General features: G+C 63.6%; 60 protein-coding genes, 1 pseudogene and 1 riboswitch (1 of these 62 only partly in view). Of the genes and pseudogenes, 17 read left to right on the top strand and 44 right to left on the bottom strand.

Features of this window, described 5'->3' with window-relative positions:
- Positions 1-183, top strand: the 3' end of a protein-coding gene (locus CS006_RS02990; protein WP_100510265.1) for an Eco29kI family restriction endonuclease. 450 nt of this gene lie to the left of the window's left edge; 183 of the gene's 633 nt are visible here — the last part of the coding sequence; its start codon lies off the left edge, out of view; it ends in the stop codon at positions 181-183.
- A gap of 15 nt (positions 184-198) precedes the next feature.
- On the opposite strand, the gene CS006_RS02995 is transcribed toward CS006_RS02990, so the two are convergent.
- Positions 199-621 carry a (deoxy)nucleoside triphosphate pyrophosphohydrolase gene (locus CS006_RS02995; protein ID WP_243386702.1) on the bottom strand — a complete coding sequence of 141 codons (423 nt, stop codon included), beginning with the start codon at positions 619-621 and terminating at the stop codon, positions 199-201.
- Positions 622-869: 248 nt separating this feature from the next.
- Here CS006_RS02995 and CS006_RS03000 point away from each other — a divergent pair, with 248 nt between their 5' ends.
- From CS006_RS03000 to CS006_RS03010, 3 genes and pseudogenes are all read left to right on the top strand, one after another.
- Positions 870-2,609, top strand: a complete 1,740-nt coding sequence (locus CS006_RS03000) for a DUF262 domain-containing protein (RefSeq protein WP_100510267.1) — start codon at positions 870-872, stop codon at positions 2,607-2,609.
- Positions 2,610-2,899: 290 nt separating this feature from the next.
- A pseudogene (locus CS006_RS11090) lies at positions 2,900-2,962 on the top strand (hypothetical protein); the annotation flags it as partial.
- Between the two features lie 84 nt (positions 2,963-3,046).
- Positions 3,047-4,336 carry an FIVAR domain-containing protein gene (locus CS006_RS03010; protein WP_100510269.1) on the top strand — a complete coding sequence of 430 codons (1,290 nt, stop codon included), beginning with the start codon at positions 3,047-3,049 and terminating at the stop codon, positions 4,334-4,336.
- Between the two features lie 216 nt (positions 4,337-4,552).
- Here CS006_RS03010 and CS006_RS03015 read toward each other — a convergent pair whose 3' ends face one another.
- From CS006_RS03015 to CS006_RS03045, 7 genes are all read right to left on the bottom strand, one after another.
- A complete protein-coding gene (locus CS006_RS03015; RefSeq protein ID WP_100510270.1) occupies positions 4,553-5,062 on the bottom strand; it encodes an FMN-binding protein in 510 nt (169 codons plus the stop codon).
- A 223-nt stretch (positions 5,063-5,285) separates the two neighbouring features.
- Positions 5,286-6,092, bottom strand: a complete 807-nt coding sequence (locus CS006_RS03020) for an ABC transporter ATP-binding protein (RefSeq protein WP_100510271.1) — start codon at positions 6,090-6,092, stop codon at positions 5,286-5,288.
- A gap of 120 nt (positions 6,093-6,212) precedes the next feature.
- Positions 6,213-7,529, bottom strand: coding sequence for an ABC transporter permease (locus CS006_RS03025; RefSeq protein ID WP_100510477.1), 1,317 nt, complete (start codon positions 7,527-7,529; stop codon positions 6,213-6,215).
- A 46-nt stretch (positions 7,530-7,575) separates the two neighbouring features.
- Complete coding sequence (locus CS006_RS03030) at positions 7,576-8,904, bottom strand: ABC transporter permease (RefSeq protein WP_100510272.1); 1,329 nt, start codon at positions 8,902-8,904, stop codon at positions 7,576-7,578.
- 21 nt (positions 8,905-8,925) lie between these two features.
- Positions 8,926-10,197: a DUF2318 domain-containing protein gene (locus tag CS006_RS03035; RefSeq protein ID WP_100510273.1), complete on the bottom strand. Its 1,272-nt coding sequence runs from the start codon at positions 10,195-10,197 to the stop codon at positions 8,926-8,928.
- Positions 10,198-10,452: 255 nt separating this feature from the next.
- Positions 10,453-11,103 (bottom strand): iron transporter, encoded by a 651-nt coding sequence (locus CS006_RS03040; protein ID WP_100510274.1) that lies wholly within the window; start codon positions 11,101-11,103, stop codon positions 10,453-10,455.
- A 74-nt stretch (positions 11,104-11,177) separates the two neighbouring features.
- Positions 11,178-12,926 (bottom strand): FTR1 family iron permease, encoded by a 1,749-nt coding sequence (locus tag CS006_RS03045; RefSeq protein WP_165777199.1) that lies wholly within the window; start codon positions 12,924-12,926, stop codon positions 11,178-11,180.
- 500 nt (positions 12,927-13,426) lie between these two features.
- Here CS006_RS03045 and CS006_RS03050 point away from each other — a divergent pair, with 500 nt between their 5' ends.
- On the top strand, positions 13,427-14,713 hold the full coding sequence (locus tag CS006_RS03050; protein ID WP_100510275.1) for an FAD:protein FMN transferase: 1,287 nt from the start codon (positions 13,427-13,429) through the stop codon (positions 14,711-14,713).
- Positions 14,714-14,897: 184 nt separating this feature from the next.
- Here the strand turns inward: CS006_RS03050 and CS006_RS03055 are convergent, their stop codons facing one another.
- Entirely contained in the window at positions 14,898-15,233 is a 336-nt protein-coding gene (locus tag CS006_RS03055) for a hypothetical protein (RefSeq protein ID WP_100510276.1), read from the bottom strand.
- A 586-nt stretch (positions 15,234-15,819) separates the two neighbouring features.
- On the opposite strand from CS006_RS03055, the gene CS006_RS10920 reads away from it, so the two are divergent.
- Positions 15,820-18,417 carry a pectinesterase family protein gene (locus CS006_RS10920; protein ID WP_243386637.1) on the top strand — a complete coding sequence of 866 codons (2,598 nt, stop codon included), beginning with the start codon at positions 15,820-15,822 and terminating at the stop codon, positions 18,415-18,417.
- Positions 18,418-18,687: 270 nt separating this feature from the next.
- Here CS006_RS10920 and CS006_RS03065 read toward each other — a convergent pair whose 3' ends face one another.
- From CS006_RS03065 to CS006_RS03080, 4 genes are all read right to left on the bottom strand, one after another.
- Positions 18,688-19,680 (bottom strand): aldo/keto reductase, encoded by a 993-nt coding sequence (locus CS006_RS03065; RefSeq protein WP_100510277.1) that lies wholly within the window; start codon positions 19,678-19,680, stop codon positions 18,688-18,690.
- A gap of 15 nt (positions 19,681-19,695) precedes the next feature.
- Positions 19,696-21,537, bottom strand: coding sequence for an ABC transporter ATP-binding protein (locus CS006_RS03070; protein WP_100510278.1), 1,842 nt, complete (start codon positions 21,535-21,537; stop codon positions 19,696-19,698).
- A gap of 446 nt (positions 21,538-21,983) precedes the next feature.
- Positions 21,984-23,786 carry an ABC transporter ATP-binding protein gene (locus CS006_RS03075; protein ID WP_100510279.1) on the bottom strand — a complete coding sequence of 601 codons (1,803 nt, stop codon included), beginning with the start codon at positions 23,784-23,786 and terminating at the stop codon, positions 21,984-21,986.
- A 206-nt stretch (positions 23,787-23,992) separates the two neighbouring features.
- Positions 23,993-24,454 carry a MarR family winged helix-turn-helix transcriptional regulator gene (locus CS006_RS03080; protein ID WP_100510280.1) on the bottom strand — a complete coding sequence of 154 codons (462 nt, stop codon included), beginning with the start codon at positions 24,452-24,454 and terminating at the stop codon, positions 23,993-23,995.
- 469 nt (positions 24,455-24,923) lie between these two features.
- Here CS006_RS03080 and CS006_RS03085 point away from each other — a divergent pair, with 469 nt between their 5' ends.
- A complete protein-coding gene (locus tag CS006_RS03085) occupies positions 24,924-26,393 on the top strand; it encodes an amino acid permease (protein ID WP_100510281.1) in 1,470 nt (489 codons plus the stop codon).
- Positions 26,394-26,542: 149 nt separating this feature from the next.
- Here CS006_RS03085 and CS006_RS03090 read toward each other — a convergent pair whose 3' ends face one another.
- Positions 26,543-27,553 (bottom strand): alpha/beta fold hydrolase, encoded by a 1,011-nt coding sequence (locus tag CS006_RS03090; protein ID WP_165777200.1) that lies wholly within the window; start codon positions 27,551-27,553, stop codon positions 26,543-26,545.
- 58 nt (positions 27,554-27,611) lie between these two features.
- Between CS006_RS03090 and CS006_RS03095 the strand changes: the two genes are divergently transcribed.
- Complete coding sequence (locus CS006_RS03095) at positions 27,612-28,916, top strand: alcohol dehydrogenase catalytic domain-containing protein (protein WP_207759990.1); 1,305 nt, start codon at positions 27,612-27,614, stop codon at positions 28,914-28,916.
- A gap of 484 nt (positions 28,917-29,400) precedes the next feature.
- Here the strand turns inward: CS006_RS03095 and CS006_RS03100 are convergent, their stop codons facing one another.
- The 6 genes from CS006_RS03100 to CS006_RS03125 form a co-directional block, all read right to left on the bottom strand.
- The gene (locus CS006_RS03100; RefSeq protein ID WP_165777201.1) at positions 29,401-35,133 is read right to left on the bottom strand and encodes a beta-1,3-specific beta-L-arabinofuranosidase; all 5,733 of its coding nucleotides are present in this window, start codon (positions 35,131-35,133) and stop codon (positions 29,401-29,403) included.
- A gap of 641 nt (positions 35,134-35,774) precedes the next feature.
- Positions 35,775-40,769, bottom strand: coding sequence for a family 43 glycosylhydrolase (locus tag CS006_RS10925; RefSeq protein ID WP_100510284.1), 4,995 nt, complete (start codon positions 40,767-40,769; stop codon positions 35,775-35,777).
- A 124-nt stretch (positions 40,770-40,893) separates the two neighbouring features.
- Entirely contained in the window at positions 40,894-44,688 is a 3,795-nt protein-coding gene (locus CS006_RS03110; RefSeq protein WP_100510285.1) for a family 43 glycosylhydrolase, read from the bottom strand.
- Between the two features lie 299 nt (positions 44,689-44,987).
- Positions 44,988-50,942, bottom strand: coding sequence for a LamG-like jellyroll fold domain-containing protein (locus CS006_RS03115; RefSeq protein WP_243386639.1), 5,955 nt, complete (start codon positions 50,940-50,942; stop codon positions 44,988-44,990).
- A gap of 1,783 nt (positions 50,943-52,725) precedes the next feature.
- The gene (locus tag CS006_RS03120; RefSeq protein WP_100510286.1) at positions 52,726-55,905 is read right to left on the bottom strand and encodes an immunoglobulin-like domain-containing protein; all 3,180 of its coding nucleotides are present in this window, start codon (positions 55,903-55,905) and stop codon (positions 52,726-52,728) included.
- Between the two features lie 138 nt (positions 55,906-56,043).
- Positions 56,044-59,403, bottom strand: a complete 3,360-nt coding sequence (locus CS006_RS03125) for an Ig-like domain-containing protein (protein WP_341476063.1) — start codon at positions 59,401-59,403, stop codon at positions 56,044-56,046.
- Positions 59,404-60,178: 775 nt separating this feature from the next.
- Here CS006_RS03125 and CS006_RS10720 point away from each other — a divergent pair.
- On the top strand, positions 60,179-60,340 hold the full coding sequence (locus tag CS006_RS10720) for a hypothetical protein (RefSeq protein ID WP_165777202.1): 162 nt from the start codon (positions 60,179-60,181) through the stop codon (positions 60,338-60,340).
- 71 nt (positions 60,341-60,411) lie between these two features.
- Here CS006_RS10720 and CS006_RS03130 read toward each other — a convergent pair whose 3' ends face one another.
- From CS006_RS03130 to CS006_RS03150, 5 genes are all read right to left on the bottom strand, one after another.
- Positions 60,412-61,506: an AEC family transporter gene (locus tag CS006_RS03130; protein WP_100510287.1), complete on the bottom strand. Its 1,095-nt coding sequence runs from the start codon at positions 61,504-61,506 to the stop codon at positions 60,412-60,414.
- Positions 61,507-61,684: 178 nt separating this feature from the next.
- Entirely contained in the window at positions 61,685-63,205 is a 1,521-nt protein-coding gene (locus tag CS006_RS03135) for an amino acid permease (RefSeq protein ID WP_100510288.1), read from the bottom strand.
- Positions 63,206-63,508: 303 nt separating this feature from the next.
- Positions 63,509-66,232, bottom strand: a complete 2,724-nt coding sequence (locus CS006_RS03140; RefSeq protein WP_100510482.1) for a S9 family peptidase — start codon at positions 66,230-66,232, stop codon at positions 63,509-63,511.
- A 256-nt stretch (positions 66,233-66,488) separates the two neighbouring features.
- Complete coding sequence (locus tag CS006_RS03145; protein WP_100510289.1) at positions 66,489-67,700, bottom strand: glycerate kinase; 1,212 nt, start codon at positions 67,698-67,700, stop codon at positions 66,489-66,491.
- 110 nt (positions 67,701-67,810) lie between these two features.
- Complete coding sequence (locus CS006_RS03150) at positions 67,811-69,118, bottom strand: GntP family permease (protein WP_100510290.1); 1,308 nt, start codon at positions 69,116-69,118, stop codon at positions 67,811-67,813.
- A 187-nt stretch (positions 69,119-69,305) separates the two neighbouring features.
- Between CS006_RS03150 and CS006_RS03155 the strand changes: the two genes are divergently transcribed.
- Positions 69,306-70,475: a CdaR family transcriptional regulator gene (locus tag CS006_RS03155; protein WP_100510291.1), complete on the top strand. Its 1,170-nt coding sequence runs from the start codon at positions 69,306-69,308 to the stop codon at positions 70,473-70,475.
- 164 nt (positions 70,476-70,639) lie between these two features.
- Here the strand turns inward: CS006_RS03155 and CS006_RS03160 are convergent, their stop codons facing one another.
- From CS006_RS03160 to CS006_RS03185, 5 genes are all read right to left on the bottom strand, one after another.
- Positions 70,640-78,733, bottom strand: coding sequence for a leucine-rich repeat protein (locus tag CS006_RS03160; protein WP_165777203.1), 8,094 nt, complete (start codon positions 78,731-78,733; stop codon positions 70,640-70,642).
- 572 nt (positions 78,734-79,305) lie between these two features.
- Positions 79,306-80,358 carry a ketol-acid reductoisomerase gene (gene ilvC, locus CS006_RS03165; protein ID WP_100510293.1) on the bottom strand — a complete coding sequence of 351 codons (1,053 nt, stop codon included), beginning with the start codon at positions 80,356-80,358 and terminating at the stop codon, positions 79,306-79,308.
- A gap of 391 nt (positions 80,359-80,749) precedes the next feature.
- Positions 80,750-81,802 (bottom strand): ketol-acid reductoisomerase, encoded by a 1,053-nt coding sequence (gene ilvC, locus CS006_RS03170; protein ID WP_100510294.1) that lies wholly within the window; start codon positions 81,800-81,802, stop codon positions 80,750-80,752.
- 324 nt (positions 81,803-82,126) lie between these two features.
- Positions 82,127-83,479, bottom strand: a complete 1,353-nt coding sequence (locus tag CS006_RS03175) for an MFS transporter (protein ID WP_100510295.1) — start codon at positions 83,477-83,479, stop codon at positions 82,127-82,129.
- Between the two features lie 573 nt (positions 83,480-84,052).
- A complete protein-coding gene (locus CS006_RS03185; RefSeq protein ID WP_100510297.1) occupies positions 84,053-85,084 on the bottom strand; it encodes a LacI family DNA-binding transcriptional regulator in 1,032 nt (343 codons plus the stop codon).
- Between the two features lie 388 nt (positions 85,085-85,472).
- Here CS006_RS03185 and CS006_RS03190 point away from each other — a divergent pair, with 388 nt between their 5' ends.
- On the top strand, positions 85,473-85,655 hold the full coding sequence (locus tag CS006_RS03190) for a hypothetical protein (RefSeq protein WP_100510298.1): 183 nt from the start codon (positions 85,473-85,475) through the stop codon (positions 85,653-85,655).
- Between the two features lie 62 nt (positions 85,656-85,717).
- Here the strand turns inward: CS006_RS03190 and CS006_RS03195 are convergent, their stop codons facing one another.
- Complete coding sequence (locus CS006_RS03195) at positions 85,718-87,595, bottom strand: glycoside hydrolase family 13 protein (RefSeq protein ID WP_100510299.1); 1,878 nt, start codon at positions 87,593-87,595, stop codon at positions 85,718-85,720.
- Between the two features lie 291 nt (positions 87,596-87,886).
- Here CS006_RS03195 and CS006_RS03200 point away from each other — a divergent pair, with 291 nt between their 5' ends.
- On the top strand, positions 87,887-89,512 hold the full coding sequence (locus tag CS006_RS03200; RefSeq protein ID WP_100510300.1) for a hypothetical protein: 1,626 nt from the start codon (positions 87,887-87,889) through the stop codon (positions 89,510-89,512).
- 241 nt (positions 89,513-89,753) lie between these two features.
- Here the strand turns inward: CS006_RS03200 and CS006_RS03205 are convergent, their stop codons facing one another.
- Both CS006_RS03205 and CS006_RS03210 read right to left on the bottom strand, forming a co-directional pair.
- Entirely contained in the window at positions 89,754-90,524 is a 771-nt protein-coding gene (locus CS006_RS03205; protein WP_243386704.1) for a sulfite exporter TauE/SafE family protein, read from the bottom strand.
- Between the two features lie 534 nt (positions 90,525-91,058).
- A complete protein-coding gene (locus CS006_RS03210; RefSeq protein ID WP_100510301.1) occupies positions 91,059-92,510 on the bottom strand; it encodes a glycoside-pentoside-hexuronide (GPH):cation symporter in 1,452 nt (483 codons plus the stop codon).
- A 574-nt stretch (positions 92,511-93,084) separates the two neighbouring features.
- Here CS006_RS03210 and CS006_RS03215 point away from each other — a divergent pair.
- Both CS006_RS03215 and CS006_RS03220 read left to right on the top strand, forming a co-directional pair.
- Positions 93,085-94,455: an NAD-dependent succinate-semialdehyde dehydrogenase gene (locus CS006_RS03215; RefSeq protein WP_100510302.1), complete on the top strand. Its 1,371-nt coding sequence runs from the start codon at positions 93,085-93,087 to the stop codon at positions 94,453-94,455.
- Between the two features lie 347 nt (positions 94,456-94,802).
- Complete coding sequence (locus tag CS006_RS03220) at positions 94,803-96,191, top strand: NAD-dependent succinate-semialdehyde dehydrogenase (RefSeq protein ID WP_100510303.1); 1,389 nt, start codon at positions 94,803-94,805, stop codon at positions 96,189-96,191.
- A gap of 227 nt (positions 96,192-96,418) precedes the next feature.
- Here the strand turns inward: CS006_RS03220 and pdxT are convergent, their stop codons facing one another.
- Positions 96,419-97,039: a pyridoxal 5'-phosphate synthase glutaminase subunit PdxT gene (pdxT, locus tag CS006_RS03225; protein ID WP_100510304.1), complete on the bottom strand. Its 621-nt coding sequence runs from the start codon at positions 97,037-97,039 to the stop codon at positions 96,419-96,421.
- An 89-nt stretch (positions 97,040-97,128) separates the two neighbouring features.
- Positions 97,129-98,004 (bottom strand): pyridoxal 5'-phosphate synthase lyase subunit PdxS, encoded by an 876-nt coding sequence (gene pdxS / locus CS006_RS03230; protein WP_100510305.1) that lies wholly within the window; start codon positions 98,002-98,004, stop codon positions 97,129-97,131.
- Between the two features lie 394 nt (positions 98,005-98,398).
- On the opposite strand from pdxS, the gene CS006_RS03235 reads away from it, so the two are divergent.
- Positions 98,399-100,084, top strand: coding sequence for a ClC family H(+)/Cl(-) exchange transporter (locus CS006_RS03235; protein WP_165777204.1), 1,686 nt, complete (start codon positions 98,399-98,401; stop codon positions 100,082-100,084).
- Between the two features lies 1 nt (position 100,085).
- Here the strand turns inward: CS006_RS03235 and CS006_RS03240 are convergent, their stop codons facing one another.
- The 3 genes from CS006_RS03240 to CS006_RS03250 all read right to left on the bottom strand — a co-directional run bounded on the left by CS006_RS03240 (position 100,086) and on the right by CS006_RS03250 (position 103,182).
- The gene (locus CS006_RS03240; RefSeq protein ID WP_165777205.1) at positions 100,086-100,469 is read right to left on the bottom strand and encodes a fluoride efflux transporter FluC; all 384 of its coding nucleotides are present in this window, start codon (positions 100,467-100,469) and stop codon (positions 100,086-100,088) included.
- On the bottom strand, positions 100,466-101,287 hold the full coding sequence (locus tag CS006_RS03245; protein ID WP_165777206.1) for a fluoride efflux transporter FluC: 822 nt from the start codon (positions 101,285-101,287) through the stop codon (positions 100,466-100,468). Before CS006_RS03245 ends, CS006_RS03240 begins: the two co-directional genes overlap by 4 nt.
- Before the next feature lie 209 nt (positions 101,288-101,496).
- Positions 101,497-101,607: riboswitch (Fluoride riboswitch) on the bottom strand.
- Between the two features lie 273 nt (positions 101,608-101,880).
- The gene (locus tag CS006_RS03250; protein ID WP_100510307.1) at positions 101,881-103,182 is read right to left on the bottom strand and encodes an adenylosuccinate synthase; all 1,302 of its coding nucleotides are present in this window, start codon (positions 103,180-103,182) and stop codon (positions 101,881-101,883) included.
- Between the two features lie 303 nt (positions 103,183-103,485).
- Here CS006_RS03250 and CS006_RS03255 point away from each other — a divergent pair, with 303 nt between their 5' ends.
- Complete coding sequence (locus CS006_RS03255) at positions 103,486-104,823, top strand: polysaccharide deacetylase family protein (protein WP_100510308.1); 1,338 nt, start codon at positions 103,486-103,488, stop codon at positions 104,821-104,823.
- Between the two features lie 110 nt (positions 104,824-104,933).
- Here the strand turns inward: CS006_RS03255 and CS006_RS03260 are convergent, their stop codons facing one another.
- The 3 genes from CS006_RS03260 to CS006_RS03270 all read right to left on the bottom strand — a co-directional run bounded on the left by CS006_RS03260 (position 104,934) and on the right by CS006_RS03270 (position 109,534).
- Positions 104,934-105,737 carry an inositol monophosphatase family protein gene (locus tag CS006_RS03260; RefSeq protein WP_100510309.1) on the bottom strand — a complete coding sequence of 268 codons (804 nt, stop codon included), beginning with the start codon at positions 105,735-105,737 and terminating at the stop codon, positions 104,934-104,936.
- Positions 105,738-105,949: 212 nt separating this feature from the next.
- The gene (locus CS006_RS03265) at positions 105,950-108,376 is read right to left on the bottom strand and encodes a PASTA domain-containing protein (protein ID WP_117434897.1); all 2,427 of its coding nucleotides are present in this window, start codon (positions 108,374-108,376) and stop codon (positions 105,950-105,952) included.
- Between the two features lie 255 nt (positions 108,377-108,631).
- Positions 108,632-109,534 (bottom strand): cutinase family protein, encoded by a 903-nt coding sequence (locus tag CS006_RS03270; protein ID WP_165777207.1) that lies wholly within the window; start codon positions 109,532-109,534, stop codon positions 108,632-108,634.
- 527 nt (positions 109,535-110,061) lie between these two features.
- On the opposite strand from CS006_RS03270, the gene CS006_RS03275 reads away from it, so the two are divergent.
- Positions 110,062-111,501 carry an MFS transporter gene (locus CS006_RS03275; RefSeq protein WP_165777208.1) on the top strand — a complete coding sequence of 480 codons (1,440 nt, stop codon included), beginning with the start codon at positions 110,062-110,064 and terminating at the stop codon, positions 111,499-111,501.
- A 603-nt stretch (positions 111,502-112,104) separates the two neighbouring features.
- Here the strand turns inward: CS006_RS03275 and CS006_RS03280 are convergent.
- The 3 genes from CS006_RS03280 to CS006_RS03290 form a co-directional block, all read right to left on the bottom strand.
- Entirely contained in the window at positions 112,105-112,521 is a 417-nt protein-coding gene (locus CS006_RS03280; protein WP_243386641.1) for a hypothetical protein, read from the bottom strand.
- Between the two features lie 144 nt (positions 112,522-112,665).
- Positions 112,666-113,313 carry an HTH domain-containing protein gene (locus CS006_RS03285; RefSeq protein ID WP_100510313.1) on the bottom strand — a complete coding sequence of 216 codons (648 nt, stop codon included), beginning with the start codon at positions 113,311-113,313 and terminating at the stop codon, positions 112,666-112,668.
- 281 nt (positions 113,314-113,594) lie between these two features.
- Positions 113,595-115,289, bottom strand: coding sequence for a SpaH/EbpB family LPXTG-anchored major pilin (locus CS006_RS03290; protein ID WP_100510314.1), 1,695 nt, complete (start codon positions 115,287-115,289; stop codon positions 113,595-113,597).
- Between the last annotated feature and the right edge of the window lie 54 nt (positions 115,290-115,343).

Below are 115,343 nucleotides of genomic sequence, written 5' to 3' on the forward strand. Positions count from 1 at the left end.
TTCGGCAATCACGATCCCGGACGCGGCCGCATCAACGGTGTTCGCTCTCGTTGGGATACACTGCATCCGGGTCGTCCTTGGGTTAATAAATATCCTGAACGTTCAGAAACCGCCGATGAAATCGCGCAAGACGCCACGCAGCATCTGTCAATGGGATTCGTTGGGGTGCCACGACTCGCGTAGTAGTCGATTAGGCACTCACTTCCCCATGAAATCCATCGTCGAGATCATGCTGACGGCCTTGTGGTCGGCCGGCGCCCAGTCGAGCGACGGCATGTCGGCCGGCCTGAGCCAGCGGAACTGCTGATGTTCGGTGCGGCGCGGCTCACCGGAAAGCAGGTGGCAGATGAACACGGTGAGCGTGACGGTGCCGAAATCGTAGTCATACGAATCGGTGCACACCTCGTCGCCGATCTCGACCTCGCACAGCAGCTCCTCCTCGATCTCGCGGTGCAGAGCCTCGCGCGGGGTCTCATGCGGCTCGATCTTGCCGCCGGGGAACTCCCACTTGCCGCTCAGCTGCTTGCCTCCGCCACGTTGGGCGCACATCACCTCGCCGTCGCGCACGATAGCCGCGCCGACCACGCGAATCTGCTTATCATCAACAACCGTAACGGTTATATCCGGCGAGGTAACAGCCTCGTCAACCAACACATTGACGGCTGTTGATTTATTCACCAACCTCTTGTTCATAGCTTCTCTCCCCGTTTCTGAATCACTCCCTTGGCGATTGCCAAAAACCGACCAGCGACCACAGCACATAATAACGTGGACTCTTTCAATCTTTTCGACCTCTTCGGTGCGTTCTCTTGATCGTGAATCTAACGAGTGAGATCATAAAAACAGTTCAGCCAGATCGAAGGAGACTCATGCCTGATTATCGCATCGATAAACTGTCTGTTGATGAACTTGACCGCATCAAGCTGCCAAAATTCCAGCGTGGATTTGTATGGACCAAGAAAAAACAGGACGACTTCGTTCAAACCCTACATGATGGGTATCCCTTTGGCACGCTACTGGTCTATCCGGAAAACGACAATGACAAAAACGCCTCATTGCAATTACTAGACGGTCAACAGCGGCTTTCCACTATTCGCAATTATCAACGCGAGCCACTGCGTTTTTGGAAACCATTAAACCGTGATGAATACATGCAGGCTTTTACTACGGTAAATGGCATGCTGACGGATGAGGAAAAACTGACAGAGTCCGAGTTTGACCACATAGTCAATCAACCTGAAACTGACATAGCACTATGGGCTATAAACGTTTCAAAAATCGACGACAGCAAAAACTCAACGACATCAATCATTGAAACAATTCACAACTTCAAAGAACGAATCGACGAGTTCGTCGACATCAAGCATCTGCAAGTTCCTATGATTGTTTATCTTGGCGGGGCTGAACATATAGCCGACGTTTTTGCCAATCTTAACAAGGGCGGAATTCCCCTCACCAAGTACGAAGTATTTGGGGCCGCGTGGGTTAATGCAACCATTCGCCTACTTCCTGCTGAAGAATCCCCTCTACAAGACCAGATTCTGCAATACGTCAAAAACTATTATCTGGATATGCAGAAACAGGCTGAGTTCGATCTGAACAAGTTCTCCGAAGACGATCTGACACAGGATAGGACAATAACTCTGCCGGAATTAGGCACCGCACTCGGCCAATATGTCGTAAGCCACCTGAACGCTCTAATCCCTTATACCGATAGCGCCGCACAAGAAATAGGATTTGGCCTACTTGGCGTCGCCATGAAACTCGACAACCGAAAACTCAACATCCTCAATACATACAAGCAGAAGATAGCCGATTCCCTGGAAGACATCCTGCAGAAAACCGAACGCATCTGCAACAACCTGCAGGATATGTTTGCCATATTACTTCGTAGATTCAAATCAACCGGAAATGACTATGAAAACGGACTATCGTCAACATTCAAGACATTGTCATACTTCGCAGCGTTGTGGGATCTCGAGCCTTCCTCAGAAGAGTATCAACACACTTTGCGCAACATCAAAGCCGCTTACGTTTACGACGCCATCACCTCCGCATGGTCATCTCATGGCGATCAGCGCTTATTGAGTTACTGCGATGGCTCACGTAATTACAGCGCACCAATTTCTAAAAATCAATTTAAGAGTGCTTTTGACCAATGGATTAAGGATCAGACAGCCGGTATCAACTTCGGCAAAGACATCCGCTGTTTGGTTACCATCCATGCAAATCTAAGCTACATGTCCGCCTCCGTCCCTAATGGAGAAACATTTGAGTTGGAACACATCATCGCCAGGAAACGTATTAATGATGCGGACAACCCCAAAAAACGCAGCATTCTCGGCAACTCACTTGGCAACTGCATGTATCTTCCCAAGGGAATTAATAACCCGAAGAAAGACAGAACATTGTATGAGGTCAATGACCATAACCGATACTCTCAACTCATTAAGGATTCGGAGTACTTCTCCGAGGAAACAATGAACCAGATCATGCAAGCGTTAAGTAACCGTGACTACACAACAATTAACAATTTATTGCAGGAACGGTCGGCAAAAGTCGCATACACGCTTGTAGATGCGCTACTTAACGGATCAATACGTCTTTGATACCTGTTGGGTAGAGCGGCTACGCGCTCTACCCAACAGAATCCTTAATCGTAATCAATATTCCCACCATAGTTTCAACATAGGTTATCAACTCAAGACGGATGAAATACCGCAGCAAATAACTTTATTCTTGCTCGTCCAAGATGTTGGCATACAAACTCAATCGGCCGAGTCCGGCGATAAGGGGGTAGGCTGGAAAATCAGGGAATGCCGTACCAGCCGGCCAAGGACGGTCGGTACGCATGACGGCAACACGTTTCGCAGCGGCAAACGGAAGAAAGAGGAAGACGATGAGCGGCAACAAACGACCGGTGAGATTCTGCCCGAAATGCGGCGCTCCGCGGCAGGAGGATTCGGGGTTCTGCATGAACTGCGGCCACGCGTTCGCGCAGCCGGCGAATTCGGGCCCAACGGCCGATTCAACGAGACCGGTTCCCATGCCCACCGAAGTCCCGCTGCCTGGCAGCGGCGCTGCGCCGTCCCCCGACAAAGGCCCCGCCACATCGGAAGCCGCGACCACCGTCATGCCCAACGTTGACGGCGCTGCGCCGATTCCCGTGTCCGCCGCGACCACCGACGATAACGGGAACGCCATGAAATCGTCCGGCATCGATGCCGCCGCCCCGACGCCCGGCTCCTCCACCAAGCCCAAGCCGACGAAGAAGACCATTGCCATCATCGCGGCGGCCGTCGTGGCGGTGGCCGTCATCGCCACCGGTGTAGGCGTGTATATGCATCAGTCGAAGGAGAACGCCTACGACACGGCGCTTACGGCCTGCAACGACGCAACGGCCAAGCTCAAGGAATCCAAGACGACGATGGGCAAGTCGCAGAAGGCCGCGCAGGAAGCCGCCAAGGCCAACAGCGACGAGCTCAGCGACCCCTCCACGCTCGACGATCTGAAGAAACTGCCCGGAACCGGCGAAGGCTCCACGGTGAACGACCTCACCCGCACCGCGCCGACGACCAACAACGATTCCGATAATTCGTACTCGTGCAGTCCAGACCTTACCGCCAATATTCTTTCGGACCACGCCAACTACATGAACGACGAGGCCAACGGATACAACGGCGTCGCCAAGAAGTTCGACAAGGCCACGAAGGCCGTGAACAAGTCGAAGGAGGAAAAGACCTCGCAGACGGCGAAATCCACGCTGCAGAACGCCATCTCGGACGCGCAGTCGATGCTGAGCAAATCCAACGGCAGGGTGACGGACAACGCCACGCGCACCGCCCTGCAGCAGGCCATCGACGCCGCGAAGAAGACGCTCGACTCCTCCGATGCCGACGCCGCGGCCATGACCCGCGCCACGTCGAATCTCAAGGCCGCAATCAGCAAGGTCAGCGATTCGATGCAGGCCAAGGAGAAGGCCGACGCGCAGAAGAAGGCGCAGGAGCAGGCTGCAGCCGCCGACAAGACGCGATGCGCCTCGATCGCCGGCACATACGGCATGTGGCAGGGCAGTCCGCAACTGACCGTCAGCGCCGACTGCAGCGCCACGCAATCCGACCACTCGGGCGGCGACGGCTGGTCCGCCAACTACGTGGCGAATTCCTATCAATCGGGAACATGGAAGCTGTCGAACGGCAAGACGCTCACCTACTACCCCGCCGGCACGACGTCACCGTGGATCAAGCAGTATCTGGCGAGCACCGGCGGCGGCCCCGGCCCAAGCCAGGCGCAGATTGAAACGTCGGACGGCACGCCATACGTCAAACTCAACTGACGAATCGCCGAATATCGCCGTATCACGTGATTCGTGAACGAAATGCTCGCGCACGAATCGTGAGATACGGCGATATTTCCTCATTCACGAATGAAGACCCTGTTCACGAATCACAAGATGTGAGTCCATTGGCCGATTCATACGCCCAAAACCGTCGCACGAATCGAGAAATATACATGCATCAGTCGATTCGTGAACAAACCGAACGGGACTTTTTTATTCGGAGGCCTGCTGGCGGGCGAGGTCGAGGGCCTTGTTGAAGGCGTCGGACGTCCAGCTGGCGCCGGCCACCTTATCGACCTTCATGCCCTTGAGCGGCTTGCCCTCAACGACGCCGGGAATGGCCTTGATGAACGCGTTCTGATGGTTCTTCGAAATCGTGGTGAACGGATGGCCGACCACCTGCACGTCCGCGACCTTGCCGTCGGCGATCTTCAACGTGACGTCGATGCTGTCCTCGCCGACCGGGCCGTACTGGCCCTTGATGGAGTACGTGCCGTCCTTGTATTTGCCCGTGTCCTTACCGGTCGCCGAGGCGGACGCCGAAGCCGACGCACTGCTGCTTGCGGACGGCGACGACGTGGATTCGCCGGAGCTGCCGGCGTACTCGTCGTCCATCGGCACGGCCTTGGATTTGGGATCGCCGCAGCCGCCGAGCAACGCGCTTGCCACGACCAGACCGGCGAACGCCGCAGCCGCGGTCTTGACGGAAGTCTTATTGGTCAATGTGGTCTCCTTCAATCTGGGACACCTTATAGCTGGGACACAGTGTAGTAGCGTCGCATAACCTCGCGCTCGTATTGCGAGGTGAGGCTGGTGGAGGTGTGAATCTCTCCCTCAGTCATGCTGTCGCATGACAGCTCCCTCATCAGAGGGAGCCGAGGCATGGGCGTGTCCGCCTCGCGCTCGATATAATCGCGCTTGCATCGCCTACGAATAGTCCACCGGACTATTCGCTTAACGGCTCAGCACCGGTCTTGGCGGCTTTGGTGGGGTCGGCGAAACCGACCGGGGTGTCGCCGCTCTGGGCGCCTTCGGCCTTCGAACCGGTGGATGCGGGCTTGCCGCCGGCGGCCTCGTATGCGGCCCGCGCCTCCTCGTCGTTCCACTTCTCCCCCACGAGCACACCGTGGTTGAGCATGATCTCGCGTTCGGCGCAGCTGGCGACGAGCGCGTCGTGCGTGACGACGATGATGGTCGTGCCCTGCTTGTGCAGGTCACGGAACAGGTCGAGCACGATCTTCTCGTTCTTCTCGTCGAGGTTGCCGGTGGGCTCGTCGGCGAGGATGAGCTTCGGGCAGTTGATCAGCGCGCGGGCGATGCACACGCGCTGCTGCTCGCCGCCGGAAAGCTGGCCGGGCAGATGGTGCGCGCGTTCGGCCAGGCCGACCTTGTCGAGCGCCTCCATGGCCTGCTTTTCGTTGACGACGGAATGGTAGTACTGCGCGACCATCACGTTTTCGACGGCCGTCAGATGCGGCACGAGATAGAACTTCTGGAAGACCAGGCCGATGAGGTTCTTACGCACGTCGGCCAGCTGCGAGGCGTTGAGATCCTCGAGCTTGCGGCCTTCAAGCGAGACGGAGCCCTTAGACGGCGTATCCATGCAGCCGATCATGTTCATGAGCGTGGTCTTGCCGGAGCCGGACGAGCCGACGATGGCGAGCCACTCGCCTTCGGGCACGGTGAGCGACAGGTCGTCGACGGCGTGCAGCGAGCCATAGATCTTCGAAATGTGGTCGAGTTCAAGAAGCATGGGAGATTTCCTTTGGTGTGTGGAGTTGGGGGCGAAAGCTGTCTGAGAACTCCCCTCAGTCCGGCATCCGCCGGACAGCTCCCCTCTTCCGAAGAGGGGAGCTTGAAAAAAGAGAGGGATTTACTCCTCGCGCAGGACGATGGCGGGGTCGATGCGCGAGGCGCGGCGGACGGGGATGACGGAGGCGAGCACGGCGATGAGGATGCTCAACACGACGGAGCCGATGCCGAGCAGCCAGTTGAACGCGAGCCCGCGGTCGAACACGGTCTGGCAGAGAATCCTCGCGAACGCGTAGCCGACGGCCGTGCCGAGCACGCCGCCGATCAGACCGTAGAATGCGGATTCCACGTAGAATTCCGTGCCGACGCTGGCGGAGCTGGCGCCAAGCGCCTTGCGCAGGCCGATTTCGTTGCGTCGCTGCGAGACAATCGACGCCATCGTGGTCGAGACGCCGACCAGCGTGAGCACGAGCACGACCACCGACACTAGCCAGAACAACGTCTGCAGCATGGTGATGATGCGCGTGTTCGACGACGTGATCTTCGTGACCTGCTGCGCCTTGACGCCAAGCGAGGCGTCGGCGTTGATGGCCTTGACGATGCTGCCCAAACCGTTCGCGTCGGCGCTGGACGAGTATTCGACGACGTCGGCGCCGCGCTGGCCAGCCAGCTTGGCGACGTCGGATTCGTCGGCGTAGACGATCTCATCCTCGCTGCCGCCCGTATCGACGATGCCGGCGACCTCGAATTCGGTGCCGCCGCCCTCCATGATGTCGGAGGAGACACGGCCGTCGCGCGTCTGCTGGCTGTTGGACTGCGACTGGACCTGGTTCTGCGTGGCGTCGGCCGACTGGCTGTTGTCCGCGCTGCCATCCGTCGAACTCGACGAACCGGACACCGACCCAGACGAACCCGACGCCGAACCCGACGAGCTTCCCGCGTTATCCGACGCGCGATACGCGATTGTCATCGTCGAACCGATCTGCAATCCCATCGCGTCGGCCACGTCGCGGCCGATCAGCACCTTGCCGGCGGACGGCCATGCGCCGTCGACCACCCAATGCTGGTTGAGGTTGCGCACCTCGGAGGCGTTGATGCCGCCGAGCACATACGGCGCGGAGTTGATGCGCACCGTCTCGTAACGGTACGTGGCGGATTTCGCCGAGCCACGCGCCGTGACCAGCGAGGTCGCCTGCCTGATGACGTCGGCCGACATGCCGCCCTTCGAGGCGCCCGACTCCGACGGCGTGACGATGAGGTTCGCGCCATACGCGCGCATCTCGTCGTTCATCTGCTGCGGCACGACGAGACAAACGGCCGCCAGGCAGAACAGCGTGGCCGCGCCGACCAGCGACGATACGACGGCCATCACGGCGCGCGAACGACGACGGAACACCGCGCCGAAGATCATCGTCGCGAACATGCGACGGTTGGTCATGGGCCGTGACGACGTCTTGCGCGTCACGCCCTTGGAAACCTTGGATTTACCGACCATGGAGCACCTCCGCCGGACGCAGCCTCAGAATCGAACGGATCGACGAGACGGAGGCCACAAGAATAGTCAACGCCAACAATACGAACACGAGGACGAACACCATCGGACGCATGGTGATGCCCGAGCCGAACACTATCTGGCCGACGATCTGCGCGACGCCCGAGCCAAGTCCGGCGCCGACGATCGCGCCGACCATCGAAATCGCGGCGGTTTCGGCGAGCATGAGCCTCGACACGGCGCCGTCGGTCGCGCCGATGGCCTTGAGCAACGCCAGTTCGCTGGAACGTTCGGAAATCGACGCGGCCATGAGGTTGGCCACGGCAATCGCGGCGGCGATCAACGACAATGCGGTCATGAGAATCATCACGGCCTGCGTCTTGTTCATCACGTCGCCCTGCAATGCGGCCACCTGCCGCACCTGCTTGGCCACGGAACCGGGAATGACCTCCTCGATCTGGTAGGCGATGGAGCTGGGATACGCGGTGCAGTACCAGGTCTCCCACTCCTCCTGCGTCAGGGCGGCGGGGTTCTTCGCGGCCTTGCGTGCCAGGTCGTTCTCCGGCGTGGTCAGCGCCTTGACCTCGACCTTGTCGACGGAATCGGGCAGATTCGCCAGCACCTGTGCGGTGGACGACGGCAGATACAGCGAGCCGGCGTCATCGTCGCCGGAATCGTATATGCCGACGATCTTGAGCGGCTGCGAGTTCCTGCCCTTATGCAGGGTGATGGTGTCGCCGACCTTCACGCCGAGCGAGTCGGCGAGGTCCTTGCCCATCATGCCTTCGGCGGAATCGTCCTTCGGCCAGGTGCCGTCGACCGTCCACCACGAGCGCATACCCTGCACGCCGGCGACCGTGCTTTCGCCGGTCGCCAGATGCAGCGTCTTGTTGAACCATGTGCCGACGAGCGGAATGGTCTGCGATTTGCCGCCGGACGTATCGATCTGCGCGTGGATGTTCAGCTGCGGGGCGAAATTCGTGATGTTGAACGCCCAGAAGATGGTTTTGATCTTCGGAACGTCGGATTCCTTGAGGAACGCCGTCGGGTCGGCGGTCTCGCCGGCCGTGCCGGAGCCGGCCGCCGCGCCCGACCCGGATTCCGTGGAATACAGGTCGGAGATCACGGCGTCGGACTTCGGCTGCACGGTGATGTTGGAACCGTATGACGAAAGTTCGGCGTTGAGTTTGTCGCCGACGTCGAAGACCACGCCGAGCATGGCCACCGACACCGTCGCCGACAGGCAGACGGTGACGGCGATCAGCATACGGCGTTTGAACTGCCGGCTGAACGACCGGAAAATCATTTTCAGAAAGAACATGGGTTGCCTTCCTTACCGCCGTCAGAGCTTGAAGTGCGCCGAAAGGGCGTCGAGGTCGGACGTCTGGATGGTGATGGCGCCGTTGCCGGCCTTGTAGGGGAACGGCACGGGGTTGCATCCGCCCTTGAAGCCGATGGTGGCCAGGTTGATGGCCACGTCGCACTTCTTGCAGATGATCTTGCCGTCCTTCTCGTAGTAGCCGGCGTCGCCGCAGTTGTCGCAGGCGTCGAGTCCGACGCCGTATGCGCCGCCGTTCTTCTTGATGATGATAAAGCGCATCGTGGTGCCGTCCTTCGCCTTGTATTCGAAGCGATGGAGATGGCCGTCGGCCACCTGGGAGAACTTGATGGTGGCCACGCCCTTGGAGAGCGAATACGATTCGGGCGGCGACAGCGTCGGGGTCTTGTTGATTTCGGCCACGCCGACGGTGAGGGTGACGGTCACGCCGATCATGGCGATGAGGCTCCATACGGAGGCGGCGACGGCACGACGGCGGAACGCCTTGTGCGTGCGGACGATGGCCTCGTTGGCGCCGGTCATCGGCATACGGAAGCCGGCGATGACGGATGCGATGGCGGGCACGATGAACACCCACGCCTGCGCCATGATGAGCTGCGTGTTGTGGTTGATGAACCAGACGAGCAACGTGAACAGCGAGAGCGGCATGTACATGAGCAGGTCCTGCTGCATCTGGATGAGCGCCGTGAAATGCTGCACGAACAGGATGACGGCGACAGCCAGTGCGGCGAACGTGAACGCCGGGCGCACGGCCGTGGAGCGCATGGTGCGGAAGATGGCGGCGATGACGACGCTGGCTCCCACGCCGAGCAGGAAGCCGAGGGCGCGCAGCAGCATGGCGGAGGTGAAGACCGGGTCGCCCGGCTCCACGAAGATGGTGAGCTGCAGGATGACGTCCGGCAGCGCGTAGAAAATCGCGAGGGCGATGCACACGGCCGCGACGCCGTTGCTCACATGGAGCAGGACCGGCCGCTTATGCCAGTTCTTCGTGGTGTGATGCGCCGTGACGATGACGATGATGGTGAGCACGTCGACGATGATCGCGCAGACCAGCACCGGGAAGTTCACGAAGGTGCGCTGGTTGATGACTGCGGTGGCGCGCAATGACGCGAAGATTATCGCGGCGACGAATCCGATGGAGAATCCCCACAGACGCCAGCGCGCGCTGATCGGTTTGTCCTTGCCTTCGCCGACGGTGAGCATGACGCTCAGACACATCACCAGCAGCGCGACCGCCAATGTGCCGGGCATGACCGTCACAAACTGTTTAAGCATTCGTTTCGCTTCTTTCCTAGGGGTCCCTTAGGATTCTTGAATTTTGTGGTTCCGCGCCTAAACGCGAAAAATCCTTCCGCCGTCGATTTTCATGGTTCCAGGCGGAAGGTTTTACATATCGCTTGCCTTCCCCTTGAGGGGAAGGTGGCCGACGAAGTCGGACGGATGGGGTGATGCCGGCATGGCCGGCGTGCGTGACGGGAATATCACATCGTCCCATCCGCCCTGCTTCGTGGATAAACGGCTATCGCTACATCACCACTGACGCGGGGTGTACTTCCAGTTGTCGAAGGTCACCTTGAGCGGGGAGGTCCAGAAGCGACCGGTCACACCGGTCTCCTTGTCGACGTGGAGCATCCAGCCCTTCTCCTCCGGAGACTTGATGCTCAGCTCGAGCTTGTAGTTGCCGGCCTTGTCGAGCTTCACGTTGGCGCCGTAGTGCGGGCCGTCGGAGGCGTTCATCTGCATGAAGGTACCGGAGCCGACCGACTTGTTGGTGGACTTGTCGATGATGTTGTAGGCGACGGTCAGGTCGGGGATGAAGTCACCCTTGCCGTAGCCGAGCTTGGTGCCCTCCTGGTTGGCGTGGATGTCGGCCTCCAGGTGGAAGCTCGCGTCGGCGGCCTTCAGGCCCATGCCGGCGGGCTCCATGTCGATGGGCTGGAAGTAGACGGCGCCGACCATGAGCGGGCCGACTTCCTGATCCTGGTCGGGGCCGACCGGGACTTCCTCGAAGCCGGCGGAATCGCTGCCGGAATCCTTGGAGGAGTCGGCGGAGGCGGAGGACGAGGTGTCGGACTTGGCGGAGCTGGAGCTGTTGGAGCTCGAGGAGTTGCCGCAGCCGGACAGGGCGAGGGCGCCGGAGAGAACGATGGCGGCGAGGGCCATCAGCTTGCTTTTCTTCATTTCTCTATCCTTTAGTTACTTGTTTTACTTGTGTTGGTAAATTGCTTTGCCAAAATCTTGGGGGGGGGGGGCGATTACTTCGTCTCGAGAGCGGCCTGCGCCTTGCGCTTGCGCTGCTTGGCGAAGCCGACCGCGAACAGGGCGAGCACGGCGATGGCCGCGAGGACCTGCGCCACGATGGTCTCAACGTACGGGTAGAAGCCGAGCCAATCGTTGGTGGGCACGCCCTGCAGGTACATGCCGGAAAGCGCGTCGCCTTCGATGAGCGCGTGCACGCCGCCACCGGCGAAGATGACCACGAGCACCGACATCAGAATCGACGTGACAAGGAAGAACGGGCCGATCGGGATCTTCACCGAAGTGAAGCGGATGAGCAGGAAGACGATGACGAGCACGACCGCGGCGGCGATGCCGCCGATCCACATGCCCTTGGAATCCTGGCTCATGGAGTATATGGACTCGTAGAAGATCACCGTTTCGGCGCCTTCGCGAAAGACCGCGAGGAAGCTCAGCATGGCGAGCGAGACCACAGTGCCCATCGTCGTGGTGTTGGCGACGTGCGCGTCATGCGCGGCGGCGACGGCGGACTCGGTCTTGTTCCTGATGTAGCGGTTCCACGCCTCGACGGACGACTTGTTGAGCATCCAGTTGCTGGTCCACAGCAGCATGGCCATGGCCACGAGCGCGCAGACGCCTTCCATGATCTCCTGCACGGGACCGGAGCCGCCGAACAGCAGGCCGAAGATGACGGCGATGATGCCGGAGCCGACGAGGCCGGCGAGCACGCCGAGGTAGATCCACTTGACGAACTTGCGGTTGTCGGACTTCACAAGGTAGGCAATGATGGCGGCCACCACAAGCAGAGCCTCAAGGCCCTCGCGGATAAGCACGAGGAACGCCTGGCCGACGGAGCTGGTGATGAACTTGGTGACGCCGTTGACCTGGGCGCCGCCATCGAGCTTCTGGGCGTCCTCCTTGAGCATGGCCTTGAGGTCGTCGATGTACTTCTTGGCGTCCTTGAGCGGCTCGCCGTTGTTCATGGCCTGACGGCATTCCTTGAACTGGTATTCCACCTGGGAGACGCGGTTGCCGCCGATGGCGTTCATCACGTTCTTCTCGAAGCCGAGCTTCTCGTAGTACTGGTAGTAGGCGTTGTTGACGAGTTCGGCGCCCTTGGCACCGTCGCCGTCGGCATAGGCCTTGTAGGCGTCGTCGAGGATCGGGGTCATCTCGTCGGCCACCTGCACCCACGTACGGTCGCCCTTGCCGTCGTTCTTCTTCTTTTTGGCGTCGAGGGCCTTGCGTTCCTTGGCGGTCTGTTCAGCACGCTGCTTGGCGTATTCGGCCGGCTTGGCGAGCTTGGCGTTGGCGTCGAGCGTGGAGGCCGTGGAGTCGAGGTCGGCGGTCAGCTTGCTCACCTTGGCGGCGAGATCGGCCTCCTTGCCGGCGGTGTAGGCGCTGGTCTGCAGGTCCTGGAACTGCTGGGTCTGGCTCTGGTATTTGTCGGCGCCGATGGTGTCGTTGACGACCTTGCCGAAGTTGGCGGACTCATACGTGGACCACTGCGCGGACTGGAAGTCTGCGGCCGCGCCGGCGTTGTCGCCGGACTTGTAGGCGGTCTGGCCGCTGGCGAGCTTGGCGTCGATGGCCTTGGCGACGGCGCTCCACGTGGCGAAGTTGGCCGACGACGATGCATCGGAGTCCGCGGCCTGGGCCGTGGACACGAGCGACGTCGTGAAGAACGACGTCGCCAATATCAGCATCATGGCGAGCGCCGCGCCAATACGCGCGACGACATCGAACACCGAACTACGTGACCGCATGATTTCCTCTCAAAAAAACCTTGGTTTTTCGTGGTTCGAGAACATGTCAAGGCGTGTCGCGCATGAAATCCAAAGAATTTTTCTGTTTCGGAAAACGCGCCTCCGAAGCGGGAAAACCCTTTAAATTCTTGCGGTTCTCGGCAATCCCTCGAATCACAGGACCAACGTATGAGGGTTTTTACGAAAAATAAAGTCTTGATTTTTTCGGCCGGGCATGGTAGTCAGTGTGTGCTTTGCACCTTCAAACCGTGAAACCACACCACCCCCGGCCACCCGCGAACTCATTCCGCCCGGCAACCACTATGTGGAATCGGAGAGGTGGCAGTCGGTTCGGCTTCCCCATCCCCTCAGTCGGCTGACGCCGACAGCTCCCCTTCCCCGCGGGAAGGGGAGCCAAAGCACTCCGCCTTTCTCAACCCTGGCTCCCCTCGCTTTGTGAGGGGAGCTGTCAGGCGCAGCCTGACTGAGGGGAGTCCCAAGCCCGCCACTACCATATAACTATGCACACCTCCGACCCGCACCACCTCCCGTATATCGCCGCGTTTCCGCAGGCCTTGGGCACGGGCATCATCGTCACGTGTTCGCAGCGGATTTCCGGTGAACTACGCCAACGCATGGCGTCGCTCATCGAGGATTTCGAGGCCGCGTTCTCGCGGTTCCGCACGGATTCGTTGGTCGGGCGCATCGCCGCAGTCGAGCAGGGTGGCACGTTTGTGTTTCCCGACGGCCTTGGCGCGGAGGCATTGTTTGCACTGTACGATCTGCTGTTCGCTGCCTCGAACGGCACCGTGGACCCGCTGGTCGGCGAGGAGCTGACGAAACTCGGCTATGGCGCCGACATGGCGTATCGGATGCGCACCGGCGGAAAACCCGCCAACGGCACCGTCACTCCCGCCAACGACATCATCAACAACAGCGGCAGCAACGAAGTCGACTTCAATAAGCCACCAACGGAAGGCCACGATGGCCGGAAAACTTCCGCAAGCGACCTGCGAAACCGTCCGACGTGGGGAGACGTGGTCTCGCATGACGGCCCCGCACTTACCGTCACGCAGCCGATCCGTCTGGATTTCGGCGCGGCCGGCAAGGGGATGATGGTGGATTTGTTGGCGAATCTGCTTGCCGAGGAGCTGCCCGACGCAACGTACATCGTCGATGCCGGCGGCGATCTGCGTGTTCACGAATCGGCCGATGCGCGTGATTCACAGGCAGGCTCCGCAACCGAGCCGCTGAACATCGCCATGGAGGACCCGGCCGACACCACCCAAGCCATCGGGACCATCGCCGCCACGGACGGGTCCCTCTGCGCCTCGGCGCCGAGTCGCCGCCATTGGCAGGTCCGCTCGGGCGACGCCCTGCGCGAGGTCCACCATCTGCTGAACGCCCTTGACGGGCAGCCGGCCGACGACGTCAAGGCAACGTGGGTCTTCGTGCCGGCTCCAACATCCGCTGCAACGGCGTCACGCGGCGATGCCGCACGAATCGCCGTCTCCGGCGGAACCGGCAGTGCCGGCGATACCGGCAATAGCGACATGAATGACAGCACCCCCGCGAGCGACGACGCCCCAACGCAGAAGTACGAATGGACGGCATTCGATATCGCCCGCCGTTACCCCACCGCATTGGCGGACGGCCTGGCAACGGCATTGTTCGTCGCCAACGCCGGGACATTGGCGGAGGCGTTCGCCGCTCCGGACGGAACGCCACTCTTCCAATGCGCACTCATCGATGCCGACTGCAACGCCGCCGCCTCACCAGCGTTTCCCGGACGGTTCTTTACGGCATGACATCTTTTACGGCATGACGTCATCATCGCAACGCCGTCCGCAATCCCCCGACAGGAGAAAACCGCACCTCCGATCATCGAATCTGAATTACTTCAGCCCGGCAATCGGGGTGCGGTTCATTCTCCGACTTCTCCGACCATGTCCGGACATTGCGTCCGGTCACTGCTCAATCGATTACGATTAATCAGTCGTCGTTCCGATCATCGTTGTCGTCGTTATCGTTGTCGTCATTGTCGTCGTTCCGATCATCGGCATCATCGTTGCGATCGTCCGCATCGTCGTTCCGGTCATCGGCATCATCGTTCTGGTCATCATCGTTCTGATCGTCGGCGTCGTCATCATCAGACGAATTGCCGGTGTTGGACGTGCCGGTGTTATTGGACTGACTCGGTGAATTCGCGGGCGTTCCTCCCCCACCGACGATATTGCCGCAGGCGGACAGTCCGAATACCAGCAGCACCGCCGCAAGAACGGCGAGCAACGGCATGATTCGACGGTTGGCAATGGTCTGCGTACGCATGATGTTTTCCTCTATATATTGGTCGTTCGCATCTTCGATGCTGCGGACGATTGGTCATCTCCGGTGAAATCGCGCGCATAATCCACAACCCGGCGAACGCGACATCACCTCGGGCTTCAGCAAACGCCCAGCCCTCTTTCAGGGTATCGAAAGACCCATGGCCCGCAATCCCCCAGACCCCCTTCAAACGATTGCTGCCGTAGAATCTCCACGAATTGTTTAGATGCCGGCCACCGTTCCCGCCAATCGCGTAAACCACAGAACAAACAGGAACCAAAAGAAACACCACGATTCCCAATCGTTGCGAAAATCAATCATTACGAGGGGCACTAGGACAACGGGGCACTTTGCGGCAGGCGAACTGCCGTTGTTTCAATGAAGATAAGTACCGAATTCCGTATATATACCCCTTTATATAACCCCATATAACCCCCTATATGTCCGTCTGCCGATGGCGGCGAATTAAACGTTCTACGGTTTGATTCGATGGTCGGGTTTGTTTTGGGGTTAGGACAGCCATGCCATCTCTCCAATCGGACAACGATTCCCACCAACGATTGCGAAGCAGATAATGAGAAGAACATCATTGACCATATTCATGGGCGCATGCGTGGCCGCCATCATGACGGCGACGTTCGCCATGCCCGCCAGCGCGGCGACACCGACCGCATCGGACGCCACGGCGCCGGCACCGTCCAGCAGCAGCGCCACCGCAGAGCAGAGCACCGCGACAGGCAACACCGCGGATAACGACAGCACGGGCAACGACAAGACCACCGGTACCGGCAGCTCGCATAACGATGCCACGAACAACGGCAACGCGAGCAACACCGACGGCACGAACGATGCCGGCACCGCCGACTTCCCCGGAACGCCGGGAACCGTGGCACCGAAGGACATCACGACGACGTTCGACACCACGAACGGTCTGAAGGACGTCGACGGCAAGCCCATTGCAGCCGACGCCACGACCGGCATCGCCAAGCTCGAAGCCGCCAGAGGCTCGTTCGGCGACCTGAAAATCGACGCGACCGCGGGCAAGTTCGCCATTCGCGGCACGAACAAGGACGTGCAGATCAACGCCGGCACCGTACTGTATGTCCCGGTGGCCTATGACGCCAAGGGTGTCTCGCTGAAGATCGCCACCGCCGGCGGAGACGCCGCCATCACCGTGGACGGCAAGGCCGCCATGACCAACCAGACCATCGCCATCAACGGCAAGCAGGCCGACTTCCCGAAGTACGTGACCGTGGACTTCACCGCCGCCGCATATGCGACCGCCGTGACCGTGGACTACGGTTCCGACAGCGGCTACGGCACGCCGGACGTGAAGGCCGTCGACCGCACCTACACGTTCAATACGTCGAAGGCCGCACTGCTCAAGAATGCGGCCGGCAAGCCCGTTGACGCCGCCAACCCGTCCATTCAGGGAGCCAAGGGCAGTTTCGACGGCATTCAGATCGACGCGCTCTCGGGCAAGTTCTTCCTTCGTGCCACCGACACGCAGGTGAATCCCGGCACCGTGCTGTATCTGCCGATCGCCGCCGACGCCAAGGGCGCGACGGTCACCGTGCAGTCCAGCGGCGCCAACGGCGTGAAGCTTACGCTTGATGGCGACGACATCGCCGTGGGGTCGGCCGTGGTAGTGAACGCCAAGGAGACCCGCTACGTGCCGCTCGCCGTCAGCAGCGTCGACCCGTCGCAGCCCGGAAGCTTCTATCTGACGTCGATCAGCGTGGACTACGGCTCGAACGAGCCGGCCACGTCGAACCGCACCGTCACCGTCGGCCACGGCAGCCAGTACAAGTATCAGAGCATCCAGAAAGCGCTTGACTCCAACGATTCCTCGCTGACCGACCGGCTCGTGCTGCAGATCGCCCCCGGCGACTACCGCGAGAAGGTCACGGTGACCAAGCCCGGCGTGGTGTTCGAGAACGGCGACAAGACGGCGTCGCAGCCGGTCGTCATCCATGAGGCGTACTACGCGGCGATGGGCACGGTGACCCCGCAGGCGAACCCGAAGTATGACGCCTCGCGCGCGGCCGGCACCAACACGTCGGGAACGGTGAGTGTGCAGTCGGGCGCGGACGGATTCACGGCATACGGCATCACGTTCCGCAATGATTTCAACATCTCCGTGCACCCCGAGGCGGGATCGCAGACCCCGGCCGTGGCGCTGTACACGGCCGCCGACAGGATCAGCCTCGTCAACTGCCGTCTCATCGGACGTCAGGACACCGTCTGGTTCAACGGCAACGGTCGCGTGAACGTGGAGAATTCGTACATCGAGGGCACGGTCGATTTCGTGTTCGGATCCGCCGACGCCTACATCCACGACACGCAGCTGCACATGGCGCATTTCGCTGGCAAGGACAACGGCTACTTCACCGCGCCGAACACGAACAAGGCCCACACCGGTCTTGTGTTCGACAAGTGCCGGTTCACCGCCGACGCCGCCAACACGAAGGTCACGCTCGGACGCCCCTGGCAGACCGAGGTGAAGCAGATCAAGAACGCCGCCGGCGTCATCACCGGCTACGACTTCTCCAAGCAGGAGGGCGCCGACGGACAGGGCGTTTACCCGCAGGGCGCATCCTCGGCCACGACGCTGCTGGAATCCACGGTGGCCTCGAACGTCGGCGCGAAGGTCTCGGGCACGAAGACCGTCACGCGCTGGAGCACCTGGGGCCGCAAGCTCGACGGCAAGAACCTGGATGTAACGTATCATCCGGCCGTGCGGTTCGCGGAATACAATTCGACGGACGAGAACGGCGCCGCCGCCCCTTCCTATGACTACGACGCCAAGCTCAACGGCGACAATACGAAACGCACCGATTTCCTCATCGGCCACGGCACGACGCTGAACGCCGAGCAGTTGACCGCCAAGCGCGCGGAACTGCTCGCGGCGATGCATATCGGCGACGGCCTTGGCGATTGGAATCCCTCGTTCTCGTATGTGGGCGAGGGCATGGCGGTCACGCCGTCAACGACGCCTTCCACGCCGGGCAACAGCGGCAGCACCGGAACGAATGTTTCGACGGGCGCTGCCAGCGGCGACGGTAACGGCCGAAACGGCGACTCGCTGGCCAGGACCGGCGTCGACGTCATCGCCATCGTGGGAACGATGCTGATGATCGCCGCAGCGGGGGCCGTCATGGCATATCGACGCATGCTCAAGCGCTGAGGTTCGGAACGGCAAGCGGGATCAGGCCCGGAAACCGGTAAAACCGACCAACGAACAACCGGCAGGAACCGAAAACAACGTTGCGGTTCCCGTCGGTTGTTTTTTATGCAACGGAAAGGAACCGGGAGGGAGGCAAGGTTCCTATCGGTTGTTACCCGCGCAACGGATGGGAACCGAAGAGATGTTACGGTTCCCGTTGGCTGCCATGCAGGCAACGAACAGGAACCGAAAACGCGGCACGGTTCCTGTTCGTTGCATAGCGGCAACGTTTTATCGAGCGACCGCCGCGTTGAGATAGTCGAGTTCGTCGGCGGTCAATTCCAGACGGGTCGCGGCGAACGAATCCTGGATTTCGTGCGGGTTGCGGGCGCTGGGGATGGTGAACAGACGGTCGTACTGAGCGAGCTCCCACGCGAGCGTGACGCGCTGGTACGAGCATCCGTGCGCGGCGGCGACCGCACGGAACGGATCGTATTTGTGCTGGTCTACGGCGTCGAGGAATCCACCAAGGGGCGACCAGCAGACGAACGCCAGTCCAAGTTCCGCGCAGTATTCCAACGTGTGGTCAGGGTCGGGATATGACGGCGAGAACTGGTTCTGCACGGCGATGAAGCTGTCGCCGAGGATGCCGCGGGCGATGTCGATGTCGTGGGCGTCGACGCGCGAGATGCCGACGTGACGGACGACGCCCTCGTCGACGAGCTGTTTGAACGCGCCCATCTGGTCCTCGTACGGCAGCTGGGGGTCGTTGCAATGCGAGTACAGCAGGCTCAGCGAGTCGACGTGCAGACGACGGGCCGACTCCTTGGCCTGTCGGATGATGGTTTCGGGGCGGGCGTCGGCCTGCCAGCCGTATTCGCCGAAGTTGTTCCCGGAGACGGCGCCGGTTTGGTCGGCGATGGCGGATTTATCGGAGCCGGAGACGGCGGACGATGTAGGAGCGGCGCTGAGGGTGCGCAGCCAGCCGGTTTTCGTGGCGACGAGCACGTCGTCCTTCGGGCCGTTCCACGTGGAGAGCGCCTCGTACACGAGTTTCTCGCCATAGCCGAGATCCTCGGGCTCGCCGGTGCCGGGCCTGCTGGGCAGGTAGTACGACCATGCGGTGTCGAGGTAGCGCACGCCGGCGTCGAGCGCGGCGTGGATCGTGTCGATGGCGACGCGGCGGTCTGCCGGCCGGCCCTCGATGGCGAGCGCCATCGTTCCCATGCCGAGTCTCGGCGTCTCGTATCCTGCCAGTCGTGCCATCGTGGCCCCTTTCGTCATATCGTCCCCACCATCCTACGCGGCGAGGGTGGCGAACTGGCTGTTGTACAGGTCGGCGTAGAAGCCGCCGTCGGCGAGCAGTTCGTCGTGGGTGCCGCGTTCGATGATGTCGCCGTCCTTCATCACGAGAATCATGTCGGCGTTCTTGATGGTCGAGAGGCGATGCGCGATGACGAAGCTCGTGCGTCCCACGGTCAGCTGGTCCATGGCCTTCTGGATCAGTTCCTCGGTTCGTGTATCGACGGACGACGTGGCCTCGTCGAGAATAAGGATCGGCGCGTCCTGGATCATGGCTCGTGCAATGGTGAGTAGCTGCTTCTGGCCGGCGGAGAGGCTCGTGTTGTCGTTGAGCACCGTGTCGTAGCCGTCGGGCAGGGAGCGGATGAATCGGTCGAGTCCCACGGCACGGCAGGCGGCCTGCACCTGCTCGTCGGTCACGCCCTGCTTGGAGTACACGATGTTCTCGCGGATGGTGCCTTCGAACGTCCACGTGTCCTGCAGCACCATGGCGAACTGGTTGTGGACCTCGCTGCGCGGCACGGATGCCGTCGAGATGCCGTCGATGCGGATGTCGCCGCCGTCGAGATCGTAGAAGCGCATGAGCAGGTTGACCATGGTGGTCTTGCCGGCGCCGGTCGGACCGACGATGGCGACCTTCTGCCCGGCCTTGACCCTGGCGCTGAAGTCGTGGATGACGGGCTTGCCGGGTTCGTAGCCGAAGCGCACGTGGTCGAATTCCACGTCGCCGCGCAGGCCGTTGCCGTCGCCGGCCTCGTCGGCGATGCGACGGCCTTCGAGCGCTGTTTCGTCGCTCATTTCCGGCTCCTCAAGGAAGCCGAACACGCGTTCGGACGCGGCGGCGCAACGCTGGAGGTTCTGGAACGCCTGCGCGAACTGGCTGAGCGGCTGCGTGTACAGGCGGATGTACATCATGAACGCCACGATGACGCCGAATTCGATGGTGCCGTTCATCGCGAGCGCGGCGCCGACCACGCAGACGGCCACATATCCGAGATTGCCGATGAACTGCATGATGGGCATCATGAGTCCGGACAGGAACTGCGACTTCCAGCCGGAGACGTAGAGGCGGTCATTGTACTTCTCGAACTGCGCGATGGAATCGTCCTCGCCGGAGTACGCCTTGACAATCGTGTGGCCGGCGTACATCTCCTCCACGTGGCCGTTGACCTCGCCTAGGGCAAGCTGCTGCAGCGTGAAGTACTTCTGCGAGGCCTTCATGATGATCATCATGATGATGAGGCCGATGATGCTGACACCGATTGCGGTAAAGGTCATTACCACGTTGTTGTAAAACATCATGACGAGCGAGCCGACGAACAACGTGACCGACGTGATGAGCGAGCCAAGCGACTGGCCGAGCGTCTGGCCGATGGCGTCGACGTCGTTGGTGATGCGGCTGAGCACGTCGCCGTAGCTGGTCTTGTCGAAGTATTTGAGCGGCAGACGGTTGATCTTCTTCGAGATCTCGTCGCGCAGGCGCTGGGCGGTGCGCTGGGTGACGGTGGCCATGATCCAGCTCTGCACGTAGGTGAGCAGCGCGTAGCCGACGTACAGCGCCACGAGCGTGATGCAGATGCTCACGACGGCGTCGAGGTCGATGGCGTTCATGACCGGCCGGCCGTTGACCATGGCGGGCAGGCCCTTGGTGATTTCGTTGGTGACGTCCTTGAGCTTGTCCGGTCCGATGATCTGGCAGACGGTGCCGGAGGCGCCGAGGATCAGCGCAACGACCATGGCGGGCAGGTACCGCTTGCAGAAGCGGACGAGCTTGCCCATGATCTTGCCGAAGTCCTGTGGTTTTTCGGTCGTCTGGTTACGACCCATTGGTCCTGGCATGGGGTTCAAAATCCTTTCATTGGTGGAGTGGGAGCGCTTTTTTGCTTGCGTGCTCTGCGTGGGGCGGTCGGTATTCGTTGCTCCGTCTCGCAAGGTCGGTCGGTATTCGTTGCTCGACACACTCAAGGCCGTTCGGCCGAGCCTACGGTCGAGAAACGAATACCGACCTCCCGTGGAGAACGTTGCGGCACGCCCGTTCAAGGTGTTGTGGGGGCGTTCTCGGCTTCTTGGCTCCCCTCAAGCTTGAGGGGAGCTGTCGGCGGAGCCGACTGAGGGGAGTTGTCTGCCGAGGCTTTCAGGGTGACGGCAGCTTGGGACTCCCCTCAGTCCGCCTTCGGCGTCCAGCTCCCCTCACAAGGCGAGGGGAGCCAAGGCACTGCGCCTCAAGCCCCGGCCCGCATCTCCAAGCCCGAGGAGAGCCGAGCGCTGCGCGCCTTGCGTCTTTTTTAGGCGGCGAGTTCGGCTTCGCTGAGCTGGGATTCAGCGATCTCGCGGTAGACCTCGCAGGTTTCGAGCAGTTCGCGGTGCGTGCCCTGACCGACCACGCGGCCGTCGTCGAGCACGACGATGCAGTCGGCGTGCATGATGGTGCCGATGCGCTGGGCCACAATCAGTTTCGTGGAGTCGGCGCATTCCCTGGCGAGCGCCTCACGTACTTCGCGGTCGGTACGGAAGTCGAGTGCGGAGAACGAGTCGTCGAACACGAGGATCTCCGGATGACGCCATACGGCGCGGGCGATGGACAGACGCTGCTTCTGGCCACCGGAGACGTTCGAGCCACCCTGCGCGATGTCGGAGTCGATGCCCTTGGGCATCTTGTCGACGAATTCACTGGCCTGGGCCACGTCGATGGCGGCCTCGACGCCGGCCGCGGTCGCGGTGCCGGAGGCGTCGATGTCGGCGTTGCCGATGCCGGTCTTGTCGCCGTAGGTCACGTTGCTGGCCACGGTTCCCTTGAACATGACGGAACGCTGCGGCACGTAGCCGATCTTGTCGCGCAGGGTCTTGAGTTCGTAGTCGCGCACGTCGACGCCGTCGACGAGCACCTGGCCTTCGGTGGCGTCGTAGAATCGCGGCACGAGGTTCACCAGCGTGGATTTGCCGGAGCCGGTGGAGCCGATAAACGCGACCGTCTGGCCGGGTTCGGCCTTGAAGCTCACGTGTTCGAGCATGGGTTCGCGTGAATCGGGGTAGGTGAAGCTCACGTCGCGGAATTCGACCTCGCCGCGCAGCTCCCGGCCGGCGGCGTCCTTCGCGCCGGCGGTTCGTGTGCCGGAGACCACCGTGGGTTCGGTGTCGAGCACTTCGAGGATGCGCTTGGCGGAGACGTCGGCTCGCGGCCAGAGCACGAACACCATGCTCATCATGAGGAAGCTCATGATCACCTGCACGGAGTAGCTGGAGAACACCACCATGTTGGAGAACAGCGTGAGCTTGTCCATCATGTCGGCCGCGTCGATGAGGTAGGCGCCGATCCAGTAGACGGCGAGCATGAGGCCGTTCATCACGGTGTTCATCAGCGGCATCATCACGCTCATCGCACGGTTGGTGAACAGCTGGGTATTGGTCAGGTCGTCGTTCGCCTTGTCGAACTTGGCCTCCTGATAGTCCTCGGCATTGTAGGCGCGCACGACGCGCAGACCGGTGAGGTTCTCGCGGGCCACGCGGTTGATGTTGTCGGTCAGCGTCTGCATGGCCTTGAACTTCGGCATGACCAAGGCCATGAGCACGGCGATGGCGACCAGCAGAATCGCGACGGCCACGCCGGTGGCGAGCGTCCAGTCGAAGCCCTTGCCGGCGATCTTGCACACGGCCCATACGGCCATGATCGGCGACTGCACAAGCAGCATGAGACCCATGGTCACGAACATCTGAATCTGCGTGATGTCGTTCGTGGAGCGCGTGATGAGACTGGCCGTGGAGAAGCGGTTCATTTCGGCCGGGCCGAACGATTCGACGCGGGAGAACTCCAGCGAACGCAGACGGCGGCTGAACGAGGCGCCCACACGGGCGGTGATCAGGCCGGTCAACGCCATGCATACGACGGCTCCAAGCGCGACGGCGAGCATCTTGCCGCCGGCGACCCATACGTCATGCATCTCGCTGCCGGGCGTCTCGACGAGACGGGTGATGTCGGCCATGTAGTCGGGCAGTTCCAGATTGAACCAGATCTGCGCCACGGTGAGCAGCAGACCGACGAACAGCTGCCCCCATTCGGCTTTGGAAAGGTATTTGCAAATGCGTATCACGATAGTTCCCCTGTTTTCCTTGTCGTTTCCCGAAATTTAGTTTCTAGTAATTATTGTTTACAGTGTTCAATATCGATTAAAAATAATACCCGGCGAACCGGGATTATGAAGCCGACTTCCGTAAGTCATCGGTCTTTCGCAAGCGACTTTCTCAAGCCGCCGATAGATGACGAAACCTACGAGATGCCGAAATCGTCAGATCATCGTCAGATTGTGCATGGCGGACCTTCCGGCGGCGAGGGGAATCCCTCGTCGCGCATGTATTCGGCGAATTCCGTGCAGCGGTCGAGGAATTGACGGGTATGCTCCTCCCCCATGCGTTCGAATACATGGACGAAGCGGTCGTGAATCTCGGTGAAGGCCCGTCGGTCGGCCTCGCGGCCTTTGTCGGTGATGCTCACCAGCACGTTGCGGCGATTGGACGGATCGGTCTCGCGAACGACCATCCCCTTTTTCTCCAGACGGTCCAGAATCGCGGACACGCGGCCGGGACTCACTCCGAGCATGTCGGACATACGGCCAGGAGTCAGCGGGACGCTCGACATGGCAAGCATGTGCAGCGCCGGCGTCTCGCCCTTCGCACCGCGGTTCACCGAGTCGATGTTCTTGCCGCGACTGCGCATGGCGAGGGTGAACATCTCCTTGACCGCATCCTCGGCGTATCCCATGGCGACTCCTTTCCGAGAATCCGACGCCGTACTCCGGCATCACACGACACCGGATCCGAACGGCGTCGACGACATCGCACGATGCCATTCGTCGTTCTCGACATATTTTCTACCACCAATATTTCATAGTGTCAAATATCTGCGCCCCGCGACCGCCGCCGTGTCTTTTCCGCCTTTCGCAACCCCCTCCCCTCACACTTCAAAACCCAAGGCCCTTCCAGGACAGTCGAAGGAATCGAATCCCGTTCAATGGACGAACGACAACCGCTGACATACGGTGCGGCTACCCTCGGTACACGGCAAACAAACGACCACGGATGTTTCACGCAGACGAACAATGTTTCACGCGCCATGTTTCACGTGAAACACGCACGACCGCGCTTGCGCGTTTCACGACGCGACGCCGCGCGGCCGAACGCAACGCGAGGACACAACCGCCGGCCGCATCACAGAGAAGGAAGGGAACGTCATGGCCGAGAATCCATCGACCAAACCCCGCGAGACCGACGACGTGCCGGTGCCCGCGAGCCTGCGCAAATCACTGAAGAACCGTCATATCCAGCTCATCGCACTGGGCGGCGCCATCGGAACCGGCCTGTTCTACGGCTCCGCGGAATCCATCGCACTGGCCGGCCCGGCCATCCTGCTGGCCTACCTCATCGGCGGCCTCGCCATCTTCATGATCGTGCGCGCGCTGAGCGAGATGTCGGTCGAGGACCCGAAGGCCGGCGCATTCAGCTACTACGCCACCCAGTACTGGTCCAAGCGCGCCGGCTTCGTCTCCGGATGGAACTACTGGTTCAACTATATCCTCGTCTCCATGGTCGAACTGTCCGTGGTCGGCACGTTCGTGAACTACTGGTTCCCTGCGATTCCGACGTGGGTCTCGGCGGCCGTGTTCCTCGCCGTCATCGCGGCGGCCAACCTGCTCGGCGTCAGCCAGTTCGGCGAGTTCGAGTTCTGGTTCGCCATCATCAAGATCGTGGCCGTCGTCGCCATGATCCTCGGCGGCCTCGCCGTCATCATCTTCGCCCTGCCCACCGATTCGGGCGTCAAGGCCAGCTTCGCCAACTGGTTCACCGTGGGCGGCGGCTTCTTCCCCAACGGCCTGATGACCCACACCGACGGCGGCTGGACCGGCCTGCTCATGGCCCTCGTCGTCGTGATGTTCAGCTTCGGCGGAACCGAGCTCATCGGCATCACCGCCGGCGAGACCGAGGACCCGCGCCGCACCATCCCGCGCGCCACCAACGACATCATCTGGCGAATCCTCGTGTTCTACATCGGTGCGCTCGGCGTCATCATGGCCGTGGTGCCGTGGAACATGATCGACGGCAAGTCCAGCCCGTTCGTGCAGATCTTCGACTCCGTGGGCGTGCACGCGGCCGCCGGCATCCTCAACTTCGTCTGCCTCACCGCCGTGATGAGCGTCTACAACTCCGGCCTGTACGCCAACTCCCGCATGCTGTACTCGCTCGCCAAGCAGGGCAATGCGCCCGCATACCTCGGCAGGCTCAACAAAAACGGCGTGCCCGTGGCCGGCGTGCTCACCTCCGCGGTGATCACCGCCATCGCCGTGGTAGTCGTGTTCCTGTGGCCCGAGTTCGCGTTCAACTACCTGATGTCCATCGCCACGATCGCCGGTATCATCAACTGGACGATGATCATGTTCACCGAGATGAAGTTCCGTCGCATCGCCTTCGAAGGCAGGTCGCCGACCGATTCCGCACTGGCAGGGCTCTCCGGACAGGAAGCGATCGACGCCATCCACTTCAAGCTGCCCGCAGCCAAGGTGACGCCGTGGATCGTGCTCGCGTTCCTCGCGCTCGTGGTGGTGCTCATGCTCTTCTCCTCCAGCTACCGTGTGGCCGTGGTCGCCGGCGTGATCTGGCTGGCCGTGCTGCTGGTGGCCTACCAGCTCACCCAGACGAGGAAGTAGCGGATACCTCGGAAGCGGGAAGCCGCACTCCGGTCGCCCATCGTTGTCACCGCAATACGCCGATATCGGCGTCCGGCTCCGCGATGACAACGATGGGCGATTTTGTATGCAATCGGCATTGACGAGGCATTGACGAGCGCGTTCCGCATTCACGCGCGACGCCAGAAATCCACCAGCGCGGCGGCGAACTCCTCCGGCCGGTCGTAGGTCGGGATATGCGCGGCGTCGTCGAATGCGATTGGCGCTATCCCCAGCGCTTCGGCCTCGCGGTCGTAGACCGCAGTCGGCCAGACGTCGTCGTCCACGCCGTACATGATGTTCATCGGCAGGCCGCGACGACGGTTCGTCGCGTCGCCGCCTGTAAAATCGTCATCATCATTCCCGCCGCCGTCATGCAGCCGTCGCAGATCGTCGGTGACGTCGTCGAATCGCGTCATGAAATCCGCCACGGATGCCAGATGATGACGCGACGTCGCATGCATGTTCTGACGAAACAATTCGGCCAGTTTGTCGCCCTGCGGCTCGTCGCGCAGTTTGGGACGATAGGCGTAGTACAGCAGCATCGGGCCGAATACGCGAATCAGCGTCGGCGCCGCCGCGAACAGCGGCGTACGCCGCACCGGCACCGCGCCCGAATCGAACACCGTCAACGAGCGCAGCAATTCCGGCCGCCGCAACGCCACACGCCGGGCCACGACGCCGCCGAAGCTGTGGCCGACCAGGTCTACGGGCCGGTCGCGCGCACCAAGACGTTCCAATATCTCGCATCCGTCGGCCACGAAATCATCCAGGCCATAGGCATGGCGATCGGTCGGCGCGACCGAGTCGGCCTGGCCGCGCTGACTGTAGGCCACGATTGCGGTGGAACGGCCGGCGATACCGGAGACCCGGTCGGCGCCACCCTGTCCGTCCGGGAAATCATCCATAACGCCTTCGTGAATCCCCAACGCTTTCCACAGCGCGGGAAAGAACGGGATGAAATCCTCCTTCGAGCCGGTGAAGCCGGGGATGAACACGGCCACGCGGTCGGCGGAGTCGAGATTGCGCGAGCCGATCGCCGTGAACCGGCCGATCGAACAGTCGATGCCGAACGTGCGAAGAAAATCCGGGGTGTCGAACGGCCCGAACTGCGGAATCCTGGGAAAACGATAACTCGCCATTCGTTCAGCATATCGAACTCCACACTTTCGCAACCAACAGCGCCTACCATGAGGTTGTATGAGTGTTCTACACGAAGACATTGGCAGTGACGCAGTGAACGGCAATGAAGCAAACGACAGCAACGACAACGATATGAACGGCGGCGCGCCCGGCGGTCCGACCGGTGATGGAGGCGCTGACTCCGGCAAGCCTATCGTCGCTTCCACCCCCATGGTTCCCGAGACCATGCATGCGTGGCAGGTGCGGGAGCAGCCGGGGCCCATCACCGGAGAGCCTCTGGAGTGGGTGGAGAAACCCGTGCCGCAGCCGGGACCGGGCGAGGCGCTGATCCGCGTGCTGGCATGCGGTGTATGCCGCACCGACCTGCATGTCTCTGAAGGCGACCTGCCGGTGCATCGCGACCATGTGACGCCGGGTCATGAAGTGGTCGGCGAGGTCGTGGCATTGGGACCGGACGCCGGCATCGACGTGTTCGGCAACCGATTCGAGGCGCATATCGGCGAGCGCGTGGGCGCGGCGTGGCTGCGGCATACGTGCAGCGAATGCGAATTCTGCCATAGCGGCAAGGAGAACCTGTGCCAGCATTCGCTGTACAACGGCTGGGATGCGAACGGCGGATACGCGGAGTATATGACGGCTCCCATCGACTACCTGTATTCGTTGGAATCGCTGCTCGAAGATGGCGGGAACGGGAGCGACGGCACGAGCGGCGCCCCGTATTCGGTGCAGACCGTGGCGCCGCTGATGTGCGCCGGCATCATCGGGTTCCGGGCGCTGAAGCGCACCGGGCTGCTGGACGGGATCTCATTCGACGGCCTTGACCTCGACAAGGCCCGCGAGCGGATCGCGGAACGGCTCGGGCATAAGCCAGTGCTGGGATTGTATGGCTTCGGCGGTTCCGCGCATATCACTGCGCAGGTCGCGCTGGCGCTCGGTATGCGCGTGCATGTGCTGACGCGCGGCAAGGATGCGCAGCGGCTGGCGTTGAAGCTCGGTTGCGCGTTCGCCGACGACGCCTATGAGATGCCGCCGGAGCCGTTGGATGCGGCCATCATCTTCGCGCCGGTCGGGGCGATCGTACTGCCGGCGTTGGAGGCGCTGCGTCCGGGCGGCGTGCTGTCGTTGGCCGGCATCCATATGAGCGACGTGCCGGCGTTGAACTACGAGAAGCATCTGTTCCACGAGAAGGAAATCCGTTCCGTGGAGTCGAATACACGGCAGGACGGCCGTGAGTTCCTGGCGTTCGCCGCGGCGCATCACATCACCATCGACGCGCATCCGTATCCGTTGGATCAGGGCCAGCAGGCGCTGAAGGATTTGAAGGCCGGCGCGTTCACCGGCGCCGCCGTGCTGATGCCGTGAGGCATGGATATATGGCCAGCAGCGGCCGAAGTGGGACCGTCGACTGAGTGGACAACTCCCCTCAGTCGGCTACGCCGACAGCTCCCCTCATACATGAGGGGAGCCAAGATGCTGTGACCGTAGCCAGCCTGAGCGGAGGCTTGCCTACTGGCATCCTGGGCGAGGCGAAACAACGCCACTGTCATCCTGAGCGAGCGCAGCGAGTCGAAGGATCTTCGGAGACCTTCCAAAAGATCCTTCGAATCCGACCTACGGCCTCCGCTCAGGATGACAGTAGGTGGTGTCTCCGCTCATGCTGACAACGGTCACAGCCACGCCCCCCTCAAGACTGAGAGGCTGAGCCGTCAAGACGACAGTCCGGTGGACTGTCGTCAGGCGATGCGAGCGCGAGGACACTTCCGGTCCGTTTCCCGGCTCCCCTCAAGATTGAGGGGAGCTGTCGGCGAAGCCGACTGAGGGGAGTTGACCAGCGGGAGCCCACGCCCTACGCGCGACGGCGACGCAGCGTGAGCACCACGCCCACACCGGCGAGCGCGACGACGACCAATGCCACCGCGCCCACGGCCGCGCCGGTCCTGCCCAGCTTGCCGGTGGCGGAGCCGGACTTGCCGTCCTGCTCGTTGCCGCCGTACTGGGCACCGCTGTTGGCACCGTTGTTGGCACCGTTCGCGGAGCCGGAACCGTTGCCGCCGGGCTGCTGACCATTGCTGCCCGTGTTGCTGCCGTCGCCCGAACCCGAGCCGTTGCCGTCGGCGGGCACGGTCACGGTGATCTGCGCGCTGGCGCCGGTGGTCGGGTCGGTCACGGTCACGGTGGTCTCGCCGGCCTTGAGGCCCTTGATGCGGCGGTCGGAGGTCGGGTTGGCGCCCATGTCGACGAAGCCGACGACCTTCTCGTCCGCGATCTTCCAATCCAGCTTGCTCACGTCGACGCCATCGCCCTTGACCGTCACGTTCAGACCGGTTTCGGCGCCGATCTTCAGCGTGAGCCTGCCGCCGTCCACACCGTCGCCGGTGATGTTCAGCGTCGGCTTGACCGGCGTGGTCTCGTCGGCCTTGTCGAGCTTCACGGTGTACGTGGTCTTGGAGCCGTTCTCAGCGGTTACGACGACCGTCACGACGCCCTTGGCGACGGTGACGTCGGCCGTGGCGGCCGCGTCATTCAGCGAGTATTCGACCTGCTGCGCGGTGACGCCGTCCGGGTCGGCGACCTTCACGGTCGTGCCGTCGGCCGTGGCCGCGGTCTTGAGCTGGTCTGCGGTCAGCGCGACGCCGGCCACGGCGAGCGTCTTGAGCGAGGAGTCGTCCGACTTCTTCGCTTCGACGGTCACGTCGAACGTGGCGGTCTTGGTCTCGTCGGCCTTGAGCTTCACGGTCAGGGTCTGCTTTCCGGTCTTCGAGCCGTCGAATCCGGTGACCGTGTAGTCGGCGGCGTCAAGCACCTTCTCGGTCTTGTCGCTCATGACGGCGGTCACCTCAAGGCCGGCCGCGTCGAACTTGTCGCCCACGGTGTACGTGGCCTTGGTCGGTTGCTTGGTCACCTTGATGGATTCCACGGTCGCTTCGGCCGGCTCGTCGCCGCTTTCGCCCGGGAACAGTTCGGCGAGGCCGACGGCGCGGTTCCAGACCTTGAAGTTGTCGATCTGGCCGCCGAAGTCCTTGTCGGAACCGTAGAACGACAGGCCGAGGTAGCCGGAGGCGCTGGTGGTGCCGGCGAAGTCGGCGGCGGTGAGCGTGGTGGCCTTGGTGGCCACGAGCTTGCCGTCGAGGTAGTAGCTGATGGACTTGCCGCCCTTGACTACCACGTCCACGTGCACCCACGTGTTCTTGGCGGGCGTGGAGCCGGTCAGCTGGGTCTGCAAGCCGTTCTTCGAGGCCTCGACGCGCGTGTTGGAGCCGCAGTTGACGATGTTCACCAGATAGTTCTTGTCGTTCTGGCCGAGGGCCCACGGGTAGACGCAGGTGTTGGCGCCGTCCCACTGGTAGTCGGCGGAGATGGTGATGTCCTTCTGGCCGGATGCGACCACGCCGGACGGGATCGTCACGTACGCCGAGCTGCCGTGGCTGCCGCCCGGCACCTTCAGCGACTTGCCGTTGTCGTCATGGTCGGCGAGGGTGGCGCCGGAGTTCACGATTTTGCCGTCGAGCCTGTCGCCGGCGGAGCCGGTGTTGTCGACGACGGCGTTTGCGTCGGCCGAGGCGGAGTCGCCGTCGAACGTGTACTCGAGGACCGGGTCGCCGGACGGCACCTTGGCGCCGTCCTTGACGATGGTGACCGTGTAGTACTTCACGGTCTTGTGGTCCTGCGCGTAGGAGGCGATGTCGACGGTGGTCACGTCGTTGTCGAGCGTGATCGTGCGGGCCTTCGTGTCGTCGATGACGACGCCGTCGACGGTGACGTACGATCCGGCGTCCTTGACGCCGATCGTCGCGTCGACGGACTTCGCGTCCTTCGGCACGGTGAGCGTGTACGCCGTCTTGGAGCCGCTGAACGCCGGGGCGAGGTCGCCGTCGGAGAACTTCAGCGACTTGAGCGCGGCGTCGTCGTTCAGGCCGGCGGCGTTCTGTATGCGCACGCCGTAGACGCCGCCTACGAGGCCGCCGGTGGACTTGTACAGCACGCGGACCTTGCCGTCCTTGGCCTGGGCGACCAGGTCGGCGGGCAGTTCCTGCGTATCCCAGTAGAAGGCGTTGGCACCGTTCTTGTCGTTGATGGTGACGGTGTACGTCTTCGCGTTGGCGGAGACCTCGCCCTTCGAGTTGTCGGCGACCGGCGTCGGGTCGACGATCATGCTGAACGTGCGGCCCTTGTCTCCCGAGTAGTACTGGGTGCTCAGGTAGTTCTTGGCGCCGGCGGTCACCTTCAGGTCGTAGCTGAACCAGCCGTTGGCCTTGGCGTCGCGGTACTGCTTGCCGGAGTAGGTGCCGGCGTTCGAGTCGTCGGACTTGGCGGCGTTATGGGCGAGCTCCTGCTGGAACTCGTTGTCGAAGGCGTCGACCGCGTCGGTGATGAGCGACTGGGTGGCGGCGTCGGTCTTCTTCTTGAGGATGTTCTGCTGGTAGGCGTCGGAGTCGACTTCGGCCATGTCCCAGTAGATGGCGTACGTGGTCTTGTACGTCGAGTAGTAGGGGTGCAGTTCGAGTCCGGCGGCGTCGCCGTCGACGTTCCTGAACTTGAACGTCAGGGTCTCGCGGTTGCCCTCGTTCGCGTTGTCGGTGCGGACGAGGTTGCCGGTCTTGCCGTCGGCGCTGATGCCCTTGAGCCATTCGCTTACGCTCTGTCCGTCGGTCGGGATGACTGCGGCCTTCGCGTTGGCGTCGGAGTCGTAGTTGGCCACGCGCACCTTCACGCCGCCGTACGAGTAGTTCGTCTTGTAGTTGGTGTCGGTGAGCGCGCCGGCGAGCACGACGGGGCCGTACTGGAAGGCGACCCAGTTCTTGTTGTCGGCGGCGTCGATGGCCTGGAGCCTGGCGGGCAGCGTGTACTCGATGCTCGTGCCGTCCTTGATGGCGACCGTCAGCCAGCCGTTGGCGTCCTTGGCGGCGACGTCCTGCGTCTTGCCGTCGACGACGAGCTTGATGCCGGAGGCGATGGCCCATTCGGGCACGCGCAGCTTGAGGTTGGCGGAGCCGGAGCCGGAGACCTTGAACGTCACGACGTCCTGCTTCGGCACGTTCGCCGTCTGGACGATCTTCAGGTCATGGCGCTTGTCGGTGTAGGTGGACGACCAGAACATGTTCACGTAGACGTTGTCCTTGTCGGTGAAGTAGAACGAGTCGTTGAGCTTGGCGAAGTTCTCGATGCCGGTGCCCTGGCAGCACCAGTACTCGCCGATCGCGCTGCCGAACCAGTCGGCGTCGTAGTCGGTGCCGGAGACGCCGAACACCTTCGGGTAGCCGGCCTTCATCGGCTGGAAGTACATGGTCATGCCGGTCTCGGGGTTCTGCGAGGCCACGATGGCGTTGATGAACGTGTGCTCGTAGTACTCGGAGTACTTCGAGTCCTTGGTCACCTGGAACAGCAGGCGGGCGAGCTTGAGCATGTTGTACTCGTTGCAGGTCTCCACGGTGGAGAAGTTGCGGTAGCCGCCGTTCTGGTCGCCGTTCTGGGTGGCGTCCTTCCACAGCTGGTCGGCCACGTGGAAGTGCTCGGACTGCGAGTTGCCGCCGTTCACATACGTGTGGTCGTTGACGACGATGTCGAAGAAGTTCTTCGCGGCCTTGAGGTACAGGCTGGTGAGCTTGCCCTGCTCGTCGGCGGAGAGACTGTTGTAGAGGTCCTGGTCCTCGGTGTAGGCCACGTAGCGCTGCATGGCGCCGGTGAGCTTCGGGATCGTGGTGTTGGCGTGCAGGCCGTTGAGCACGTCCTGGCCGTTGGCGAGCTTCTGGAACAGCGCGGTCTCGTCGAAGAGGTGCGCGGCCTGGAGCACGGTCTGCTTGTCTTCGGCGTTGGCAATCTCCGCCACCTGGTAGAGCGCGTCGTTCATGCCGCCGTATTCGGTCTGGAGCATGTTGGTGCCGGCATGTGCGGCCTTCCAGTTGACGACGTACTTGGCGAAGTCGACGGCCGCGTCCTTGGCGGTCTCACGGGTCTCGGCGTCGGTGGAGTACTTGTACGCCTCCACCATGCCGGCCTCGATCTTATGCAGGTTGTAGAACGGCACGAGCAGGCCGCCACCGCCGTTCGGCACGTAGCTGGCCGAGAACGCGGGGAAGAATCCGGCGTTGGCGGCGTCCTTCTTGGCGTAGGCCTCCTGCGCCTCGCGGATGCCCTTGACCACGGCGGTCAGGTTCGCGGAAAGCTCCTTCTTCTGTGCGTCCGTGGCGAACGTGGAGCGCTGCGCCTGCGAGGCCGCGGAGATCCAGTGGCCTACGAAGTGGCCGGTGAAGCGGGTCGGGTTGTTGGACTTGTCGGGGTTGCGGGAGCCGGACGGGCCGTTCTCCCAGCCGCCGTAGTTCTGCGCGCCCTTGGTGTCGAGGCCGGCGTTCGCGCGGAACTCGACGAGCAGTCGGTCGGGCTTGAAGGAGAGCAGGTATTCGACCTCCTTCTGGCCGGCGTTCTGCAGGTAGGAGTCGGAGACGGTCACGTTGTCCATGCCCTGTTCGGAAAGGTAGTTCTTGAGGTATTCCACGTCGCCGCTGCCGCCGTTGTCGGTCTGGGCGGGCACGGTCACGGTGAAGGTCCTGCTCACCGCCGCCGAGCCGTACGACGAGGTGACGGTGATCTTGGCGGTCGCGTCCTTCTCGCCCACGGCCGGACGCGTGACAACACCGTCGTTGGAGACGACGTCCTGATTGTCGGACGAGTAGGCGAGCGTCGAGCCGTTGGCGGCGTCGGCGTTGAACGTCAGGTTGGAGGTGGCCTTCGACGCGATGTTCACGTTGTCGAGCGCGGCCTGCGCGAGCTTTTCGGCGCTGAAGTCCTTGACGCCGATCTTGGCCTCGCGCTCCACGTCGGCCGTGGTGGCGACGGTGTTCCACAGCTTCACGTCGTCAAGCGAGCCGGTGAGCTGGCCGCCGCTGGCATGCGTGCCGTTCCAGCCGATGTACTTGGTGGTGTCGTCGGCGGCGATCGTGCCGGCCGACGTCGTGTTGCCGGCGGTCGCCGTCCTGCCTTCGCCGTTGATGTAGAACTTCGCGGTCTTGGTCTTGGCATCGAACGTGACCATCACGTGCGTCCACGTATTCGCCGGGAAGATGTCGGCACGGCTGCCGGAAAGATTGAATTCGAGCGGCTGTCCGCTGCCGGCGCCGTTTGCGCCGATGCCCACCGAAAGCACGAGCGGCTTGGAGTCGGAGGCGGAGCTCAGATACCATCCGCCCTCGTTGTACTTGCCCTTGCCCCACATGAGGATCTGCTCGCCGGTCATCGTCTTGCTCGGGTTCCAGTAGAACGAAAGGGAGAGGCTCTCCGGCTGGAGTTTCTGGCTTGCGCCGAGGCTCAGTGCGCCGGCGTCGAGTTTGACGGCCTGGCCGTCCACGCCGTCCACATAGGTCGGCGTGCCCTTGTATGCGGCGACGGTGTTCTTGACCGTGCTTGAATCGGTCAGATTGCCGTTGAATCCAAGGTCGAGCACGTTGTTGGTTTCATTCGTCGACTCGGTGATCGTCGACTTGTCGGCGGCGAACGCCGTGCCGGCCGGCATCAACGCCAGCAGCATCGGCACGGTCGCGGCCATCGCCACTCCCCTGCGCCATCGTGATGGTTTCCTATCCATGCGAGAGTCGTCCTCCTCTTGACTGTGTCTCGTGATGTTTCTCCCCTGCCGTGGCGCGCTGGTGACGAGACTCGATATCGGTCGCCGATCGTCGGTCGTCGATTGGTCGGTTATGAAATCGATTGGCCGGGCCGTCGTCGTCTGCTTCTCCTTGCGCGGGATCCTCGCTGTTGAGAGCCTGCACCTGGTCGGCACGGTTTTCAGTTGTGCCGACCGCCACGTCGACAGGGCACACCGACCGTCGTGCGTCAATCCGTTATGGCGCCGATGGTCGTCGTGATGATGCTACTTGCCGTTGTGACATACATCACTGTACTGTGTGACCGCTAACACATTATTTTATCATGAGACCGCTCACAAACCGGCTGGATGACGCAACTCGGTCACATAGCAAAAGCGGCGTTCTCCTCCCAGCAGCGCACAGCCCTCGCCCCTCCCCGTACACGAATCGTCCGATGCCAACGCATCGGCACATTCACGCTGTTCACGAATCGCCCGATACCGGCATATCAGCGCATTCGTGTGCATGCAACGAAGAGGTCCCTTGTCCGTGGTCTTCCACGACGGACAAGGGACCTCGTAATGAGCCGATCCTCTCGGTCGGTTCCTCTCAAACCTGAGGGGAACCGACCGACAGAACCTTACGCGCGGCGCTTGCGCAGGGTGAGAACCACGCCGGCGGCGGCGAGCGCGACGGCGGCGAAGGCCACCGCACCGACTGCCGCGCCGGTACGGCTCAGCTTGCCGGCGTTGGAACCGTTCTGCTCATTGCCGCCGTACTGCGAGCCGGACGGCTTGGCGGCGCCGCCGTTCGAGCCGTTGCCCGACTGGCCGGGCTTCTCGCTCGGCTTGGTGCTCGGCTTGGTGGTCTCGGCCTTGACCAGCTTGGCGCCCTGCAGGTTCTTCAGTGCGGTGTCGACGTCGGACTGCTTGGCGGCGTTGTTCTTGAGTACCGCCTGAGCGGCCTTGAGCGCCGTCTGGTAGGCGTTCCACGAGTCGGCGGTGTAGTCGGACTGCTTGAGGCCGTCGGCCTTGGCGACTTCCTTCTCCAGCGCGGACTTATCGACCGTGCCATCGGCTGCAGCCACGGTGAGCGTGAGCTCGCCCTTGACCGACTTGTCGGAGACCGATGTGGCCGTGATGACGGTGGTGCCGGCCTTGAGCGCCGTCACCTTGCCGTCGGCGTTCACCGTGGCGACCGACTTGTCGGACGAAGACCACGTGACCGACTTATCAGTGGCGTTCTCTGGTTCGACGGAGGCCTTCAGCGTCGCGGTCTCGCCCACCTTGAGCGAAGTGACGCCAGTGACCTTCACGCCGGTGACCGGCACGGTCGTCGGCTTCTCGGCCTCGCCGACGGTCACCTTGACGGTCGTCAGCTCATCGGTCTTGGAGGCCAAGGCACCCGCGGTGCCGGGCTGCGCGTTCTGCAGCACGCCGGTGGTGTTCTCGCCGATGGCCTTGGCGTACACGACCTTGCCGGCATCGTCGTTGGTCAGCGTGTATTCGGCGGCGGTCGCACCGTCGATCTTGACCTCGCCGGTGCCATCGGCCTTGTCGGCGCGATACCACTGCACGGAGGCGAGCTTCCAACCGTCGTTGAACGAGGCCGTCAGCTTGGTGCCGACCTTCGTTGCGGCGTCACCGGAGGCGGCTCCCGCAACCGACACCGACGGCGTCGTCTCGGGCAGCACGCCCTCGTACGTCACCGGCACGCGCTCGATCAGCGGCACGGAGCCGTCGGTCGGGTTGGTGTAGGTCATACGTGCGATGCGGATCTCGCGCTTGTTGCCGTTGGCCAGCTGCTTGCCGGTTTCGGGGTCGACCAGTCGAGGACGCATCTCGTCGGTGAGGAACGAATGGTAGACGATGTACCAGTCGTCGGTGCCGGGCACCTGCACGAGCGAGTGGTGCGCGGTGCCGAGGATGCCCTTGGCGGTGTCCTTGTTGAGGATCTCGCCGCGGTACGTCCACGGGCCGTCCATCGATTCGGCGGTGGCGTAGGCCACGCGGTAGTTCTCGCTGTTGGTGTCGTCGACCGAGTAGGTGTAGTAGTACCACCACTTGCCCTTGGCGTCCTGACGGGCGGTGATGTACGAGCCTTCGCGCAGGCCGCACATCGGGATGTCGGTCTTGCCCACGAGCGCAGCGCACTTGTCGGCGTTCTCGCCGGCGTACTCCTTCTTGGTGCCGGCCTTGATCGACATCATGTCGTCGTTGAGCTCGGCGTAGCGGCCCTTGCCCTGACCCCAGGCGATGTACCATTTGCCGGTCTGCGGATCCTGGAACACGGCTGGGTCGATGCCGTCGGTCACCTTGGCGGTCTGCAGCTTGTAGCCGCCGTCGATGCGGTCGGAGACGGCCACGTTGGTCTGCGAGTTGCCGGAGATGTACAGGTAGTACTTGCCGTCCTTCTTGGCGAAGGCCGGGGCCCAGGCGGCGCGGGTGCGGTTCGGAAGGATCGAGCTGTCGGGGGTGCCGTCGAGGTTCTGGTCCTTGAGGTCGACCATCACGCCCTTATCCACCCAGTTCACCATGTCGGTGGATTCGAAGCAGCGCACCTGATAGCCGTTCCAGTTGGACTTGCCGTCGGTGGTCGGGAAGATGTAGTACTTGCCGCCATCGGCGAACACCTGCGGGTCGGCGAAGAACTTCATGCCTTCCACGCCGGTGCCGTCCTTCTCGCCGGCCACGCGAATCGGGGTGACGAGCACCTGCGCGGTGACGTCATAGACCTGCGAGGTCTTGCCGTCGGCCGCGGTGACCTTGACCTTGAAGTCCTTGGTCAGGTTCTGCGTGGCGGGCAGTGCGGAGCCGTCGGCCATGGTGATCTTCGAGCCGTCGGCGACCTTGAACTTCAGGGCCAGCTTGGACTTGTCGGTCTTCTCGCCGGTGGTGCCGCCGTTCGGTGCCCAGTAGTCGAGCGTGAGGTTGAGTTCCTTCACGCCGTCCTTGCCGTCGGTGACGGTCTGGGAGAGCACCTGGTTGTTCGGGGTGGTCTTCTCCACGCTCAGCTTGGTCTGGGCGACGGGGTTGGCTGCGGCGATTTCGGCGGCGGTCAGTTCGCGGCCGTAGATCTTCACGTTGTCGAGCAGGCCGGAGAAGTACTCGCCGTTCACCCAGTTGGCCTTGCCCAGCTGGAGGATGCCGCCGTCAGCGCCGAGGATGTCGGCGAGCGTATGGCCGGTGAAGTCCTTGGCCTCGTCGACGAGCGAACCGTCGACGTAGAGCTTCGTGGTGGAGTCGGTCAGCGTGATGGTCACGTTGTGCCATGCGGCGCTGCCCGCACCGGAGACGCTGGCGCTTTCGTCGCGGGAGCCGTTGTTGACGTAGCGCTGCACGGTCAGACCGTCGGTCTTGTCGAGCACGCCGAGGTACTTCTCGGACCTGTACACGGGCGCGGTGGCGTTCGCGGCCGCGTAGACCGTCCAGCCGGTGTTGCCGCTGGCGTCGGGCTTGACGTCGTAGGAGATGGTCGCGTTCTTCACGCCCTTGAGCAGCGGCGTGCCGTCGGCCTTGGTCACGTTCAGCCAGAAGTCCTTGCTCACCTTGGCGGCGGTGGTCTTATCGCCGTCGTTCGTACCGACGGCGGCCGAACCCTCGATCGTCGCCTTCGCGGCGGAATCGGCGTCCTTGATGTCGCCGGTCGTGCCGGCCTTCAGGTCGTCGAACGTGAAGTCGGCGAGCACGTCGCCCGTCGGCTGGTCGGGATCGGGGTCGGTGGTGCCGGAATCGGCGACCTCCGACGCGGCGAGCGCACGGTTCCACACCTTGATGTTGTCGAACGAGCCCTTGAAGTACGGGTCGTTGTAGAACGACTTGCCGAGGTAGCCGATCAAATCGACGCCGAGGTCGGAGACGGCGGCGTTGGTGGCCGTGTTCTCGGCGGCCTTCTTGCCGTCGACGTACGAAGTCATCGTCTTGCCGTCGAACACGACGGTCACCTTGTGCCAGTCGCCGTCGAGCGTGCTGTCGGCCTTGGATTCGGCGCCGTAGGAGCCGACAGTGATGCGGTTGGCGAGCGAACCCTTGTTGTACTTCATGAAGTAGTACTTCTGGTTGTTCTTGCCGAACGCGAACGTGAACTGGTTGGTGTTCGCGGCCGTCTCGGACTTGACGTCCATCTGCACGGTCAGCTTGTTGCGGCCGTCGAACAGGCCCTTCGGGAACTCGGCATACGTGCCGGAGGCACCGTCGAGTGTGAGGACCTTGCCCTTGGTCGCGTCGGTCGCGACCGCCGCATTGCCCTTGAACGTCAGGTCGTTCTTGTTGCTGGTGCCATCGGTGCCCTTGCCGTCCTCGAACGTGTATTCGGCGATCGGACCGGCGCCGTCGGCATCGGGCTCGACGGGGTCGGCGGCCCTGTTCTTGTCGAACGCCTTCATGACGGCGTCGTATTCGGCGGTCGTGATGGGCAGGATGGTGCCGTGGCGCTTCTTCAGCGAGCCGAAGTTCACGTCGGAGGCATAGCCCCAGTCGGCCTTGTCGGTGCTGCCGAGGTCGGCGGAACGGTAGGGTGTGTAGCCCTTGCCGGCCGAGTACTGGTCCCACATCAGGCCGTACTTCATCTGCTTGCCGGCGGCGTTGGTCTTGATGTCGTCGCTGTTGTAGAAGAACAGTTCGGGGCCTTCGAGCTGCGCGCCGGTCAGTCCGGTGCCGGTCAGGTCGCCGAACGTGCCGACGAGCGTCCACTGGTTCTCGTCGTCGCCGGTGTTGTAGTAGCCGTCGGCGACGGTGGCGCCGGTGGTCAGCGTGGTGGCGTACGGGTCCTTCGAACGTTCGATGCCGAGGTACGTGTCGCCGGAGACGCGGTAGTAGTAGCCGTCGTCGGCCTTCAGCATCGTCGTGTCGATGACGGACCTGCTGCGGTCGATCCACTTGACGGGGTCGGTGAAGGTCTTGAAGTCCTTCGTGGTGGCGTAGTACATGTTGGTGCGGTCACCGGACTCGTTGTCCTGGTCGGAGGCGGTCGCCCAGTAGACCATGAACTGCTGCTTGTCGGCATCCCAGTAGGCTTCCGGCGCCCAGGCCATGCCGGCGCCGGGGATCTTGGAGGCCACGTCGACGGCGCGGGGCTCGGACCAGTTGACGAGGTCGGTCGACTCCCAGATGATGAGGTTCGTACTGCCGGTGGTCGTCGCGGCTGCCGCGCCCCATCCGCCGCGGTTGTGGATGCTCAGCTCGGTGGCGATGAGGTAGACCTTGCCGTCCTTGGGCGAACGGACGAGATACGGGTCACGCACGCCGTTGTCCTTGCCGCGCGAGTTGCCGGTCTGGCTGTTCGTCCAGCTGAGGACGGGATCGCCCGCGTCACGGGTGTCATGCCAGCTCAGGCCGTCCTTGCTCGTGGCGAAGTACATCTGCTCGTCGGTGGCGCTGCCTTCGGTGCCGGTGAAGTGCGCGAACAGATAGTCGCTCGTATCCGACGACGTGTCGGCGACCGCGGCCGTGCCCGACGCGGTCTTGGCGTTGGATTTCAGCGCGGCCTGCAACGCCTGCTGCGCCTGGGCCGACTGGCTTTGGGTTGATTGGGCCGCCGTCGTCACCGACGCCTCGGCCGCGTTTGCTGCCGGGACCAACGTCGCCAGCATCGGGACGGCCGCCATGGCCGCCACCACTTTCTTCCAGTTCCCCATTGTTCTCCTCTGATCGATGGGATGGGATTGATTGCGATATTCAGTTATGGATGGAGTGTTTCAGACCTCTCAATTCCCCTCAGTCGACTAGGCCGACTGAGGGGAATTGGCCCGACGGCTCGCGCTATGCGCGGCGGCGACGCAGCGTGAGCACCACGCCCGCACCGGCGAGCACGACGGTGACAAGCGCCACAGCACTCACGGCCACACCGGTCTTGCTCAGCGTGCCGGATTTGCCGGACTGCTGGCCGTTGGCGGCATCACCGCCGGTCTCGCCTGCACCGTTCGTTCCGGCGTTGCCCGAGTTGCCGGTGTTCGAACCGTTGCCGTTCGGCTTGGTCGGTGTCGTCGGCTCGTTCGGCTCGCTCGGGTCGGGGTTCGGGGCGGGCTCGGACTTCTTGACCAGGTTGACGGTGTAGGTCTTGGCGGTCGTGCCGTCCTGCGCGGTCACGACGACGGTGACCTTGCCATTCTCGACGGTCACGACGGGCTTTCCGGCGTTCTCGTCGTTGGCCACGGCGACCACGTCGTCCGCCTTCACCTCACTCGGGTCGGCGACCTCGAGCGAGGCGCCTTCGGCGGTCGCGGCCTTCGTCAGGTCGATGTCGGAGCCGGCAACCTTCAGCGACTTCAGGGTCGCATCGGTGGAGACGGCATCGTCGACGACCTTGACGGTGAGCTTCACGTAGTTGGCGGCGGCGTATTCGCGCTGCAGCTCCTCGGTGGTGGTCATGTCGATGATCGGCGTGCCGTCGGCGCGGAAGTGCACGGGTACGACGCCGGCATGACGCGCGGTGTTGCGCGAGCCGTTGGTCATAGCGTGGTACACGTTGTACACGTCGCCGTAGGGGTCGGAGAAGTACGAGTTGTGGCCGAGGCCGTACTGGCCGGCGAAGGTGCCGTTGTGCAGCCACGGGTAGTTCGACTTGGTCCAGCTGGACGCCTTGGTCAGGTCGTCGCCCACGTTCGCGATCAACATGCCGGTGGCGTACTGCGGGGTGACGAGCTGCGCGGAGAAGACCATGTAGACCTTGCCGCCGGAGACGAGCACGTTCGGGCCTTCGTTCACGCCGTCGAGCTCCCATCCCCATTCGGGACGCATGATGCGCTGCGGGTCGGTGAGAGCCTGCCACGGCTTGTCCTTGCTGACCTCGGCGATGGAGACGTTGGCCTTGGCGCCCTTGCGCACCTGGTCGCCCTGGCTCCAGGCGATGTACGCCTTATCGCCGACCTCGAAGTAGGTCATGTCGATGGACAGGCCGTGCGGGGAGAGCACGCCGCCGTCCTTGGCCTGCACGCGGTGCTCGATCCAGTCGGCGGTCCTGGTGGGGTCGCCGCCGTCCTTGAGCTCCATCACGTAGGCGGAGGGGCCGGCCCAGTTGGGCGAGGCGGTGATGTTCTCGTCGCCGGCGCCACCGGTCGGATAGGTGGCGTAGAAGCAGTACAGCTTGCCGTCGATCACGTGCAGCTCGGGCGCCCAGTGGTAGCCCTTGTGGCCGAGGCCGTCGTTCTCGCCGAACAGGTAGGTGTCCTGGCCTTCGACCTTGTAGCCGCCTTCGGTCGCGGTGCCGGCCTTCTGGTCCTTCAGTCCGGCGAGCGTGTCGGAGGAGCGGATGAACAGCGTCTTCATACCGCCGGTGTCGGAGGTGCCCATGGCGTAGTACTTGCCCTTGTAGTACACGATGTTCGGGTCGGCGCGGTTGCTCATCATCGGGAACTGCTCGGAGTAGTTCTGCTGGATGGCGGTGCCTTCGATGGTCGTCTCGCCGGCCTCGTCGGTGCTCAGGCTCTTGAGCTGGTCCTCGTTCCAGTTCACACGGAAGTCGAACGTGGAGCCGTCGGAGTATTCGGCCTTGAGCGTCTTGCCCTTGGAGAGCGTGCCGTCCTTCTGCTCCACGCCGCCGGAGATCTGCTCCTTGAGCTTGGCCGGGTCGGTGCCCTTCTTCACGGTGATGGTGGCGGGCTGCTCGACGCCGGTGTTGTGCACGCGGCCGAGCTTCTCGGTCAGCGTGGCGGCGGTCGTCTTGGTCACGGCCATGGTGTTGGCGCTTACGGCGTTCGCCACGCCGGCGAGATCGGCCTTCGTGCGGGCGAATCCGACGCCGTTCCGCACGGCGGAGAACGTCTTGAAGTCCGTGGTCGTCACGTACTTGTCGACGCCGTTGACCTGCCACGAGATGCGGTAGTTGCCGGCGGCGGCATCGTATCCGGCGGCGATGGTGCCGGCGTCGAACACGGTGGTGTCGTCGGTCACCTTGACCATGTCGCCGCGTTCGTCCTCGTTCGGCTTGCCCGACCATGCCATCAGGTCGCCGGACGTGGAGAACGCGATCTGGCCGCCGTCCACGCGATTGCCGTTGACGTCGGTGAAGGCGGCGACGTACGCGTACCTGCCGTCCTTCATCCGGAACAGATACGGGTCGATGAGGCCGCGAATCGTGGTGGATTCGGTGGTTGCGGTGCCGTCGATCTTCGCCTCGGCGAACGCGACGCCGTAGTTGGTGTTGAGCGCCGTGTACTTCGTGCCGTCGCTCAGCGCGAGATGCAGGGCGTCGCCGACGCGCGCGCCGCCGTTGATGGAGTGGTCGCGCGTGTAGGAGGCGAGCGTCCGGGCGTTCTTCGGCATGATGCGCAGGCCCTTGAACGTCTTCGTGGCGTTCTTGCCGTCGAGCGTGATGGTGGCGGTGAGGTCGACGGCTACGACGTCATCGCCGTCGGCGCCGGTCACGGTGCCATCGGCGGCGACGAGCTTCGCGCCGTCGCCGGCGGCCGTCCACGAAATCGTGGCGCCATACAGACTGGTGGCGAGCTTGGTGCCGTTGGTCAGCTGGTAGTCGACGAGCAGTTTGTCGGCGACCTGCTGTGGGTCGTCGATCTTCGCCGGCACGGTCAGCTCGAACGTTCTGGTGGCGGAGGCGCCGTTCACGGTCACCGTGGCGGTGAGCTTCACCGACGTGTCGGCGGCGGCCGGCGTCACCTTGCCGGCAGGCGAGATCACGGCCTCGTTATCGGAGGCCCATGTCACGGTCGCACCGTACAGACCGGTCGTCGGCAGCGTGATATCGGACGTCACATTGCCCTTGATGCCAAGGTCGAGCGCGCTGGCCGCGGCTTCGGCGACGGCCTTCCTGGTGGCGTCGGTCTGCGCGTCGGCGAACACGGCGGACACCTGGTCGGCGCTGAGGGCGGAATCATAGAAGCGCAGGTCCTGCACGAAACCGCCCCACGTCTTGTCGCCCGTGTAGTTGGAGCGGCCGATGTAGGCGTTGATGTCGCCGGTCCAGTCGGCCATGCTCTGTGAGCGCGCGGCGGTCTGGATCTGCTTGCCGTTGAGGTAGCTGGTGATGGACGTGGCGGAGATCACCGTGGTGTAGTTGGCCCACTTGCCGGCCACATCGGCCGTGGACGTGCTTGAACTGCCGACCTCGGTGTTGTACGGGGCGTTGGCGTTCGTGGCGTTGGTGATGACGGATTTGTAGTTGCCGCTCGGATTGCTCGGGTTGAGCAGCCAGTAATGCGTCGGCATGTTGTTGCCGGCGGGCTGCTCGCCGAGGTAGAGCGCGGCGGTGTTGGTCTTGGTGGTGCCGTTCCTGATCCATGCGGAGATGGTGACGGCGTTCGCGGCCTTGGCCTTCGCGCCGATGTCGTTCGGCAGCGCGATGGCGTCGGTGCCGGCCGTCGTGGCCTTGCCGCCGGCCAGCGTCGCGCCGTCGGTGGCGCTGAACGTCACGCCGCTTTGCGCGGTGCCGTTGAGGTTGTTGCCGCTGACGTCGTTGGCGTTGGCCGTCAGCGGATAGCTTGCGACGGGCGCGGGCGCCGTGGCGTCGGCCGCCGCCGCGGTGCCGGCTCCGATTGCCAGTCCCGCGAATGCCATGGGTAGCGCCGCTATTGCCGCCACCACTTTCTTCCAGTTCCCCATGATTCTCCTCTGATCGATATGGGTGAGGTGATTTGTTCAGTTATGGATTGAAGTATTTGCTTTTCCGCCCCGCCGGCGGGGTCAGGCTCCTTCCCTGTCATCCTGAGCGAAGGGCGAAGCCCGGAGTCGAAGAATCTTTTGCGAGGTCTCGGAAAGATCCTTCGACTCGCTTCGCTCGCTCAGGATGACAGTGGGTAACGCTCATGCTGACTACGATCACAGCACCTCGGCTCCCCTCAAGACTGAGGGGAGCTGTCGGCGAAGCCGACTGAGGGGAGTTGACCCAAGAGCCGCGAGCCCTACGCCCGCCTACGCAGCGTCAGCACCACGCCTGCACCGGCGAGCGCGGCGACGGTCAGGGCGACCATGCCCACGGCCACGCCGGTCCTGCTCAGCGAACCGGTCTTGCCGGACTGCTGGCCGTTGGCGGTGACGTTACCGTTCGCCGAACCGTTCGCGGTGTTCGCACCGTTCGCACCGTTCGCGCCCGCGCTGCCGGTGCCGCCGTTCGGCTTGGTGGTGCCGTTGTTGCCGCTGCCGGGCTTGTCGGACGGCTTATCGGACGGCTTATCGCTGGGCTTGTCCGAAGGATCGGGGTCCGGGGTCGGCTCGGTCTCCGCAGCGGCCACGACCACCTTCACCGTCACGGTGCGGTTGGCGGGCGCGACCTCCTGGTCCTTGGTCAGCGACATGTCGAGCATGCCGTTGGCGCGCACGTTCACCGACTTGACCCATGTGTTGCGGTCCTGGTCGAACAGGCCACCGGCCGCGTTGCCGGAGTGGATCTCCGGGTACGGACGGGCATGGTAGGCCATGACGATGTTGTTGGCCTCGTCGTGCACGAGCGAGATGTGGCCGGGGCCGGCGTGCTTGCGTTCGTACGTCGTCTCGTCGGCGCCGTACGCACCCGTGTAGGTGTCGTTGGTGTCGAACGACGGGAACGCGGCGGTCGTCCAGCTGGCCGGGTCGGTCAGGTCGGCGTCGGCCTTGGCGCGCATCACGTTGGTGTTGTAGTACTTGTCCACCGTGGCGCCGGCGTACGCGATGTACACGTAGTCGCCGTGACCGAACATGAACGGCGCCTCGACGATCGCCTGGTCCGAGCCTTCGGTGTTGTCGCCGGGGGTCGGGGCGTACTTGCCGTACTCGAACTGCTGGCTGACCTGGTAGATCTGCTTGAGCGAGCCGTCGACGAGCGGGGTCTCGCCGTCGCCCATCTTCGCCTTGGCGAGGTACAGGCCGGCACTCTTCGGGAACAGCCAGTAGCCCTGGGTCTTGCCGTTCTCCTCGCGTTCGAAGTACGTCACGTCGAACGCGGCGCCTTCGAGCACGGTCGGCTCGCCCCAGTTCTCGGCCTTGAGGAAGCCGCCGTCCTTGATGGACTGTTCGTCGCCGGTGTACGGGATGAGGATGGTGTTGTTGCACCAGCCGCCGTTCGTGGTCGAGGCGCCCTTGTGGAAGCCGGCCACAATCCACCACCTGCCGTTGATCTTGTGGAACTCCTGCGCCCAGATGAACGCGCTCCATCCGTAGAACGAGTTCGGGTACTGGTCCATATGACCGGGCGTGCCGTTCTCCGGCTTGATGATGATGGTCTCCTTGGCGTCCTTCAACCCGTTGATGGTCTTGGCGCGCGTGAGGCCGATGGAACGGTAGCTGTCCTTCTGGTTGTTGGTCTTGTCGGTGGACTTGACCTCGTAGGTGGAACCGGTCAGGTAGTAGTATCCGTCGTCCTCGTTGTAGAAGATGTCGGGATCGGCGCGGGCGTCGTTGTACATGGCCTCGGCGGTCTGGTCGACCGTGCCCCTGACCTCGTACGTGCCGCCCTTCTTCGTGTCGATTCCGGCCAGGTCGTCGGCGTTCCACGTGACGTTGAACGTCTTTTCGGAACCGTCGTTGTACGTCATCGTGGCCTGCTTCTTGGCGACGGCCTTCGTGACGTCGTCGGCGGAGACGCCGTTCTTCAACGTGACGTCGGCGATGTCCTTCCTGCCGTTGTTCTGCAGGTCGACGTAGTTCCTGTAGAACGCATCGTATTCGGACTTCGACATCGCGAAGGCGCTGGTCTGGCCGCTGCCGGCCCAGGCCGGCAGACCGGCCGTGACCGCGCCGACGCCCATCGCGGCGGCGTCCGCCTTAAGCGTTTCGCCGGCCTTGGCGTCCTTCGTCAGGTCGCTCAACGTGGCCACGCGGCCTTCGCCGGAAAGGCCGTCGGTCCAGAAGACCTTGTAGCCCTTGGCGGCGGCATCGTAGACGATGCGCGGGTTCGTGACGATCGACGAATCGGAGACGGTGATGGCACGCTCGTTGGCGAACGTCGCGCCGTCGGCCTTGGCGTCCCACACGTAGATGGCGCCGGTGGCGTTGTTCTGCGACGAGACGACGCCGAGCCTGCCGGCGGAGTCACGGAAGAACGTCGGCGAACCCATCTGCGCGTTGGGCTTCGCGGACTGCGAGCCGTCCCACTTGACCGACAGGATCGACTGCGAACGGTTCAGGGTCTCCCACTTTTCTGAGCCGGCGGCCTTGGCGGCCACGTACAGCGAGTCGGCGCGGCGGTCGTCGTTGTAGGCGAGCGGATCGTACTTGGCACCGTTCTGGTCGCTGCGGTCGACGTCCTTGACGTAGGAGGCGATGGCGCCGCCGTTGTCGAGGATCGTCGCATCGGCCGTGATCGGCGTGGCAACGCCGTCGATGGTGGCGGTGAGCCTGACGCTCACGCCCTTCTCGCCGGACTTCGGCTGCGTGACCTTGCCGTCGGCGGCGACGAGCTTCGCGCCGTCGCCGGCCGCGGACCACGTGACCTTCTTGCCGAGCACGGTGGACGGCAGGTCGCCGGTGATCTTCGCCGGGATGGCGAGCGCGGCGGCATAGTCGGTCTTCGCGCTTTCGACGCCGAGATCGTCGTCGGAAAGCGCCTTGCCGTAGATCCTGAGGTTGTCGAGGAGGCCGGAGAAGTATTCTCCGTTGCCCCAGTTGGCCTTGCCGATCTGCAGGATGCCGCCGTCGGCGCCGAGGATGTCGGTGAGGGTCTTGCCGGTGGTGTTCACGGCGACGAGCTTCTTGTCGACGTACAGTTTGGCGGTCTTGCCGGAGATTACGATGTCGACGTGCTTCCAGCCGGCGTTCGTCTTGGCGTAGGAGACGTTGCCGGAGGAGTCGCGCGTGCCGCCGGCGTTGCCGTAGCGTTCGACGGTGACGCCGGTGGTCTTGTCGAGCACGCCGACGTAGTGCTCCTTGCCGTACTCCTGCGTGGCGGCATTGGAGGCGGCGAAGAACGTCCAGCCGGTGTTGCCGCCGGCATCGGGCTTGACGTCGTAGGAGATGGTGACGTCGTTGTGGTTCTTGAGCAGCGGGGAGCCGTCCTTGGCGGTGACGTTCAGCCAGAAGTCCTTGCCGAGCTTCGCGGCCTTGCCGTCGGCGGCGTCTTTCGAGTCGGCGAGCGTGGCGGTGCCTTTGGTTTCGCCGGTGGCGTTGCCGCCGTCGAATGTGGCGCCGCTGGGGGTCTTGTCGAACGTGAAGTCGGCGAGCAGGTCGGGGTCGGTCGGCGTGGTTTCGCCGGTGCCGACGGTGATCTTGGCGGTGACGGTGATGGCGGTGGAACTGTACAGTGGACGGTTCTTCCGGGCGGTGGCGTTGTCGGTGAAGCCGCCGGTCTGCTTGAAACTGTTGTTGGCGTTGACGCCCTCGTTGATGAGGTCGTCCGTGTCGGTCTTGGACTCGCCGGCGGCGTTGGTCCACTTCCAGTGGTTCTTTGCCGCGCCGATGGTGTCGACGGTGCCGGTGACGGTGGTCGTGCCGTTCTTGGCGGTGTCGACCTTGGAGACGTCCCAGGTGACGTTGCGCTCGGCGGTGCCGTAGCCGTTGGCGAGCGTGACCTTCTGGGTGGCGGGCAGGGAGGCCTTCACGTCGGCGGCGGTGGCGTTCTTTCTGACCTTCACTTCGCCGGCGTCGAGGCCCTTGTTGTCGGAGGCCTTGGCGTCGGCCGCGCGGATGGCGTCGTACTGCGCCTTGGTGAGCGAGACCACGCCGCCGTGCTTGGTTTTGGCGGTGAGGACGAATCCGTCGTTGCCGACGGGCGTCCACACGTTGCCGTCGGCGGCATCGAGGTCGTCGGATTCCAGCAGGTTGTAGCCGTAGCGGGCGCCGGAGGCGACGGAACCGTAGTTGTCGACGAACATGTACCACTTGTTCTGGCCGTTGACCTTGAAGCCGTTGGCGCCCTCCTGGCTGCCGCCGAGGCTGTGGCCCACGTTGTTCTGACGCAGCACCCAGCCGTTGGCCGGGTCGGTGGCGTACTGGCCCTTGTCGTTGGCTCGCCACCAGTCGGCTCGGTCGGTGTATTCCATGAAGATGGTGCCGGAGCCGCTCGCGCGGTAGGAGCGCAGGTGCTCCTTGCCGGTGGCGTCGGTCACGGTGCGCTGCAGCATGGTGGTGTCGATGGTGTTACCCGGGCGGTACTTACTGTTGGGCACGAACACGCCGCCGAACATGTAGGTCTTGTTGGTGAAGTCCTTCGTGGCGGCCCACAGCACGTGGGTCACCTTCTTGCCGGGCTGGTTGTTCTCGCCGTCGTATTTGGCGGACGTCGACCAGTACATCACGAACGCGCCGCCCTTCCGGTCGGCCGGGTTGTTCGCGTCGGAGTCGTTGATGACACCGTCGTCGTTGAGATCGTAGAAGTTCGGCACCCACGTGGCCTCGGGGGCCCAGGCCATGCCGATCTCGGAGATGGTCCTGCCGGTCACGGAATCGGTGAGCGTCTGGGTCTTGACGGGCTTGTCGGTGTACTTGTCGGCGGTGGCGGTCTCGAGCTCCGTCATGTCGTTGAAGTGGATGAGGTCCTTGGACTCCCACACGTGCAGCTTGGTGCTGTAGTTCGTGGACCAGGTCCCCCAGCCGGCGTTGTCGCCGCCGAACACGCGCAGGTCGGTGGCGAGGATGTAGTAGGTCTTCGACTCGGGGTTGTAGGCGATGAACGGGTCGCGCACGCCGGTGGTCGACTCGTTGTTGGCGAGGATCGGTTCGCCGCCGTTGAGCTGGTCCCACTGGGTGGGGTCGTTGCCGCGGGTGATGTCGAGGTAGATCTTCTCGGAGTAGCCCTTGTTGTTCTCCATGAAGTGGACCATCACGTAGCCGTAGGCGTCATCGTCCTTCACGGTTTCGACGGTCACCTTGAGCGTGGCCTTCACGGTCGGCGCGGCCTCGGAGGTGGCGGTGATGGTGGCGGTGCCGGCCTTCCTGGCGGTCACCTTGCCGGTGGCGGAAACCGTTGCCACGGCGGGGTTGTCGGACTCCCACGTCACTGCGGGTTCGGCGCTGCTCGGTTCGACGGTCGTGCTCAGTGCGGTGCTGGAGCCTTCCTTCAGGCTCAGCGCGCCGTCGTCGGTCACGCCGTTGCCGTCGATGTGCAGCCTGCTCGGCACCGCGACGCCGAGATCGGTGGCGGAAAGCGCGCTGCCGTAGATGTTGAGGTTGTCGATGAGGCCGGTGAAGTATTCGCCGTTGCCCCAGTTGCCCTTGCCGATCTGCAGCACGCCGCCGGAGCCGCCGAGGATCTCGGTGAGCTCCTTGCCGTTCACGTTGCTGGCGACGAACTTCTTGTCGACGTAGAGTTTCGCGGTCGTGCCGGAGATCACGAGGTCGACGTGCTTCCAGGCGTCGGCGGCGCCGGCGTTCTGGTCGATGGTGGCCTCGTCGGAGTTGCGGCCGTTGAGGTAGCGTTCCACGCGGGTCTTGTCGGTGCGGTCGAGCACGCCGAGGTAGGTCGGCGCGTTGCCGTTGACGGCGTTCGCGTTCGGCGCGGCGAAGATGGTCCACTGCCCGCCGGCCGCCGCAGCCTTGGAATCATAGGAGATGGTGACGTTCTTGAGGCCGGCGAGCAGCGCGGTGCCGTCGGACTTGGTCACGTTCATCCAGAAGTTCTGGCCGAGCTGGGCGGCCTTGCCGTTGGCGGCGTCGTCGGTTCGGGCGACAAGAGTCGCCGTGCCGTTGACGACGGCCTTGGCTTTGTCGGCGCCGGCGCTGGTGAACGCGCCGTCCGTCGGGTCGGTGTTGAAATCGAAACTGGCAATCGGGTCGGCGGCGGCCTTGGTGGTGTTCGCCGTCGTCACGCTCGTGACGCTCGCCACGTTGGCGACCGGTGCCGCCGCGGCGTTCTCCTCTGACGCGGCGGCGACGGATGGCAGCACCAATCCCACGCTCAGCGTCGACAGCGCGGTTATCCACGCCGCTATTTTGCTGGCTCTCCTCAACGAGAATCCTTCCTCCGTAAGTACGGCCTCGACGCCGACCAACCACCGGATTGTTATCGTTTCGTTATGATTTCGTTATCAAACGACGGATTGTCGTTATCGAAACGATGGGAAACCGGCTCCTCACGGTTAGTCAAATCAATTGCCAATACTTCGTTGTTGATACTTGCACCCAGACCGGCGAGGCCTACGATTGCCTGCGTTGCGAACCGCTTTGTTTTCCCTTCGCCTAGGCAATCGCCCGCACCGACGATGTGAGCACTAACAAGTTTAATGTGCGCGCTCACTATTCGCCACCGCGTCCCCGACGGACGGGGTACACAATCCCCCGACTCCCCCGACCTCGACCCAAGCCACCGCACCGCACGAACCCACCGGTCCTCTTGGCCGGCCGCGCCCAGCCTCGTCCAGCCTCGTCCAGCCGCGCCCAGCCCAGCCACGCCCAGTCCAGCGAACCGCTTCCCCCGTTCACGAACCGCCCGATATGGACGCATTTCGCAAATCGCGCAGTCCCTCTTCGTTCACGAATCACCAGATACGCCCACATCATACAATTCCCGAACCGATTCCCCGTTCACGAATCATCAGATACACGCGCATCCGACGTTTTATGAGCGCATCATCCATACGCGAATCGACCGATGCGTCCGCATCCCCCAATTCACGCACAAGCACCCCGCGCACGAATTCGCCGATACGCACGCATCCCACCGTTCATTCACGGATATCCCGCGCACGAATACACCGATATCCATTCATTTCTCGGTTCATGAGCGCATCTCTCAGTCACGAATCGGAGAATACGAGCCTTTCTCATGAATCGCGCGACGGCGACGCAAATGCAAATCGTCGAATATGAGCGCATCGGATGATTCGTGAACGGCAATCGAGACACGAATCATCACATAGGTCCATATGGGGCGATTCGCAAACGGAGCCGGCGCGACCCCGCTATCCCAAAAACCAAACTGCGCGATCGGAGAACCTGAAAAGAGGCTTAAAACAGTTCTCGGATCGCGCAGCAGGGGTTTCTAAAGGGGAAATGAAAGAGAGAGGTTGTCGCAGCTCCTTTGATGGTTGGCGGAGAAGGTCGCTCTTCTCCGATCTGTTGTCAGTCGGTTGATTTGTTCGGTTGTTTCACAGCACATCGCATCAAAACCCGACATCGGCATCACTGCCGTCATCGACGTTTGGTAGACGTGTTGCTTCGCACCTGTCGACATTCACGAAACGGCGTCAACGCCGTCTTGTGAGGGCTAACAAGCACATTTTTAGTATAGCAGATGTTAAGGCTCTCACAAGCCGTTTCGTAATATTTTTCGGATTATTTGATTTCGTTTCCATGCTGCCATCACATCCATGAATCATCGAACATGCCCGCATCCAACGATTCATGAACGGCGCTCCCGTACACGAATCGCAAAATATGCGGGCTACCGACGATTCATCGACGATATAATCGCGCACAAACCACGCAATACATCCATATCAATCAATTCGTGCATGCTTATCCATATCGCGAATCGCGATATGGAGGCATACCAGTTGATTCGTGAACAATGACTTGATTCACGAATCAACGAATACGCTGATAAATGCCCATTCGTGCGCACAAACAACCGACGACACCGGCAAGTCCACGGCCACGGCCACGACCACGACCCATAATGCCATTCGTGCGTGCAAAACGACGGTGCCGCCGGGTCCCCGAATGGAGAAAGTCCCGACGGCACCGAACCATGCGACTACGTAGTCGTATCTACGTAGGTGCACCTATGCGCTTCTATGCACGGCGACGGCGCAGCACGGCGGCAGCGCCGGCAGCGGCCAGCAGCGCGACGGCGAACGCGACGCCGCCGACGGCGACACCGGTCTTCGACAGCTGCTTGCCACCGGCCTGCGAACCGGCCGAACCGGCGGCATTCGCGGAGGAACCGTCGGTCTTGCCACCGGTCTGCGTCGCGTTGCCCGAACCGCTGCCCGAACCATTCGCACCCGCGTTACCGGCCTCGCTGCCCGAATTCGAACCGCCGCCGTTCTGCCCCGGCGTCGGCCCGACGGAAGCCGCCTCCTTGATCGTGAAGGTCACGGTCTTCGTGCCCTCGTAGAGGCCGATGCCGGCCACGGTCACGGTCGCCCCGGTGCCGGGCTTGACGTTGTTCGCGTAGGCGACCTTGTAGTCGGCGCCGGCCACGAGCGTCTTGTCGCCGAGCTTCACGGTGACGCCCGGCTTCTTCTCCGAACCGTCGGCGGTGTACTCGGTCTTCTCGAGCGTCACGTCGGCGTCGGCGATGCTCGTGCCGGCCACGGTCACGGTCGCCTCGACGGGCATGCGGGAGTCGTCCTGCGCCACGCCCTTGACGGTGAACGTGCCGGTCTTGGCGTAGTCGTCGGCGGAGATCTTCTCCCAGACGACGTCCACATCGGCTTCGGAACCGTCGACGTGGGTGAGGTGCGCCTTGGCCGGCAACGTGCCGGTCGGGTCCTCGCCCACCTTGGTCGAAACGGCCATGGCATCGACCGACTTCACGGCCACGTTCTTCGCATACGCCTCGAGCACCTTCTGGTACTGGGCGCGCGTCACCGGCACGACGGTGCCGTGACGCGGCTTGCCGCCGTCGGAGTTGGTCGGCAGGCTCTTGTATTTCACGGAGGTCACGTCGCCGGTGGCCAGATTATTGACCTTGAAGCCGATGTAATGGTTCGGCCCGCCGTGGTAGCCCGGCTGGTCGATGAACAGATACCACTTGTTGCCGTTCACGTCACCCTCGTTGGCGGGGAACACGGACGGGCCTTCGCCGCCGGAGAACGTGCCGCCGTACTGGTTGTTCTGGCCGTTGCCGATCTGGTCCCTGACGAGTGTCCACTGGGCGGATGCGGCGAGGCCGGTCTGCTTCGGCAGCGTGCCGGGCGTCGTGGCCGAGCCGATCGTGGCGAGCAGGTTCGTGGACTGCTCCTCGCGGATCTTCATCTGCGATTCGTCCTTGTAGAAGCGGTAGTAGACGCCGTTCTCCTCGGCGATGGTCGCGTCGATCATGCCTTTGCCCTGGCCCTGGTTGACGTTCACCCACACCTGTGGGTCGGAGAAGCTGACGAAGTCGTCGGTCGTCACGTAGATCATCTGGTTGTAGGTGACGTGGGTACGCACGGACAGGCTGTTGTCGGTCGTGTCGTACATGTTCGACGCCCAGTAGACGACGTACTTGCCGATCGCCGTGTCGTAGTACGCCTCGGGCGCCCACGTGTTGCCGGCGTAGTCGGAGCTCACCTTCACATGGCTCTGCTTCGACCAATTGACCAGGTCGTCGGACTTCCACACCTCGATGTACTTCGAGCCGTTGCGCTGGCCGGAGTCGAATCCGCCGGAACGGCCGTCGATCTTCAGATCGGTGGCGAGCATGTAGAACCTGTCGCCGTCCTTGGAACGGATGATGAACGGGTCGCGCAGGCCCTTCTCGCCGTATTCGGACGTGAACAGCGGCGTGCCGCCGTTGAGCGTGTTCCAGTCGAGCGCGTCGTTGCCCTTGGAGGCGGCGAGGCTGATCTTCTCGGCACCCGCGCCCTCTCCGGTGAAGAACGCCCATACGTAGGCCTCGTCCTTCTCCTCGGAGGCCGGCATCGGCTGAATCTCGACGGTGAAGTTCTTCGTCTCGGTGGCCGTGCCGTTGACGACGGAGGCCTTGAGCGTCACACTCACGGCCTTCGTGCCGGCGGCCGGGCGCTTGACGTTCACGGTCACGTAACGGCCGTCGGTCACGTCGCCGATCGCGGCGCTGTCGCCGCCGTCGGCGACCGTCCACGTGATCTTCGAACCGTTTTCGCCGGTCACGGGCAGGGAGATGTTGGAACGCACGTCGTCGGAGGATTCGATGGCGATGGCGGCCGCGTCCTTCTGCGCCTTGTCGGCGTCGGACAGCTGCTTCGGCACGTTGACGGTGTAGGCAGCCGTCCTGGTGTCGCCGCCGAGCGTGAATGTGGCGGTGAGCGTCACCTTCGCGTCGCCGGCGGCAGCGGCGGGCCGTGTGACGGCCGCCTTGCCGGTCGTGTTGTCGACGGCGATGGCGGCGTTGTCGGACCGCCATGCGATGGTCGCGCCGGCGGCGGCCGTCGGCAGCGTGAAGTCGGCGTCCGCGGACGTCGGCACAGAGGACGCGATCGACGACACGGCCTTCTCCAGCGCCTCCGTGTTGTAGAGGTCGGCCACGGCGTCGGCGCTCAGGGCCGTGCCGTAGACGGCGTAGTCGTCGACGTCGATCTTCGTGTTCGGGTCGGAATACGCCGACCTGCCGATGTAGGCGACGAGGTCGCCGTAGTTCGCCAGGCCACCTTCGGGGATGGCGTATGTGGCGTCGCCGACCGGCTTGCCGTTGAGATAGAAGCTCATCGTGCCGTCGGCGCCGTTGATGACGGTGGTGTAGAGCGCGAGGTCGGCGGTGGCCTTCGTGCCGGACGTGGCGGCGTTCGTGGCGCCAGGGCCGACCTCGGTGCCCCACGGGCTGCCGTTCGGAGTGGCGGCCGTGGCCGTGGTCATGACGGACTTCACGTATCCGCTCGGATTGGCGGGGTTGAGCAGGAAGTAGCCGTTGTTCGGATAGTTGCCGGTCTTGGCCGCACCGATGTAGGCGGCGGCCGTGTTGCCGTTGCCGTAGTTGTTCTTCAGCCAGATGGAGACGGTGACGTTCTTCTGGTCCTTGAGGGCCGTGGTCGGCACGCTGATGGTCTGCGAGCCGGTCAGGCTGATTCGGCCGTCGGCGACGGCGGCGTCGCCGCTGAGCGTGGCGTTGGCATCGCCGGCGCTGCCCTCGTTGGCGATGGTCTTGCCGGCGAGCGCCTTGTCGAACGAATAATGGATGAGCGGCTGCGCGGTGGCGTCCGCGGCCGATGCCGTCATCGGCACCAGCATGCCGGCCGCGAGCGTCGCCGCTCCGACCGTGAGGCCGATGGCCTTCTTCCAGATTCCCATAATGCTCCTCTGCGATTGGATGGGATGGTTTTTGGGAGGGGGTGATTTGCGATATTGAGTTATGGATTACGTGGTTGGTGACGCGGCTCGGCCGAACCGGCTCCTCTCAGCCGTGAGAGGAGCCGGTCCGGACGGACGTCAGGCGCGACGGCGACGCAGGGCGATGACTCCTGCTGCGGCCATGGCGACTGCGGCGAAGGCGAGCGCGGTGACGGCCGTGCCGGTCTTCGACAGCTGCTGCCTGCCGCCGTACTGGTTGCCGGAGGCCGCGGTCGTCTTGCCGTCGGACGGCTTGGCGGTGGCGTTGCCGTTGTCGCCGGCGTTGTTGCCACCGGCGTTGTTGCCGTTGCCCGTATTGCCGCCGGTATTGCCGGAGCCGTTGCCGTTGTTCGGTTCGTTCGGCGTCGGCTTGGTGGAGGGCTCGGACTTGAACGCGAAGGTGTAGACCTGCGTGACGGCGCCGTCGGGGCTGGTGACGGTGAACACCTGGCCGGCGTCGGTCGTGGCCGCGTCGGTCTTCCAGCCGGTCGGCACGCCCTGCAGCTTGACGGTGCGTCCCTTGTCGATGCTTACGGGGTCGGACTTCCGGAAGTCGAAGCCGGCCACGGTCGCGCCGTTGTCGGTGTACACGGCGGTCACCTTGGCGAGGTCCTTCACGCCGTACTTCGTGGCCTCGATGTCCTTGACCTCGGTGGAGGAGGCGTTGACGAGCTTGTCGGTGTAGCCGTCGTAGGCCACCGCGACCGCGCCGGAGACGTCGCCCGGCACCGTGACCGTGGCCTTGCCCTTGGCGTCGAGCTTCACGGTCTTGGACCACTTGCCGTCCGCGGTCGAGAACTTCACCGAACCGGCGACCGTGCCCTTGTCGTTCGCCTCAACGGTGGCCGTAATCTCACGCGAGCCGGCGTCGTACGTCGCGGTGGTCGTGGAATCCACGGCGGGAATCTTCGTCGGATTGGCGGAGGTCCACTTGTGCATGTTCTCGGCGATGGCGGCTGAAACGTTCACGAACGCGCCGTGACGGGTCGGCGTCGGCATGTTGGTCGGGGTGACCTTGCCGGTCACGCCCGGACCCCACTGCTTTTCGGTGTACCAGCCGTCGGTGGCCGACAGACGGTTGGTCCAGCCGGACGCGGCGAGCGCGGACTCGGAGGTCATGAACGGCTTGTAGCCGCCGGAGTCGGCCATGATGATCATGGCGTCGCCCTTGTCGTTCTGGTTCGGATCGCCAGCGTTGAGCTTGATGGATTCCGGCCCCTCGAACGGCAGGATGTTCTGGTCGACGAGCTGCCAGGTCTTGGTGATGTCGGCGTTCGGGTCGGCCGACGTGGTGGTGCAGGTCAGGCACTTCGAACGCTCGAGGAACGTGGACTTGCCGTTGGTGATGTAGTCGCCGGCCTTGCCACCCTCCTCGTTCTTGGTCAGACGGTAGTAGGTGTCGCCGATCTTGAACACGGTGGAGTCGATGCGGGAGTATCCGGTGTCCTGCCACTTCTCGGCCGGGGTGAAGGTGCGGAAGTCGCGCGTGGTGGCCATCACGAGGATGTTGTATGCGTTGCCGGTCTTCGAGCTCTTCACCGCGGTCTTGCGGGTGGCGTCGGTGTATTCGCGCGACGACCAGAACACGACGTAGGAGTTGAGTTCATCGCTCCAGAAGGCTTCGGGCGCCCAGGTCATGCCCATGTTGTCGGCGTTGACCTTGATGCCGGTGTCGCCGTCCTCGGCGTTGGTACGCGTCCAGTTGACCATGTCGGTCGACTCCCATGCCTCGAGCTTGAGGGAGCCGTACTGCTGGTTCTGTCCCCATCCCTGCGATGAGACCTTGAGGTCGGTGGCGATCATGTAGAACTTGTCGCCGTCCTTGGACTTGAGCACGTACGGGTCGCGCAGGCCCTTGGTGTCGGTGTTCGACACGATGACCGGGTTGGAGCCGTTGATCTCCTTGAACGAGAAGAAGTTGTTGCCGTCGGTGGCGGATTCGTACAGCGCCTCGCCGATCTTGCCGTTCGTGGTGGCGGCGTCGGAAAGGAACGTGACGGCTGCATACGCACCGTCGGGCACTTCGCGCGTCTTCTCCCTGACCGTCACCTGCACGCTCTTCGTCACCTTCTCGCCGCCGTTGTAGCTGGCGGTGGCGGTAAGCGTGACGGGCTTGGAATCGCCGTCGCCGTAGGCCGGGCGGGTCACGACGCCGGCGCCCTTGTACGGGTCGGCCATGCCGTTGGCGGGGGCCTTGTAGTCGGCATCCGTGCCGGTGATGAGCTTCGGGTCGGATGAGGCCCACGTGATTGCGGAACCGTTCTCGGAGCCCTTGGCCGCGAGCGGCAGGTTCTCGTCGACGGTGGTCTTCAACGCGGCGATGGCGGCGTCGAGATCGGCGCTGGCGGCGTCATGCGCGTTCATCGGGTTCACGGTCACGGTGATGGAATCGCGCTTGTCGCCCAGCTCGCTTGTGGCGGTGATCGCGGCCTCGCCGGCCTTCACGGCGGTCACGGTGCCGTCGGCGCTTACCTTCGCGACGGATTCGTCGGAGGATGCCCACGTGACGTTCTTGCTTACGGCATCGTCGGGCTTGACGGTGGCGGTGAGCCTGGCGGTGGCCTTCTCGATGAGCGTGAGCCTGCCGTCGGCCACGCCGGTGCCGGAGATCGCGACGGATTCGGGCAGCGTCAGCTCGGCGCCCTTGTAGACCTTGATGTCGTCCATGGCGCCGTTCCAGTACTCGTCGCCGCCGTAGAACGACTTGCCGATGTATGCGGTGGCGGCGCCGAGATCGCTCATCTTGATGCCGGTGTCGGCCTTGAAGATAATCAGGGCGTCGTCGCGGAACACGGCGAGCCTGGTGCCGTCCACGACGATCTTGAAGTTGTGCCACACGTTGTCGTTGTTGGAGACGTTGACCTTGGCGCCCTGCTCGTTGCCCCAGTTGTTGTCGGAGATGACGCCCTTGACGGTGGTCTTGCTGTTGTAGAACATCAGGTACTTGTTGGCGTTGTCTTTATCGGACGTGCTGGAGTCGTTCGAACCGTCCTTGCCGATGATGAGCGAGAAGAACTTGCCGCTGTCGTCGTGGCGGGTCTTCGCGGCGAACTCCATGGTGAAGGAGTCGCCGGCGTCCTTGAACAGCTGGTCGTCAATCTGTGCGTACTGGCTACCGCCGCGCAGCGACAACGATTCGTTGTTGTTGCGGTCGCCGTACTGCTCGATCTTGGCGCCGCCGTCGAGCGTCAGGTCGTATTTGCCGGTGGAATCGGCGATGGCGCCGCTGCTCGTGCCATTCTTGCCGGTGAAGTCCCAGCTGGCGAGCAGGGTCGGTTTCGCGTCGGCGGCTGCGGTGGCTGCGGTTGTGGTCGTTGCGACTGCGGTCGCTGCGTTGGCGGTGCTGTCGGCCATCGCCGGCACGCCCACGCACAGCGAGAGCAGCGACGCCGCAGTGGCGCTCACCGCCACCAGGCGCCGGCCCAGGCCGTTTCGTTTCTCTGCGGGAGCAGAACTCATTGACATCCTCCTCAATGTCTGCGGCGGCGGGGACTCCTCTTTCCCCTTCGTCGCGCTTTTCCCTGTGCCCGGCGCATTCGACGCGGTTCGTTCGGCGGCTGCTTCGCCCGAACGGCGTCGATTCGTCATGCAAGGTCTGTTGTCGATACCGTGAGCGCCTGCGGTCCTCCTTGGCCTTGAAAACTACACGCACACGGTGTTCGCACGGCGTTCCGAACGACGTCTCGCCCGGCATGTCCAGCAATGCTTCACACAGTGTTTCGCACAATATGTGCGCGCTCACAATATATCATCGACCATTGTAGCCCACAAACCATACCGCCCGAAACCACCCGTCCACCCCGTCCGCGCGACGACAAATCAGCATGATGATCCGGCAACATCATCGGTCATCACGCAAAACGGGAAATGGGGAATGAGAAGAGGGCCGAGATTTTCCATAATGGAAATCCGACCCTCAACATCCAAATAACCAGGGATCAAGAACCCTGACGGCTCGACTCCGGTTGGCAAAGTCTATGTTGGCCAACATAAGCGCCATCCGGTCGAGACAGCCTTGCCGCTCCTCCATTATGCACCATTTTTCACGGACGTGCCATACCGGGAATCCACGCACACTACGCGCTGCACAACATACAAACAGAATCACCCACATCCCTCTTGTCTTCAAGCGTTCTTTGCCCCCATACTCCGAGTCCACTACAGTGGGCAGCGGCCAAAGCGGTTCGAGACCCGCAAAGGCTGAAATCCAAATAACAAAATCAAGGAGGTATCTATGGATACGAGCCAACAGAACCATCTCAGTTCCTCGTTCACGGTAATCGCCACGGCGTCAATCGTGACGTTGGCCGGCCGGCTTACACCGGATATGGCCATGGTCGCCTACATGGTGGTCATCACCTATGCGGCGGTGTCCGATTGGCTCGATAGGAGATGAGATAACGGTTCAGGCCCGCTCTTGCGCCTCCGTGGAGGCGTAAGAGCCTCATTCACCACACCCCGAAGGGGCTAGAAAATGAAGGCGGAGACGGCGGTCAGGGAGACGAGGGAGAACAGCGTCGTCACGAGCACCAGGCCGACGGCGTATTCCGGCATGTTCTTCGCACGGCCGGAGAACATGGCGATCGTCGTCATCGTCGGCAGACCGGAAATCAGCGACATCATCTCGATCATCTCGTGGGTGAGCGGCAGGCCGGTCACGCCGGCGAACCACGTCATCAGCGCGTAGAAGCCGACGGGAAACAGCAGCATCTTCGCCACCATACCGACGTACAGCTCGTATTTCGCGAACACGCCCCACCATTTCGTCAGCGCGAACAGGCCGCCGAGATAGAACAGCGACAGCGGCGTCGACATCTGGCCGATCGTGTGCAGCGGCGTCAGAATCACCGTCGGCACGCGCACGCCGGCGACGATGATCGCCAGTGCGATGAGAATGCCGATGAACGCCGGATTCGCGAATCGCCTGAGAAAACCGAGAATGCGTCGGGAAAGAGGAATCGTCGCGGTATCGGCGACGGCCTCCGAACGGACGGTCGACGCAGCAGTCACACCCGATCGGGAAGCACCGGAACCGGAGCCGGCGCCGCCGGCAACGGAGCCAGCGCCGTTCTCGCCGGCCGCTCCCCCACGAACCGGCTCGCGAACCGGCTCGCACAGCCACACGCCGTACGACCACAGCAGCGCCTGGTCGACGAGCGACATCAGCACGATGAAGATCGCGCCGTCCTTGGGAAACAGCGCCATGACGAGCGGAATGCCGATGAAGCCCGCATTGCCGAAGATGAATCCTGCCTGGAAGAGATGACTGCGGCTGCCGCGCAACCGCAACGCCCACGCGACCAGCGCGAACACCGCCATCAGCAATCCGTACATGATGGCCGTGAGCAGAATGATGCCCCAGTTGCCTACGAGATCGGCGCGCGTGGTGTCGGCGACGGCGTTGCTGAACACGAGCACGGGGATGAGCACCTTCGTCAGCAACATGCACATGCCGTCGAGCGTCTTCATCCCGTAGAACCGCAGCCGCACGCAGCCGTACCCCACCATCATCATGATGAAGAACCCGACGATCTGCCCGACCACGATCTCGAACTGCGTCATGTCCGCCTCCCTTTGCCCATCGGGGCATGATACTCAGAGGCGTCAACGTGGGGACGAATCCTTATATACGAACGTGTTTTTTAATTCGTCCCGAAGGAAGATTGACGACGAAGGAGCCGGGACGCGAGTCGGAACGGCGGCCAGCCGATAAGCCATGACGGCCTGCCGGCCGGGCGCGTTACGAGCGTTTGACGGCCTTGCGCAGGTCGCGGTCCTCCAGCCTCTGCCTCCACTGGCAGAATCCGCCGAACACGACGAGCCATACGAGGCCCGCGATCGCCGGGCCTCGCGTATCGGTCGAGATGAACAGCGTGCAGTACACGAAGACGAAGAACGCGATGGCCAGCGTATTGGTGAACTTCCACGCCGGCATCACATAGCCGTCGGCGATGAAGTCGGCCGAGACGCGGTAGCGACGATGCGCAATCATCGTCAGCGTGTAGATGAAGATGATCACCGCCGACGACGCCGACGAGAACAGCACGAAAGCGCTGGAAACCTGCGGGAACGCGTTGATGATCGGCGAGAGCACGATCATGCAGGCCGACACGATGATGGCCTTCGCGGGCACGTGGTTCTTCGAGACGACGCCGAGGCGCTGCATGGCTGGCGACGGCGATTCCTTCGCCAGCTGGTACAGGTGGCGGCCGGCGGAATACAGCAGCGAGTTCAACGCCGACGACGCGGCGGTGATCACCACGAAGAACACGAGCGCGGCGGCCCAGTCAAGGCCGGCGTATTTGAACACCATGATGAACGGGGAGGCGAACGATCCGTCGGCGTTCGGCTGGAAGTTGCGCCACGGCACGATCACCATGATTGCCACGAGCGCGCCGACGTAGAAGATGAGCACGCGCAGGATGATCTCGTTGATGGCCTTGGGCAGCACCTTGCGCGGGTTTTCGGTCTCGGAGACGGTCACGCCGATGAACTCGATCATCTGGTAGGCGTAGAACACCATCTGGAAGCTCATGAGCAGGGCCAGCCAGCCGTTCGGCGCGAGCGAGAACCCGTCGGTGATGTTGGCGATGCTCACCTGGCCGGCGGGGCTGATGTGGTCGGAGCCGGTGATCTGCACGGCCGGGTAGTGGTAGCCGATGACGAGCATCACGACGGCGGTGGCTATCATGCCGCAGATCAGCGTGATCTTGATCATCGAGAACCAGAATTCGGCCTCGCCGAACACCTTCACCGCAATCAGGTTGATGCCCGACAGCGCCACAAGGAAGCACAGTTCGATCAGCCATTTCCAATGGCTGAGGTCGATGCCGAACGTGTCGAAGAACGTGACGAAGTATGTGGACACGGCCGTGATCTCGCTCATGCCGATGAGGATCAGCACGATCCAGTACGTCCATCCGGCGAAGTGCCCCCAGCCGCGGCCGAGATACCGCGTGATGAAGTTGATGAACGTGTGCTGGCTCGGATCGCGGTACATCATCTCGCCGATGCCGCGCATCAGCAGGAACATGATGATGCCGACGGCGATGTAGACGAAGACGATGCTCGGACCGGTGAGCGAGATCGACTTGCCGGAACCAAGGAACAGGCCCGTTCCGATGGTGCCTCCGATGGCGATGAACTGCACGTGGCGGTTCTTCAGCCCTCGGTTCATCTGGTTTTCCGCGTCAAGTTCCTCGACGTCCTGCATGTACTCCTCGTTTCCCGCCGCGGCTTCGGTGCTGTCGTTCCCGCACATGCGCATGTATTCGCATGTACTCGCGCGGCTATCGCAATAATGCACTAATCGCAATAGTGCAATAGATTACAAAACCTACGGGAGATTTATGTAACGAGGGAAGATTTTCAGACGGGGTTTACGTTGGTTGCTCACTGATTCCCGCCACGGATTCGATCACTCGTCAATCTCCGCCACGAAACGGCCGGATAGTCAGCGTGTCGTGGCGGAGAACAGTGAGCGACCGGGTTCGCGGCGGATCTGATGAGTGAACGCGGGCGGGGCGGGACGAGCACGGCACCCGTCTCGCCCCGCCCCGCAGCGCTACTTGGCCAGCGCCTTCTTCAGGAAGTCGCGCTGGAAGAGGAGCAGGTTCTCGGCGACGGTCTCGTCGTTGGTCATGTGGGTGATGCCGGTGAGCGGCAGCACCGTGTGCTCGCGGCCGGCGGCGAGCAGTGCGGAGCTCAAGCGCAGCGTGTTGGCCACGGTCACGTTGTCGTCGGCGAATCCGTGGATGAGCAGCAGCGGGCGGCGCAGGTTCGGCGCATCGGTAATGAGGCTGTTCTTCGCATACACACGCGAATTGAGACCGAGGTACCGCTCGGTGTAATGGGTGTCGTAGAGTGTCCAGTCGGTGGGCGGGGCGCCGGCGCAGGCCGCGGCGAACACGTCGGGCGCGCGCAGCACGGCGAGCGCGGAAAGGAAACCGCCGAACGACCATCCGATCATGGCCACATGGTCGAGGTCGGGCCTCGGCACGACGCCGTTCCGGCCATCGCCGTCCGCAAGCGCCGCCATCGCCTCGGGCAGGGCGCGCACGGCGTCGACCTGGTCTTCGAGCGAGACGTCGGCGAACTTCTCGAACATGGCGTGGTCCCACGCGAGTCCGCGGGCGCCGGTGCCGCGTCCGTCGGCCGCGACGACGATGAAGCCCTGGTCGGCCCACCACTGCGAATCCCAGTGCATCGACTGCGCGAACATGGCTTCGCGATGCATCGGCCCACCGTATGGCTTCATCAATACGGGCAGCGTTTCGGCGCCGGCGTACGGGCTGTCGGCCGACGGCAGCGTGATCGCCGCGTGCAGGCGACGGCGGCCGAGACGCACGAACGTCGTGTTCGGTGTGAATCCGGGGGTTTCGGCATGGTTGTCGATCGCCGCGCGGGAGTCGCCGACGATGTGCAGCATGACGGCCTTCGCATCATGCATCGTGCGGCCGGAGATCACCAGGCCGTCGCCGGAACGCGAGGCGGTCCAGACGCCCGGTTCGGGATTCAGCACGACCGGCGTGGATGATTCGGAGTGCGGACCGTTGGCGCCGGCAGCGGCGAACTGGTTGCCGAAACCGCTGGCCGTGCCGGCTTCGGAATCCGATGCCTCGCAGCTGCCGCAATCGCCGCAGCTGTCGCACGATTCATTGGCGTCGCCTTCATGCAGTTCCTGCCAGTACGAGCCGAGGAACTCCTGTCCGGCCGGCGGCAGAGGGAAGCTCACCACGTCCACGTCGCGGGCGTCGCGCGTGGCGCACGCCAGCACATCATGGTCGGTTACGTCGAGCACGGCGAGAATCTGCCATCCGGCGGGCGTGAACGCGTGCCCGTCGACCGCCAGACGCATGGTGTCGGTCTCCTCGTCGGGCATGGCGGTGATCAGGCGCCCGTCGGGCGTCCATGACGGGCAGCCGTGAATAAGGTCGAGCCAGTATCGGCTGCCGCTCACGGTGAGCGTCGTCGTCGGCAGCCAGCGCTTGCCCGATTCCTCGGCCGCAAGCGCGCCGCCGTCCTGCTCCAGCGCGAATCCGTCGAGAATGCTCTGCTGCGGCGCATATCCGACGTTGGGATTGCTGCCTTCGGCACCGATCGACAGCACCTGGTCGGCGGTCTGCCGACGGTTCTGCACGAGCAGCAGCGGATCGCCGCCGCGGCTCCAATGCACGTCGGCGAGGTATTCGTAGCCGCGACGATCCCACCAGACCTCCGGCAGGTCGACGATGCTGGAGTATGCCATGTTGCCGGCGCGATGCTCGGCCGAACCGATGTCGAAACGGAACAGCCGCACGTCGGCGTTCTTGGTGAGCGCCTGCGGATAATGCCGCGTGCGGGCCGGTGCGGTCGGGTTCGCCGGGTCGGTAATGTGCCAGACCGGCTCCTGCGATTCGTCGGCGCGCTCGATCAGCAGGCTTTTCGAATCGGGCGACCACCAGAAACCGTCGTAACGGTCCATTTCCTCGCCGGCTGCGAATTCCGCGAGGCCGACGGTCACGTTCGGATCGTCGTAGACGCCGCAGATGGAGCGTTCGTCGTCGGGTTCGCCGTTCTCGCCGATGACGACGAGGTTGATCATGCGGCCGGTCGTGTAGGCGACGAGCCTGCCGTTCGGCGAGATGCGCGGGTTGAGCACCGGACGGAACAGGCGGCCGGGATGGCCGTTCACGGCCATGGCGGAAACGTACCAGGTGTCGCCGAGTTCGCGCGTGACGGCATGGAGTTCGCCGTCCTCGACGTTCACGCGGGTAGGACCGGCGGACGCGTCTGCGGCGTCGCCGGCGTCGGCGTCGGGTTTCTCGAGATCGCCGATGAATTCGATGTCGCCGTCGAACACGATGGTCGTCAGCCACAGACGTCCGTCGACGGTGAACACCACGCGATTGCCGGAATCGTTGACGCTGTAGGACACGATGCCGCCGGCGGATTCGCGGGCGCGCTCGCGTCGGGCCTTCTCCTCGTCGGGCACGGACGCCTTGGCGGCGGCCAGTGCGGCACCGGCGTTCGCGCCGTTGCCGGCCGCCAGCAGGGCGCGGGGGTCGGCCAGCAACGTCTCATGATGCCTGCCGGCGCCGTCGAACCAGCTCATCCACAGGCAGGTGACGTCGTCTTCCGGGCCGCGCGAGCGCAGGAACAGCGCACGCGAACCGTCGTCGAGGACCTTGGCCGTGCGAGGCGCGCCGAGCGAGAATCGTCGGGTTCGCGCCTTCGCGCGCGGATACGCCGCGATCGCCGCGCTGACGCCGGCGATATCGGCGGCGGCCGCATCGGTCGCATCGGTCATTGTGGTCTGATTCGACTGTGCCATATCAGGCTGTTCCACGTCGTTCTGTGCCATGGTGAGTTCCGTCATGATCCGTCTGTCCCCGTTCATTACCATCTCTCAGCGGACAAATTCAAATCAACCACAATACCCGAACTTCGGCAAGTATGCGACGGGTGTTTTCGTGACACGCTTCTTGATGGCGGGGAAGGCAGGAAATCAACTAATCGTCATTTCGTGGCTTACGGGAGAACCATACGACTCGGCCGGCAGCCAATCAACGGCCGATGCGAATCAATCGACCCACGTTTTCGGCGGTGCGTTCGAGATTCGCCGGACCGTCGGCGAGCGCACGGTCCAAGGGCACGGCGGCGGGGACGATGCCGAACACCGCGTCGATGCCAAGACCATACAGCTGGTCGATGCCCTCGCCCACGTAGCCGGCCAGCGCAATCACACCGATTTCAGGATTGCCGCGATGCACGGCCTGCGCCACGCCCATCGGGGTCTTGCCGTACTGCGTCTGGAAGTCGATGCCGCCCTCGCCGGTGAGGCAGTAGTCGGCGCCGATTGCGCGGTCGGCCAGGCGCACAGTCTGCGAGACGATTTCGACGCCGGAACGCATGGTCGACTTCGTGAAGGCGAGGAGCCCCGCGCCGAGGCCACCGGCACCGCCGGCGCCCGGCGCATCGGCCACCTCGATGCCGAGGTCGCGACGGATGACATCGGCGTAATGTGTCAGGTTCGCGTCGAGTCGCGCGACCATATCCGGCGTGGCGCCCTTCTGCGGACCGAACACCGCGGACGCGCCCTTCGGACCGACCAGCGGGTTGGTCACGTCGGAGGCGATGAGCATACGGGTTTCGGCGATGCGCGGGTCGATGCCGGAGACGTCGATATGGTCAAGACGATCGAGGAAGCCGCCTCCGCGTGGAATCGGATTGCCGTCCACGTCGAGGAACCGCACACCCAGCGCCTCGGCCATGCCGGCGCCGCCGTCGTTCGTGGCCGATCCGCCCACACCGAGGATGATCGTGCGGGCGCCGTCGTCGAGCGCGGCACGAATCAGCTGACCGGTGCCATACGTGGTGGTGACGAGCGGGTTCCGGGTCTTGTCATTCACGAACTGGATGCCGCTGGCGGCGGCCATCTCGATGACGGCAGTGAGGCCGGCGGAATCGGAGGCCGCGCCGGCGGCGACGTCGGCATCAGCGCCGGCAGCGGCACCGTCGATGCCCGCCGCAGCTCCCAGCAGGCCGTACTCCGCAACGGCCCGCCGCTGCAACGGGTCGAGCACGGTCGCCTGCCGCAGCTCGCCGCCGGTGGCGTCGACCAGCGACTGCACGGTGCCCTCGCCGCCGTCGGCCATCGGCACCATCACATACTCGGCGTCGGGGAACACGCGGCGCAGGCCGGCGCGCATGGCCTCGGCCGCCTGCCTGGCGGTCATGCAGCCCTTGAACGAATCCGGCGCGATAACGAACTTCATGACAATCTCCTTTGATTTCAACAATATGGTTGCGATACGTTTTTCGATACTGCGGTACTGCGATGCGTCCTGCGATACGGGAAGCGGAACGCTCGGAACACCGAAGACACTCAGAACAGCGTGTAGACGAGCGTGGCCACGATGGTCATCGTCAGGCCGACGATCGACTCGAACGGCACGCTCTTCATGCGCTCGCCGACCGTCATCTTCATCGCCTGGCCGGAGACGTGGAAGTAGTTGCCGTGCGGCAGGTGGTCAATCACCGTGGCGCCGGCCTGCATGGTCACGGCGGCGGCGACCGGGGTCACGCCGAAGTCGAGGATGGACGAGCCGAACGAGCTGCTGCCGAGGATCACGCCCGTGGAGGTGGATGCCGTGGCCGCCGCCATGAGGATGCCGGCGAGCGGGGCGAGCAGGGAGCCGGACACGCCCCACGCCTTGATGAGGTTCACGATCTGCGTGGAGAGGTCGGAGTTGGTGATCAGGCCGCCGATGGCGCCGGCGCCGATGAGGATGAGGACCACGTCGGTCATGCGGGCGAGGCCGGCCTTGGTGCAGTCGAGCAGGTGACGGCCCTGGCCCATGACGAACAGCCCGATCACGGCGGCGAACGGCAGGATGTACATGGCGTCCACCTGGAATCGCGTCAGCAGGCCGATGCCCAGCACGCTGCCGATCGGATTGACGAGCAGCAGCACGATGGCGATGACCGGGGCGACCAGGGCGCGACCGATGGTCGGCAGTTCGCGGGCGGATTCGCCGTTGCCCGCGTCGCCGTTGCCGGCCTCGGCGAGGGTCGGCGCGGCACCGTGGTTGCGCAGCAGCGTGGCCAGCAGGACCGCCATGGCCAGACCGCAGACGGCCGGGATGAAGCTGCCGACCATGACCGCGGACGGCTGGATGCCGAAGCCGGAGGCGGCGGCGATGGTGTTCGGGTTCGGGGAGATGATGTTGCCGGCCTTGCCGCCGCCGGACAACGCCACCAGCAGCGCCAGCTTGGAGATGCCCAGACGGTTGCCCACCTCGAGGGCGATGGGGGCAACGATCAGCACGGCCACGGGGATGAACACACCTACCGCGCAGATGATCATCGTGGCGAACGCGAGCGAGAAGATCGCTAGGCTTTCGCCGAACTTCGCGACGATGGTCTTGGCGATGCGGTCCGCAGCGCCGGACTCCATCATCACACCGGCCAGCACGCCTGCGGCGAGCACGCGCACGATGGTGCCGACCACGCTCTGGCCCCCGGCGACCACCACGTTCACGGTCTGCGCGAGCGAGGCGCCTCCGATAAGACAGCCGACCACGGCTCCCAGCAGCAGCGCGTACGTGGCGTTGAGCTTCCTCAGAATCAGCACGATCGCGACGGCAAGGCCGACCAGCGCCGCCCACCAGGCGATCGACACACCTTCCACCATGACATATCTCCTTTGATTACGTGGTATATGGACCAATGCTTTCAATAATGATTGATCTTGATGCTTCCATTTTCCAAGGAAAGTCGCTTGTTTTCCATATCCCCCGGAACGGAAAGACCGATATGGCAGCCGCCTCAAAATAGTACTGGTAACAGTCGGTTATGGGAATGTCGTCTATACTGACGTTATGAACATCGATTCCCGCATCGCGCAGACCATCGTGGAGAATCTCAAGAACATCATTCGCCACGACATCAACTTCTTCTCCCCCGACGGCGTCATGATCGCCAGCACCGATCCGGCCCGCATCGGCTCACGGCATGATGCGGCGCGCCTCGCGGCGGCGGAGCGATGCACCATCGCCGTGGACACCGACAGCCAGTTCGAGGGCGCGAGGCATGGCATCAACGCCCCCGTGATGCTGGGCGACGACGTGGTCGCGGTCATCGGCATCACCGGCGAGCGCGCCGAAGTGGAGCCGTTCGGCGAGGTGATCCGCAAGATGACCGAGATTCTGATTCGGGAGAACATGGACCAAGTCACTCGGTTCGACCGGCGCATGATGGCCACGAATCTCATCGGCCTGCTGGGCGCGCAGGACCACGACCGCGGTCTGGTCGAGTATCTGGCGACCACGTTGGGCCTCGATATGAAGACGCCCCATCGCATGGCCATCGGCCGCTGCACGCAGCAGGATGCGGACCACTCCGGCCGCGACGACATCTACGATATTCTCTCCCGTCATCTGGCGAATCGCGCGGACACCGTCTTCGCGGTGTCCGCGCAGGGTTTCCAGCTGCTGCTCGGCGAACGGGCCGATGACGAAGACAGCAACAGCGGGAACGGCAGCAACGACGACAAACAGCCGCTGCTCGACACGCTTGAAGCCATCCGGAAGGACATCGAGCATGCGCTCGACCGGCCGATCAGCATCGGCGTCGGCGAGCGCGCGCTGACGGCGGACCGATGCTGGCGCAGCTACGGTCAGGCCCGCACGACCGTCGACTGGCTGCGGTTCACCGATCAGGCCCGCGTGGCGGATTACGATTCCATCGGCCTCGGCATCGTGGCGTCGGCAGTCGACCGCGATACGGCACAGCGGTTCGTGGCCCAGGTGTTCGCAGGGCTTTCCGAGCAGGACATCGACCATTTCCACACCACGTTCGAGGTGTACACCCGTCATAACGGCAGCATCAACCGCGCGGCCAACGAACTGTTCCTGCACAAGAACACCCTGCAGAACCATCTCAATGCCATGGCCCGTCGCACGGGCTACAATCCGCGTGATCTCGCCGACCACGATACATTGGCGATGGCTTTTCTGCTGCGCAGCCATCTCGCCTTCCGCGCGCAGTAGCGGAGCAACAGCGGAAAGCCGCAGCGGGCACACCGCCCGGATGGCGGCGACTGGGCACGCAGGATATGGAACGGCCCGGTCCGTGCGGCACCCGATGGGTGCCATACGGACCGGGCCTTACGTTACCGGCTCACGCTACTGATTTGCGCTGCCGAGCCGGCGATTCAGTAGCGGCGTCCGCCACGACCGCGGTGGCTGCCGTGCGCGCCGGACGCGGTGGAGGCCCCGCCGAACCGGCCGAGCGTATCGCCGACCAGCGCGCGCAGACGGTCGGAGCGCATGGCGACGGCGGCTGCGGCGAGCAGCATCACCACTGCGGCGAGCGCGGTGACCGCGACGCCGGTACGGGAGAGCGCGGACGCGTGCCTGCCCGATTGTTCGGTCTGCTTGCCCTTGCCGGCATCGCCGGACTGGACGCCGTCCGCGGACGAACCGGCGTTCGAGGCGGAACCGGAACCGTTCGTCGAACCCGAGCCGTTGCCGTTGCTGCCGGAACTGGACTCATCGGTCTTGTCGGCGGAGGCCGTGAACGCCTTGACGGCGTCCCTGAGCGCATCCTGCGCATGCGTCACCTCGTCGGCGGTGGCCGAACCATTGTCGAACACCTGCTGCGCCGAGGCGATGGCATTCTGCAGCGCCTTCCACGCCTCGTCGGTCTTCTTGCCCTGCTCGAGCGCCTTCGCGGCGGCGATGTCGTCGCGCAGACCGGACTTGTCGACCGTGGCCGGCTTGTCGGCGGAGTTCTTGAACGCGGCGATGGCAGCGTTCAGCGCGTCGACGGCGGCGGTCACGTCGGAGTCCTTGGCCGAGTCGGAGTCGGCGACCTTCTGCGCGGCGGCGATGGCGTCCTGCAGCGCCTTCCACGCCTCGTCGGTCTTCGACCCCTGCTCGAGCGCGCGGGCCGAAGCGATCGCCGCGGTCAGTGCGGACTTGTCGACGTCGGCGCCGGGCGTCACGTCCTTGGCGTTCGCCAGGTCGAAACGGACGGGGCCGGTGCCGAACGCGCCGGCGTAGCCGTTGATGGTCACGGTGAATCCGTTGAGGTCGGCGAGGTCGAACCGCCAGGTGATCACGTTGTCGTAATCGTCGAGCGAGCCCTCCACGGCCACGGCCGACTTGTCGGCCGCAACCCCGTCGCCGATGCCGTCGCCGTAGGTCGGCGCCTTGCCGAAGCCGGCGGACGAGCCCGTGGTGATCAGCGCCTCATACTTGCCGTCGCGGTACGTCACCCTGGCCGGCTTGAGGCCGGAGAAGGTGCCGTCGGTGTTGTAGAAGTACACCGAGTACTGCTTGGAGTCGTCGAGCTGGATCGGGATCTCGTAGGTGTGGCCTTCGACCGGCGTGGGGCCGGTCGACGAGCCGTCGGCCGACGCCTTGAACGCGGCGACCGCCTTGTTCAGGGCGTCCGTGGACTTGCGCACGTCGTCCTGCGTGGCCGAGGTATTGTCGTAGGCCTTCTGCGCGGCGGCGATGGCGTCCTGCAGCGTCTTCCACGCCTCGTCGGTCTTCGAACCCTGTTCGAGCGCCTTCGCCGAGGCGATGGCGTCGCCGAGCGCGGTCTTGTCGACGGCGATCGTGCCGGTCCTGGCGTCGGCCGAGACCGAGTACCAGGTGACGTCGCGTGCGAACGCGCGGACGATCAGGCCGTCGGCGCCGGCCGGCACCGTCCACGAGGCGGTGGAGGCGTCGCTCCAATCCTGCAGGACGGTGGTCTTGCCGGACTTGTCGATGGCGACGAAGCGGTACTGCCTGGCCACGGCCTTGCCGTCGACCTCGTCGACGCCGCCGGCCGCCTTGGCGGCGACGGTCAGCTTGGCGCCGGCGGTGATCTCGCCGTCGACGGTCGCCGTCAGCGTCAGCGGCGTGTACGCCTTGACGCGGTCGGCGCCTACGGCGGCCACCGCGGTCCTGTAGCCGTCGGTGTCGGCCGGCGCGTACACGACGCCGTTGCCGGCGAGCTTGAGCTTCGCAAGATCGGACGGCACCACGACGACGCTCGGCGTATCGGAGATGTTGACGTTCGTCATGCCCTTGCCGAAGTAGGCGGTCTGCATGCCTTCGGCCATGATGCCGCCGGAGTAGCTGCCGTTGACGCCGCCGCGCACCACGAGGTGCGTCGGGCGGTGGCCCCAGAACTCGTCGGCGATGGACTTCGTCTTGGTGCCGAACTCCACGTACTTCAGGCCTTCGGCGAACAGGAACGACGACTTCGAGCGTTCGAATCCGTCGGGGAAGACGACCTCCTCAAGCGCGTCGGCCGAGTTGAACGAACCGGTCGTCGTGCTCTTGAGGCTGGCCGGCAGCGTCAGCTTTCGCAGCGTGTGGTTGTTGCGGAAGGCCTGCGCGTCGATGGCCACCGTGCCGTCCTTCACCGTGTATTCGGTCGTCGGATTGCCCGGTGCCGACAGCACGAGGTGCAGGCCGTCGGTCTTGTTCTGGTAGAGCACGTTGCCCGTGGCCGAGAACACCGGGTTCTTGTCGGAGACGGTGATCTCCGCCAGTTCGTTGGCGCCGGTGAACACGCCCTCCACGCCGGTCGTGATGCCGGCGCCGAGGTGCACGGACTTCAGCGACGTGATGTTGCTGAACGCGTCGCCGCCGAGGTCGGTGACCGAATCGGGGAAGTCGAGCGACCTGATGGCCGCGGACTGGCCGAACGCGAGCGAGCCGAACGTCTTGAGACGCGCGTATTCGGGCCGCATGTTGATGTCGGTGAGCACCGGGTCGGAGTAGAACGCGCTGCCACTGACGGTGACGGTGCCGCCGAGGTCCACGGACTTCAGGCCGGCCATGCTCATGAACGCGGCGTGCGAGACGGTCTCGAGGCTCTTCGGCAGCACGACCTCGGTGAGGTTCGTCTGCAGGAACGCGGAATCGCCGATGGTCTTGAGTCCTTCCGTGAAGTTCACGCCCTTCAGCGTGCTGTTGAGGTAGAAGCCGTACGCCGCGATCTCGGTGACCGTCGCGTCGAATCCGGCCGTCGTCTTGGACGGGATCGTGTAGACGCCGTCCTTCGGGCCGGACGCGTTCGCGTTCGGGTAGTCGATGAGCGTGGAGCCGGCCTTGTCGAACAACACGCCGCCGAAGACGCGGTAGTGCTTCACGTCGTCGGACGCGGTGAACGTGGCGAGCTTCGGATCGTTGGTGAACACGCCGATCAGAGCACGGTCGGGGATGTTCCGGCCCAGCGTGACCGAGACCAGCTTCGGCATGTCGCAGAACGCGCCGCTGCCGACCGCGGTGACGGAGTCGGGGATGACGACGTTCCTGCCGTACGTGCCGGAGAACGCGTTCGCGCCGATGGTCACGAGGCCGTCGTTGAGCACGAAGTCGGCCTTGACGAGGGCGAATGCGGAGTCGCCGATGGTGCGCAGTGACTTCGGCAGTTCGACGGTGCCGGTGAAGTTCGTGCCGGCGAGCGCGCCGCCGCCGATGGTTTCGAGCTTCTGCGGCCACTGCTTGGTCACGTTGCCTTCGGCGTCGGTGAGCTTGAACTCGCCGAAGCTGAGGTCGGCGTTGAACGCGTTGTCGCCGATCGCCGTGGTGTCGGCGGAGATCGTGACGTCGTACAGCTGCGCGGAGGCGTTGAACGTGTCGGCGGGGATTTCGGTCAGGCTGGCGGGCAGCGTGACGTGGCGCAGCGTGGAGTTGCTGAACACGCTGGTGCCGAGGGTGAAGTCCCTGGCGCCGGCCGGCAGGTTGACGGTGTCGAGCGAGCCGGTCTGGTCGAAGGCCTTGTCGCCGATGTGCTTCAGCTGGCTCGGGTGCTTCTCGTCGTTCTCGAACGTGACCGTGGTGAGCGCGCCGGCGTAGGTGAACGCCTGCGCGCCGATCTTCTCGACGCTGGCCGGCACGGTGATGGTGACGGCCGAGGTCTGGGCGAACGCCTGATCGGCGATGGCCTTGGTGTTGTTCGGGATGACGATCTCGCGCGCGCTGCCGGTGTAGCCGAGCAGCGTGGTGCCGTCCTTGTCGAAGACGAACTTCGCGAAGTCGCTCGGCTGCACCTTCACGTCCATCGTGGCGGACTTGCCGTCGACGGTGGCGGTGATCTTCGCGGTGCCGACCTGGTCGCCGGCGGTCACGGTCGCCGTCGTGGACGACTGGCCGGCCTTGGTGGCGACGATGGCGACCTTCTCGTCGGAGCTCGTCCACGAGATCTTCCTGCCGGCGAGGCCCGGGGCGACGATCGCGGTGACGTCGATGCTCTTGCCGGGTTCGACGGTGGCCGAATCCTGCGACATGACGATGCCGGTCTCCTCGGAGACGTCGGCGACGGTGACCTGCGTCGTGGCTTTGACCGACGGGTTGAGCTTCGAGGCGGCGGTCACCGTGACGGGCTTGTCGCCGGTCGGGGCGACGGCGGTGAGGGTGCCGGCGGCGTCGACCGTGACCTTGGACTCGTCGGCGCTCGACCAGTCGAGCTCCTTCTCGGTGGAGTCCTCGGGCTGCACGGTGGCGGTGAGCCTGGCCTTCTGGCCGGGGGCGAGCGTGAGGGCGGTCTTCGAGAGGGTGATGCCCGTGGCGGCGACCGGCGTCATGACGGCGTCGGCCTTGGCGCTCGGGTTCACGCCGTAGTCCCATGCGTACAGCGGCACGGAGTTGGGCAGCGAGCCGCCGATCTTCGACGCCGTCCAGGCGGCGGCGATGTCGGAGACCTTCACTTCGAAGTGCCAGGTCCTCGAACCGTCGGTGTTGGTCGTGTAGTCGTCGCCGGCGAGGATGCGCTTGAAGTAGGCGCCCGTGGTCGGATCGTGGAAGTCGACGGCGGAAAGCCAGCTCGTGTCGGTGGCGTCGAAGGAGAACGTCTTGGCGTCGCCTTCGCCGGCGAGCTTCATGTTCGAGATCTTCGGGCCGGCGGTGTCGAGCGTGACGTTGTACTTGCCGCTCTTCTGCTTCGCGGAGCCGGGGCCGGCGGTCGTGCCGGTCTGCTGGAGCGTATACGTGCCGTCGGGCAGGTTCTTGCCGTTGTCGTCCTTGCCGTCGAAGGCTCCGGCGCCGTTGCCCAGTCGGGCCTCGGCGTAGAGCACGGAGCCGGAGGACACGTTGAGCGTGGACTTCGGCACATGGTCGTAGCTGTCGCTCTTCACGACGGCGCCCTTGGCGTCGGTGTACTCGTAGTCGAGCTTGTCGACGTTGCGCAGCAGACCGGTGAGGGGCCATGCGGCGGTGGGCGAGACGCTGTAGTTCGTGCGGGAGACGACCATCTTCGCCGGGTCGATGTCGTACAGCGGGCCGGCGGTGGCGGATTCGTCGAGCGGGTTCACGCCCAGCGGCGCGCCCGTGGTCGGGTTGGCCAGCGCGGTGCCGTAGATGTGGTAGGCGTTGGAGCCCTTCTCCCACAGGGCGGAGTCGAAGACCGGGGCCTTGCTCCAATCGCCGTAGAAGCCCACGAACGGTGCGGAGAGGTCGGCGCCGTCGGCGGCGGTGTCTCCGGTGGCGCGCAGCCTGGCAAAGCCTTCGACGAATGCGCCGTTCGGCAGGTTCCCGGCCACGTAGTCCTTGAACGCGGCTTCGGCGGTCACGCTTACGGTGAGCTGCGTGGTGCCACCGGCCGGCACGGTCACGACGCCGGTCTTGGCGTCGTATGTCTTGCCTGAGTAGGCCACGGCGATGCCTTTGCCCGTCCAGTTCCGGTCGGTGTTCTGCAGCAGTCCGTCGGCCACCTGTTCGCTCAGTGCCTGGGCGTCGGGCGTGTAGGTCCGGTCCTTGTCGCCGAGGTTGTGGAGGGTGAGCGTGAAGGAGTACCTGCCGTCGGCACTTTCGCCGAGGTCGGCCTTCGGGCGGGAATCGTCGGACGCGCCGTCGACGGTCAGGTAGACCGGCGTCTTGACGGCGGCGGCCGCGTCGGCGAGGCCGGCACCCTGCTGGCGCGGCGAGGCGTACGAATCGCCGGATGCGACGGGCCTGGCGGTGCTCATGAGCAGCCGCGTGACCATCTTCGCCTTGTCGGCTGCGGAAAGATCCCTGAACTTCGCGTCGTTCTCCACGTATTCATGGATCTGCGCGGAGATGCCGGCCATCTGCGGGGTGGCCATCGACGTTCCCGACATGTACTCGTACTTGTCGCCGGGCACCGACGACCAGATGTTGCCGCCGGGGGCGGTGATCTCGGGCTTGAGCTTCAGGTCGGGGGTGACGCCCCAGCTGGTGAAGTCGCTCATCGTGTAATCGCTCGGCGTGGCGGTTGTGCCCTTCTTCAGGGTGATTGTCTTGTTCGCGGCCTTGACGAGGGCTTCGCCGTCGCGGCCGGAGATGGCGACGACCGGGTAGTTCACCACGGTGCCGTCCTTGATGGCCACGCCGGTGAGCGCGGCGTCGGAGTTGTTGTAGAAGACGACGGCCGCGGCGCCGATCGCGGTGCCCACGTTGAGCAGCTTGTCGGTGAAGGTGAGCGAGTGGCCGTCGGTCGGCTCGGTGCCGCCGCGCTTGACCAGCACGATCTTGCCGGAAAGGTCGAAGTCGTAGGCGTTCGCCAGTCGGGTCTGGTCCTCGCTGGAGCCGATGCCGCCGTCGACGAACTCGTACTTGCCGTCGGCGAGCGTGTGGTCGCCGGTGTAGAAGTCGGGGGTCGTCTGGCCGGTGGACTGGCCGCTGTCGGAGGCGAAGCTCAGCAGGTTGTAGCCGATGGCCCTGCCATCGGGACCGAGGAAAGCGGACTGCGGCTGCGCGTTGTTCACGCTGGCCACGGAGAACGCGTCGCCGAACGACGACGGCGAGGAGATCACGGAGCTGTCGGGGTCGGAGGCGTACGGCAGGTTCTTGCCGGACTGGTTGCCGGAGGCGGCCGTGCCCGCGTTGCCGGCGGCCACGTTCACCGTGGCGCCGCCGTCGCGCAGCGTCTTCATGGCGTCGCCGTACGTGGAGGTGGCCTCGTCGGCGAAGCCGGCGTCGGAGCCGAGCGACATGTTCACTGTGTCCACGCCCAGCGCGGCGGCGTCGTCGATGGCGGCGAGCAGCGCGGAATCGTAGATGCCGCCGGAGAAGTCGTCGGCCACCTTCATCGGGATGATCTGCGCGTTCGGCGCGGTGCCGCGAATCTGGTCGCCGGAGTTGGCGGCGGCGATGCCGGCCACGTGCGTACCGTGCTCCATGCCGTCGAGATCGCTCGGGGTCACGTCATCGTCGTTGTCGGCGTAGTCGTGGGCGAACGGAATCTTCTCGGAAACGTACTTGCCGTGGCCAAGCTGCCTGATCTTCGCTTCGGCGTCGGCCTTGGTCTCCTTCACCTTGGCGTCGTCGAGGTCGCCCTTGAACGCCTCGTGCGCGGTATCGAGACCGGAGTCGATGATGGCGATGGTCTGGCCGTCGCCCTTCTGCGAGATCCTGTCGGCGGCGGTCATGTCGAGTGACGACTGGTTCTTCAGCGTCGAGGACTTCGCCGTCTGATCGTCCGGAATGCTGTAGCGGTGCTCCACGAACGCACGCTTGACGCCCGGCAGGCTCCTGATCTCATCGAGGATGCCGGCCGGCGCCTTCACGGCGAAGCCGTCGATGGCGTGGTAGTAGTCCTGTACGTCCTGCACCTTGGCGCTGGCGGTGTCCGTGGAGTCGCCGGCTGCGGCCGCGGCGGCGGACTTCGTGGCGCTCTTCGCGCTCTTGAACGAGAGCGACGAGGTCGCCGGCTGCTGCGCGGCGAGCTCGCGGATGCTGTTCTTGATGGACTCGTGGCGCTTTTCCTTGCTCACGCCGAACAGCGAACGGAACCACGGCACGCCGGCCGTCGTGTTGTCGAGCTGCACGACGATGGTGACGTTGCCGTCCTTGGATGCGGTGCCGGCGATATCGCCGCTGCCGGTGTCGTCGCCGACGAGCAGTCCCTTGCCGCTCTTGTCGGCGGAATTCTTCGCGGCCTTTGACGCCTTCGCGCCGTTCGCGGCGGCGCCGGATTTCGATCCGCTTTCGGCGGCCTTGCTCGCCGGCGTGAGCAGCGAATCCTTGGCCGATGCCGACGACGCGTCCTTCTTGGCGACGTTCGATTTCGCCGTGCTGTCCGACTTCGCCGCGTTGCTCACGTCGGACTTCGCCGTTGCGGCCGCCTTCGTCGCGGCGGCGTTCGGCTTCGTGTTGTCTACAACGGTGCTGTCCGCCGTGGCGTTGCCTGCAGCGGTGGCGGCCGTTTGCACGGCCTGCGTCTGCGATTGCTGCGTCTGTGCATCCTCCGGCACGGCGAACGCCATGTTGGCGGGCAACAGCATGATGCCCGCCACGGCGAAGGCCACACCCGATCGCAGCACACCAGTGCGCCGAGAAACCATCGGTTCTTCCCCTCGTTCCGTCGATGTCGCACGTCGTCCTCGCGAGCGCGATACCGTCGTCACCTTCCAACCGATGCCGCAGGCCATCAATGCGCCGCGATCACGACGCACATGGGCATACGACGCACTAACCCCGTCGCACGCCGTTGTCCATCGAAACCAAAATTGCACGGACACCATAACGGCACGAAAAATCAAAAAACAAGTCTTGATTTTGGAATTTTTATGCGGTATATTGCATAAATTTTTCCTGGAGGAACCTTCGGCGCATCCACCCTCCAACCACACCTGAAAAGCGCTCACACCCCCATGATTGCAACGCTGAATATCCCTATGTCAAACGATTCACCTTCGCCGAATCATCCGTCCATATGCACGCGACCATACGCACCATTGCATAATCGGCCGACGCAAAACCGCCGCCTCCGAACGAATCGGAAGGCGGCGGTCTTCAATCACGCTTGGTCAGTGATAAATCACTGCCAGTGCCGATTGGTCGGTGAGCAAGCTCACTGCCAATGTTGACTGGTCAGTGATAAATCACTGGCCGCGCCATTGGTCAGCGACTGGCGTCACTGAACCTGGGCGCGGGCGATCTTGCCGGTGAAGGAGTTGGCCTCGTCGGCGTCCTTCACGGCGTCCTTGTTCCAGGAGAACATGGCGCGCAGCTTCGGGCCGACGGTCTCGATGCGCTCGTTGGAGTACTTCTCCTGCAGCTCCTTGAAGTGCGGGGCGCCGGCGTCCTGATCGTCGATGAACTCCTTGGCGAAGGAACCGTCCTGGATGCGGCCCAGGTGGTACTCCATGCGCTTGCGGCAGTCCTCGTTGATGACGGTGTTGGTGTAGTCGCCGTACTGGGCGGTGTCGGAGCAGGACCAACGGGCCTTGTTCAGACCACCCTCGTTCATGAGGTCGACGAGCATCTTCAGCTCGTGGCAGACCTCGAAGTAGGCGATTTCCGGCTGGTAGCCGGCGTCGGTGAGGACCTCGAAGCCCATCTCGACGAGCTTGTTCACGCCGCCCATGAGCACGTTCTGCTCGCCGAAGAGATCGGTCTCGGTCTCCTCCTTGAACGTGGTCTTGATGGCGCCGGCGCGCAGGGCGCCGAGAGCCTTGGCGTAGGCCAGGGTCAGAGCCCAGCCGTCGCCACGCGGATCCTGCTCGACGGCCACGACCACCGGGACGCCACGGCCGGCGGCGTACTCACGACGCACGATGTGGCCCGGGCCCTTCGGAGCGACCATGAAGACCGGGTGGTCGGCGGTCGGCTTGATGTAGCCGTAGTGGATGTTGAAGCCGTGGGCGAAGGCGACGGCGGCGCCTTCCTTGATGTTGGGCTCGATGTCGTTGGCCCAGATCGTGCGCTGGTACTGATCGGGGGCCAGGATCATGATGACATCGGCTTCGGCGGAAGCCTCGGCCACGGACTTGACCTCGAGGCCCTGCTCCTTGGCGAACTGGACCGACTTGGAGGTCGGACGAAGGCCGACGACCACGTCGACGCCGGAATCGCGCAGGTTCAGCGCGTGGGCGTGACCCTGGGAACCGTAACCGATGATGGCAACCTTCTTGCCGGCGAGGACGGAGAGATCGCCGTCGTTTTCGTACCAGATCTGTGCAGCCATGTAAGCACTCCTTAACTACTGCGAATGTTGTTGTGGTTGCGCATAAGCGCCGCGCGTGATGCGCGTGGTGTCCGATGCCTGGACGACTGCCGGCTCATTCACCCGCGTGGCGTGCACACCCCGCGCAACGATCATGAACCGCTCGATCGTCCACTCAGACGAGCTCATCTGAGGATTTTGTCCTGCAAACTGCCCACCATCCTACCGATAATGTCGCTTTCGTCACATCGGCGTCCACAACGTGGGCGCTTCCTTGAGTCGGCACAGCTCAGGTTCGGTTTTGCATATAGAAAACCGCCGCCCCGAAATATTCGGGAGCGGCGGTTTTCTACGCTATCGAAACGTCAGTCAGCGATAAATCACTGGCAGCGCCATCGGTCAGCAAGCAAGCTCACTGAACCTGGGTACGAGCGATCTTGCCGTTGAAGGACTCAGCCTCATCGGCGTCCTTGGCCGGGCCGTTGTTCCAGGAGAACATGGCGCGCAGCTTCGGGCCAACGGTCTCCAGGTGCGGGTGAGAGAACTCTTCCTGCAGCTTCTTGAACTTCGGGGCGCCGGCGGCCTGGTCATCCATGAACTCCTTGGCGAAGGAGCCGTCCTGGATGCGCTTGAGCTGGTACTGCATGCGCTTCTTGGTCTCCTCGGTGATGACCGTGGAGGTGTAGTCGCCGTACTGGGCGGTGTCGGAGCAGGACCAACGGGCCTTGTTCAGACCACCCTCGTTGGCGAGGTCGACCAGCATCTTCAGCTCGTGGAACACCTCGAAGTAGGCGATCTCCGGCTGGTAGCCGGCCTCGGTCAGCACGTCGAAGCCGAGGTCGCACAGGTGGTTGATGCCGCCCATGAGGACGTCCTGCTCGCCGAACAGATCGGTCTCGGTCTCTTCGGTGAAGGTCGTCTTGATGGCGCCGGCGCGCAGGGCGCCGAGAGCCTTGGCGTAGGCCAGGGTGATGGCCCAGCCGTCACCGCGAGGATCCTGCTCGACGGCCACGACCACCGGGACGCCACGGCCGGCGGCGTACTCACGACGCACGATGTGGCCCGGGCCCTTCGGAGCGACCATGAACACGGGGTGATCCTCGGACGGCTTGATGTAGCCGTAGTGGATGTTGAAGCCGTGGGCGAAGGCCAGAGCGGCACCCGGCTTCAGGTTCGGCTCGACGTCCTTCTTGTACACGGCGGCCTGGTACTGGTCAGGCAGCAGGATCATGACGATGTCGGCCTCGGCGACGGCCTCCGGCACGGACTTGACCTCGAGGCCCTGCTCCTTGGCGAACTCGACGGACTTGGAGGTCGGACGAAGGCCGACGACCACGTCGACGCCGGAATCGCGCAGGTTCAGCGCGTGGGCGTGACCCTGGGAACCGTAGCCGAGGATGGCCACCTTCTTGCCTTCGAGCACGGACAGATCGGCGTCCTTCTCGTACCAGATAGTTGCTGCCATGATTGGCACTCCTTTATATTGTTTGGTGATTGCCGAGCGATCGGACGTCCGGCAATCGGGTGAGATTGCTGACGGCCTTCGGCGAGAAGGATTGTGTCCTAGACGTTGAAAGTCATCTTCACTAGGGGCTATTTCTAGTCCTCCAGCGTACGACGCGGAAGTCCGCGTCCAAATATTGGATATTCAATTTTCGTATCGCGGATGGCGGTCATTCGACCGCCGAATCCGCGCTGTGTTCATTCGACCATCGTCGAATGAACGGGAGCTGAATTCCATCAAAGAATCCGATGAAATCAGCCGCCGATAATCCTCAGAACAACACCATCACTTGGTGAAATCAACGTTCTTAGTCTCATGGCACGAAAGCACTGCAACGAGGCAGCACACGGCCATGACGCCGAGGTAGAGGCCCACCGAGTGCACGCCGAAGTGGCTGGACAGCCAGGTGGCGATGGTCGGCACGAAGGCGGCGCCGACGATGGCGGCAAGGTTGTATCCGATGCCGGAGCCGGAGTAGCGCACGTTGGCGTCGAACAGCTCGGGCAGGAAGGCGCCGATCGGGCCGAAGGCGGTGCCCATCAGGGCGAAGCCGACGCACAGGAACACCATGTTGGCGAAGAAGTTGCGCTGGCCGACGATCTGGCCGTTCAGCAGGAACGGGAACAGGGCGGCGAACACGACGAGCAGCACGGAGGAGGTGATGATCACGCGCTTACGGCCGAACTTGTCGGCGTTCACGCAGGAGATCACGATGAAGGCGGCGAACACGCAGATGGCGATCATCAGCATGAGCAGGTACTCCTGGTTGGTGAAGCCGAGGCCGCCGCCGCCCTCGCCCTGGGCCTTGGTACCCCAGGCGAGCGACCAGGTGGCGAGCGTGTAGAACAGCGTGTAGGTGACGGCAACGAGGAACGTGGCCTGCAGGACCTGGACCCAGCTCTTGCGGAACACTTCGACGATCGGGGCCTTGACGACCTGCTTCTTCTCCTGGGCCATGCGGAAGATCGGGGTCTCCTCCATGTGGACTCGCACGACGAGGCCGATGATCACGAGGATGGCGCTCAGCAGGAACGGCACACGCCAGCCCCAGGCCAGCATGGCGGCGGAGTCATTGAAGGATTCGAGCACGAAGTAGGTGCCGTTGGAGAGGAAGAAGCCGATCGGGGCGCCGAGCTCCGGGAAGGAGCCGTAGAGGGCGCGCTTGTTCTCGGGCGCGTTCTCGGTGGCGACCAGTGCGGCGCCGGACCATTCGCCGCCCAGGCCGATGCCCTGCACGAAGCGCAGCAGGCAGAGGATGGCGACCGCGGCGATGCCCCAGGTGTTGTAGGTCGGCAGGCAGCCGATGAGGAACGTGCCGACGCCCATCGTCATGAGGGAGACGACCAGCGTGGTCTTGCGGCCCATGCGATCGCCGAAGTGGCCGAACACCAGCGAGCCGAGCGGACGGGCGATGAAGGCGATGGCGAAGGTGAGCAGGCTCATCAGCAGGGCGACCGTCGGGTTCGCCTTGTCGGAGAAGAAGATGTGCGGGAAGTAGTTCGCAGCGGCGGTGCCGTATGCGTAGAAGTCGTAGAACTCGATGGCCGTGCCGACCATGGAGGCGGCGATGACGGTCTTGACGGAGTCACGTGCCATCGTCTTGAGTTTGCTATCAGTCGTAGCCTCGACTGCTGTCATTTCTCTAATCTCCTGTGTAGTCCGTGAATCTTCTGTCCGGGGGCCAACGGTTTCTCTCTGCAAGCGGCCGTCCGTCCGATTCCCGGGTTTCTCAGTTTCTTGAGTTGTTTTCCGCCGTTCGTTTTTTCATTCCGTGTATCGGATTGCGATCGTGCGACATGAAAAAAGCCCCGCTTTTGGCAGGGCTCAAAACTGGATTTTGTCTGTTCCAAACCCCGCCGCGTTGACGGGATCGAACAGTGAAAAATGCCGAATCAGTCCGCCAACGAAGACGGAATAATAATTCGGCCGGACACAGCGGCGCTCATTTCAGCGGTAAGTGCAGCGGTCATTCCGTTCATCTTGGCGAACCTCCTTTCGGTGTCATACATCTTTGCGGGCCGTTCGACCCGAACCACTGTGAAAGATAGGCGCGGGTGCGGGCCGGCACAATGCGAGGGTCACTATGTGGACAGTTCGGCGTTCATGTTACGAACACCGTACTTCGTGACGTCAACGCTGCCAACGGAACGGAACCGAAACGTGCGATCGGTTCCTGTTGGTTGCGTATAGGTCGGTTGCGTATAGACGCGGTCAGCGCGTGGTCTCGCCGGGGACGAGGGCGACGGGGACGAGACCGGCCGTGTCACCGTCGGGGCCGGAGCGCCTCTCCCCCATGGCCGCTGTCATGGCCGAGGCAAGACGGTCGGCGATGGCGTCGATATCCTGACGGACCGTGGTGATTCTACGGCCGGCGAGCGCGGTGACAGGAGTGCCGTCGTAGGCGATAATCTGCAGATCGTCGGGGATGCGACGACCGCGGGCGATGGCGAGGCGTACGCAATGGGCGGCGGCCAGGTCGGGCGCGATGATGGCGTCGGCGTCGGGGAACCGTCGGAACGCCTCCTCGGCGGTCTGTTCGAACAGATCGAGGTCGCTGACGTGTTCGACGGTGATGTAGTCGCATCGAATGCCGGCTTCGGCGAGGTCGCGTTCGAATGTGCGGTGATAGCGCACGGTGGGGAACGTGGTGTCGGCCGCGGTACCGGCCGTGGCGGCGAGGTCGTGGAACTGCGAGCGCGGGCCGCCAATCTCGACGACGTGGCGCACGCCGGTGTCGATGAACCGTTGCGCGGCGAGATGGCCGCCGGTCTCGTGGTCGGAGCAGACGGAGGGGATGCCGTCGCCGAGATAGCGGTCGAATGCCACGATGGGCCGGCCGATGGACTGCCAGTAGGCGGGCGGACGGCTGGTGTGCGAGCCGATGATGATGCCGTCCATCGTGTGGCGGCGGAGCATGTCGATGTATTCGGCCTCGCCTCGGTCCTGGTCGGCAGTGGAGCAAAGCATCACGCGCAGCCCGGCCTTGTGCAGCCGGCCTTGGATGGCGGCGGTGAGCTGCGCGAAGAACGGATGGGCGATGGTGGGGATGGTCACGCCGACGAGGTTCGTGCGGCCCTGCGAAAGGCTGCGGGCGAGGTCGTTGGGCACGTAGTCGAGTTCGGCCATGGCGGCCTCGATGCGCTCGCGCGTCTCGTCGGCCACGTAGCCGGTGCCGTTCACCGCCAGTGACACCGTGCTCAGCGACACTCCGGCCCGACGCGCCACGTCCCGCATCCCCACCATCGTCGCCTCCTTGCGTATGGGCCCGCATATGAAAAAGCAAGAGCCAGCAGCCTTATTCAAGCTACTGGCTCAACAACTCAACGGGCATCAGACAATGCCTTTACGCCTGCATAAAGAACACCGAAACGACGACCAGTCACCGAGGGGACGACCTTGAGCACGATTCTCACAAAGCTTTACTCTGTTCTGTTGCGTTCCGGTTGGCCTGTCTTTGTGTAGGCATTCCCAGTATAGCGCATGAACGTAGAAACACTCGAGACCGCGGCCCCGTGACAAATCATCGATAATGGCAATGTGCCATGCATCATCCCTTGGCCGGGACTGACGCATTTTAGGCACAGGCAATGAGCGCAAGCTCAAACAACTCAACACAGAAAGGACAGTCATCATGGCCAATGATGATCGTCCCCCGCAGGGGAAATCGCATAACAGCGGTTCGATGTTCCAGACCCTCGGCGGAATCGCCTTGGTGATTCTTGCCGCAAAGGCCGGACCCACGTGGTCGGCCATCATCGTCGCAGGCGTGCTAATCGCAGCCTTCGCGTTTGATGTTTGGAACAGACGTCAGTGAATGCCGGCCCCGTATCCAGTAATGGATGCGGGGCCTTTCAGCATCATAAATGTCACGGCATTCTACAGTTCGTAGGCGAAGGCCTCCCAGGGGGCGAGCTTGCCGAAGAGCACGTCGGCGGCGGTCTCCTCCGACGCGTAGTTGCTGATGAGGATGCGGTCGGCGCTCACGCCGCCGAGCGTGGTGCCGGCGAGTCCGAGACCGAGCATGTCGGCGGCCTCGGCGGGGATCTTCGCCGACTCGCCCGACATGTTCACCACGACCACGATCTTGCGTTCGCCCGAACCGTCGATGCCTCCGCCGACGCCGTCCTCATGCAGCGTGCGCACGAACGCGTACACCTGCGGGTCGCCGGCGTCGAGCATCCTCCAGTCGCCGGCGGCCACCACCGGGTTCTCGTGCCGCAGCGCGATGAGCTTCTTGTAGAAGTTGTATACGGAGTCGGGGTCGCGCTTCTCCTTCTTGGCGTTCACCACGTCGCGGTTCTCGTTGACGGGCAGCCATGGGGCCGTGGGCGCGTAGGGCGCGGTGAATCCGGCGTACTTGGTGGCGTCCCACTGCATGGGCGTGCGGGCGTTGTCGCGGCTGATGGCCTTGAGCGACGCCATCATCTCATCCGGGGTCATCACGCCGGCCTCGGTGAGCTGATGGTACATGTTGATGGATTCGAGGTCCTGGTACTGGTCGAGCGAGTCGAAGTAGGCGTTGGTCATGCCGAGCTCCTCGCCCTCGTACACGTACGGGGTGCCGCGATGCATGTGCAGCAGCAGGGCGATGGCCTTGGCGGAGCGCACGCGCGACTCGTCGGTGGAGTCGTCGCCCCAGCGGGAGACCACGCGCGGCTGGTCGTGGTTGTTGAAGAACAGGCTGGTCCAGCCGGTCTCCTTCACTGCGGCCTGATGCCCGGAGAGGCAGTGCTTGAGGTGCGCGAGCTTCCACGGCGCGGCCGTCCACTTGGACTGGCCGCCGCCCGGCTCCACATGGTCGAAGAGGAACAGCATGTCGAGCTCGCGGTTCGCGGGATCGGTGATGTGCTGGTTGCGTTCGGGCGTGATGCCGGGCGCCTCGCCCACGGTGATGGTGCCTTCGCGCCCGTCGAACACCTCGCGGTGCATTTCGGCGAGGAACTCGTCCTGCCGCGGACCGTCGGCGCAGAACGGATTGGGGCTGGAGTATCCGTCCTCCCCCACCGGTCCTGCGGATTCGGTGTTCGCGCCCACGCCCGGCAGTTCGCCGTTGGCGTCCACGTGCTTGGAAATCAGCGTGATCACGTCCATGCGGAATCCGTCGATGCCGCGGTCGAGCCACCAGTTCATCATCCTGTACACGGCGGCGCGCACCTCGGGGTTCTCCCAGTTGAGGTCGGGTTGCTTCTTCGAGAACTGGTGCAGGTAGTATTCGCCGCGCTTCGGGTCGTATTCCCATGCCGAACCGCCGAAGTACGAGCCCCACTGGTTCGGCTCCGCGCCCGGCGTCCCCGGCTCGTGGCCCTCCTTAGCCGGACGCCACCAGTACCAGTCGGCGTGAGGGTCGTTCTTGTCGCGCGAGGCCTGGAACCACGCGTGCTCGTCGGACGTGTGGTTCACCACCAGGTCCATCACGACCTTGATGCCGCGGCTGTGCGCCTCCTCCAGCAGCTCGTCCATGTCGTCGAGCGTGCCGAACATCGGGTCGATGTCCTGATAGTCGCTGATGTCGTAGCCGTTGTCGTCCTGCGGCGACTTGTACACCGGCGACAGCCAGATCACGTCCACGCCGAGGTCGGCCAGATAGTCGAGGCGCGACGTGATGCCCGGAATATCGCCGTATCCGTCACCGTTCGTGTCCTGGAAGCTGCGCGGATAGATCTGGTACACCACCGCGTTCGACCACCACGGGTTCGGCGTCGCGCCGTTGGTGTGAATCGTGTCGGGAAGCGCCGCGCGCTGTTCGGTCGTCATTTGCATCCTCCTTGATCGCCCAGAAACCCGGAAACCGTAATCCCCGCCAATTTTACCGTTCAAGCGGTCTTTTCCGATGCTTCCACGGACGTTTTCATCGGCAAACCGCGAGTTGCGCACGACCGTTCTACGACGCCCGCGCCACGAAACCGCAGGAACGTCGGCAGGAACGTTGCAATCACGCAATGTCCACGGCTTTTCCCGCAATGCGAACACCTACAACTCGCATATTCCACGTCCCGCCAAGACCTCCTATGATGTGCTTGAGGCAATACGACCGGGGAGTGAAAGATGACCGATACGAGCGGCGGCAAGGCCGATGACAAGGCCGGCGGCAAGCCGGCGAGGAACAACGAAAAGTCGTTGTTTGACGACGAATTCACGGCGGCGAATCTGGCGGCGTCGAATCTTCGCATCGACGACGAGGGCAACATCGTCGAGTCGAAGTGGGACATCCCCACGCTGTCGTTCCCTGCTTTCGATGAGGACGCCGATACGACGCCGAAAGCATCGGCATCGGGCGCGGCGACGCCGGCCGACGACGGCACGGCCGCGTCACCGACGACGGCCGGCACATCGACGCCGGCATCTGCGACGGCCGAGACGGCCATAGACCCCGCCCATTCACTTGAGGACACCGCGTCCATCCCGCCGGTCGAGGAGAGGGTGACGGCGCTGCGCGACGCATTGCAGACCATCCGGCCGGCAAGCACACCGTCCGACGCCGCGTCGACGGCAACGACAGCGACGGCGGCGACCATAGCCTCGGAGGCGACCACGGCGATGCCGGCCATCGCGCCGGATACGCCTGCGGACGCGGCGGCCGCCGAAGACGGCGCCACGGTGGTAATGCCGTCGGCAGGCATCTCCGCGGGCGCGGGCACCAACGCGGGTGTGCAGCCGGCCGCGGTCAAGCCGCTGACCACTGCGGACGCCACCACCGTCGTCGCTCCGGCAACGGCGGCGAACGCCGGCGCGAATACAAACGGACAGACCTCGAAGCCGGTGCAGAACCATGCGTCGCACGGCTCCTCGGCCAAGGCCCGGAAGAAGCTCATACGCACGACAGCCATCGCGGCGGTCGTCGTCATCGTGCTGGCGGTCGCCGGATTCGCGGTGTGGAAGCACGTCAGCGACAACAAGGCGCATGCCGACGCCATGGAGACGTGCTCGCAGTCCGTCACCGACTACAACAACGCACGCAAGAAGCTGGACTCGGCCATCACGAGCGCGCAGAAGAAGCTGCCGGCCGACACCACGGGTGCCGGCACCGCCACGACGACGCTGCAACAGCGGCTGAACACGGCGAAGTCCACGAACTCGGATGGCCGCGAATGCGCCTCCACCATGCCGACCGCACAGCTGGAGGCCAACGGCAACGTGAATCAGAAGCTGGCCTCGTCGTTCACGAAGACCACCGAGAACCTCACCAAGGCCGTGAAGGCGTTCGAGAAGGCGCAGTCCTCCGCCGAAAGCGACAGCACCGGCACCCAGGGTTCACAGTCCGGTTCGGGTTCGGGCACGTACGGCGACGGGTACTCCAACGGATACAAGAGCTACGGCAATTCGTACGGCAACAACTACTCCAACGGGTACGGCAACAGCTACTCGAACAACTCGTACGGCAACGGGTACTCGAACAACGGCTATCAGTACGGCACGAACGGCTACGGCAACGGGCAGTACTCCAACGGATACAACTACTCCGGCAACGGCACCAACAACAACGGGACCGACAGCAAGACCACGACCAACAACGGCAGCGGCAGCACCAAGACCGACACTGATAAGACCACAACCGACAACGGCGGCGATAAAACCGGAACAGATACCGGCGATAAGACCGGCAATGGCGGCTCCGGCAGCGCCAACACCGGCAGCACCGGCACGGGCACGGGAACAGGCGCCGGCAAGTAGCCAACGCGCCGCACGACCCACTGGGGTTCATGCCACGCGTGCCCATGCACGTCACAGACCAAGAGCCGTCACACGGGCATCGCATTCAGCCCGTGTGACGGCTCTTTCGCATCATCAAACAACCCGCCATGAGGCATCGCGTGCCACATGGACTGTTCGGTCGGCATCAACCGGTATCAAGCCCGACCCGCCACAAACTACGACGGTCGCGAACCCGTGCCTGCCGTTTCCTTATCAGCGCCTACCGCTTCATCAGGCGCTCGCGCAGTCCCGGCGTGATTTTCACGGCCGTCCACAGGCTGCGTACGAACAGCACGCCCAGATACGCGGCGAACAGGTTCGCACCCATGCGCGGCGACACCCATCCGGCCACGATCGTGCCGAACGGCGCGACCACAGCCGCCGTGATGCCGATGGCCAGTCCGTTGCGCAAGTGCACCAGCCTGCGCCGCGTATTCGCCACGGTTCCGGCGATGGAGCTGGGGAACATGGCCAGCAGCGACGTGCCGCGCGCGATCAGGTCGCTCGCGCCGAACAGCACCGAAAGCGACGGCACCATCACCGCGCCGCCGCCGATGCCAAGCAGTCCGGCCAACGTGCCGATGCCCACACCGAGCAACGCCAGCAACGCACCGGTCGCGATGGTCATATGAATCACATGGTCGCGCGACGGCGTGAACACGATCTGCGAAAGAATCACGAACATAAGGAACACCACGAACACCCAGCGCAACACGACCTCCGGCAGCCGCGACAGCAGCCAGCTGCCGATCTGCGCGCCGACGATCATGCCGCACGCCAGCAGCAGTGCGGCGACCCAATCCACATCACCGCCGGTGGCGTATGAGATCACGCCGGTGATGGACGTCGGGATGATGGCCGCCAGCGACGTCGCCGCCGCATGACGCTGCGAAAGCCCGAGGAACACCAGCGCAGGCACGATCACCGTGCCGCCGCCGATGCCGAACAGTCCCGAAAGAAAACCGGAAAGGATGCCCACGCCGATGAGCATGGCCCAGACGTGGCTCGCCGGACGCCCCTCCCCCAGGGTCGCCGAACCCTCGCCGCTGTACGCCGGCCCGTTCACGCCTCGCACGGCGCCGTGTCCACGGTCCGCAGCGTCATTCGCGCGTCCGTCGCTATGCTCGTTATGAGCCGCATGGCCGTTCACGCCTCGCACGGCGTGCACACCGTCGTCCGCGGCGCCACGTCCGCGGCCTGTGGCATTGTCCGTGCGTCCGTCTTCCGCATCCGCAAAGCCCTGTTTCGTCATATCGTCACTCACGTCGGTCACTTTACTCCCCGTCGCATTGCCTCAACATCGTCATCCCACGACAGAACGTAGGTTATAACGCATGGATGCGCAAAACCCTACGCATGGCACGTCCACGTGGCGGTTATAACGCACGGATGCGAGAAACCCTACGCTGAGTCGTCACCAGCGTCGGGTTTTACGCACGGATACGCAAAAACCTACGCGTAGCAGTCCTACGCGTAGGTTTTATCTCATGGATGCGTTATAACCGACGCTCGGTTCGCACGCGAATCACGCGGCGGCGTCGGCGATGGCGCGACGCTTGGCGAGTTCGGCGCGGATGAACGGCTCGTTCTTCTCGAAGTGACGGTAGCCGAGCATGATCACGATCACGACGGCGTACACGATCACCGGCAGCCAGATGAAGCAGAACTGGATGGCGTTCAGAGCCTCGGGGGTCTGCGTCTGGTTGGCGACGTATCCGGCGGCGGCCATGATCTTCGACGGGATCAGGTTGCCGAGGCCGGAACCGAACTGGATGCAGAAGGAGGCGCCGACGGCGGAAAGCAGGCCGGCCGCGCGGATGCCGTTCTTGTATTCGCCGTAGTCGACCGTGTCGGCGAGCATGGCGAACGGCATGGCGAGCGCCATGGCGGCGCCGAGGATGGAGATGGCCCAGAACACGACGAACAGGGCGAAGCTGTGCGACGCGGTGAGCAGCAGCAGCTGGCCGATGATGGCCATGACCATGCCGAGGATCATGGTGTCGGTCTTGCCGGCCTTGCCGAACTTCTTGGAGATGACGGGGATGAGGAACGTGGTAATCAGACCGAGGATCTGCATGCCGTTGAGGATGGTGGCGAGGTTCTCGTTGTTCAGGTTGTACTTGGCGTAGTACACGGCCACGGACATGCGGTCCTCCTGGGCGATCCAGAATATGACGAACGCGACGATGAGGATGATCCACGGCCAGTTGCCCTTGATGGCGTGCAGGCTCTCCTTGAACGGCAGCGGGTTCTGGGTCTTGGGATCGTAGTTGTGTTCCTTGATGTTGCGGAAGGCCCACAGCAGCAGGGCGATGGCGATCACGCCGTACAGCGCGAACGTGAACATGAAGCCGACCTTCTGGTTGGAGGCGCCGGTGAGCGCCTTGCCGGCCCAGTTGACCAGCGGAATCGTGCAGACGGCGGTGATGAACGTGCCGAACAGGCCGCCGGACAGACGGAACGTGTTGGCCTTCACGCGCTCGGCCGGGTCGGGCGTGAGGTTGGAGAGGATGGCGGTGATCGGCGTCTGGATGCCGGTGTACACGAGGCCGGCGGCCAGGATGTAGGTGACGGCGGCGTACACGGCCTTGCCCATCGGAGGCAGGTTCGGCGCGGTGAACGCGAGGAACACGGTGATGGCGAACGGCACGCACATCCACAGGAAGAACGGACGGCTCTGACCCCACTTGGTCTTGGTGTGGTCCACGATGGAGCCCCACACCGGGGCGGAGATGCAGTCGCCGATACGGGCGATGAGGAGAATCCAGCCGGCTGCGGCGGCGGTGATGCCGAACACGTCGGTGTAGAAGAACATGATGTAGGTGCCGAGCGAGGAGTACAGCAGGTTGCCTGCCATATCGGTGCTCAGATACGCGACCTTCTCGCGGACGGGCAGAACCCCGTCGAATTTCTTTCCGGTAACGGTGCCGTGGACCGCGCTCGTCGCGGCGCTGGCGTTCCTCGTTGTAGCCGACATTGGTTGTCGCCCCTTTGCTTTGTTTTTCCTCTGTTGCGGCGTCATGCGCATCGTGCGCACCCTGCCCGCCGGGATATCCGGGTTCGGTGCGCGCTTCCGTCACGTCGTGCACCGCGGTGCACCATGAGTACGTCGTGCACTGCGGGCGCGCACGTGCGCATGCCTCTTGACGCCGCGGAAAACGATATCGCCGCGAATCTCGGAAACCGGCGAATGTTATCGTTCCGCATCCGTTCCGTTATGGATTCTTCATTTGATAACGGCGATATGGGAGTGTCGTTATCTTGCGGGTGTGAGCGCTATCACATTTGTTGTCGTTTCGTTGCGTTCTGTTAGATGTAACCGATTTCATTAGTGCGAAACACGATTGCCGCATACTCGGAATCGAAATCCGAAAACACCGAACCGCCGGACCGAACGGGAAGTCGCGGCAAATGCTCGCCAAAACGCCCGCGCCGCGCGACAATGGAACCTGTAGGACCACATCGATGCCGCACCCGCACGGACGGCACGCCCCGAACGGCGGCCATCCGCATACGGCAACGGCGTCGGCACGCATGTGAGGAGGCCAACGATGGCATACGCAACAGTCAACCCCTACACCGGAAAAACCCTGAAGACGTTCCCCACCGCCACGCTCGAGGAGGTGGACGCGGCGCTCGAGACCGCGCACGCCGCGTTCGGAGTCTGGAAGAACGAGCCGATCGAGGAACGCACGTTCATCCTCGACAAGGCGGCGTCGCTCCTCGAGGCCGAACGCAACGAATACGCCGAGATGCTCACCACCGAGATGGGCAAGATCATGTCGGAGGCGCAGGCCGAGGTCAGCGTCTGCGTGGCGATCCTGCGGTATTACGTGGAGCACACGAAGGACCTGCTGCGGCCGCGCATGCTGCTCACGCAGGGATTCGGCGAGACCGACGTGCATCTCGTCAACGACCCGACGGGCATCATCTTCGCCGTCGAGCCGTGGAACTTCCCGTATTATCAGGTGATTCGCGTGGCCGCGCCGCAGCTGGCCGCCGGCAATGTGGTCATGCTCAAGCACGCGTCGAACGTGCCGCAGTGCGCCGCGCTCATGGAGCGGCTGTTCCTCGAGGCGGGCGCACCCAAGGGCGTGTTCACGAATCTGTACTTGCCGCATGATCTGACGGAACATGTGATCGCCAGCCCGTACGTGCGTGGCGTGGCGCTCACCGGGTCGGAGAAGGCCGGTGCAATCATCGCATCGCTGGCCGGAAAACATCTGAAGAAGAGCACGCTGGAGCTCGGCGGCATGGACGCGTTCATCGTGCTGGATGACGCCGACATCCAGCTGGCCGCCGAATGGGCCGTCCGCGGCCGCAACCGCAACGCCGGCCAGGTGTGCGTCTCGTCGAAGCGGTTCATCGTCGTCGACGCCGTATACGACGAGTTCGTCCGCCGCTACCGCGCGGAGGCCGCGAAACTCGTGCCCGGCGATCCGGCCGATCCGAAGACCACGCTGGCTCCGCTCTCCAGCGCGACGGCGAAGCAGCAGGTCGAGCGGCAGGTGGCCGACATCGTGGCGCAGGGCGCGAAGATCGAGTATCTCGTCGACGTTCCGAAGGAGGGGAACTTCTTCCCGTCGGCGTTGCTGACCGACATCCCCGAAGGTTCCGAGGCCACACGCACCGAGATCTTCGGACCGGTCGCACAGCTGTACCGCGCGAAGGACGAGGCCGACGCGATCCGCATCGCCAACGACTGCCCGTACGGACTCGGCGGATCGGTGTTCACGTCGGACATCCACCACGCGCAGGAGATCGCCCGACAGTTGGATACGGGAATGGTGACCATCAACCGCGCGAGCGCCTCCGGACCGGACATCCCCTTCGGCGGCGTGAAGAACTCCGGCTACGGCCACGAGCTCATCGACCTCGGACTGAAGGAATTCCTCAACCAGAAGGTCGTCATCAACGGGTGACAGCGCCGCCACCTCCATCCAATAAGCTCCCCTTGCCAGGGGAGCTGGCCGCCGCAAGGCGGACTGAGGGGTAGTCGACACCTTGAAATGCCGCCACCTCCAACCAACAGGCTCCCCTTGCTAGGGGAGCTGGCCGCCGCAAGGCGGTCTGAGGGGTAGTTTGACACCTTGCAATGCCGCCACCTCAGGTATCACTGCCCCCCAGTCACACATCCACGTAACAGCTCCCCCGACAGGGGGAGCCGACAAAGCCCCTGCAAACATAGGCAAATTCTTGTGCGTCTCATGGATCTCCCGATATCGTCATAAGTGTCGATTAGTCAACGCAGACGATCGAAAGGGGAAACATGACATATCAGACCATCAATCCATACACCGGGCAGACCATACAAACATTTCCGGACGCCACCGAAGCCGAGGTGGACGCCGCTCTGAAGACCGCGCACGACACGTTCCTCGAATGGAGGAGCAGGCCCATCGCCGACCGCGTGGCCGTGCTGGCCAAGGCCGCGGAGATCCTGCAGGAGAACCGCAGCGACTACGCCGCCACGCTCACCTTGGAAATGGGCAAGATTACGGCCGAGGCCGAAGCGGAGGTCGACCTGTGCGTGGGTATGCTGCGCTACTACGTGGAGCACGGCGAGGAGCTGCTCGCCCCGCGTCCGATCCCGGCCAAGGGGTACGGCGACACCGACGTGCAGCTGGTCAACGACCCGATGGGCGTGATCTTCGCCGTCGAACCGTGGAACTTCCCGTACTACCAGGTCGTGCGTATCACCGCGCCACAGGCGACCGCCGGCAACGTGGTCGTGCTCAAGCACGCGTCGAACGTGCCGCAGAGCGCGGCGCGCATGGAGCGGCTGTTCCTTGAGGCAGGCGCACCCGAAGGACTGCTCACCAACCTGTATCTGCCGCATGATCTCACCGAACACGTCATCGCCAGCCCGTACGTGCGCGGCGTCGCGCTCACCGGCTCGGAGAAGGCCGGCGGACACGTGGCCTCGCTCGCCGCGAAGCATCTCAAGAAAAGCACGCTGGAACTCGGCGGCGCCGACGCGTTCATCGTGCTCGACGACGCCGACGTGGACAAGGCCGCCGACTGGGCGGTGTTCGGCCGCAATTGGAACGCCGGCCAGGTGTGTGTCTCGTCGAAGCGGCTGATCGTGACCGACGCCGTATACGATCGTTTCCTCGCCCGGTACCGCGAAGGCACCGCCAAGCTGGTGGCCGGCGACCCCGCCGATCCGAAGACCACGCTTGCGCCGCTTTCCAGCGCCGGCGCCGTGGAAACGTTGAAAAAGCAGGTGGCCTCGGCCGTGGAGCAAGGAGCCAAGGTCGAATATCTGGCGGAGGTCCCCGATCAGGGCGCGTTCTTCCCGCCGGCGATCGTCACCGGCATCACCGAGGACAACGATGCCTTCCACACCGAATTCTTCGGACCGGTCGCGCAGATCTATCGTGCCAAGGATGAGGATGACGCCGTGCGCATCGCCAACGACTCCCCGTTCGGTCTGGGCGGATCGGTGTTCAGCAACGACATCCATCACGCGCAGGAGGTGGCCCGCCGCCTCGACACGGGCATGGTCGCCATCAACCATCCGACCGTCGTCGCGGCCGACATCCCGTTCGGCGGCGTGAAGAACTCCGGCTACGGCCACGAGCTGCTCGACCTCGGCCTCAAGGAGTTCGTGAACCAGAAGGTCATCGCCGTGGCCGACATCGACGGCGCGTTCTAAAACGCCGCTGCCCCAACCAACAAGCTCCCCTTGCTAGGAGCAAGGTAAGCCGCGAGATAAGGGCCGTCACCTCCAACCAACAGGCTCCCCTTGTTAGGGGAGCTGTCACGCGAACGCGTGACTGAGGGGTAGTTGATACCTGAAGTGGCAGCACCTCAAGGTGTCGACTACCCCTCAGACCGCCTTACGGCGGCCACCTCCCCTGACAAGGGGAGCCTGAAAATGAATCACAAGCTCAGGAAAAGCTCGTGGATCCTGGTGTCGTCGGTGAGTTCGGGGTGGAACGCGGTGGCGATGATCTTGCCCTGACGCAGGCCGACCACGTTGCCGTTCACCTCGGTCTCGACCGTGGCGTCGTCGCCGACGGAGACGACGAACGGTCCGCGGATGAACACCAGCGGGAAGTCCTTGATGTCGCCGAAGTCGGCGGTTGCGGCGAACGAGCCGAGCTGGCGGCCGTACGCGTTGCGGCGAACGACGGCGTCAAGCGCACCGAAGTACACGTTGTCGTCGTTGTCGAGCTTCCTGGCGAGCAGGATCATGCCGGCGCAGGTGCCGAAGACCGGCTTGCCGGCGGCGATGTGCGCGGCGATCTTCTCGAACAGCCCGGTGGAATGCAGCAGCTTGCCCTGCGTGGTCGATTCGCCACCGGGCAGGATCACGCGGTCGATGGAATCGTCGAAGTCCTCGGCCGCGCGCAGCAGCTTCCACGGGGCGCCGAGGCGGTCGAGCATGGCGGCGTGTTCGGCGAACGCGCCCTGCACGGCGAGGATGCCGGTCACGCCGTGGTCGGCGGATTCGGCGTCGGTCGACTCCTCCTTGGAGATGTATTCAACGGCTACTACCAATGTTGTGTCCTTTTACGTGAAACGATATATATACCAAATGGCTCCCCTCGAAAAGAGGGGAGCCGAAGAAGCAACGGCCGAAGCCGAAATCACTCGCCGCGGGCGGCCATGATGGTTTCGATTTCGTCCTCGTTGATGCCGACCATGGCCTCGCCGAGGTTCTCGGAGAGACGGGCCAGCAGGTCGGCGTCCTGCCAGTTGGCGGTGGCCTGAACGATGGCGGCGGCGCGCTTGGCCGGGTCGCCGGACTTGAAGATGCCGGAGCCGACGAACACGCCTTCGGCACCAAGCTCCATCATCAGGGCGGCATCGGCCGGGGTGGCGACGCCACCGGCGGCGAAGTTCACGACGGGCAGGCGGCCGTTGTCGTGCACGTACTTGGCCAGGTCGTAGGGCACGGCCAGCTGCTTGGCGGCCTCGAACAGCTCGTCGTCGCGCAGGCCGACGAGCTCGCGGATCTGCTTGTTCATGGTGCGCATGTGGCGTACGGCCTGGATCACGTCGCCGGTGCCGGGCTCGCCCTTGGTGCGGATCATCGCGGCGCCCTCGGCGATGCGGCGCAGGGCCTCGCCCAGGTTCTTGGCGCCGCAGACGAACGGCACGTCGAACTGGGTCTTGTCGATGTGGTAGACGTCGTCGGCCGGGGACAGCACCTCGGACTCGTCGATGTAGTCGATCTGGATGGCCTGCAGAATACGGGCCTCGGCGATGTGGCCGATACGCACCTTCGCCATCACCGGGATGGAGACGGCCTCCTGGATGCCCTTGATCATCGCCGGGTCGGACATGCGGGAGACGCCGCCGGCCGCGCGGATGTCGGCGGGGATGCGCTCCAGCGCCATGACGGCGCAAGCGCCGGCGTCCTCGGCGATACGCGCCTGCTCCGGCGTGGTGACGTCCATGATGACGCCGCCCTTGAGCATCTGGGCGAGGTTCTTGTTCAGCTCGGACCTGTTCTCAGCCATGTTTCCTCTTTTGTCGTTGTTGTCGTCGTACCGATGCGGCGTATCGGAATACGTCGATGCGGCCTGTCGATCGGTCGTTTATCGTCTGGCTCCCTTCGCCGGGCCTCGCGGCCGAGCGCTGCCGTGCCCGGTCGTGCGGTTCGCCGGAGGTGCAAACACACAAACACCAATGCTAAATACACTGCGTTACATTCATGTGCATTGCCCACATTCCGGCGCAAAACCCACGTTTATGAGATAACAAAATCCGATAACGCGTTACAGCGGCGCCGTGACCCCGTCGAATTCGTCGATTCCGACGTTTTCCCCGCGCAAATCATCGAAATCAACCCCCATTCGCGACGATTCGGACGGGGAAACCTCCGATTTCGGCCCCAGACTATGCTTAAGTACCGTGAAATCCCAGATCCACCGCTTCCTCACCGATTTCAACCGCGCGAAATGGCGCATCGCCGCGAAGGGCGTAATCGGCGGGTTCGCGGTCGGCCTGCTCGTGGTGCTGTACCGTCTCGGCATCGAATACGGCACGCGGTTCGCACAGGTCATGTACGGCACGTTCCGCGAGCATCCGATATATATCCTGCCGTGGGCTGCGGCCGCCGTCATCACCGGTCTGTTCGTCGCGTGGCTGGTGCGTTGGGAGCCGATGGCGTCGGGCAGCGGCATCCCCCAGACCGAGGGCGTCGTCACATGCGGCATGCGCATGCGATCGTGGTCGGTGCTGGTCGTGCGATTCGCCGGCGGACTGCTGTGCGGACTGTTCGGCCTTTCGATGGGCCGTGAGGGCCCGTCGGTGCAGATCGGCGCGGCCACGAGTCAGATGACCGCCGGTCGGCTCGGCCGCAGCAACGTCGAACGCAACGTCCTGACGACGGCGGGTGCCGCTGCCGGCCTGTCCGCCGCGTTCTGCGCCCCGCTTTCCGGCGTGATGTTCGCGTTGGAGGAGATTCACCGCAGCTTCTCCCCCACGATCCTGCTCACCGCCATGTCGGCGTCGCTCACTGCGGATTTCGTGGCCAAGCAGTGCTTCGGCATGACGCCGGTGCTTGATTTCACGCGGGTCGAGCAGCTTCCCATCGAGGAATACTGGTGGCTGATTCCGCTGGGACTGATGATGGGCGTCGTCGGCGTCGCAATGAACCGGCTGCTGCTTGGCATGCAGACGCTGATGAACCGCATCCCCGCCGCCGTGCGACCGATCATCTCGCTGGCCTTGGCCCTGCCGTGCGGCATGTTCCTGCCGCTGACGCTTGGCGGCGGCAGCAATCTCATCGCGTTCGTGGAGCAGGGCGGCGCCGCGTTGTCGCTGCTGCTCGTGCTGCTGGCCGTGAAGATGACGTTCACGGCCACGAGTTTCGGCAGCGGCTGCCCAGGCGGCATCTTCATGCCGATTCTGGCGGTCGGCGCGCTGGCCGGCGGCATCGTCGCGACCATCGGCGGGTATTTCGGCGGGTTCGCGCATCTCGACGCGCGCTACATCTCCGTGTTCGCGGTGATGGGCATGGCCGGCACGCTGTCGGCCGCCGTGAAATCGCCGGTCACGTCGGTGCTGCTCATCGTCGAGATGTCGGGGAACATCACGCATATGCTGCCGGTCGCTACATGCGCGTTCCTCGCGCTGCTGGTTTCGGACCTGTGCGGCACGAAACCGATCTACGAGGCGCTGCTCGACCGGTATCAGCGCTCGCACGGCATCGGCGGCGATATCGGTGACGGCGTTGCCGCGAATGCCGCAAATGCCGGAGCCGGCAATGCCGCCACGAATGACAGCGACGACATCGACGACGTGGACTTCGAGGATGGGGACTTCAATCCGGCCAATGCGCGGCCGAGCGCGATTCGCAGCGGCGTGATCGAGCATCCGGTCGAGATCGGCAGTCCGATCGCCGGAACGTTGGTGCGCAACGTGCCGTTGCCCGACGGCATGATGATCATCACGATTCGCCGCGGCAGCCGCGATTTCGTGCCCGGCCCCGATACGCCGCTGCACGCCGGCGATTACGTGGTCGTGCTGTTCAACGGCCACGACGAGCCCAAGGCCCGCATCACGCTGAACCGCCTCTGCCGCGGCACCGGCTGAATCATGCGATGAGCTGCCAGCCCAGGGCGGCGCAGATCACCGGCACGATGATGCAGGCGATGAGATAGTAGCCGGCCATCGACAGCCGCTGCTTGCGTCCAAGCGTCACGACCTCGTTGATGGCCGTCGAAAATGTCGATAATCCACCCAGGAATCCGGTGACTGCCATGAGATGCCACGGGTCGGGGAACGCCGACGACGCGGCCGCCGCGCCCGCCATGCCGGCCAGGAACGACGCGATGATATTGATGACCAGCGTCGAGAGCGGGAACGCGTTCTTCCACACGAGTTTGACGGCGGTATCGAGCACAAACCGCGAAACGGCGCCAAGACCGCCGCAGATGCAGACGCCCAGAAACACGAAAATGGCAATGAAGAAACTCATCGACGGGCCTCCTTGTCGGACGAAGCGTCGTCATCGGTCCACAACGTACGCGGATTATCGGCGTTCGCCGACACGGAACGCTCCTTATCGACCGGCATGGTGCCAGACGCCGACGATGCGGCGCCGCCGGATGCCGCTGCCTCGGCCATTTTCGCGGCGATCGTCGGCGGCAGTCCCGAAGTGTCGACGGCCGAAGACGCAACGGCCGGCGACGCATCGGAACCGGAATCGGAATCATCGTCGCCGGAATCAACGTCGGCGCGCTTCGCCTTATGTCCGGCGATGCCGAGCGCCAGACGCACGCCAAGATACGCGGCCATGAGTCCCACGCCGAAGCTCAGCACGACGTAGATCAGCACGCCGAAAACGTTGCCGCGGGCCAGATCGCCGAACTGCTCGAACGCGAGCGTCGACATGGTGGAAAGGCCGCCGCACATGCCCATGCCGAAGCCGCGCGAGATGACGTCGCGGCTGCGCTTGCGAATCCACGTCGCCTGCGAAAGGTATGCGGAAAGCGCGGCGTAGATGAAGCATGCCACGATATTCGCGGTGAATGTGCCGAGGTGGATGGCCGACCATACGCCACCCGCTCCGACCGCGTTCGCATCGGCGCCGGTGCCCACCGTCGCCGCGTTGGTCAGCGACAGGCCGTATCGCATGCCGGTGCCGAGGCATCCGCCGAGGAACACGACCAGATACAGCGTCGAGTCGGCGAGCGCCGGGCGCTGTTCCGGCGCGTTCGCGCCGCCGCGTGCCGCGACCGATGGCGCGGCCACGTTCGCCGCGACGCCGGGCTGCGAGGATTCTGCTTCTGCCATGCCTTGTCCTTCCTTCTCCCTTGTGGAAGGCGAATCGGGCAGAGCAGCTAAAGAGTATGCGCAATCCGCCGAAATCCGACCGTCCACGATGCCTGCACCCCACGCTCCACGCGTGTCACACACATCAGCATCCATGCGATTGCACACGTATGCGCCCGTCGCATGAAAGTTCTGCACACGACCTCGGGCGGAACCCGAGCATCGTCTGTCGAATCATAGGAACTATCAGCGGAAATGCGGTTCGGATGTTCGGCGTCAAGCCGTGCGACTGCGAGGAATCGCTGCCGAGCACCCTGGTGAGTTCCATCACCGCGCAATAATATACGCCGATTGCGCGCGCTCGGCAATGCCAGCAGCAGGCGTTTCGCTCCCTGGGAACGCGAAAAACCGAGTTGTGAGGCTTTGCTGGCGAAAACCGCTTTTTTGCCGTTGGAATTGCAACGATTACGAGGGCGTATTCCCGTGTTGTCCCGGAACGAAGCCTCACAACTCGGTTTTTGACGAAAATCGGCTCCCCCGCCTTGGCGGAAGGAGCCGGTTTTCGTTACGTGTGCAAGTGCGTCGACGCCTGCAGCGCCCGCATCATCGTTTCATCAGTCGATCAGCGAGTTGATGGAGATGATGTGGTCGCGCTGCGGACCGGTGCCGATGGCGGAGATACGGCAGTTGGAGATCTCCTCGAGACGCTTCACGTACGCCTGGCAGGTGGCCGGCAGATCCTCGAAGCTGTGCACCTTGGAGATGTCCTCGGTCCAGCCCGGAAGCTCCTCGTAGATCGGCTTGGCGGCGGCGAACGCGGCCTGGTCCACAGGCATGTCGTCGTAGCGCGTGTGGGTGCCGTCGGGGTTCTCCACGTCGTAGGCCACGCACACCGGAATCCTCTCAAGGCCGGTGAGCACGTCGAGCTTGGTGAGCACGAGGTCGGTCAGGCCGTTGACCTGCGAGGCGTAGCGGGTCACCACGGCGTCGAACCAGCCGCAGCGGCGCGGACGGCCCGTGGTCACACCGTATTCGTGACCCTGGGCGCGCAGCCAGTCGCCCTGCTCGTCGAACAGCTCGGTGGGGAACGGGCCCTCGCCCACGCGGGTGGTGTAGGCCTTGGCCACGGCGATCACACGGTCGATCTTGGTGGGGCCGACGCCGGTGCCGGTGCAGGCGCCGCCGGCGGTCGGGTTGGAGGACGTCACGAACGGGTAGGTGCCGTGGTCCACGTCGAGCATGGTGGCCTGGCCGCCTTCGAACAGCACGGTCTTGCCGTCGTCGAGCGCCTTGTTCAGCACGAGCGACGTGTTGGCGACGTACGGCTTGAGCTTCTCGCCGAGGGCCAGCAGTTCGTCGGTGGTCTGGTCCACGTCGATCGGGCGGCGGTTGTACAGCTTCACCAGCATCTGGTTCTTCTGGTGCAGGCTGGCCTCCACCTTGTCGTGCAGGTGCTCGGCGTTGAACAGGTCGTGCACGCGGATGCCCACGCGGTTGATCTTGTCGGCGTACGCCGGGCCGATGCCGCGGCCGGTCGTGCCGATCTTGTGCTTGCCGAGGAAGCGCTCGGTCACCTTGTCGATCGTGCGGTGATACGGCGCGATGATGTGCGCGGATTCGCTCACCAGCAGTCGGGAGCAGTCCACGCCGCGGGATTCGAGGCCTTCGATCTCCTGGAACAGCACCTCGGGGTCGACGACGACGCCGTTGCCGATCACCGGGGTCACGTTCGGGCTGATGATGCCGGAGGGCAGCAGGTGCAGCGCGTACGATTCGTCGCCGACGACCACCGTATGACCGGCGTTGTTGCCGCCGTTGAAGCGGGCCACGTAGTCGACCTTGGTTCCGATAAGGTCGGTGGCCTTACCCTTACCTTCGTCGCCCCACTGCGCACCAATCAAAATAATTCCAGGCATGATCTCCTCCGAAGCCGCGTGATTTCGCCGCAAACAGATTACCTTACGCCCTGAACCTCATACGGTAACGGTTCATCTTTCAGACACGCCGCCGCACGATCGCCGCACGGCGCGGCACGTCACGGCACACGTCGTGCCATGGACGACGACAATGGCGACGACGATGCAAGGCATCGAAAGCGGTGAGCGACAATGTGTGAAAACAGTGCGTGAACGTTCACTGGAAAAACGGAAACACACGGTGTTTGTACCCCCTACGCTCGTACAATCTGATGTGGAGAGAGCCGAGAAAGGAATCGCAACGTGAACAACGCAGCACGCGACGACGCGTCCATTGAGGAGCTTGATTTCGGAGGAAGCGCACGCGGCGCGAACTTCGACGACTTCCTTGAGGACGACGATGAATCCCCCCGTAATGGAGGCCGCGCAGGAAACGGCAAGCGCCGCAGCCCCGGCAAGATAGCGTTCATCATCGTGCTCGTCATCGCCTTGCTCGCCGGTTCCGGCGTCGGCGGCTACTGGCTGTGGGAGAACCGGCTCCGGCCGATCACCGTCAGCGTCAACGGCGCGGTCACGCGCACGCATATCAACGTTTCCATCGACGACCTTATGAACGACAACGATTCGTTCGGCACCAAGCCGGGCAATCTGCTGTCCGTCTCCAACAAGGTGCTGGACGCCAACGGCGGCGGCAAGCAGGCGGTCGTCGTCAACGGCGCCACCGTCAAGGCCTCCGACTGGCAGAACACGCGCCTGCAGCCCGACGCCGTCGTGACCGTCACGAACGGCAAGGACACCGTCGAAAAGCACACCGTCAAGCGCGAGACCATCGCCCACAAGGGTCCGAGCCTCGACAGCGTGAACCTCATGGGCGGCGGCGCCATCCAGTACGTCGAATCGCCCGGCCGCGACGGCTACAGCGAAAAGTGGACCGGCGAGATCTCGAAGGAGACCGTCGACAAGGGCGTCGTCAAGAAGCCCGAGGACTTCAAGGTCACCACGAAGACCCCGCAGCCCAAGGACGGCAAGAAGTACATCGCCCTCACCTTCGACGACGGCCCGAGCGAATACACCGCCCAATACCAGCAGATCCTCAAGGAGAAGGGCGTCAAGGCCACGTTCTTCAACCTCAGCGAGGAGGCCGCCAACTACGGCGAGCAGGAGAAGTCGCTGGCCGAGGACGGTCACGAGATCGCCAGCCATTCCGTGAGTCACAAGTACCTGCCGAAGCTTTCGCGCGACGAACTGCGCAACGAGATCGGCAAGTCGTTCGGCGTCATCGAGAAGAACAGCGGCCAGAGCTGCCGCATGTTCCGCTCCCCGTACGGCGCGTTCACGGCGCAGCAGTGGCTTGATTCCTACGACATCATCAGCTCGAACGTGCTGTGGACCATCGACACCGAGGATTGGAAGCGTCCCGGCGCCGACAAGATCAAGTCGACCGTGCTCTCGCAGGCCGGCAACGGATCCATCGTGCTCATGCACGACGGCGGTGGCGACCGTTCGCAGGACGTCGAGGCACTGCCCGGCATCATCGACGGACTGAAGGCCGAAGGATTCACCTTCGTCACCGTCTCCGAGATGATCAGGCTCGACGGAACGTTCCCGGAGTGGGTTGCGAACAACCAGCCCGCCAAGTGAGGTGATTCGGCGCAGGACGCGCGTGGCTTCTTCATGGCGGAAGGCAAAGGCGTACGAAGGTACGTCGAGTCTTCAGCCATAAAGAAGACGCGCCGCCTCCGCCGAATCGCCTACGCTGTGTGCAGTTCCTCCAGGAAATAGTTCTGCAGCTGTTCCACGATTTCGGGGGTGCCGGTGACGATGCTGCTTTCGAGGGCGTTGCCGATCTGCTGGCCCTCCCAGTTCATGGTGACGCCGCCCGCCTCGGCGATGAGCAGGCGCCCGGCGGCGCAGTCCCACAGTTTGACGCGTCCCTCGAAGTAGGCGTCGAGCCGGCCGGCGGCCACCCAGGCCATGTCGAGGGCGGCGGAGCCGGAACGGCGGATATCGGCGCAGCGTTCGAACACCTCGCGGATGATGGTGAAGCTCGATGCGGCGAGGTCGCGATGGTAGGGCGAGGTGCCCACGCCGATGAGCGCCATGCCCATGTCGCCCGTGGTGCTTACGTGAATGGGCTTGCCGTTGAGGAACGCGCCCTGCCCCTTGACCGCAGTGAACATCTCATCGAGGTAGGGGTTATAGATCACGCATTTGACGGAGTAGACGCCTTCCATGAGCGCAAGCGAGATGGCACTGTGATGGTAGTCGTGGATGAGGTTGCTGGTGCCGTCGACGGGGTCGAGCACCCAGTAGGTGCCGCTGAAGTCGACGTTCTGCTCGCCGTTCTCCTCGCCGAGGAACTGGATGTCGGGGTAGCGCTTGAGCAGTTCCGCGTGGATGAAGTTCTGGATGTCGGAATCGACTTCGGTGACGAAGTCGCCGAGCCCCTTGACCTGGATGCGGCGGGCGGCGACCTTGTCGTACATATATCGTTTCGCGGCCTCGCGCACAATATCGGTCAGTACGGTTATTTCCACGTGATCGGCACCCGTCATCGCGTCCTCCATCGTTCGGCTGCTATGCCTGCTGTTACATACTTGTCTCAGTTATAGTCAGGAACACTGGCGGAGATATGAATATGCAATAACAATGACATAACAACACCACAATTTTCGGCGAACGGGGACGCATGCCGGCCATGCGAGTCACACCGGCCGGCTTATGTCGTACGGGCCGCACGGCCCGTACGACATCACCTCCCCACCGTCTACTTCTCGATGCGCTCGTAGGTTCCGGGGATGGATTCGTCGGCGACGCCCATGTTGACGATGAGCCAGTCCTTCGGGCCGCTTTCCCATTCGCCGCGGTTGCGCAGCACCGTCTGCGCGCCGGAGCCGAAGGTGCTCGCCGAGGTTCCGGCCGGGTAGGCGGTGAATGTGGCGCAGGGGTCGAATCCGGCCTGGATGGCCTTCGCGCTGTCGTCGATCTTGAACGCGGAGGCGTCGCATTGCAGCGTGTAGGTGCCGTTGTCGCCGGCCTTCGCCGACGAGAACCGGCCGCTGAACCTGGTCTGCTTGCGCGGCGCCTCGGCCACGGAGGCGCCGCTGCTGAGGTCGGCCTCGTCCGTCGTTCCGCTGAACGTGCCGTCGGATTTCAGCGTCATCGTGGCGTAGGCGCTGCCGTCGCCGGTTTCGGCGAACGCATACTGCGAGCCGGCGAGCTCGGCGAAGATCTTCGCCGACGCCGCGTCGGCTCCCGACGTCGTGCTCTTGGAATCGGAGTCCGACGAAGTCGACGACTTCGACGAGGACGCTCCCTGATTGATGTCGGCGTCGTTCAGCGACTCCCAGTCGACGGATGCGCCACCGGCCTCCACGAGGTAGTAGGCGCTGGCGTTCGACGGCGCCGGCTTCATCTTCACCGATTCGGTCTTCTGGGCGGCCTTCGGGTTCGCCGGCAGGAACGGGTTCTCCGCCCACTGCGTGCGGCTGATCTCGGTCTGCGACTTGCTGTACAGCGACTTGTCTCGCATGACGATGAACGGGCGGCTGGTGTCGACGGCCTTCTCCTTCTTCGCCTTGGCGAGCGCGTCGGCGTCGAAGTAGCCGGAGGATTCCACGCTCTTGACGTCGGAGCCGACGGGGAAGTACGTGTAGAAGCTGTCCATGCGCTGCGTGAGTCCGGACTGGGCGCTCGAGCCGGAGTTCATCACCTTCTGCCCGTTCACGCAGGAGACGCCGGGGCTGTCGCCCATCGTCTCGTCGCCGCAGTACAGGCCGCCCATGGCCGAGGCGAGGGTGAACAGTTCGAACGCGCCGGTGTCGCCGTTGATGAGCAGGCCGTCGTCCTCGGTGCCGGGCGCGACGCCGAAGCTCTGGTAGCTGCGCGACGCCGTGAGCATGCGGTCGGTGTCGGAGTCGTCGGCGAGGTTGTAGAGGTATTCGAAGCCGCTGGAGCCCTGGGTTTCCAGACCGAGCGTGAAGCAGTCGGACGAGCCGGCCTTGCAGTAGCGGCCGGTGAGGAAGTCGCCGGGGTTGGCCATGACCTTCTGGCCGCTCATGGTCGTGGTGAACAATGTCTTGACCTGGCTGGAGTCGACGCCGTAGTAGAGCGTCACGCTGTCGCCGGATTCCAGCGGCGTGCCGAACGCCGGATCGGCGTACGAGATCTTGCCGAGATACTGCTTCGACGAGAAATGCGGCTTCAACGTGACCGAATATCCTTGGGATTCCAGTTCGGACTTCGCCTTGTCCTTGTCCATGCCAAGCAGGTCGTATCCGACGCCGTCGCCCTTGGTGGCGACGCCGACGTTGATGGTGCCGTCGTAGTCGTCGGTCAGGGCGTCGCCGTCGTCGGGCGACGTGGCGACGACCTCGCCGGCCTTGTATTTCGACGTGTCGTTGACGACGATCTGACGGTATTTCACGGTGGCGCCCATGTCCTTGAGGGTGTTGACCACGGCGGTGGCCTGCTTGCCGACCGTGCCCTTGGGCACGCCGGGGCCCATGGATTCGTTGACGGTCACCGTCTGGCCGGATTGCACGCGGTCGCCGGATTTCACGCCGTCGAGGCCGGCGAACTCGCCCTTGGATTTGCCGGAGTAGACCTTCTTCACCTCGGTTTTGATACCGCTGTCGTTGAGCTGCTTGGCCACGATGTTGGCGGTGAGCTTCTGGCCGGCCGGCGGCTGGAACTCCTCGACGTTCGGCACGACCTTCGCACCCCAGATGCCGGCGCGATAGGTGACAAACGCGCCGCCGCAGACCACGAGCGCGACGGCCACGACGGCGGCGATGATCATCATCGTCTTCTTGGGAAGGGCTTTCGTCGCGGCGGCTGCGGATGATGCGCCGGACGCAGGCGAGGCCGGGGCCGCGTCAGAACCGGCGTCGGAACCGGCGGCAGAGGCGGCGGCGTCCTCCTCGGAGCCGATTGCGGCGCCCGACGTCGCCGAGGCGTTCGCGGCGGCAGGCATCGACGGCAACGGCACCGCCGGCACGCCGGAGGCCGGAGCCGAGGACTGGGACTGGGACGAAGCGGGAACGGGGGACGCGGCATCGGGCGCGGCAGGCGCGGCATCGGGAACGGCGGGCGCAGCGCCGGAAGCGGTGTCGGGGACGCTCAGCGGATGGCCGCATTTCTTGCAGAACTTCGAGGTCTCGGCGTTTTTCGTGCCGCACTCCATACAGAACATAGGTCTCCCCTTCCGCGGAACTCTCTACGCCTCAGCCTACCCCACCCCCTCTGCTTTGCGTAGGCCCATGGAAGGCACGCATCTCGCGGCCGGCACGACACGGTCGTTGCGTCATGGACGCTTGTCGTGACCATTATTTCGTTGAAGTTATTTCGTTGAAGCCTTCTCGATAAGACGGCCATCACCTTAGCCGGAAACCCCACGATGTCACGCCCACTGCGTCATCCTCATACCGTCATCCTCACCGCGCTGGCCTCACTTCGCCGCCCGCACCTTGGCGATGGCGAACTGCGCGCCCTGCGTCTGCGAGCCGTCGGAGAAGTACCGTGCGTGCTCCTGCTGTTCGCCGCCCTGCTGGCAGACGATGTCCTTTGCCGCGCAGAAGTCGGCGATGCGGTCCTTGTAGGCGTCGAGCTCACCTGTGCCGCGCGGCGAGAACGAGCCGTTCACCGCCGCGTCGAACGTGCCGCGATTGTATGCGGCCCTGCCGTTGAACCGCGGGTCGCCGTACATCACCACGGCGGCGATGCTCTTTCCCGCAGCCGCGGTCAGTTCGTCCTTGTTGCCGCTCGGGTCGAAGCGGTTGCGCGGCGCGACCAGCGCATCGCCGACGACGATCGCGCCCTGCGAGAATCCCATGAGCACGGTCTTCTGCGCGGGACATTGCTGCGCCTGGCCGTTGAGCATGGCCACGAGCCGGCCGACGCCGGTGTCCACGCTGTCGACGTCGAAGGTGGCCGGATAATCCAGCGACGTGATCTGCACGTCGCCGCCGAACGCCGCCGAAATCTGTTTCGCCACGGGGTTGAGCAGACCGTTGTCGGCGCTTTCGTTGGTGCCGCGAGCCATGATCACGCGCACGCCCTGCTTCGAGCAGCCGGAGTCGCCCCAGTCGCGCTTCGCCGACGAGGAGCCACCCGACGCGCCGGATGACGATTCCGCTGAGTCACCCGGAGACGAGCCACCCGGCTCCCCCGCCGACGACCCCGCCGACGCAGACGCGGAAGCCGATGACGACGAGCCACTCGAACCTGCCGGCCCCGAACCTGCCGGAGACCCGCACGCCCCCAGCGCCGCCATCGCCACCATGACCGCGATGACCACGCACATCACCGCCGCATTATGCAGCGCCCGCACGATTCGCGGATTCATCCCCATCGCACATTCCTTTCCTCCCGCCCCTGACTGGGGGAAGTTGACCAGCATCATACAACCGACCCGTATCCTCACGGCCATCCACTGCGATACATCCCCGAATTCCCCGAATCGGCAACAATCCGATAACAACGATTGCGAATTCATAACGGTTTTCGCCGTTGTTATCAATGGCGTCACGTTGCGGACACCACAAAACACCACTCCATCCCGTTTACGTCCGAATCCCGCCAAATCCAACAATCACAAGGAAAATGTCGTCTTCACACGACACGATTCCCAACCGTAAACCATCGAGTTTTGTGGCTTTTCCCGCCCGAAACGCATTATCCGATTGTTATCTTCCGATATTGACACCGTTTTCCCAGCCTCCTAGCATGAGCAACTGCGTTAGCGTTCACATAGGGTTATTCACGGGGCATTTCGGTTATTCGTCGTTGATGCCTCAGTTCCGTCATCCCTATGTGAAAGCGATTTCATTTCGCAGGCATGGCGCCCGCGAAACACCGGGAAAAGGAAAGAGGAGCGTAATGAGCAGCGCCATTACCACCAGCTTCAAGGAGAAGCTGGGACTCAAGGACTATGTCGCCTACGGCTTCGGCGATATGGCCATCAACTTCACGTTCGGCTCTCTGGGCATGTTCGTGGTCTACTTCTACACCGACATCGTCGGCATCTCCGCAGCCGCGGTCGGTACGCTGATGCTGATCTCGCGTTCGTTCGACGGCATCATCGACGTCTGCGTCGGCACCCTCGTCGACAAGACCCACTCCCGTTGGGGCAAGGCCCGTCCGTGGCTGCTGTTCGGCGCCATCCCGTTCGGCATCCTCACCGTCACGCTGTTCGCCGTCCCGCAGCACGCGTCCGACACCGTGAAGATCATCTACATCTTCATCTCCTACAACCTCCTCATGATCGCGTTCTCGTCGATGGCCATCCCGTACGGCACGCTGAACTCGCTGGTCACGCAGGATCAGGGCCAGCGCGAGAAGCTCAACCTCTCCCGTATGTTCCTCGCCCAGTGCGGCATCCTCATCATCACCAACGCCACCATGCCGCTGGTCAACGCCTTCGGCGGCGGCCAGATGGGCTGGGTGCTCGCCTACGTCGTGCTCTCCGTCATCGCCTGCGCCCTGTTCTGGGTCGTGTTCGGCACGCAGAAGGAGCGCGTGAAGATCGCCAAGGGCACCAAGAAGAAGAGCCAGTACCCGTTCAAGGTCGAGGTCAAGGCATGGCTCAAGAACAAGTACTGGTTCATGGCCTTCGGCTTCCTCGCGTTCTTCCACGTCGCCTACTCCCTCACCCAGGGCTCGCTCGTCTACTACGCCAAGTACTACCTGCACCAGCCCGACGCGGTCGGCGTGCTCACCCTCGCCTACCTGCTTCCGGCCATGGTCGGCATCCTCGCCTGCACCAAGCTGTTCCCGAAGTTCGGTAAGACCCGCGTGGTCATCGTATGCCTCGTCGTTTCGATCATCGCCTACATCCTGCCGCTGTTCGCCAAGGAAAGCTACAGCTTCATCGTGTTCACCCAGATCATGAAGGGCATCGTGTACGGCCCAATCCTCGGCTCCATCTGGGCGTTCTTCCCCGACACCATCGAATACGGCTACTGGAAGACCAAGATCCGCGTTGAGGGTCTGCTCTACTCCGGTGGTTCGCTCGGCCAGAAGATCGGTCTGGGCATCGGAACCGCAATGGTGGGCTGGGTGCTCGCCGCGGGCGGCTACGACGGCGCCAAGGCCGTGCAGTCCGCCGGCGCCATGGGTGCCATCGACATGATCTACGTGTGGCTGCCGATCATCTTCTTCGCCGTCTGCATCGTGCTCATGGCCATGTACCGCATCGACAAGATCTTCCCGAAAGTCATGAGCGATCTGGCCGACTGGAAGGTGAACGGTGCCCCGGCCCCCGACGCCGAGTTCCAGAAGCTCCTCGACGAGGCCGACGCCAAGGCCAGCGACAAGTAGTCATACGGTCGTTCGTCGGTAATCGTCAATTGTCGTCGGCGCAGTCGTCGGCGTAATCGTCGGCGGCGGTGAATCATCGCCGATACGGCACGGTCACTACCGCGACGACTACCGACACTAGATCCCCGACACTCAAGGAAGGCTCCCGCCCGAATATTTCCGGACGGGAGCCTTCCTTCGTTTATTTACGTTTATTTATATTTATTCGTTCGTTCGGCGTTCTATTTATTCATGCACGACGTTCTAATCCACGAAGCATTCGAAACCTCCGTAATCGACGATTCGTGCGCAACAATTCGCTGCACGAATCGTCAGATATACCCATAATCCGCGATTTACCTACGTTATTTCGACGCATGAATCATCGAATACCCACATATATCGGAATTCGTGCGCAACAATCCAATTCGCAAATCATGAATTACTTCCATATCTCGCGATTCATGCACGCCAAGCTGGTTCATGAATCGCGAGATATGCGGATAATTGGCGGTTCGTGCTGGGTTCGTATGATTCGTGCTGGGTTCGTATGATTCGTGCCGGGTTCGGGCGGGCCCCGCACCAGGTTCGGGCGGGCTCCGCACCGGGTTCGAATGGATTGCGTCAGGCTTGGTGTGATACGCGGCGCGAGAGCAGGGCTCGCAGACGACGGACCTCGATTTCGAGGGCGGCAATGCGGGTCGCCTGCTCGCGAATCAATATGTCGCGGGGGTCCGTGCCGCCCGTCGCCGCCAACACCCGCGTACTTTCATCGTATCGTTCGAGCGCCGTCTGCAGATTGGGGTCGGAACGCCATCGGCTCATGCATCGTTCGATGCGCTTCGACCCCACCAGCTCGGAACCGAGACCTGCCTCGCGGAATATGCGGGCGGGAGATTCTCCCCTACGGTCGCGACGCAGACATTCGAGCTTGAACGCATCCTCATAGGTGATGCGGGCCTGCGTGGCGTGGCGCACTGCAGGCAGCGAATTGAGGTAATCGATCTCCTCCTCCAGGAAAATCCGCTTTCCATGCCCCATCGTGCTCACCTGCCCTTCCGTAATCGCCGTTCACGAATCATCATCTACCGGCCATCAATCGTTTCGTGTACCGGCCGCGTTCCGGATGACGACCGACTATGTTCCGACCGATAGCCGTGTTCCACATAACGGTTTCTTTCCGCCCTACGAGACGGTTTCACTCGGTGCGCCGGTTTCACTCTGTGCGCCGGCTTTGCTCTCATGCGTATGCCGCGCATGCCGCGTCTTGCCGGCGGCCAATTCGCATTCGAGTTCGGCGATTCGCTGCTCCAGCATGACGATGTAATGCGATTGCTGAGAGATCACCAGTTCGGGGACCATTCCCGATTCGGTCGGAACATACCACGACATCGCTCGGTCCTTCGCCTTTACCGCCGAGGCCGAAGTCGCAACAGAAGCCGAAGCGGCGGTGGATTTGGAACCGGGGTCGGCACCCATCTCGACTGTGATCGGATGCTTCTTCCATCGGGCGATGCAACGTTCGATACGCTTCGCGCCGATCAGGGTGGGAGAAAGCCCCGCCTCGCGGAACAGTTCGGTCGGCGACGCGCCGGCCCGATATCGTTCCACGCAGTGCCGCCTGAATTCCGACGAGTATTGGATGCGGGTCTCCGACACCTCGCGCACGGCCGGCAGACTTCTCAGATACGCCTGCTGCTCGAGGGTGAATCGCTTCTTCGGATTCTTCCCGCCCGAGCGCTCCTCCGCCAGCTCCTCCGCAATTTCATCCGCCAGCTTCTCCGCGGACTTATCCGTGGGCTCCACTGCTGTGGAATCGTTCCCGCTCATCATTATCGACCATCCTTGCGAACGTGGTGGGCCGCTGGAATCGTCATTGTCCTACGCAACCCATTCATCATGTCCGTCGAAAACATAAACGAAAGGGGCATGAAGGCAAATCGCTCGCCTCCATGCCCGTCATATCGACTCGCCTTCCCTCCCTCCGACTTTGCGGAGAAGAGGAAAGGCGAATCATCGAATCAGGTCGTCGGCGCGGCACCGGCATCAATCAGCCGTACCGCACCGACGACGGTCGGCGCAACCGCCGCGTCAGCGTCCAGTGCGAGGCACTGTCAGCGACGCAGTGCGCGGCTGGCGCTGCGGCTCTTGGTGTGCACCGCGAAGGCGGCACCCGCGAGCACGAGGCCCAGAGTGACGAACATCGCGGTTCCAGCGGCACCGGTGAGCGGCAGCTGGGTGATGTTCTTCGCGTTCTGCAGGGTGATGGTGGCCTTGGCGGAGTCCACCGTGGCGAAGGACTGCAGTCCGCCGCCGCTGGCCAGCGTGTACTTCAGGTCGGTGACCGTGGCGTCGGCACCGGTGCCGGTGATCTTGCCGCTGATGGTGAACTTGAAGGTCGCGTCGGAAGGCAGGACGTGGCCGGCCGGGGCCTTGGTCTCCTCCACCGTGTAGGTGTGGGAGAAGGAGAAGTTGCCGGCGTCCGCGTCGGGGAGGAAGATGCCGCCCAGGCCGTCGAGCGAAAGCTCGCCGTTCGAGCCGGTCTTGCCGCTCCACGTGGCGCCGTCAGGGCCGGTGACCGTGAACTCGGCATCGGCAAGCTTCTGGCCGGTGGTCTTATCGGTCTTGATGATCTTGACCGGGAAGTTGAAGATCTTCTTTTCCGGACCGGGGTTGTAGCCGGGCTTGTCCTTGTCGTTCTCCTCGCCGGGCTTGTTGGAGTATTCCACGCCCGGGGTGTTGATGACGCCGGTCGTGCCGAGCGCGGCGTTCACGTGAACCTTGTACTTCACGATCACGGGCTTGCCGGCCAGGGCTTCGGAGTAGAACACGGAGTCGTCCGCAACGGTGCCGGTGAACTGCTTCTGGATGTAGTCGGAGAAGTCGATGCGGAAGGCCACGGCCTTCTTGGCGTCCGTGGTGACGGCCGTCATGGCTTCGTCGGTGTAGTAGGTCACCGTGTAGTCGTTGGCGGTCAGCGTGTCGTCGCCGATCTTGACCGACGGGAATTCGCCGGTGTAGTTGACCTTGCTCGGAGCGTCCTTGGGGGCGAACTTATCAACGAGGCGGTAGGTGTAGTTTTTCACGCGGTAGCCCACGTAGTTCGGCACGTTGGAGTTCAGCGTGTAGGTGACGTCCTTGCCCTTGGACGGGGTCACGTTGTCGACGTCCTTGGTGACGGTGGGGAGCTGGTTCTTCATCTCCACCGTGCCGGCGGAAAGATCTTCGGTCAGGCCATCGGCCTTGGTCCACGGGGTGCCGACGAGGATCGGCAGCGCCTTGGTGGAGGACTGGCTCGGAGCCTGGTCGACGATCAGCCACAGGCCGACGGAACCGAGGTCGACGGTGCGGGAGGTGCCGGTGCCGGTCACCTTGGAGGCGTCGAGGTTGGTCAGCGTCAGGTGGGCGGCCAGGTAGTCGGCGAACTTGCGGGTCGTGCCGTTGCCCAGCCAGTTGCCGGTGCCGGACTGGTCGAGCTTGTTGTTTTCGACGGCCCACTCCAGCGGATCGCCGGTCGTCGGCACGCCGGTCACGCCGGCTGCCTTCAGCGCCTCACGGTACGTGGTCTCGTTGCCGGTCGGGGTCGTCACGCCGGCGGCGCCGCTCGTCACCGCGTAATTGGCGACCTTGGTCACCTTGTAGGTGTGGCCGGTGAACTGCGCCTCGTCGGTCGCGTTCAGCGTGACGGTCGTAGTCGTCGGCAGCGCCACGGCAGCATTGGCCGCGGTCACGCCGAGAGCGAGGCCGCTGATGCCGACCGCAAGGGAGGCAAGGGCGGCGAAGCCCTTTTTGAACAATGAACCCTTCATCAGAATCCATTCCTTTCTCCAACTCCTTCGACGCCGGTGATCAACCGGTAGGAT

The organism is Bifidobacterium primatium (assembly GCF_002802875.1).
GTDB classification, from domain to species: domain Bacteria; phylum Actinomycetota; class Actinomycetes; order Actinomycetales; family Bifidobacteriaceae; genus Galliscardovia; species Galliscardovia primatium.

Bases quoted from the DNA above. Each gene is read 5' to 3' on its own strand.
- pdxS (WP_100510305.1), bottom strand. From the start codon at position 98,004: ATGGCTGAGAACAGGTCCGAGCTGAACAAGAACCTCGCCCAGATGCTC.
- CS006_RS03065 (WP_100510277.1), bottom strand. From the start codon at position 19,680: ATGACGAAAGGGGCCACGATGGCACGACTGGCAGGATACGAGACGCCG.
- CS006_RS03240 (WP_165777205.1), bottom strand. From the start codon at position 100,469: ATGAGTTTCTTCATTGCCATTTTCGTGTTTCTGGGCGTCTGCATCTGC.
- CS006_RS03160 (WP_165777203.1), bottom strand. From the start codon at position 78,733: ATGGTTTCTCGGCGCACTGGTGTGCTGCGATCGGGTGTGGCCTTCGCC.
- CS006_RS03220 (WP_100510303.1), top strand. From the start codon at position 94,803: ATGACATATCAGACCATCAATCCATACACCGGGCAGACCATACAAACA.
- CS006_RS03090 (WP_165777200.1), bottom strand. From the start codon at position 27,553: ATGGCGAGTTATCGTTTTCCCAGGATTCCGCAGTTCGGGCCGTTCGAC.
- CS006_RS03175 (WP_100510295.1), bottom strand. From the start codon at position 83,479: ATGACAGCAGTCGAGGCTACGACTGATAGCAAACTCAAGACGATGGCA.
- CS006_RS03185 (WP_100510297.1), bottom strand. From the start codon at position 85,084: ATGGTGGGGATGCGGGACGTGGCGCGTCGGGCCGGAGTGTCGCTGAGC.
- CS006_RS03050 (WP_100510275.1), top strand. From the start codon at position 13,427: ATGCACACCTCCGACCCGCACCACCTCCCGTATATCGCCGCGTTTCCG.
- CS006_RS03215 (WP_100510302.1), top strand. From the start codon at position 93,085: ATGGCATACGCAACAGTCAACCCCTACACCGGAAAAACCCTGAAGACG.
- CS006_RS03155 (WP_100510291.1), top strand. From the start codon at position 69,306: ATGAACATCGATTCCCGCATCGCGCAGACCATCGTGGAGAATCTCAAG.
- CS006_RS03205 (WP_243386704.1), bottom strand. From the start codon at position 90,524: ATGCTCATCGGCGTGGGCATCCTTTCCGGTTTTCTTTCGGGACTGTTC.
- CS006_RS03100 (WP_165777201.1), bottom strand. From the start codon at position 35,133: ATGGATAGGAAACCATCACGATGGCGCAGGGGAGTGGCGATGGCCGCG.
- CS006_RS03110 (WP_100510285.1), bottom strand. From the start codon at position 44,688: ATGGGGAACTGGAAGAAAGTGGTGGCGGCAATAGCGGCGCTACCCATG.
- CS006_RS03130 (WP_100510287.1), bottom strand. From the start codon at position 61,506: ATGACGCAGTTCGAGATCGTGGTCGGGCAGATCGTCGGGTTCTTCATC.
- CS006_RS03290 (WP_100510314.1), bottom strand. From the start codon at position 115,289: ATGAAGGGTTCATTGTTCAAAAAGGGCTTCGCCGCCCTTGCCTCCCTT.
- CS006_RS03000 (WP_100510267.1), top strand. From the start codon at position 870: ATGCCTGATTATCGCATCGATAAACTGTCTGTTGATGAACTTGACCGC.
- CS006_RS03040 (WP_100510274.1), bottom strand. From the start codon at position 11,103: ATGAAGAAAAGCAAGCTGATGGCCCTCGCCGCCATCGTTCTCTCCGGC.
- CS006_RS03020 (WP_100510271.1), bottom strand. From the start codon at position 6,092: ATGCTTCTTGAACTCGACCACATTTCGAAGATCTATGGCTCGCTGCAC.
- CS006_RS03280 (WP_243386641.1), bottom strand. From the start codon at position 112,521: ATGGGGCATGGAAAGCGGATTTTCCTGGAGGAGGAGATCGATTACCTC.
- CS006_RS03045 (WP_165777199.1), bottom strand. From the start codon at position 12,926: ATGCGGTCACGTAGTTCGGTGTTCGATGTCGTCGCGCGTATTGGCGCG.
- CS006_RS10925 (WP_100510284.1), bottom strand. From the start codon at position 40,769: ATGGGGAACTGGAAGAAAGTGGTGGCGGCCATGGCGGCCGTCCCGATG.
- ilvC (WP_100510293.1), bottom strand. From the start codon at position 80,358: ATGGCTGCACAGATCTGGTACGAAAACGACGGCGATCTCTCCGTCCTC.
- CS006_RS03145 (WP_100510289.1), bottom strand. From the start codon at position 67,700: ATGAAGTTCGTTATCGCGCCGGATTCGTTCAAGGGCTGCATGACCGCC.
- CS006_RS03125 (WP_341476063.1), bottom strand. From the start codon at position 59,403: ATGAGTTCTGCTCCCGCAGAGAAACGAAACGGCCTGGGCCGGCGCCTG.
- CS006_RS03080 (WP_100510280.1), bottom strand. From the start codon at position 24,454: ATGGGATACGCCGAGGATGCGGTCAAGGAGATGTTCACCCTCGCCATG.
- CS006_RS03275 (WP_165777208.1), top strand. From the start codon at position 110,062: ATGAGCAGCGCCATTACCACCAGCTTCAAGGAGAAGCTGGGACTCAAG.
- CS006_RS03035 (WP_100510273.1), bottom strand. From the start codon at position 10,197: ATGCTTAAACAGTTTGTGACGGTCATGCCCGGCACATTGGCGGTCGCG.
- CS006_RS03030 (WP_100510272.1), bottom strand. From the start codon at position 8,904: ATGTTCTTTCTGAAAATGATTTTCCGGTCGTTCAGCCGGCAGTTCAAA.
- CS006_RS03150 (WP_100510290.1), bottom strand. From the start codon at position 69,118: ATGGTGGAAGGTGTGTCGATCGCCTGGTGGGCGGCGCTGGTCGGCCTT.
- CS006_RS03260 (WP_100510309.1), bottom strand. From the start codon at position 105,737: ATGACGGGTGCCGATCACGTGGAAATAACCGTACTGACCGATATTGTG.
- CS006_RS03210 (WP_100510301.1), bottom strand. From the start codon at position 92,510: ATGTCGGCTACAACGAGGAACGCCAGCGCCGCGACGAGCGCGGTCCAC.
- CS006_RS03200 (WP_100510300.1), top strand. From the start codon at position 87,887: ATGACCGATACGAGCGGCGGCAAGGCCGATGACAAGGCCGGCGGCAAG.
- CS006_RS03265 (WP_117434897.1), bottom strand. From the start codon at position 108,376: ATGTTCTGTATGGAGTGCGGCACGAAAAACGCCGAGACCTCGAAGTTC.
- CS006_RS03245 (WP_165777206.1), bottom strand. From the start codon at position 101,287: ATGGCAGAAGCAGAATCCTCGCAGCCCGGCGTCGCGGCGAACGTGGCC.
- CS006_RS03070 (WP_100510278.1), bottom strand. From the start codon at position 21,537: ATGCCAGGACCAATGGGTCGTAACCAGACGACCGAAAAACCACAGGAC.
- CS006_RS03140 (WP_100510482.1), bottom strand. From the start codon at position 66,232: ATGACCGATGCGACCGATGCGGCCGCCGCCGATATCGCCGGCGTCAGC.
- CS006_RS10720 (WP_165777202.1), top strand. From the start codon at position 60,179: ATGGATACGAGCCAACAGAACCATCTCAGTTCCTCGTTCACGGTAATC.
- CS006_RS03135 (WP_100510288.1), bottom strand. From the start codon at position 63,205: ATGTGCGGGAACGACAGCACCGAAGCCGCGGCGGGAAACGAGGAGTAC.
- CS006_RS03250 (WP_100510307.1), bottom strand. From the start codon at position 103,182: ATGCCTGGAATTATTTTGATTGGTGCGCAGTGGGGCGACGAAGGTAAG.
- CS006_RS03085 (WP_100510281.1), top strand. From the start codon at position 24,924: ATGGCCGAGAATCCATCGACCAAACCCCGCGAGACCGACGACGTGCCG.
- CS006_RS03190 (WP_100510298.1), top strand. From the start codon at position 85,473: ATGGCCAATGATGATCGTCCCCCGCAGGGGAAATCGCATAACAGCGGT.
- CS006_RS03055 (WP_100510276.1), bottom strand. From the start codon at position 15,233: ATGCGTACGCAGACCATTGCCAACCGTCGAATCATGCCGTTGCTCGCC.
- ilvC (WP_100510294.1), bottom strand. From the start codon at position 81,802: ATGGCAGCAACTATCTGGTACGAGAAGGACGCCGATCTGTCCGTGCTC.
- CS006_RS03025 (WP_100510477.1), bottom strand. From the start codon at position 7,529: ATGACCAACCGTCGCATGTTCGCGACGATGATCTTCGGCGCGGTGTTC.
- CS006_RS03285 (WP_100510313.1), bottom strand. From the start codon at position 113,313: ATGATGAGCGGGAACGATTCCACAGCAGTGGAGCCCACGGATAAGTCC.
- CS006_RS03195 (WP_100510299.1), bottom strand. From the start codon at position 87,595: ATGACGACCGAACAGCGCGCGGCGCTTCCCGACACGATTCACACCAAC.
- CS006_RS03270 (WP_165777207.1), bottom strand. From the start codon at position 109,534: ATGGGGATGAATCCGCGAATCGTGCGGGCGCTGCATAATGCGGCGGTG.
- CS006_RS03095 (WP_207759990.1), top strand. From the start codon at position 27,612: ATGAGTGTTCTACACGAAGACATTGGCAGTGACGCAGTGAACGGCAAT.
- CS006_RS03120 (WP_100510286.1), bottom strand. From the start codon at position 55,905: ATGGGAATCTGGAAGAAGGCCATCGGCCTCACGGTCGGAGCGGCGACG.
- CS006_RS03010 (WP_100510269.1), top strand. From the start codon at position 3,047: ATGCCCACCGAAGTCCCGCTGCCTGGCAGCGGCGCTGCGCCGTCCCCC.